The following is a 112,893-nucleotide window of genomic DNA, read 5'->3' as shown; positions in this document are numbered from 1 at the left end:
CAGGTGCGCGGTGGCGACCAGGGTATCGGCGGCCACCTGCAAGTCAGGCTGCTCACGCAGGATCGACAGGATCTGCTGATCGCTCAGGCTTGACCAGACACCATCGCTGAGCAGCACGAAGCACTCGCCTGGCTGCAGTTCACCCTCCCGGTAATCGACCAGCAGGTGTTGGTCCAGACCCAAGGCGCGCTTGAGCACATGATGCATCCCAGGCTGGTCCCAGACATGGTCATCGCTCAGGCACGACAGGCGACCGTCGTGCCAGTGGTAGGCGCGGCAGTCGCCGACATGGGCGAGGGTGAACCGCTTGCCGCGCAGCACCAGGGCGGTCAGCGTGGTCATCAGCGGTTGACCATTGCCCTGCGCGCGCAGCCAGCGGTTCTGCGCCAGCAGCAGCCGATCCAAGGCCTGGGCCACCCCCCAGGTGGCGGGAGTGGAATAGTAGTCCAGTGCCAAGGCCTGCAGGCTGGCCCTGGCGGCCAGGCCACCATCGGCGCACTGGCTGACGCCGTCGGCGAGGGCGAACAGGTAGCCCTTGCTGGCGGCCAGCTCTGCGGCCGGGGTGACCAGGCGCAGGGCATCCTGGTTTTCCGGGCGCGGGCCGGTGGCGCTGGCCTGGGCGAACGCCAGTTGCAAGCTCATGCGGTCAGACCCGCGCCGCCGTTACGGCAGCCGAACCCCAGGTGGTGCGCCAGCGACGCTTGACCCCGTACAGGCCGAACCAGGCGAGCAACCCCAGGCTGGCGAACAGCCACAGGCCAAGCTGATAGTCGCCGCTGTGCTGCTTGATTGCACCCAGGCCTGCCGCCAGCAGGAAGCCGCCGATACCACCGGCCATGCCGATCAGGCCGGTCATGACCCCGATTTCCTGGCGGAAGCGTTGCGGCACCAATTGGAACACCGCACCGTTGCCAGCGCCCAGGCCAAGCATGGCGCTGACGAACAGGGCCAGGGCTGCCGCGGCGCTGGACAGGTTGAAGCCGACCGCGGCGATGCACACCGCCGCCACACTGTACATCCCGAGCAAGGTGCGGATGCCACCGAAACGGTCGGCGAGGGCCCCGCCCAGCGGGCGCATGAGGCTGCCGGCGAATACGCAGGCCGCCGTGTAGTAGCCGGCGGTGATCGGGCTCAGGCCATACTGGTCGCTGAAGTAGCCCGGCAGGGCGCTGGCCAGGCCGATGAAGCCACCGAAGGTGACGCTGTAGAAGAACATGAACCACCAGCTGTCACGGTCGCCCAGGGCCTTGAAATAGTCGGCCATCGCCTTGGGCTTAGGGCGCTGTGGGGCATTGCGTGCCAGCAGGGCAAAGGCTACGAGAGTGATCACCAGCGGGATGACGGCGAAACCGAACACGTTGTTCCAGCCGAAACCTGCGGCCAGCACTGGGGCGAGCAGGGCTGCGAACACCGTTCCGGAATTACCCGCACCAGCGATGCCCATGGCCTTGCCCTGGTGCTGAGGTGGATACCACTGCGACGCCAACGGCAGCGACACGGCGAACGAAGCACCTGCAACGCCGAGGAACACGCCCAGCAGCAGCGCCTGTTCGTAACTGTGGATGCCCATGAACCAGGCGCAGGCCAGGGCGACGATTACCACGACCTGGCCGATCAGCCCGGCAGTCTTGGGAGACAGTCGGTCGACCAGCATGCCCATGATAAAGCGCAATATGGCACCGGCCAGGATCGGTGTTGCGACCATCAGGCCCCGTTGCTGGGCAGTCAGCTGCAGGTCGGCGGAGATCTGCACCGCCAAGGGACCGAGCAGGTACCAGACCATGAAGCTCAGGTCGAAGTAGAGGAAGGCAGCAAACAGCGTAGGCACATGCCCGGATTTCCAGAAGCTCGTATTCATTGAACACCTCGCGCGGCTTGCAACGGTTGTCATGCCCTGCCTGCGCAGGGCGCAAATGAAAAAGACGTCGCTACCCGGTCCATCAGCGTGGAGGGGAGAGCGACGTCTTTGTCGGGATGATGTGGCAACCGCCGTTGGCTACCTGAGCTATTGGCTGAGCAAGAGCCGGGCCAACATCGACTCAGCCAAGCATCTCGGACATGGCGATGATCTGTTCGGCCACCTGAATCAGCTTCTGCTGACGGCTCATGGCCTGGCGACGCATCAGGGTGTAGGCCTGCTCTTCATTGCAGTCCTTCATCTTCATCAGCAGGCCCTTGGCCTGTTCGATGCGCTTGCGTTCGGCCAACTGCTGGTCGCGAGCCAGCAGCTGCGCCTTGAGCGCCTGGTCGCTCTCGAAGCGGGCCATGGCCACGTCGAGGATCGGCTGCAGGCGCGCTGCATGGATGCCTTCGACGATGTAGGCGCTGACGCCGGCCTGGATCGCCTGGCGCATCACCCCCGGATCATGCTCGTCGGTGAACAGCACGATGGGCCGTGGCTGGTCGCGACTGACCAGCACCACCTGTTCCATCACATCGCGACCCGGTGACTCGGTATCGATCAGTACGACATCCGGGCGCACCGTTTCGACGCAGGTGGGCAGGTCGATGGTCAGCCCCGGCGCCTCGATCACATCGAAGCCAGTTTCGATCAGAGCGGCCTTGAGGCGACCGACCTTCTTCTCGGTATCATCGATCAGCAGAATACGCAGCATGGTGGCCACCTTCACGAACCAACCCGCATGTGCGGGGCGTCATCCAGGGCGTGCAGGCGGAAACTGCGGGCATAGGCATGGGGGTCGCTGCCGTCCCAGCGGATGCCGTCGATCAGCAGGCTGCTGCGCATCGGTGCATCGGCGCAGGGTACGCCCACGGCCTCGGCTGCTTCACGGTACAGCGCCAGTTGTTGCACACGGGTGGCCACCGCCAGGTAGTCCGGATCCTCGCGCAGCAGGCCCCAGCGTCGGAACTGGGTCATGAACCACATGCCGTCGGACAGATAGGGCAGGTTCGCCCGACCTTGGTCATGCACGCGCAGGGCGTGACGATCCTGCCAGCGGTTGCCCAGTCCGTCGTGGTAGTCGCCCAACAGGCGCGGTTCGATGTTGCTGGCTGGCGTATCCAGGTAGGCCCTGCCGCTGAGCAGTTGCGCCGTGCCACGGCGATTTTCCGGGCTTTGCTCGATGAAACGGCTGGCGGCGAGTATCGCCTTGACCAGCGCGCGGGCGCTGTTGGGGGAGTGCTCGACGAAAGCGCGGGTGCTGGCCAGGACCTTTTCTGGATGGTCCGGCCAGATCGATTGACTGGTTGCCAGGGTGAAACCCTGGTTCTGCCCCACGGCGTCTGCCGACCAGGGCTCGCCGGCACAGAAGCCGTCGATACGCCCGGCCTGCAGGTGTGCGACCATCTGTGCCGGTGGCACCACCACGCTGTCGACATCGTGCAGCGGGTGGATGCCCTGGCCGGCCAGCCAGTAGTACAGCCACATGGCGTGGGTGCCGGTGGGAAACGTCTGGGCGAAGGTCAGGCGTGCGCCACGCTGGTGCACCAGCCGTGCCAGTGCTTCAGGGCTGGTCACGCCCTTGCGCTGCAGTTCCGGGGAAAGGTTGATGGCCTGGGCATTCTGGTTCAGGCCCATGAGTACTGCCATATCGTTGGCCACGGCACCACCCATGCCCAGGTGCATGGCGTAGACCAGCCCGTACAGGCAGTGGGCAGCATCCAGTTCGCCGCTGGCGAGTTTGTCTCGGGTGCCGGCCCAGGAGGCCTGACGCTGCAGGTTGAGGGTCAAACCCTGGAGCTGGGCGAAGCCCTGCGTGGCCGCGACCACCACCGAAGCGCAGTCGGTCAGGGCCATGAAACCGATGTTCAGGCTGGGTTTCTCGGGTGCATCGCTGCCGTTGACCCAGGCCAAGGGTGTTGTCGGAGGGGCTGTGTTCACGAAATATCCTCACCCGTACCGATCGGGTTGCCAGCGCTTCGAAGCAACCCATGTGCCAAGGCCCTGTCGCGCGGACGGCGCGCTGGCTATAATCGCATCCCTCACTCACCCCCGAGTCCTGCCTGCCCATGTATACCCTGGCCCGCCAGCTGCTGTTCAAGCTCTCCCCGGAAACCTCCCACGACCTGTCGCTCGACCTCATCGGCGCCGGTGGCCGCCTTGGCCTCAATGGCCTGCTGTGCAAGCGCCCGGCCTCGGTGCCGGTGACCGTCATGGGCTTGAACTTCGCCAATCCCGTGGGCCTTGCCGCAGGCCTGGACAAGAACGGCGCGGCGATCGATGGCTTCGCCCAGCTCGGCTTCGGCTTCGTCGAGATCGGCACTGTCACCCCACGACCCCAGCCTGGCAATCCGAAGCCACGGTTGTTCCGCCTGCCGGAAGCGACTGCGATCATCAACCGCATGGGCTTCAACAACCTGGGTGTGGATCACCTGCTGGAACGGGTGCGCGCGGCGCGTTACGACGGCGTGCTGGGCATCAACATCGGCAAGAATTTCGACACGCCAGTCGAGCGTGCCCAGGACGATTACCTGATCTGCCTCGAAAAAGTCTACACCCAGGCCAGCTACATCACGGTCAACGTCAGCTCGCCCAACACTCCCGGCCTGCGCAGCCTGCAATTCGGTGATTCGCTCAAGCAACTGCTCGACGCGCTGGCCGAGCGTCGTGAACAGCTGGCGAGCGAGCACGGCAGACGCGTGCCACTGGCGATCAAGATCGCACCGGACATGAGCGATGAGGAAACCGCGCTGGTGGCGGCAGCTTTGGTCGAGTCGGGCATGGATGCGGTAATCGCGACCAATACCACTTTAGGGCGCGAAGGGGTCGAAGGGTTGCCGTTCGGAGGCGAGGCGGGTGGGTTGTCCGGGGCGCCGGTGCTGGAGAAGAGCACTCACATCGTCAAGGTGCTGGCTGCTGAACTGGGCGGCAAGTTGCCTATCATCGCTGCGGGCGGGATCACCGAAGGGCGCCATGCCGCCGAGAAAATCGCAGCCGGAGCGAGCCTGGTGCAGATCTATTCGGGCTTCATCTACAAGGGCCCGGCACTGATTCGCGAAGCGGTGGATGCAATTGCGGCGCTGCCCCGCTAACAAAGACGCGGCCCAATAAAAAGGGCCCCTTCAAGGGGCCCCTGGGCCGCAGCCCGCCGCCCGGATGGGGCGTGCATGGTGACTCGAATTCAGTGTCCTCGTTCAGCCAACGGCGTGATTTTCGTTGAGTCTCTGGATGCCAGCGGTGCCGGTCATGCCGTCCCAGTTGTCGCCGCGACCTTCACGCCAACCGTTGATCCATGCCTGGCGAACGGATGGCAGATTGAAGGGGCAAAGTTCGCGGGATTTGCCGGTTACCCCGTATTGGTAGCCACGTGAATATGCTCTTTCCAACGGATCACGCTTAAGTCTTCTCATAGGGTGTTGCCCTCACTTGTTGACTGTAATGTCCCGTCGGTCTCTCCGAGGCCGGGCAGAATCTTTCTGCCGGTTTTGCGCTCGCTGCCGGCGTGGCGAGCTGAAAGTGCCGCCTCGTTGCGAAGCGGCCTGAGGTCAGTTCTAACCAATGCGGGTCACAGTGTGAATGATCAATTTGTCATAAGGACGTAACCTTTCCAGGGGTGAGGGGATAAGTAAATAAATGCGACTCAACCTTGTTTAGGTTTTGTCCCGCTATGATGAGGGTTTGCCGATGATTGAAATCATTTGGCCATTGGCGCCATCGAACTGACGCAACATCTGGTAATGCGACGAAGGGTCACATCGATGCCTTCGTTAGACGAAATTTTCACACTGCCCGACGATCAAACCGCCTTGCGCCACCTGGCGCTGGATGTCGATCGGGTGGCCCGGTTTGCCGAATGATCGGCACGCCACCCGGATACCTGCTGGAAGGGTATCCGGCAAACTCAGGCAACAGCGATGCGTCGCGTTGCCAGCACACAGCCCAGAGGCTCTGGAATCTACATGTCTGACTCACTCGAACTCTATCTCACCTGTCCCAAAGGCCTGGAAGGGCTGCTTGCGGAAGAAGCCCGCGGCCTGGGCCTGGCCGACGTGCGCGAGCACACCTCGGCGATCCGCGGCGCGGCCGACATGGAAACTGCCTACCGGCTGTGCCTCTGGTCGCGCCTGGCCAACCGCGTGCTGTTGGTGGTCAAGCGCTTCGCCATGAAAAACGCCGACGACCTCTATGATGGCGTGCACGGTGTCGACTGGCAGGACCACCTGGCCGCCGACGGCACCCTGGCGGTGGAGTTCAGTGGCCATGGATCGGGCATCGACAACACCCACTTCGGTGCGCTCAAGGTCAAGGATGCGATTGTCGACAAGCTGCGCAACCGTGAAGGCCAGCGCCCATCCGTGGACAAGATCGACCCTGACCTGCGTGTACACCTGCGCCTGGACCGCGGCGAAGCCATCCTGTCCATCGACCTTTCCGGCCACAGCCTGCACCAACGCGGCTATCGCCTGCAGCAGGGTGCTGCACCGCTCAAGGAAAACTTGGCTGCCGCGGTGTTGATCCGCGCCGGTTGGCCGCGTATTGCCGCCGAGGGCGGCGCGCTGGCCGACCCCATGTGCGGTGTCGGGACCTTCCTCGTCGAAGCTGCGATGATTGCCGCCGATATTGCACCGAACCTCAAGCGCGAGCGTTGGGGCTTCAGTGCCTGGCAGGGCCATGTCCCAGCGCTGTGGCGCAAGGTGCATGACGAGGCCCAGGCCCGTGCCCAGGCGGGCCTGGCCAAGCCGCCGTTGTGGATTCGCGGCTACGAGGCCGATCCGCGGTTGATTCAGCCCGGACGCAACAACGTCGAGCGCGCGGGCCTGGGTGACTGGGTGAAGATCTACCAGGGCGAAGTCGCCAGCTTCGAGCCGCGCCCGGACCAGAACCAGAAAGGCCTGGTCATCAGCAACCCGCCCTATGGTGAGCGTCTGGGGGACGAGGCGAGCCTGCTGTACCTCTACCAGAACCTCGGCGAGCGCCTGCGCCAGGCCTGCATGGGCTGGGAAGCGGCGGTGTTCACCGGCGCACCCGAACTGGGCAAGCGCATGGGCATCCGCAGCCACAAGCAGTATGCGTTCTGGAACGGTGCGCTGCCGTGCAAGCTGTTGCTGTTCAAAGTCCAGCCCGACCAGTTCGTGACGGGTGAGCGTCGCCCGACCGATGATCAGGCCGGCGACTCGCGTGCGACACCGGCCGTGGCCCATGAACCGGCACGCCTTTCCGAAGGCGCGCAGATGTTCGCCAACCGCTTGCAGAAGAATCTGAAGCAGCTGGGCAAGTGGGCCCGCCGCGAGCAGGTCGACTGCTACCGTCTGTACGATGCCGACATGCCCGAATATGCCCTGGCGGTCGATCTGTATCATGATTGGGTGCACGTTCAGGAATACGCGGCGCCGCGTTCGGTCGACCCGGACAAGGCCCAGGCGCGCCTGCTCGATGCCTTGGCGGCGATTCCCCAGGCTCTGGGTGTCGATCCTCAGCGCGTGGTGCTCAAGCGCCGCGAGCGTCAGGGCGGCACACGCCAGTATGAGCGTCAGGCCACGGAAGGGCGCTTCCAGGAAGTCAGCGAAGGCGGCGTCAAGCTGCTGGTCAACCTGACCGACTACCTGGACACCGGCCTGTTCCTCGATCACCGTCCGATTCGTCTGCGTATCCAGCGCGAAGCATCGGGCAAGCGCTTCCTCAACCTGTTCTGCTACACCGCTACCGCCACCGTGCATGCGGCCAAGGGTGGTGCGCGCAGTACCACCAGCGTCGACCTGTCGAAAACCTACCTGGATTGGGCGCGGCGCAACCTGTCGCTCAATGGCTTCTCCGAGCGAAACCGCCTGGAACAGAGCGATGTAATGGCCTGGCTGGAGAATGCCCAGGACAGCTACGACCTGATCTTCATCGACCCACCGACCTTCTCCAACTCCAAGCGCATGGAGGGGGTGTTCGACGTGCAGCGTGACCACGTGCGTCTGCTCGACCTGGCGATGGCGCGTCTGGCGCCGGGGGGCGTGTTGTACTTCTCCAACAATTTCCGCAAGTTCCAGCTCGACGAGCACCTGCTCGAGCGCTATGCGGTGGAAGAGATCAGCGCACAGACCCTGGATCCGGATTTTGCCCGCAATAACCGCATCCACCGGGCCTGGCGCCTGCAGCTACGCTGAAGAGAAGAAGTGCATTGCAGCGCTGATGGCTAATGGCTATAAATCAGCTCAGGGCCGAACAATTCGCAGGACGCTGACGTGGTGAGAATGCTCTATGTCGAGGGTGCGTGCGAAGATGTTCGGCCTGATCAGCGAGGCGCTCTCGGCCTGGGCCGTTGCGCTGGTCGCGCTGGTGGTCGGCGGGTTGCTCACTGCTGCGCTGGCCTTCGCCGCCCACGCCTTCTACAAGCAGCAGTTGCGTCAGCGCTTCGAACTGCTGGCCAGTGAGCGCTATAGCCGTATCGCCGAACGCTTCGAGGAGCAGGAACAGCGCCTGGACGGTCTGCGGCGCTTCTTCACCTATTCCAGTGAAATTCTCCCCGAGGAGTTCGACGGTTACGCTCGCCCCTTGTTGCACCGCACCCAGGCATATTCCTGGGCGCCGCGGGTCGAGGCCGACGAGCGCGATGCCTTCGAGCGCCGCGCCAGCACCTGGCTGGGGCGCCCCTATCAGATTCGTGATTTCGATGCCCAAGGCCTTTGGCAGGCATCGCCGTCACGGGCCTTCTATTATCCGGTGCTCTACACCCAGGCCACCCACCAGCACGACCAGCCTTACGGGCTCGACCTGCGTAGCCAGCCTCAGCGCCAGGATGCGTTGGACCGCGCCACCACGCCCGGCAGCCTGGCGGTTTCCTCCCCACTGGACATGATCGATGTCGAGCCGGCCTACACCCGTGGCCTGCTGATCGTCGCACCGGTGTTCACCGCGTCGGCGCCGAGCGGGCCGCCTGCCGGTTATGTCATGGCCTTGTTGAGCATGCGTCAGCTGATTGGCGAGGGGCTGCCGACCGCGTCGGACGATAACCTGGTGGTACGTATCCTCGATCTGTCGGGCAGCCAGGGCCATGAGACGTTGTACGATTCGGGCAACCTAAGCGCGCCATTGCCTTTGACCAGCAGCCAATTGCTGCATCTGGCCGACCATCACTATCAGCTCGATATTCGCCCCAGCGAAGCCTTCCTCCAGGCCAACCGTTCCTCGGCGGTGTTCACCGTGACGCTGCTCGGTGGCTTGTTGAGCCTGTTGCTCAGCGCCTTGCTCTACAGCCTGTTCAGCCAGCGTCAGCGTGCTTTGACCCTGGTAGAGCAGCGCACGGCGGCACTGCGCGTGAGCGAGCAGTCGCTGCGTGAGACTCACAACCAGCTACGCAGCGTGCTGGATGCCGCGACCCAGGTAGCGATCATTGCCACCAGCCTGCGGGGCGTGGTCAGCACCTTCAATGCCGGAGCCCAGCGCATGCTGGGGTACTCGGCCGACGAAGCGCTCGGTCACCTGGCGCTGGAGGATCTGGTCCAGCCCGACGAACTGCGCCAGCGTGCCCATGCCTTGAGTCTGCGCTATGGGCGCGAGATCACGGCAGGCCAGGCGATGTTCGCCGAAACCGTGCAGGAGGGTGCAGGGGAGCCCGCGGAGTGGACCCTGATGCGCAAGGACGGCAGTCATTTGCTGGCCAACATGCTGGTGACGGCGGTGCTCGACGAGCAAGGCTTGTGGGTGGGTTACCTGGCCATTTGCATCGATGTCACCGAGCGTCGTCGTGTTCATGAAGCGTTGGCCGCCCGTGACCGGCTGCTGGAGAAGCTCAGTGCCGAGGTCCCGGGCGGCATCTACCAATATCGTCTGGATGCCGACGGCCATTCGTGTTTTCCCTACGCCAGCGCCGGGCTGCTGGACATTTATGAAGTGGATCTGCAGCTGCTGCGCCAAGACGCATCGACGGTGTTCGAGCGCATTCATCCGGACGATCTTGATCGGGTGCGCCGTTCGGTGCGCGAGTCGGCGGTGCGCATGACGCCCTGGCGCGAGGAGTACCGCGTCTGCCTGCCCCGCGCCGGTCTGCGTTGGGTGCGGGGGGAGGCAACGCCGGAGATCGGGGAGGAGGGCTGTACCCTTTGGCATGGCTATCTGACGGACATCTCCGATCTCAAGCGGGTGGAGGAGGAGTTGCGTGCATTGTCGGTGACTGATGTCCTTACCGGCATCCACAATCGGCGTTACTTCCAGGAGCGACTCAAGGTCGAGTTGGAGCGGGCCCAGCGTGATGATCTGGACCTGGCAGTGATCATGCTCGATATCGACCACTTCAAATGCATAAACGACCAGTTTGGCCATGCTGTCGGTGATCGCGTGTTGCGCAGCCTTTGCCAGCGGATTGGCCATCGTCTGCGGCGGACCGATGTGTTCTGCCGACTGGGAGGCGAGGAGTTCATGGTGCTGTGCCCGGGCAGCAATGCCGAGCAAGCCCGCAAGCTTGCGTTGGAGCTGTGGCAGGGAGTACGCGGTGTGCCGGTCGAGGGGGTCGGCCGGGTGACGGCCAGTTTCGGCGTGGCGGGATGGCGTGTCGGTGAAGGGGCCGATGCCTTGTTGCTGCGAGCGGATGCGGGGGTCTATGCGGCCAAGCAGGCCGGGCGCGATCGCGTGGAGGCGGAGTTGCCTTGAGGTGGCCGGGGCTGCGTGACAGCCCCGGTTTGTCCGTTTCTGTCAGGGCACTACGCCGACAGTCCCTGTGCCGACCTTGGGCTGGCGGTAGAGCTCCAGCAACACCTGATCCAGGACCTGGGAGGCGCCCCACGGCTTTGGATCATTGAGAATCGCCGACACGGCCCAGGTATGACCGTTGCTGTCGCGACTGAAGCCTGCGATCGCGCGTACGGTATTGAGGGTGCCGGTCTTGATGTGCGCCTCGCCGGTCATGGCGGTGCGCTTCAGGCGCTTGCGCATGGTGCCATCCATGCCCACCAATGGCATCGAGCTGATGAATTCGGCCGCATAGGGGCTCTTCCACGCGGCTTGCAGCAAAGCCGCCATTTCACGTGTGCTGACACGCTCGGCGCGTGAAAGGCCAGAGCCGTTCTCCATCACGAGGTGCGGTGCGGTGATGCCTTTCTTGGCCAGCCACTGGCGCACGACACGCTGTGCCGCGCGGGCATCGTCGCCGTCGGCATCGGTGCGAAATTGCGCGCCCAGGCTGAGGAACAGTTGCTGGGCCATGGTGTTGTTGCTGTATTTGTTGATATCGCGGATCACCTCGACCAGGTCTGGCGAGAAGGCCCGGGCCAGCAGGCGTGCGCTCTTGGGCACGTTTTCGATGCGGTCACGGCCCTGGATGCTGCCGCCGAGCTCGTTCCAGATCGCTCTGACCGCACCGGCCGCATAGGCGGGGTGGTCGAGCAGGGCCAGATAAGTTTGCGAGTTGCAGCCGTCGCCGAGCTGGCCACTGACCGTGACGCTCACGCCATCGGGCTGCACCACGGGGTTGTAGCGTACATCGCCGGTGCATTGCTTCGAGGCCACGGCCTTGACCTGATTGTCGATGCGGATGCTGGCGATGGGCGGCTCGACCGAAACCACGACCTTGCCGCCATCGTTGCGGGCCACGAAGCGCAGCGCCTTGAGGTTGACCAGCAGCGAGTCCGGCTTGACCAGGAAGGGCTTGTTGACGTCGCCACCATCATCGTCGAAATGCGGCAGGGTGGGTTGCACGAAATGGCTGCGGTCCAGTACCAGGTCCCCGGTGACGGTGCGCACACCGTTGGCACGCAGGTCACGCATCAGCAACCAGAGCTTTTCCATGTTCAGTTTCGGATCGCCGCCACCCTTGAGGTAGAGGTTACCGTTGAGCACGCCGTTGTTCAGGGTGCCATCGGTGTAGAACTCGGTCTTCCACTGAAAGGTCGGGCCGAGCAATTCGAGGGCGGCGTAGGTGGTCACCAGTTTCATGGTCGAGGCCGGGTTGACCGAGACATCGGCATTGAAGATGGTCGGCGTGCCCGGTCCATCGAGTGGCAGCATCACCAGCGACAGGGCATTGTCCTGCAGCTTGTTGGTCTTGAGTGCCTGCTGCACCTTCGGTGGCAAGCTGGTGTTGACGGCGGCAGCCTGGCTGGGCAAGGCGATGGGAAGGAGTAGGCCGGCGAAAAGCAGTGGGCGAAGCGTCTTGATCATGAGTGCTGTAACCCTGCGGGCGAGGGAAAGGGATGACGGGGCTGTAAGAGATGATGGCCCCTTGGCGAAATATAGTGCGCATTATGCCCCAAGCGTGCTGTTTGTGGGCAGGTTCGACACAAAAGCGCCGCTCTGGCGCGGAAACTGGTAAAGTGCCGCGCGTAATTACTCAAGAGGATTGTTTCAATGGCTACCAACCGTTCCCGTCGTCTGCGCAAGAAGCTGTGCGTGGATGAATTCCAGGAATTGGGTTTCGAACTGAACCTGGACTTCAAGGAAGACCTGTCCGACGAAGCCATCGATGCCTTCCTCGACGCGTTCCTGGCAGAAGCCATGGACGCCAACGGCCTGGACTATGTCGGTGGTGATGACTTCGGCCTGGTCTGCCTGGCCAAGCGTGGCTCGGTCAGCGAAGAGCAGCGCGCCACTGTCGAGGCGTGGCTCAAGGGCCGCAGCGAGCTCACCAAGATCGAAGTCAGCCCGCTGCTGGATGCCTGGTATCCGGACAAGCCGATCAACTCGGCTTCCTGATCCCGCGTCACTGTGCCTTGGCTGGTCGGCAACGCTGACCGGCCAAGGCCTTCTCTATGCGGCGCATCTGCCGCGCCAGTGCCTGGCGACGCAGTTTCAGTTGCGTCGACGACAGACCCTCTGTTTCCAGCGCCTGACAAGCCTCCATCAATCCCTTTGCATCCAACATGCGTGCCACGCCAAGAATCTTGTGCGCCTGGTCGACGATGGCCTGTGCGTCGTGCTCGGGGTCCAGGGCCATCAGTAGAGTGAAGTCCTGCTCGAGACTCAGTTGCAGAGTAGCCAGCATTCTTGCCCGGTCTTCGCAGCGGTCACCGACGATCTTCGCCAGTGCGTCGAGGTCGAAAGGTTCTTGTGCTTGCCGCCGTTGCGAGGGGCTCACGCTGGCCAGATGCAAGCCGAGGGTTTGCAGGCTGATGGGTTTGAGCAGGCAGTCGTTCATGCCAGCGTTCAGGCAACGCTGGCGCACTTCCGGTTGGGCGTTGGCGGTGTAGCCGAGAATGGTGCAAGGCGTCTTGCCCCGTTGGCGTTCTTCACTGCGCAGGACTTCTGCCAGCTGGTAGCCATTCATGCGCGGCATATTGCAGTCCAGGATCAGCACGTCGAAGTCTGTGTGCCGCCATTTTTCCAGCCCTTCCTGACCGTCGCGGGCGCTGTCATGCCAGAGCCCCAGGTAGGTCAGTTGCTGGGCCATCAACAGCAGGTTGGCGGGATGGTCGTCGATGACAAGAACCCTGAGCCGCGTGTCGGGTGCCTCTATGTGCGGGGGCTGCACGACGCTGTCCGGGGGCGGTGCCACGCGCTGCAGCGGCATCAGTAGTCGCACCTGGGTACCCACGCCCTGCAGGCTCTTGATCGCCAGTTGGCCGCCCATCATTTCGCACAGGGTGCGACAGATCGCCAGGCCCAGCCCGGTGCCGGCACGGGCGCTTTCGCTCTGAGGGTCGACCTGTACGAAGGGGGTGAACAACCGTCGCAGGTCGTCATCGTGAATGCCGATCCCGCTGTCGCGCACTTCCAGCTCGAGCATGTCGCGCTCGCTCTTCTGTACCGAGGCTTTGATGCGTACATGGCCGTCGTTGGTGAATTTGATCGAGTTGCTCACCAGGTTGGAGAGCACCTGCTTGAAACGCAGTGGATCGAGCAGGGCGTGGCAACGTGCCGAGGGATCTATGACTACTTCCAGCAGCAGGCCTTTTTCTCGTGCCTGACCTTCGAATACCCGTCGTACCGATTCGATCAGGGATGCCAGATCGATCGGTTCGGGGCTCAGGGACATATGCCCGGACTCTATTCTGACGATGTCGAGAATATCGCCAATCAGCCCGAGCAGGTCCCTGGCCGAATGATAGGCGACCTCGATCGACGCTTTGTCCAACTGCCCCTGATCGGCGCGTCTGGCCGCGAGCTCGAGCATGCCGATGACGGCGTTCATCGGCGTGCGGATTTCATGGCTGATGGTCGCCAGGAAGGTGCTCTTGGCCCGGTTGGCATCGTCGGCCTGCTGTTTCGCGAGGCGTAGGTCCTGGATCAGCTTGCGGCGTTCGCTGATGTCGATCCAGCCGCCGATGATGCCTTGCACTTCGCCCAGCGAGTCGCGGTAGGGAAGGATCCAGTGGTAGATGGTCAGTTCGCGGTCTTTAAGGCGCAGGGGGCGGTCGATGATCAGCGGCGTGCCTGCTTCCATTACCTGCAGATAGTCGGTTTGGATCTGCCGGGTATAGTCGCAGTTGCTGAACAGGCTTTCATGGAGCAGTTTGCCCATGACCGCGTCGGCACTCGCGTCGACGGCCTCCAGATAGCTGTCGTTACAGCTTTGCAACCGTCCTTCGCGATCGCGTACGTACATCGGGTGAGGGGTTCCATTGAGCAGGGCGCGCATGAACTCGAGCTGATCGTTCAAGGCGCGTTCTGCCCGGCGACGCTGCCGTATCTGGCGTCGCAAGTAGGCGTTCCAGGCCAGCGCCAGTAACAGCAGGATGCCGATCCCCAGAACGACCTGCAGCACCAGGCGCTGGTACTCGCGCCATTGGCCACCATCGTGCAATGCATAACCGCGCCAGCGACTGTTGATGACACCCAGCTCTTCAGGCGTGATGCTCAGCAAGGCTTTGTCGAGGATGGAGGCCAGGGGGCTGGCGTCCTTGACGCTGGCCATGGAGAAGGTGGCCGGGTCGTTGCCGACGGTGCTGCGGATCACCAGATCGTTGTTGGCGGCGATGGCGTGATTGGCATCCAGCAGCGTGGTGATGGCTGCGTCCACGGCGCCGCTGCCCAGCAGGGCCATGGAGTAGAAAGTGCTTTCGGTCTCGATCAGTCGGATCTTCGGGTGTGCCGTCGCCAGCAGGACGGAGGGGGAGGTATGTCGTGTAACGGCGACCCGGCGGCCATTCAGATGTTCCAGCGACGTGTACGGTCGGCCGCTGCGGGTAACCAGTACATAGGGGCTCTCGAGATACGGGCGACTGAGTTGCAGGTCTGTTCGGGCAGGCGATGCGATGGCAAGTGCGGCAATCAGGTCAGCACTGCCCTGCGCGAGTGACTGGATCATTTCCTTTATCCCGGTAGCGCGTTGGATCTCGAAATGCAAGCCGGTGCGCAGTCGAACCAGCTCCAGCAGGTCGGCAGTGATGCCGCGGAAATGGCCGTTGCCGTCGAAGAATGACAGGGGAGCCGAGGTATCGTTTACCACCACGCGCATGCTCGGGTGATCATGTAGCCATTGCTGCTCGCGCGGCGTCAGTTGCAGCCGACGATCGGTAAGCAGCAGGTCGCTGCCCGCGCTCCAGCGCTTGAAGATCGAATTCCTGACGCTGGCCGGCTGGCTGTCCAGGATGGTGTTGATCAGGCTCATCAACAGCTGATCCTGGGCACGCACGGCAAAGCTGAAGCCCACGGCTTCGTGCTTGCCGAAATTGCTCATGCGCAGTTGTGGCAGATGACCGCGGGTAAGCTGGAAGTGAGTCGAAATGGTATCGCCGAGAAAGACGTCGGCCTGGCCAAATGCGACAGCGTTCAGCGCTTCGGAGGTGGAACCGAAGGTTTTCAGCTGGGCTTGTGGGTAAAGCGCATGTATATCCTCGAGCGGCAGGTAATGATAGAGCGTGCTCAGGCGCAAGTCGGCGAGCCCCAGGTCGAGGGGGCGTGTCTCGTCTTCGCGGGTGACCAGAACCGGGCGATCTACAGCGTAGGGTTTGGACAGTGCCACCCCCTCGACCGCGGCCTCATAGCCGTTTGCACTGCCAAGCAGATCGATGCGCCCGGCCTTGAGTGCTTCCACTGCGTCCTGGCGGTGATTAAAGCGCAGCACCTTTATTTCCAGCCCCAGTGCCCTGCCGATCAGGCCGGCATACTCCGCTGTCAAGCCTTGATATTCGTTGCCATTGATGACGTCGAAGGGCGGATTGTTGGGCGTTGAGGTTCCCAGTGTCAGGCTGGTGCGGCATTGCAGCCATTGCTGCTGCGCGGTCGAAAAAGCTGGCACGGTTGCTTCGGAGGTGGAGCGGACCAGCAGGTTGAGTTTCCTGGGGGCGGGCTCCTGCTTCGTTTGAGCCTGGCAACCCAGGCTGAGCAGGGTCAGCAGCACGCAGACGATGTACCTCGGCATGATCCACCTCAGACCAGCGCGTTGCGCTTGGCCACTTCGATCAGGTCGACCAAGGTATCGACCCTTAACTTCTGCATCAGGCGTTTTTTGTAGGTGCTGACCGTCTTGTTGCTGAGGAACATGCCTTTGGCTATTTCCTTGTTGCTGCGCCCCTGTGCGAAAAGTTGAAGAACCATCAACTCTCTGTCGTTAACTTGTCGGAAAAGATCCATGTCACGAGCGGATATTTCCTGGTGGGGGTTCATTGCCTGGCTGGGGAAGTAGTTGTAACCAGAAAGTACGGCCTTGACTGCGCTGAGCAATTCACTCAGATCTTCCTGCTTGCATACGAATCCGGCAGCGCCTGAGTGCATGCAACGGATCGCGAATAACGCGGGCGACTGCGCCGTCAGTACCAGCACTTTCGGTGGCAGCCCCATGCTCTGAAAACGTGCCAGGACTTCCAAACCGTCGAGCTTGGGGATGCTGATGTCGAGGATGACCAGGTCAGGCTGGGTCTCACGGATCATCTGCATGGCCTCGACGCCGTTGTCAGACTCGCCAATGACCTTGTAGCTCTGATTTTCCAGCAACATGCGAATGGCCAGGCGAATCACGGGGTGGTCATCAACAATAAATATGGAGCTCATATCAACTTCCCAGTCGGCGATTGTCAGATGCAAACAAAACCTTATCGCAGTTGACCGCCTTCGCGCATGAGAGGCTAGGCGTAACGCCATATATGGGAAAAGACCTACGTCCAAGTACTACACGCAGCTTGGATTTTTATGAGTTTTGTAAGGAGTCAAGACGAGAAAGTCACTAAATCTCAAATTATTCTTCTGAGTATTTAATGGCGCAGTGGTTGCGTAGGAAGTTTCTCTCAAGAGGAACGGCAAGCCGCGGCTGACCGTCCCTCGTTGTCGGTCAATGAGGGCTGGAGCGTCCTGTCATTTCTCCAGCCATTTCACTGGCGTAGCTGTCGGTCATGCCAGCGATGAAGTCGATCATGCGCAGGAAGGCGTTGTGCAGGGTGCCGTGTGGATCGGGGGCGTGGTTGCCGATCAGGTCCAGCACACGCCGACTCTTGAATGACGGCGCGCGCCCGCCGTGTTGCTCCAGCGCTGCGCCGCAGAAGGCATTGAGGAGGATCTCCAGCGTGGTATAGGCGCCGATCTCGTGCAGGGTCTTGCGCTTGTCCTGGAAGATCTTCTTGCGCGCGATATCCTTGGCCTGCAGCACACAGTGCTTGGCCGGTCCGTGCATGTGCTCGACCAGGTCCCCTGCCAGATGCCCGGCCAGCAGTGCCTGTTGCTGTTCGACGAAGGCCTCGGCGGCGGCGTTGGTCAAGTGCTCGATGGCCTTGCCGCGCAGAATGGCCAGCTTGCGCCGACGAGAATCCGCCGGGCCCAGTTGCCGATAGGTGTCGGGCAGGTCGTCACCGACCAGGTCCAGCAGCAGCGCCTCGACCTCGGCATACTGCAGCAGCTCCATCTCCAGGCCGTCCTCCAGGTCGATCAGCGCATAGCAGATGTCGTCTGCGGCCTCCATCAGGTACACCAGCGGGTGACGAGCCCAGCGTTGTTCCTCGAGCTGTGGCAGGCCCAGCTTGTGAGCGATCTGCTGCAGCAGCGGCAGTTCGCTCTGGTAGCAGCCGAACTTGTGTTTCTTGTACCCCAGTGCGTCGGCATGGCGGGCGCTCCATGGGTACTTGAGATAGGTGCCGAGGGTGGCGTAGGTCAGGCGGGTGCCGCCGTCGAACTGGTGGTATTCCAGCTGGGTGAGCACGCGAAAACCCTGGGCGTTACCTTCGAAGTTGAGGAAGTCGGCACGTTGGTCGTCGCTCATGTCGTCGAGCCACCCACGGCCCGCTGCCTGCTGAAACCAGTGGCGGATGGCATCTTCACCGGAGTGGCCGAACGGTGGATTGCCGATGTCGTGAGCCAGGCAGGCCGATTGCACGATCATGCCCAGGTCGCTTGGTGCACACCAGTCGGGCAGGTTGGCGCGCAGGGTCTCGCCGACCCTCATGCCCAGCGAGCGGCCTACGCAACTGACTTCGAGGGAGTGGGTGAGGCGGGTGTGGATGTGGTCGTTGCTGGACACCGGGTGGACCTGGGTCTTGCGTCCCAGGCGGCGGAAGGCGCCGGAGAAGATGATGCGGTCATGGTCCTTGTGGAATGGGCTGCGCCCCAGTTCTTCGGGGCTGTACAAGGCTTTGCCGAGGCGTTCGCGGTTGAGCAGGGTATGCCAGTCCAAGGCTCGATCTCCCGTCAGATGGTGGCCATAGCTTCCCGTGTCATGGGCGCCCGCGCAAGCGGCGGGCGCCTCGTTTCAGCGATGACGGCCGTTCTGCAGGAACAGGCGCACCAGAGGGGCCAGGCTGCCACCCAGGCGCACCAGGCGCGCCAGGTTGCCGCTGCGCACGCCCTTTCCGGTCAGAAACCCCATGGCGACCACGACACCCAGGCCCCACAACGGAGCGTGCTTGATGCCGAGGCCGTCCTGGACCGATGCGCCCATGCCGCGCAGGCGCTGGACCGGCTCGAGCAGTTGACGGGACTCGTGGCGGATCTCCTGGCGGTGCATTTCCAGACGCAGGCGTAGCAGCGCCTTGCGCAGTTCGCGAGGATTACGGGTATTGGGCAGTTCAGGCAGGCTCATGGCAACAGGCGCTCCCGGTCCTTGGCGAGTTCTTCGAGGGTGCTGTTAAACGGTGAAGATTCATCGAACACAGCGGCCTTCAGGCGCAAGCCGCAGAAGAGTGCCGCGGCGCTGTAGAACACGCAAAGGCCGACGATGCCGGCCAATCGGTAGCTGTCCCACAGCAGTACCAGAATCAGCCCGGACAGCGCGGTCAGCAGGAGCAGGGCGAATACCAGTGCCAGGCCTGCGAACAGCAGCAGGCGAAGGGTACGGCCTTTCTGCTCCTGCAATTCGATGCCGAACAGTTCGATGTGGCTGTGCAGCAGCCCCAGGATGGCCGCGCCGAGGCGTCTGCCGGAAGCGCCGGCGCCGATGGCATCGTTGTCCATGCGTCCTCCTCAGCGGCGGCTGGCGAGCAGGCCGACCAGCAGCCCGACACCGGCCGCGATGCCGATGGCCTGCCATGGGTTTTCCTGTACGTACTCCTCGGCACTGCCCAGCGCTGCCTGGCCGCGCTCGCGGACCGAGTCCTGGGTCAGTTGCAGGCTTTCGCGGGCCTGCTGCAGACGGTCGTGGATCTGGCCACGCAGCTCGTCGGCCTGGTCGCCCGCCAGATTGGCGGTGTCGGCGAGCAATTTCTCGGTGTCGCGCACCAGTGCCTGGAAGTCAGCCATCAAGATCTCTTGTGCAGTCTTTGCCGATTTGCTGGCCATTGGGTCTCTCCCTGTCGATGTGTGTGGCTATTTCGAGTGATGAGTGTGGCGGAAGGTTCACCACTTGTCGCTGGTACGGCGTTTGCTTTGTTCTGCCGTGTCGCGGGGCGTCGATGCCGGGCGCTGCCCCATATGCGCGCAAGGCCCTGGCAGACACCGATAAACCTTAACCCAATCCACGACAAACCCAAGAAAAAACCACTCCCTGTGTAGCCGCTCCCCCAAAACGGGGCGCACGGCAGGCACCGATCAGGTGCGCGAGCAAGGTTTCTGAACTGTCCTGGTGCACTTTTCAGCAGGTCTGCCATTCCATGGAAAACATGCATAGCGCGATGGACTCACTGGTCCATGGCTCCAACACCCTGTTCATCCTCATGGGGGCCATTCTGGTCCTGGCCATGCACGCGGGTTTCGCCTTTCTCGAGGTCGGTACGGTGCGGCACAAGAACCAGGTCAATGCCCTGTGCAAGATTCTCAGCGACTTCGCCGTCTCGGCGCTGGTGTACTTCTTCATCGGCTACTGGATCGCCTATGGCGTCAGCTTCTTCCAGCCGGCTGCGGAGTTGGCCAGCGATCATGGCTATGCCTTGGTCAAGTGCTTCTTCCTGCTGACCTTCGCTGCGGCGATTCCGGCAATCATCTCTGGAGGCATCGCCGAGCGTGCGCGTTTTGCCCCGCAGTTATGTGCCACTGCGCTGATCGTGGCCTTCGTCTACCCCTTCTTCGAAGGGGCGGTGTGGAACGGCAACCTGGGCGTCCAGGCCTGGTTGCAAGCCCGGTTCGGCGCACCGTTCCATGACTTTGCCGGTTCGGTGGTGGTGCATGCCATGGGCGGCTGGCTGGCGCTGGCTGCCGTCATCCTGCTCGGTGCCCGTCGCGGACGGTACCGTGATGGACGGCTGGTGGCTTTCGCTCCTTCCAGTATTCCGTTCCTCGCGCTGGGGTCGTGGATCTTGATCATCGGCTGGTTCGGCTTCAACGTCATGAGTGCACAGACCCTGGAGGGTGTCAGTGGCCTGGTGGCGATCAATTCGCTGATGGCGATGGTGGGCGGCACGCTCTCGGCCTTGCTGGTCGGACGCAATGACCCGGGCTTCCTGCACAATGGCCCGCTGGCCGGATTGGTGGCGGTGTGTGCCGGTTCCGATCTCATGCACCCGGTTGGCGCGCTGGTGACCGGGCTGGTGGCGGGAGCACTGTTCGTGTGGTGCTTCACTGCCTCGCAGAATCGTTGGAAAGTCGACGATGTCCTGGGCGTATGGCCGCTACATGGTGTATGCGGTGTTTGGGGCGGCTTGGCGTGCGGTATCTTCGGCCAGTCGGCGCTCGGAGGGCTGGGCGGTGTCAGCCTGGCGAGCCAGTTGTTTGGCAGCCTGGCAGGCGTACTGGTGGCCTTGGCTGGTGGCTTTGCCGTGTACGGGCTGGTCAGGGCGGTACATGGGTTGCGCTTGAGTCATGAGCAGGAGTTCCAGGGGGCGGACCTCTCCCTGCACCGTATCGGCGCCACCAGCCAGGATTGAGCAGCAGATGCAGGCGGCTCCCGGCGAGCCTAGAATGAGCGTCTCTTCAGTGGATCCCGGGAACTGATGATGCTGCCTGAATGCCAACTGTTCGGCACCTTGGGGTGCCATTTGTGTGAAGTCGCCGAGGCTGTGTTGATGCCGTTCGTCGAGCACGGGCTGTGGGTCGAATTGGTTGATATCGCCGATGATGAAGCCATGTTCGAGCGTTACGGCTTGATCATCCCTGTATTGCGTCGCTGCGACAGTGGCACTGAACTGCCCTGGCCGTTCGACGCGCAGCAGGTGGCGGCGTTCCTCAAGTGAGAGGGAGAGGGGAGCGTTTCCTTCATCCCGTCCGGTGTGATCCTGGTCGATGATGCTGGCCCGATACAGCCGATCACCCGGGGACACATCATGTTTATTACGCCGAACTTCACGCTCGAAGAGATGACGTTTTCGCTGGCCGCCGCGCACAACGCCATACCCAACGATCCCAGTCCCGAGGCCATGGCCAATCTGCGCTTGCTGTGCGGGGTGCTCGAAGAGGTGCGAGCCTTGATCGACTCCCCGATCCAGATCACCAGCGGTTTTCGCAATGAAACCGTCAACCAGCTTGTGGGCGGCGTGCCCAACAGTGCGCATTGCCTCGGCCTGGCCGCCGACATGTGCGTGAAAACGATGACGCCCCGGCAACTGGCCGAATGCATTCGCGACAGTTCCATTGTGTTCGATCAACTGATCCTGGAGTTCGACACCTGGGTTCACCTGGCCATTTCACGCGACAACCCCAGGCGCCAGGTTATGACTGTTCGCACGGGGACCGGCCACCTGCCAGGCTTGCAATGAGCTGTTGCGAATTGACGGAATGGCCACGGTATTCGTATGCTGTATAAAGATACAGTATTAGGGGTTAGGCGATGCACAATGTCGAGCAACTGAAGTACAGCGTCAACCGCATGCCCCCGGAAGCGGTGTGCGATGCGGTGCTCGAGCTGCGCATGGAGGGCTTGGTGACCGACGACCGTACTCCGTTCGGCAAGGTCCATTTCAATACCTGCTTTGCCGAGATCGAGGCACTGTTCCAGCGCGCAGGCTTTCATCGCCCGCTGGATGTCGTTGGCTACGAGGGGGTGGTCTACGCCCTTTATGATGCCGGACGCTGGGAGGCGGTGCAGGTGTTGCGCTGGCTCAAGTCGCGTTGTGAGCAAGTTGGCGAGGCTGGTTGAGTGAGCGGGCATTGGCGATAATGCCCGCTCATTGATTACAGAGCCTGCCATGTCCACGCCGTTCGACCCCGCTCACCAGCAAGCCAGTACCGTTTGTTTGCCGCCTGGCGATTGGATCACGGTCCTCGATTGCCTCTCCGATCACTTTAAGGCCATTGGTCGTGACCAATGGCTTGATCGCTTCAGTCGAGGGCGAGTGCTGGATGCCGAGGGCAGGGCAGTGGCGGCCGATCTGCCTTACCGCCGTGGCATGCGTCTGCATTACTTTCGTGAAGTCCCCAATGAAAAGCCCATTGCGGCGCAGGAAACGATCCTGCATTGCGATGAGCACCTGGTGGTGGCGGACAAGCCGCATTTCCTGCCAGTCACACCCACGGGCGAATATGTCGAGCACACCCTGCTGCGACGCCTGATCCGTCGTCTGGACAATCCGCACCTGGTGCCGCTGCACCGCATCGACCGGCATACGGCGGGGTTGGTGCTGTTCTCGTCCAATCCGCAGTCGCGCAGCGCCTATCAGCGGCTGTTTCCCGAGCGGCGCATCGACAAGCGCTACCAGGCCATCGCTGCTGCGCTGCCGACGCGGGAGTTTCCGTTGGTGCACCGTAGTCGGCTGGAGCATGGTGAGCCGTTCTTTCGCATGCGTGAGGTCGAAGGGGTGGCGAACAGCGAGACCCTGGCCGAAGTCCTGGAGAAGAACGGTAACCTGTGGCGTTACGGGCTCTCGCCCGTGACCGGCAAGACCCATCAGTTGAGAGTGCACATGGCGGCACTGGGCGCCGCGATCAGCAACGACCCGTTCTACCCGACATTGCTCGAGGGCGAGGACGATTACGAGCGGCCATTGAAACTGCTGGCGCAAAGTCTCGGGTTCGACGATCCGCTGACGGGTGAAAAGCGGTATTTCCAGAGCCGTTTGAGTCTGGACTGGTAAAAAAAGGGGCTGCCTCAGGCAGCCCCTTTTTTGTCACTCAGCGGTTGAACCGCTCCACTAGCGAGTACTGCGTTCCGGCCGTACTGGTCAGTTCTTCACTGAGCAGTGCCGAATGCTGCGCCTGCTCTGCCGTCTGGTCGGCCAGATCGGCTATGGTGCTGATGTTACGGCTGATCTCGTCCGCCACTGCAGTCTGCTCTTCCGTGGCGGCAGCGATCTGGGTAGCCATGTCGGTGATGTTGGCCACCGCTTCGCTGATCCCTACCAGCGCCTGGTCGGCTTGCATCACTCGCTCGACGCCTTCCTCGGCCTGACGGTGGCCGGTCTCCATGGTTTGCACGGCATTGCTGGCAGTCTGCTGCAGCTTGGCGATCAGGCCGTGGATCTGTCCGGTGGATTCGGCGGTACGTTGCGCCAACTGGCGCACTTCGTCGGCAACCACAGCGAAGCCCCGGCCCATTTCGCCGGCGCGGGCCGCTTCGATGGCAGCATTGAGCGCCAGCAGGTTGGTCTGGTCGGCGATGCCCTTGATCACATCGACCACACCACCGATCTCGTCGCTGTCCTTGGCCAATTGGGTGACGGTCTGGCCGGTTTCACCCACCGCTGCGGAGAGGCGTTCGATGGCTTCGCGGGTTTCCCCGGCGATCTGACGGCCCTGGCTGGTCAGGCGATTGGCTTCCTGGGTGGCGTCGGCGGTGCGCTGCACGTGGTTGGCCACTTCTTGCGTGGTAGCAGCCATCTGGTTGACGGCAGCGGCGACTTGCTCGGTCTCCACGCGCTGGCGTTCCAGCCCCGAAGAACTCTTGTGCGCCAGCACATCGGACTGGCGCGCCTGCTCGCTCAGGTGCTCGGCACTGTCCTGCAGCCGGGTGAGGCAGGTTTTCAGGCGGGATTCCTGGCTGAGCATGGCCATTTCCAGGCGTGCCTGCACGCCACGGCTGTCGGTGAACATCTGCGCGATCAGCGGATCGGAAGTGGTCTGTTCGGCCAGGCGCAACAGGCGCTTGAGGCCGCGCTGCTGCCAGGTGAGGCCAAGCAGGCCGAGGGGGACGGAAACGGCAGCAGCCAGGGCAAAGCCCCAGGAGTGGCCGAGCCAGTTGCCGATGAGGAAGCCGATCTGGCTGATGAGAATGAACGGCAGCCAGTCCTGCAGCACCGGCAACCACTTGTCACGACGCGGCACCGCCGGCTTGCCCTGGTTCAGACGCTGGTAAAGCGCTTCGGCGCGACGGATCTGTTCGGCCGTGGGCTTGACCCGCACCGACTCGAAACCGACTACCTGGTTGTTGTCGAAGATCGGCGTGACGTAGGCATTGACCCAGTAATGGTCGCCTGACTTGCAGCGGTTCTTGACGATCCCCATCCACGGCAGGCCCTGCTTGAGGGTCTGCCACATGTGGGCGAACACTGCTGGGGGCACGTCAGGGTGGCGTACCAGATTGTGTGGCGCTCCCGTGAGCTCTTCGCGTGAGAAACCGCTGATTTCGATGAAAGCATCGTTGCAGTAGGTGATCACGCCTTTGGCGTTGGTGGTGGAAATCAACCGCTGCTGGGCAGGGAAAGTCCGTTCTCTCTGGGTAATCGGCTGGTTGTTACGCATTGGCTGTTCAATCCGCAAGGCTTTCGACAGGTATCGGCAAGCCCATGGTTTTATTGAATGAATATTTAACTTGCTTGACCTGGAGCAATAAGTGGCTATGAGCCATCAGCTAGGGAGGCGGCTCGTTTGTTGCATTTGCGCTCAAGATGTCAGCATTTTTAACGATTTATGACGTTATGGTCCAATCATGACTCGTTGTTCAGCGTGGGGCCAGCATCGGATAGGTAAACAGTGCGAAATGGGTCAGATTGACAGCGAAATGGCACACGACCGCAGCGCTCAAGCCGCCGAGGCGATACGCCAGGCCGTAGCCGATACCCGCCAGGCTTGCCAGGTAGAACCACTGCCATCCGCTCCCCAGATGCGCCAGGCCGAACAACAGAGCGGCCACGATCAATGCAAGCCCCTGGTGCCTGAACAGGCGTTGCAGCCCACCTTGGATATAGCCGCGGAACAGCAGCTCTTCGGTCAGGCTGACCAGCAGCAGGTTGTTCAGGGCCCAGATCCAGGTCTGTTCCGGCCATTTCGGCGCCCAACCCACCATCCCAAGCGACCAGGCGCCACCCAGGCAAGCCAGCAGTGTCAGCGGCAAGACCAGCCCGAGGCTTGGCAGTAGACCGCGCCCGCGCAGGCTCAGGATCCAGGGGCAAGCCAGCAGAATCCAGAAGCCGATCAGCGGCTTGTCCAGGTTCAGGTACATGGAGAACGGCAGCGCGCCGTCGCTGAACACCACCTTGTCGATGACCTTTGCCCCCTGGAAACCGGGCAACCAGTGCAGCGCCAGGGCAAGGGCCAGGACGATGAACAAGCCATGCCCGAGCACTCTTTGCCAACCTGCGGGTCGTCGCACCAGCAGTGCCGTACAACACAGGGCGAGCAAGGCGGGCAGGGCGGCGAGCCCCAGGTGGCCGTGGAACAGGGCCAGGGCATAGCCCAGACCAAGCAGGGCGAGGACGATCCAGTGGGCAGGCGACATCGGAAATCCGGTAGGTGGCAAATCGATATGGTGCTTTGACTCACCCCGAGGCCGCCAGGACACGTCGCAGAGGCATCGCGGGCGAACCCGCGATGCCTTCCCTTCAACCGGCGATCAGTTGCCGCAGCACGTAGTGCAGAATTCCGCCCGACTTGAAGTACTCGACTTCATTGAGCGTGTCGATCCGGCACAGCACCTCGATCTCCTGTTGCTGGCCATCCTCGCGCAGGATGCGCAACTGCAGGTTCATGCCCGGGCGGATCTGTGCGGCACTGAGCCCCAGCACATCGATGCGCTCCTTGCCGGTCAGGCCCAGGCGCTTGCGATCGTCGCCAGCCTTGAACTGCAGGGGCAGAACGCCCATGCCTACCAGGTTGGAGCGGTGGATACGCTCGAAGCTCTCGGCCAACACTGCCTTGACCCCCAGCAGGTTGGTGCCCTTGGCGGCCCAGTCGCGGCTGGAGCCGGTGCCGTATTCCTGCCCGGCGATCACCACCAGCGGCGTGCCTTCCGCCTGATAGCGCATGGCGGCATCGTAGATCGACAGTTTTTCGCCGCTGGGCACATGCAGCGTATTGCCGCCTTCCTCGCCGCCGAGCATTTCGTTGCGTATGCGGATGTTGGCAAAGGTGCCGCGCATCATCACTTCGTGGTTGCCGCGACGTGAACCATAGGAGTTGAAGTCGCGCGGCTCCACGCCCTTGTCGCGCAGGTAGCGACCGGCAGGGCTGTCGGCCTTGATGTTGCCGGCTGGAGAGATGTGGTCGGTGGTCACCGAGTCGCCGAGCAACGCGAGAATGCGCGCCCCTTGCACGTCGGCAATTTCCGGCAGCGGGCCGCCGATATCGTCGAAGAACGGCGGGTGCTGGATGTAGGTGGAGTCGTCCTGCCAGACATAGGTAGCGGCCTGGGGTACTTCGATGGCCTGCCATTGGGCGTCACCGGCAAACACCTCGGCATACTCCTTGTGGAACATGGCGGTATCGACCTTGGCCACTGCGTCGGCGATTTCCTGTTGGCTGGGCCAGATATCGCGCAGGTATACCGGCTGGCCGTCCTTGCCAGTGCCCAGGGCATCCTGGGTGAGATCCACGCGCACGCTGCCGGCCAGGGCATAGGCCACCACCAGCGGTGGCGAGGCCAGCCAGTTGGTCTTGACCAGCGGGTGCACCCGGCCTTCGAAGTTGCGATTACCCGACAGCACCGACGCCACGGTCAGGTCGGCACTGCCGATCGCTTTCTCGATGGCCTCGTCCAGCGGCCCCGAGTTGCCGATGCAGGTGGTGCAGCCATAGCCGACCAGGTCGAAGCCCAACTGATCGAGGTAGGGGGTAAGGCCGGCCGCCTTGAAGTAGTCAGTGACCACTTTCGAACCTGGCGCCAGTGAACTCTTGACCCAGGGTTTGCGAGCCAGGCCTTTCTCGATGGCTTTCTTGGCGACCAGCCCGGCGGCCATCATCACGCTGGGGTTGGAGGTGTTGGTACAGGAGGTGATGGCCGCGATCACCACGGCGCCGTCGCGCAGCTTGTGGGTCTGGCCGTTGTGCGTGTAGTCGATCTCGCCGGCCTGGTCGGCGTTACCCACGGCAACACCGCCACCCCCTTCGCTTTCCAGGCGTCCGACCTCCTTGGCCAAGGGCTTGGGCTGCAGTTCGATGAAGCCGTCGAAGGCCTGGCTGACCTGGGACAGCGCCACTCGGTCCTGCGGGCGCTTGGGCCCGGCGAGGCTGGCTTCGACCTCGTGCATGTCCAGCGCCAGGCTGTCGCTGAACAGCGGTTCCTGGCCAGGCAGGCGCCACAGGCCCTGGGCCTTGCAGTAGGCTTCGACCAGTTGCACGGTCTCGTCGGGGCGGCCGGACAAGCGCAGGTAGTCGAGGGTGACGTCATCGACCGGGAAGAAGCCGCAGGTGGCGCCGTATTCCGGCGCCATGTTGGCAATGGTGGCGCGGTCGGCCAGCGGCAGGTCGGCCAGGCCGTCGCCATAGAATTCGACGAACTTGCCGACCACGCCCTTCTTGCGCAGCATCTGCGTGACCGTCAGCACCAGGTCGGTGGCGGTGATGCCTTCGCGCAGCTTGCCGGTGAGCTTGAAACCGATCACCTCTGGGATCAGCATCGACACCGGCTGGCCGAGCATCGCCGCCTCCGCCTCGATGCCACCGACACCCCAGCCGAGCACGCCCAGGCCGTTGATCATGGTGGTGTGCGAGTCGGTGCCGACCAGGGTGTCGGGGAAGGCGTAGGTGCGCCCGTCTTCCTCGCGGGTCCACACGGTGCGGCCAAGGTATTCCAGGTTGACCTGGTGGCAGATCCCCGTACCCGGTGGCACCACGCGGAAGTTGTCGAAGGCACTCTGGCCCCAGCGCAGGAAGGCGTAGCGTTCGCCGTTGCGCTGCATCTCGATGTCGACGTTCTGTTCGAAGGCTTCGGCGGTGGCGTAGCGGTCGACCATTACCGAGTGGTCGATCACCAGGTCAACCGGCGACAGCGGGTTGATCCGCTGGGGATCGCCGCCCGCCTTGGCCATGGCCGCGCGCATGGCGGCGAGGTCGACCACGGCGGGCACGCCGGTGAAGTCCTGCATCAGCACCCGCGCGGGTCGATACTGGATCTCGCGGTCGGAGCGTCGCTCTTGCAGCCAGCCGGCCAGGGCTCGCAAGTCGTCGCCGGTGACAGTTTTGCCATCTTCCCAGCGCAGCAGGTTTTCCAGCAGGACCTTGAGCGACATGGGCAGGCGTTGCAGGTCGCCCAACTGGCTGGCGGCCTCGGTGAGGCTGAAATAGTGGTAGGCGCGGTCGGCCACCTGGAGGGTCTTGAGGGTTCTCAGGCTATCGAGCGAGGGCATTGCCAACTCCTTGTGCTCCGGTGCCCGGCAGTCGTGGTTACCGGTATCACCGCTCTGTATCGGCCCGCACGGCACGGGCCAGGCTGAACAATCAGGTTAGACCGCTTTGGCGGGCCTGACGTTGTTCTGGACCTGCGGGGCATGTCGCAGGTTCCGAACTTCCTTTATCATTCGCCGCCCTGGCGCTGTCTGCGCCAGTGATGTGGAGTAAGAGATGAATACCCTGTTCATGCATTGCCGGCCCGGCTTCGAGGGCGAGGTCTGCGCCGAAATCAGCGAACACGCCGCGCACCTGGGCGTGGCCGGCTATGCCAAGGGCAAGCCGCAGAGCGCCAGCGCCGAATTCGTTTGCCTCGACGAAGGCGGTGCCGAACGCCTGATGCGTGAGCTGCGCTTCGACCGGCTGATCTTCCCGCGCCAATGGGCGCGCGGCGACTTCGTCGAGCTGCCGGAGACTGACCGGATCAGTGTGCTGCTCGAGCACCTGGCGGGCCTGCCGGTGTGTGGCAGCCTGTGGCTGGAGGTGCTCGACAGCAACGACGGCAAGGAGCTGTCGACCTTCTGCCGCAAATTCGAGGTGCCGCTGCGCAAGGCGCTGGAGAAGGCGGGGCGTCTGGTCGAGGATGCCAGCAAGCCACGCCTGCTGCTGACGTTCATCAGTGGCCGACGGGTGTTTCTCGGCCTGGCCGAAGCGGGCAATTCGGCGCTGTGGCCGATGGGCATCCCGCGCCTGAAGTTCCCGCGCGAGGCGCCGAGCCGCTCGACCCTCAAGCTTGAGGAAGCCTGGCACCAGTTCATCCCCCGCGATCAATGGGACCAACGCCTGAACGACGACATGACCGGCGTCGACCTGGGCGCTTCACCGGGTGGCTGGACCTACCAGCTGGTCAAGCGTGGCATGCTGGTCACCGCCATCGACAACGGCCCGATGGCTGAAAGCCTGATGGATACGGGGCTGGTGCAGCATTTGATGGCCGACGGCTTTACCTGGAAGCCCAAGCAGACCGTTGACTGGATGGTCTGCGACATCGTCGAGAAGCCCGCACGCACGGCCTCGCTGATCGAAACCTGGCTGGGCGAGGGGTTGTGCCGCGAGGCCGTGGTCAACCTCAAGCTGCCGATGAAGCAGCGTCACGCCGAGGTGCGCAAGCTGCTCGATCGCATCGAGGCCTCGTTCAAGGCGCGCAAGGTCAAGGTGTCGATAGCCTGCAAACAGCTGTACCACGACCGCGAAGAGGTCACTTGCCACCTTCGCCGGCTCGACCTCAAGCCGCGTTGAGACGATCGGGGCCGTGCTGCGGCCCCTGTTTGACCTGCACGCGGTTTGCGCGACAATACCCCACAATTTGCGGAGCCCACCATGACCGACTTCACTCCAGACGCGACCCTCGACGCCACCGGCCTGAACTGTCCGGAGCCGGTGATGATGCTGCATCAACACGTGCGCAACCTCGCTGCTGGCGGCCTGCTGAAGGTCATCGCCACCGACCCCTCGACCCGCCGCGACATCCCCAAGTTCTGCACCTTCCTCGGCCATGAGCTGGTGCAACAGCAGGAAGACGCCGGCACCTACCTGTACTGGATTCGCAAGAAGGCCGACTGAGCTGGATCGCACAGGCCACAGCGCCTACACTGCGCTCCCCTGAAAGGAGAGCGCCCATGCTGATCGTTGCCGACGAAAATATCCCGCTGCTCGATGCCTTCTTCGCCGGATTCGGCGAAATCCGCCGTTACCCTGGCCGGGCCATCGATGCAGCCTGTGTCAGGGATGCCGATCTGCTGCTGGTGCGCTCGGTCACCCGCGTCGACCGGCAACTGCTCGAAGGCAGCAAGGTGCGCTTCGTCGGCACCTGCACCATCGGCACCGACCACCTTGATCTCGAATACTTCGCTCAGGCCGACATCCACTGGAGCAGCGCGCCTGGCTGCAACGCCCGCGGCGTGGTGGACTACGTGCTGGGCAGCCTGCTGACCCTGGCCGAGCTCGATGGCGTGGAGCTGCCCAAGCGGGTGTATGGCGTGGTCGGAGCCGGTGAGGTGGGCGGGCGTCTGGTCCGTGTACTGCGAGGCCTGGGCTGGCGGGTGCTGGTGTGCGATCCGCTGCGCGCAGCCAGCGAAGAGGGCGATTTCGTCAGCCTGGACACGTTGCTTGAGCAGTGTGACACCATCAGCCTGCATACCCCGCTGCAACGCGGCGGCGAACATCCGACCTGGCATCTGCTCGGTGCGCGGCAACTGGCCCGCCTGCGCCCAGGGGCCTGGCTGATCAATGCCAGCCGTGGGCCGGTAGTGGACAATGACGCCCTACGCGAGCTGCTGCTGGACCGCGAGGATGTCCACGCGGTGCTGGATGTCTGGGAGGGCGAGCCGCAGGTCGACCTGGCGCTGGCCGACCTGTGCACCCTGGCCACGCCGCATATCGCCGGCTACAGCCTCGATGGCAAGCAGCGCGGGACCGCGCAGATCTACCAGGCCTTCTGCCGTTCGCAAGGTTTGCCGGAGCAGGTGCACCTGGCCGACCTGCTGCCGTCGCCAGCGCTGGCACGCCTGGACTTCGATGCCAGCGCCGACCCGGCCTGGGCGCTGGCAACCCTGTGCCGTGCGGTCTACGACCCGCGTCGCGACGATGCGGATTTTCGTCGCAGCCTGAGCGAGGATCCCACCGAGCAACGTGCGGCATTCGACCTGCTGCGCAAGCAGTATCCGGTCCGTCGCGAGATCGAAGGGCTGGCGGTACGGGTACAGGGTGACGCACCACAGCTGGTGCAGGCCATCAATGCTCTGGGCGCGGTGCTGGTCTAGCCCGCCTCGGGTGCGGGTGTCTGCCAGGCGGGTTTACAGGCAATCTGTAAATTTCGTAAATAAGATTTAAACCTATTTGAGAATCGTTATATTCGCCATCCCTGACGGACCCGCCTTTTTGCCGGGCCGGTGGGCGAGGGGCCTGCCGACCGGGGCGCGGCTTGCTTCTCGCACACGATTTCAGGAGATGTACCGATGCACACCCGACCTTCCCCGCACCGCCTGGCGCTGGCCATCGTTGCCCTGGCCGCGCCCGTGGCAACGACTTCAGCATTCGCCGAGCAGGCGCTGGTCATCGAAGACACGCTGGTGACGGCCGAGCGTGAGGCACGCCAGGCGCTGGGATCGTCGGTCATCACCGAAGAGGACATCAAGCGCCGCCCGCCGGCCAATGACCTGTCCGACATCATCCGCCGCGAACCGGGGGTCAACCTCACCGGCAACAGTGCCAGCGGCGCCCGTGGCAACAACCGGCAGATCGACCTGCGCGGCATGGGCCCCGAAAACACCCTGATCCTGATCGATGGCAAGCCATCGAGTGCACGCAACTCGGTGCGCTATGGCTGGAACGGCGACCGCGATACCCGCGGCGAGACCAACTGGGTGCCGGCCGAAGCGGTCGAGCGCATCGAGATCCTGCGTGGCCCCGCAGCCGCGCGCTATGGCTCGGGCGCCATGGGCGGGGTGGTCAACATCATCACCAAGCGCCCCAGCGAAGCACTCAAGGGCAGCGTCAGCCTGTACACCCTGATGCCGGAGGACAGCGCCGAGGGCGCCAGCCACCGGACCAACTTCAACCTCGGTGGTGGCCTGACCGACACCCTGGGGTTCCGTCTCTACGGCGGCCTGGCCAAGACCGACGCCGACGACCTGGACATCAACGCCGCACACGCCGGCAGCTCGACCGTGGCCGGGCGCGAGGGTGTGCGCAACAAGGATATCAACGGCCTGCTGAGCTGGAAGCTCAACGACGAGCATCGCCTGGAGATGAGCGCAGGCTACAGCCGCCAGGGCAATATCTACGCTGGCGACACCATGAACAGCAACGGCGGTGGCAACGCGCAGCTGATCTCCAGCCTGTATGGCCACGAGACCAACGTGATGCAGCGCAACACCTACGACCTGACGCACCTGGGCGACTTCACCTGGGGCACCAGCAAGACCGTGTTGGCCTATGAGTACGTGCGCAACTGGCGCTTGAACGAGGGCATGGCCGGGCGCACCGAAGGGGCGATCGACGGCAACGATGCGGCATTCTCGCGCTTGCGCAACACGCGCCTGTCGAGCGAGGTCAACTTGCCGTTCGCCGTGGGCGCCACGGAGCACGTGCTGACCGTTGGCGGCGAGTACCTCTATGAAACCCTCAACGACCAGGGCTCGTTCCGTCCGCAGAGCTCCGACCCGACAGGCGTTGGCAACGACGTGATCGCAGGCTTCGACCGTAGCGATTCGACGATGCAGGCGCGCAGCCATGCCTTGTTCGTCGAGGACAACATCATCATTGGCGCGACCACCGTCACGCCGGGTTTGCGTTTCGATCACCACGAGACCTTCGGCGACAACTTCAGCCCCAGCTTGAACCTGTCGCACAAGATCACCGACGAACTGACCTTCAAGGGCGGCATCGCCCGTGCCTACAAGACGCCGAACCTGTACCAGTCCAACCCCAGCTACCTGCTCTACAGCCGCGGCAATGGCTGCAGCGTGCAGCAGACCAACTCCGGCGGCTGCTACCTGCAGGGCAACGCCGACCTCAAGCCTGAGATCAGCGTCAACAAGGAGATCGGCCTGCTGTATGACCGCGGCACCTGGCGCACCAGTGCGACCTATTTCCGCAACGACTACCAGAACAAGATCATTGGCGGCACCGACGTGGTCTACGCGATCAATGGCGGCAGTCGTGTGACCCAGTGGGAAAACGCCGGCAAGGCACGGGTAGAAGGCCTTGAGGGCAACCTGTTCGTCGAGCTCACCCCGAGCCTGGACTGGAACACCAACCTGACCTGGATGCTCGACAATGACAACCGTGAGACCGGCGAGCCGCTGTCGGTGATCCCCGAGTACACGGTCAACACCACCCTGGACTGGCGCGCGACCGACAAGTTGTCGCTGCAGCTGGCCGGTACCTGGTTCGGCAAGCAGAAGTCGCCGACCTGGAACTACCGCACCCAGGAGCGCTATGACGAGTCGGCGCAGAAGGATGTCGAAGCCTATGGGCTGGTGGATGTGAGTGCCGGGTACAAGTTCAATGCCAACTACGATGTGCGGGTGGGGGTGAACAACGTGTTCGACAAGCAGATCCTGCGCGGCGGCAACGCCAGCAGCGCCGGTGCCAACACCTACAACCAGCCGGGCAGGGCGCTGTTTGCGGCGTTGAATATTTCGTTCTGATATCAAACACAGGCGCCCCTTTACAAGCGGGCTCGTCCCGCGATCGGGCGCGTAGCGGCCGTAGATCAGGCAACCGGGGTATTCCTGAAACACCTCGAAGCTCGGTTTTACGGCCGCTTCGCGCCCGATCGCGGGACGAGCCCGCTCCTACAGGGTATGTGACGTTTTTCAGGTCGATCAACGGTGGCGCTTAGCACTCAATTGGGTGCAACAACACCGCGCGCTGCTCCAGCCAGCGCTCGAAGCAGGTGAAGGTCGCGACCGCCGCAGCCACGGCGCGGGCCTGGTTTTCGGGTGACAGGGGGCGCCGATCCAGGCGTTCGATAAAGCCGCGCCAGTGGCTGGCGGTGGCGCTGCCATACACATCGAGAAAACCACCGCCGCTGTCGGCGTCGATACCCAGGCGCTGCGCCATGGCACGCCTGAGCACCTGACCACCGAGGGTGGAGCCCTCCACTACGTACATCACACCCAGCGCGCTGGCCTCATCGGTGATGGCTGGCAAGTCCCGGCACAGCGGCAGCGCGTCTATCTGCTCGGCGCTCAGCTTGAGCGCCTGCAGGTCGCGGCACAGCGCCTCAGCCTTGTTGCGCTCATTGCCCTGGTGCGTTGCCAGCAATGCTTCGAGCGGTGCGTGAAAGCCGTAGTACGCCTCGATGAGGCGGCGATAGGCGTCATGGTCGAAGCCTTCGCTGAAAAACGGCAGGCGCGCCTCCAGGGCCTTGTGACAGGCCTGCGTACCTTCACGCAGGGCGAGCAGGACAGGACCGGGAGGAGGGCGGGAAGTGATGGTCATCGAATCGACTCTGATGGCTAATTGCCTGGGTTAGACTGGCGATCCTAGCGCAGCGTTCCTCGATGCCCTAATCCTCATTTGCCAGAGAAACTCCAAGGTGAAAGCCGTCCGTCTGACCCTGATCTGTCATGCCCTGACCCACGCCCAGAAAGCCGGGCGATTTGCGCTGGCCGACGATCCCGTACTGGGCGATGCCCCGCTGTTGAAGGCTGTGCCCGACGGAGTGCAAGTACTCAGCGCACCCGAACTGCGCGCCCGTGAAACCGCCGCCTGGCTCGCCCCCGAGGTGCGTCTCGAGACGGCGCTGGCCGACTGCGACATGGGGCATTGGCAGGGCGTTGCGCTCAAGCAGTTGCAGCGCGAGCAGAGCGAAGCCCTGGCGTGGTGGCAGGTCGACGTGGACGCGGCGCCCCATGGTGGAGAGTCCTTCGCCGCGCTGCACAAGCGCGTGGCGCAGTGGCTGGAGGCATTCGACACGCCGGGCGACTGGTGGGCGGTCACGCACCCGATGGTGATGCGCGCCGCGATGGTCGAAGTGCTCGGCAGTTCGCTCGGGGCCTACCAGCGTATCGATATCCCGCCGTGCTCACGGCTCGAAATCAGCCGAACCGAGGTCTGGCGCATGCGCCTGGGCCCGGCCTGAGGGGCGGGATCAGAAGGCCAGCTTGTAGCCGATCAGCAGCAGCATGCCCGCCAGGCAGGGACGCAGCACACGATCGGAGATGCGGCCTGTGAGGTGGCTGCCCAGGTAGATGCCCGGCAGCGAGCCGAGCAGCAGGTAGCCGAGCAGCGACCAGTCCATGTTGCCCATGCCGGCATGGCCCAGGCCCGCGACCAGGGTCAGTGGCACGGCGTGGGCGATTTCGGTACCGACCAGGCGCCGGGTCACCAGGAACGGGTAGAGCAGGAACAGCGCCACGGTGCCCAGGGCGCCGGCACCGATCGAGGTCAGCGTGACCATGACCCCGAGCACTACACCGGTGATCACGGTGAGGAGGTTCAGGCTGCGGTCGCTGAGATGGTAGTGATCGCCTGCATGCTTGCTGGCGAAGGCCTGCAGGCGCGACTTGAACAGGATCGCCAGGGCGGTAAGGATCAGTACCACCGCCAGGCCCTGCTTGATGATGGCGTTGAGTGCCGAGGTGTCGGCATGCAGGGTGCTGAGGAACCACAGGGTCAGCGCTGCCGCGGGCACGCTGCCCAGGCTCAGCCAGCCGGTGATCTTCCAGTCGATGTTCTTGTTGCGTGCATGCACCCAGACGCCACTGGCCTTGGTGATTGCCGCGTAGAGCAGGTCGGTGCCCACGGCGGTGGCGGGATTGATGCCGAACCACAGCAGGATCGGCGTCATCAGCGAACCGCCGCCGACGCCGGTCATGCCAACGATGAAGCCCACGACCAGCCCGGCAATGGTGAAACCGAAAGAACCTACATCCATACGCTACTCAATCTGCCCGCTAGCCCGTTGTCGGATGGCAGCAGGATATAGATTGTTCTTTATAGCCAAATAGAATTGTTCGTTATTAGGTTATAACGCGGCAGCGCGACAGGTCTCCTGTAGGAGCGGGCTTGCCCGCGAAAAGAACACCGCGGAGCATGGCACCGGCTGCGCCGGTGATCGCGGGGCAAGCCCGCTCCCACAGGGGATTGGGCTGACCTGTAGATTTTGAATAAGACAGTTACTCCCACAGGGGATTGGGCTGACCTTTAGATTTTGAGTAAGACAGTGACTCCCACAGGGATTGAGCTGGCTGTCAGATTGTGAATAAGACAGCTGCTCCTCCAAGTGCAGTGAAGCAGTTTCAGATCCTGAAACTGCCCACCAACTGCTTCAAACGTCCCGCCTGTTGGGTCAGCGCATCGCAGTGGCGCAGGGTTTCGTTGAGGTTCTGCACCCCTTGCTGGTTGAGTGCGTTGATCTGGGTGATATCCAGGTTCAAGCTCTCGACCACCGCGCTCTGCTCCTCGGTCGCCGTGGCCACCGACTGGTTCATGCCATCGATCTCGCCGATGCGCAGGGTCACGCTGGCCAGGCGCTCGCCCGCCTGGTTGGCCACCTGCACGGTCTGCTCGCTGGAGACCTGGCTGGCGTTCATGGTGTGCACCGCCTCGCGCGAGCCAACCTGCAGGCTGGTGATCATGCGGTGGATCTCTTCGGCCGACTCCTGGGTGCGGTGTGCCAGGTTGCGCACCTCGTCGGCGACCACGGCGAAGCCTCGGCCCGCTTCCCCGGCGCGCGCGGCTTCGATGGCGGCGTTGAGCGCCAGCAGGTTGGTCTGCTGGGAGATGCCCTTGATCACGTCGAGGATCTTGCCGATCTCGTCGGTGCTGGCGTTGAGGGTTTCGATCTGCTCGCACGACTCGCTGATCTTGTGCGACAGCGCGGTCATGGCGTTGATCGCATCCTCCACCACCTGGCGCCCGTCGTTGGCCTGATCGCTGGCGCCGCTGGCGTGCTGCGAGGCATCGGCGGCATTGCGTGCGATTTCCTGGGTGGCGGCGCCGAGCTGATTGATCGCTGCCGCCACGCTGTTGGTACGCAGGCTTTGTTCCTCGGAGCCGTTGATCGAGGCGTTGGAAGCACTCATCACCTGTTCGGACAGGTCGTGCACCTGCCGCGTGGCCGAGGCCACTTCGCTGATCGAGGCATGGATACGCTCGACGAAGCGGTTGAAGGCAGTGGCCAGTTCGCCGAACTCGTCCTTGTGCTGCACCTGCAAGCGACGGGTGAGGTCGCCTTCGCCTTCGGCGATATCGTGCATGGCGCGGCCCATGGTGGTCAGCGGGCGCATCAGCAGTGGGATCAGCAGGCCGAGCACGGCAGCGATGGCGGCCACGGCAATGATCATGGCGATGATGGCCGAACTGCGGAACTGGCCGAGGGCGGCGTAGGCCTTGTCTTTGTCGATGGACAGGCCGATGTACCACTGCGCCGAGGGTAGCCCCTTGACCTGGGTGAAGGAGACGATCCGCTCTTCGCCGCCGAGGGTCACGTCCTGCATGCCCGGCTCGACCCGCAGGCCGCTGCCGGGGTAGATGTCCTTGAGGTTCTTCATCAGCTGGTCCTTGTCGGGGCTGACGATTACCTGGCCTTCACGGTCGACCAGGAAGGCATGGCCGATACCGCCGAAGTCCACCGCGTTGATGATGTCGACCAGGCTGTCCAGGCTCAGGTCGCCACCGACAACTCCGAGGAGCTCGCCATTGTTGCGGGCCTTGACCGGTATGGCGATGGTCACCACCAGGCCGCCTACCGATGCCTGGTAGGGCGGTGTCAGCAGGGTCTGGTTGGCGCTCACCGCAGCGGTGTACCAAGGGCGTTTGCGCGGGTCGTAGCCTTCGGGCATCTGTGCGTCGGGGCGCTGGGTGAACAGCCCGGTGTTCTGGCCGAAGTAGGTGAACTGGAAGTTGCTGGTGTATGAGGGTTGGTCGACCAGCCCCGCGACCTGACTGCCGGTGCCTTGCTGGGCGATGTCCTGGGCGAGGTTCTCCAGGATCAGGATGCGTCCGCCCATCCAGTTCTGCACGCTGCTGGCGGTGAGCGCGCCGGCCTGCTGGACCGAGGATTCGATGTTCTGGCGGATGGTGTTGCGCTGCAGGTAGTCGTTGTAGAGGGTGAACAATGCGAATGCCAATACCACGACACCGCAGGCGCTGAGGAGGATCTTGTGGCGGAACTTCAGGTTCATGTTTCGAGACCTTGAGCCGATGCTGGGGAGGCCGCCGTGCACTTTTGGCGCGTAGCGACGCCTGTCGGGATCGCTATCGGCCTGTCGGTCAAAAGGTTGAGTTAGACGTTGTTCTGGCCGACGAGCGGCCATGTGCGGATCAATCGGTCGCCAGCAGCTCCACCAGCGCCCGCGCGGCTTGCCCGAGGGGCTGTTGCTTGAGCCACAGCGCATGCACCGGCAACTGGAGTTCGTTGCGGGTGTTGCGAAACGCCAGGCGCACCAGCCGCCCGGCTTCCACCAAGGGTGCGACCCGCGTTGCCGGCAGGTCGCCCCAGCCGAGGCCTGCTTCGACCATCTGCAGGGCCAGGTCGACGCTGTCGGTACGCCAGTGCGTGGTGCCGATCAGCGAGCGGGTGTCGCGCAGCGGCAGGTCGCGGCTGTGTACTAGGATCTGACGGAGGCTGACCAGGTCTTCGAGGTCGCGGATGCGCCCCTGGCGCAGGGCAGGATGGTTGGGCGACAAGGCTGCCACCAGCGACTCGCTGCCCAGGTGCTGGAAGCTGCGCTGCGGATCGACCTGCAACCCGGCAAAGGCCAGGCACAGCCCGACGCGGCCGCTGTCCAGCAGGTGCAGGGCGTCCTCCTGCGGTGCGCTGAGCAGTTCGATGTCGAGCAGCGGATAGCGTTCGCCCAGCCGCGCAATGGCGGCCAGCAGCGGACGCGGGTCGATGTCCGGCACCACGGCGATCGCCAGGCTGCTTTCCAGCCCTCGCGACAGTTCAAGCGCATGCACTTGCAGTAACCCCAGTTGCTCGGCGATCAGCCGTGCGTGCGGCTCCAGAGCGCGGGCGCGGTCTGTGGCGCGGACCTCGCGCGCTCCGCGCTCGAACAGTGCGTAGCCGAGTTCGGCCTCGAGATTGCCGATGGCCATGCTCACCGCCGATGGCACTCGCCCCAGCACCCGTGCGGCAGCGGAGAACGAGCCGCGGTCGAGCACGGCGAGGAACAGTTGGATGTTGTCGCTGGAAAAGTTCATGCGGTTCTCCTTTCAGTCAATCTGAAAGGTGCTGACTTTTTCTGTCAAGAATATTGATTCACTCTCGTCGCCTTCATTCACTGCATTCCGAGGTAACCACGGTGCAAGGCGTCAAGCGCAAACTGGTTTACGTGACCTTCTATGAACTGATCGGCCTGGGCATGTCGACCCTGGGGCTGGCCTATCTCTCCGATACCCCGGCCTCGCACACCGGCCCCCTGGCGGTAATGATCACCACCATCGCCATGTTCTGGAACCTGGTCTACAACAGCCTGTTCGAACACTGGGAAAGCCGTCAGGCCAAGCGTGGGCGCAGCCTGGCACGTCGTGTGGCGCACGCGGTGGGCTTCCAGCTGACGCTGGTGCTGTACCTGATTCCGCTGATTGCCTGGTGGCTGGACATGAGCCTGGTCGAAGCGTTCGTGGTGGACCTGGCGTTCATCGTGCTGGTGCCGTGCTACACCTTCGCCTACAACTGGGCGTTCGACCGCATCTTCGGCCTGCCGACCTCGGCCATGGCAGTGGCCTGAGGCGTCAGGGCCGGCCAGCACCCGACAGCAAGCCATCCTCGACCTGCCCCGACAGGTAGTACACCCCCGAGAGCGCACCGCTCTGGCGGTTTTCCATCAGCTCGCGCCATTCCTCGTTCAGCGCCACGTTGAGGATCACCCGCAGTTGCTCGACCATCTGCGGTTGTTCGCGGTCATGGGTCATCATGCCGAAACCGGCCACCGCCACCGAGATCATCGCCCCGGCGGCCTTGCCTACTGCGGCTGCCACTGCGCTGGCGATGCCGCGCGGGGCCAGGGTGGCGCCGAGTTTTTCGCTGGCGCGGGTGGCTACCGACGACAGCCCCACCTCGGTTTGCCCGGGAGCCTTGGCAGCCTGGTCGTGCAGGTGCTGGCGCAGCGCTTGCCAGGCGGGCTGCTGGTCCAGTGACTGGGCGCGCAGCAGTTGGTAGAGCGTCGCATCCCTGGTCGCGGGCGGGCCCAGGGCGATGGCCGCAAGGTGATTCAGACGCTGGCTGACCTGATCGGGCGGGGCGTTGTAGCGTTGGATGATTGTCGGCAACTGCTTGGCGAACAGTTCCAGGTACAGCGCGCTGGCGCGGTCGCGGATGCCTTCGGGGTTGATCTGCTCGGCGACCGGTTCGATCACCCGTTCGTGGTACTGCGTCTGGAGGTAGAGCGCCAGGCGTTTTTCTGGCGGGTCACTGCCGTTGCCGCTGTTCATCTTGTACCAGGCAACCTTGAGGGTCAGCCACTGCTGGGTCCAATAGCCGGTGAACCAGGGGATGAAGTCGCTTTCGGTGCGTTGCTGCACCTGTTCGCGCCAGACCCGCATCGAGCGACGGGCATAGTCGCTGGCCGAGCCGGTGGCGGCAACCGAGGCGCTAATCAGGTCCTGGTCGATCTGTTGCCAGAGGGCGGGGGTGAGCGTGGCCGGGGGCGGGGCGGGTGAGGTGCGTTTGCCGGCACAGCCAGCCAGGGCCAGCAGCAGGCACAGCAGCAAGAGGGGAATGCGCGGATTCACGCTGGTAGCCTCCCTGGGTAGAGGCTGGATGAAGTCTTCTGATTATAGGAGCGGGAAGGGCCGCAGAGCGGCCCCTTTTTGCAGTGCGAAAGCCATGTTCAGCCCTCGCGTTTCAGATGCAGCAGCGGGTACGGATCGCCCTGGCCATCGACTTCGCTGCGTCCGGTCTGGACGAAGCCCTGGCTGAGGTAGAAACCCACGGCCTGCGGGTTCTGTTCGTTGACATCGACCTCGCGCACGCCCAGTTCGGCGACGACGTCAGCCAACAGCGCCTTACCGATGCCCTGGCCGCGGTAGATCGGATCGACGAAGAGCATCTCCAGCTTGCCCTCGTGTACCCCGGCGAAGCCGAGGATCTGCCCCTGTTCATCGTACGCGGCGCGCAGCTGGACGAAGCCCAGGTACTGGTCGCGTACCAGCGGGCGCAGGCGTTCGATGTAGCCTTCGGGAAGAAAATCGTGCGTAGCCCGCACCGAGGCTTCCCACAGTTCGGTCAGTCGCTCGAACTGCTCTGCGCCGACTGGCGCGATGGTGTGTTGCATAAGACCTCCTGGCGTGTAATTGCCGGGCGCATGGTAAGGCGCCCGGCAAGCCTTGGCCAGCGAGGCCTCAGCTCGGCCAGCAGGACTGGCGGATCACGCTGCAGAAGTTGCCGGGATGGAAACCCGGTTCCTTGTCGGCGATGACATCGCCCTTGACGTTGCCGAAGGTGGTCTGCGGCTTGTGGCGGATGCCATCGTAGAAGGCCTGGATGATCGCTTCCTTGAACTGCTCGCCGCGAGGGTGGGCCTGGACCACGGCGTCGCGCTCGGTGGCGCTCAGCCCCTCGTGGTGCAGGCCGAGGACGTCGGTCTCGACACCGGCGGTCACCAGTGCGATCAGCGGGTGCATGAACTCGGGAATACCCGGTGTGGTGTGCAGGGCGATGGCGGTCCAGACCCGCTCGATGTCGCGTTCGGCGATGCCATGGCCCTTGAGGAAGTCGCGGGCGGCGTTGGCGCCGTCGACCTCGAAGCGGCAGCAGTCGCTGCTGTGCTGATGGGTCAGGCCCATATCGTGGAACATGCAGCCGCAGTACAGCAGTTCGCTGTCGAACTTCAGACCCAGGCGCTTGCCGGCCAGGGCGGCGAAGTAGAACACCCGGCTGGAGTGGTGGAACAGCAGCGGCGAGGCGGTGTCGCGGACCAGTTCGGTGATTTCACGGGCCATGGCGCTGTCAGGCACCTGGATACCGGCGATGGAGGTGGACATGGGTGACTCCTGGTGTGGTGGTGGAGTCAGTGTGGCGGGGCGAGTGATTGTCCTCAATTGACGTTATGCGTCATATCCTGCCATTGTCGGTCTGCGACAGACATGGCCTGCGCACGGGTTCGGCCGGGGTTTTATGCTGTCGCTACTCACCCTTTTGCGCGCCTACAGGATCTCCAGATGCCCTCGCTGACCCTCGCCATCCTTGCCATGCCCGGCGTCCAGTTGCTCGATGCCAGCGGCCCGCTCGATGTCTTCGCCGAGGCCAACCGCCAGGCCGGTCGCGAGGTCTATCGCCTGCGCCTGCTGGCCTGCGAACCCGGCCCACTGGTCAGTTCGTCCGGCGCACGCCTGCTGCCCGATGGCTGGATCGGCGACACCCACGAGCCCATCGACACCCTGCTGATCGCCGGTACGCCACAGGCGGCCAGCCAGCACCTGCGCAGCGGCATCCTCGACTGGCTGCGTGGGCGCGCCGCCAGTTGCCGACGCTACGGATCGGTCTGCACCGGCGCCTTCGCCCTGGCCGCTGCCGGCCTGCTCGATGGCCGACGCATCACCACGCACTGGGCGGTCGCCGAGGCCTTGGCCGAGCGCTATCCCGAGGTGCAGGTGGACGCCGATGCGATCCAGGTCCATGACGGCAAGGTGCGCACTGCGGCGGGGGTGACGTCCGGGCTGGACCTGGCGTTGAGCCTGGTGGAGGAGGACCTGGGGCGAGAGCTCGCCAAGCAGGTGGCAGGGCAGTTGGTGATGTACTTCAAGCGCCCGGGCGGGCAGTTGCAGTTCAGTCGCCAGGGCGCCTCGTCGCCGGTCGGGCGCTCGGTGCTTCAGGGGTTGCAGCGCTATGTGGCCGCCAATCCGGCCGAGGATCACAGCATCGCCAGCCTGGCGCAGCGGGCGGGTCTCAGCCCGCGGCACTTCGCCCGGCTGTTCCAGGCCGATGTGGGCATGACCCCGGCGGCCTGGGTGGAACTGGCACGGGTCAATGCCGCCCGCGAACGACTCGAGGGCGGACGCGAGCCGCCCAAGCAGGTGGCCGCCCTGTGTGGCTTCGCCAATGTCGACACCCTGCGCCGCGCCTTCGTGCGGCATGTCGGGGTCACCCCGGCGGACTACCGCAAACGTTACGCGCGCACGCTCTGATCGAGGTCGAGCTTGGCTTCGAGGCGGTCCAGGTGCTGGTGCATCAACGCCAGCGCCGCGGTGCTGTCGCCATCTTCCACCGCGTCGATGATTGCCGCGTGCTCTTCCCAGGCGCAGTGCTCGCAGCAGGGCGACTCGTAGCGGGCGATGATCAGCGAGGTCATCGGCACCAGGCCGTTGAGAAAGCGCGCCAAGGGTGCGTTGTTGGCCATCTGCGCCAGCTTGAGGTGGAATTCGCCGCCCAGACGGATGGCCGTGCAGCGCTCGCCGCGTTCGTGGTGCAGGCGCTCGCGCTCGACCAGTTGGCGCAGTTGGCGGATCTGCCCCGGACGCGCGCGCTGGGTGGCCAGGCCGATCAGTGTGGTTTCAGCCAGGCGCCGTGCACTGAGCACCTGGCGCGCCTGCTGTGGATCGGGCGCGGCCAGGTGTGCGGTGTGGCTGGGGCGTTGCACCACTACCTGCTGGTCGGCCAGGCGCCCGAGCACCCGGCGGATCACTGTGCGGCTGACGCCGAAGGCATTGCCCAGCGCTTGCTCGGGCAGGGCGCTGCCAGGTGGCAGGCGCTGTTCGAGGATGGCGTCGAACAGGCGCGGGTAGATCTGTTCGGCTCCCAGGCGGCCTTCGCCAGTCTTGATCAACTGGGGCAGGCACGGGTCGGCGTGGGCGAAGGCGGTCATGATCGCTCTCCTGACGTCAAAGATGCGGGTCCGGATGGTCGTCCGGGATGTTCAGTTCGATGCCCATGCGCTGGCCCTCGGCGAGGATGTGCCGGCGCATCTGGGCGCTGGCCTGGGCGCTGTTGCGTGCGCGGATGGCGCGCACCACTGCCTCGTTCTCGTCGAGCCGTGCGGCCAGGTGTTCAGGGGAGTCGCGCAGCATGGCCGCGCTCTGCTTGAGCGCGTTGCTGGTCTGCTGCACCACGCTCTGGAAGATCGGGTTGGTGGTCAGCGCGAACAGCGCCTCGTGGAAGGCGATGTAGGCGGCTACGCCTGCCTCGCTGTCGCAGGCGTCAACGGCTTCGCGCAGGTCCATCAGGGTCAGGCGCAGCTGGCCGATGTCCTGGTTGCCCGCCGATTGCGCGACCAGCCCGGCGATGAAGGGCTCGAGGGTGTAGCGCAGCTCCAGCACATCGGCCAGGCTGGCAGCGCCGACGCTATCGGTGCTTTGTACCAGCGTGGCGTCGGCCTCCAGCACCAGCACACCTTTGCCAGGCATCGAACGCACCAGTCCGAGGGTTTCCAGTACGGTCACCGCTTCACGCAGGCTGGGGCGGCTGATGCCCAATTGTTCGGCCAGCTCGCGCTGGCCTGGCAGCATTTCGCCGCTGCGCCACTGGCCGCGGGCCAGGGCCTTGCGCAGCTTTTCCACCACGGAGTTGACGACGGTCGATGAGCTGATCACGGTTCGCTCCCTGATTGAAACCTGAGTCTTGGCGCCTGTGGGCCGGCGCTGAACGCCGGCCCTGGCACGGTCAGAATTCCTGCTGATGGGCCTGGCCCGGTTTGCGCGCTACCGGTGCGAAGCCGGGCTTGCCGGCCAGCACGTTGTTGGCGCGCTCCATGTCGATGTCCTTCTCCCAACGGGCGATGGCCACGGTGGCGACACAGTTGCCGATCAGGTTGGTCAGTGCCCGGCCGATGCCCATGAACCAGTCCACGGCCAGCACCAGCACCAGGCCGACCACCGGGATCGCCGGCACGGCGGTCAGGGTGGCGGCCAGGATCACCAGCGCCGAGCCCGGGATGCCGTGGGCGCCCTTGGAGGTGACCAGCGACACCAGCAGGATGGTCAGCAGGTCGGTCATGGCCAGTGGCGTGCCGGTGGCGTTGGCGATGAACACGATGGCCAGGGTGAGGTAGATCGAGAAACCGTCCAGGTTGAACGAGTAGCCGGTCGGAATCACCAGTCCCACGGTGGAACTGCCGATCCCCAGGTGTTCGAGCTTGCGCATCACCTGTGGCAGTACGGCGTCGGAGGAGGCGGTGCCGAGGACGATGGTCAGTTCCTCGCGCAGGTACTTGATGAACGGGATCAGCTTCAGGCCCGACACGCGCATTACCGTGCCCAGGATCAGCAGCACGAAGCCTGCACAGGTGATGTAGAACAGCGCCACCAGCCCGCCCAGGTGCTGCAGCGATTCCAGGCCGTACTTGCTGGTGGTGAAGGCGATGGCGCCGAACACGCCGATCGGCGCCAGGCGCACGATCATGCCCATGATGCGGAAGATCACATGGCTGAGTTCGTTGATCAGGCGCGAGATGCCCGAGGCCGACTCGCCGACCAGATTCAGTGCACTGCCGAACAGCACGGCGAACAGCAGGACCTGGAGGATGTTGTTGTCGGCGAAGGCACCGATCACCGAGGTCGGGATCAGCTCCATGAAGAACGCCGTGGCGCCGTGGATGTGCGCACCGCGATCGGCCAGGGCGCCGGCATCGGCGCTGGAGAGCTGGTCGAGGTGGATGTTGGCACCTTGACCAATGCCGGTGGAGAAGGCCAGCACCAGGCCGATGACCAGGGCGATGGTGGTGAGGATTTCGAAGTAGATCACCGACTTCAGGCCGATGCGTCCGACCTTCTTCAGGTCGCCCGCGCCGGAGATGCCACTGACCACCACGCAGAACACGATGATGCCGATGAGCATCTTGATCAGCTTGATGAAGCCGTCACCGAGGGGTTTGAGCTGCAGGGAAACTTCGGGAAAGCTGAGACCGCAGATAACGCCCAGGGCTAGGCCCAGGACAACTTGGAGGAAGATCGAACGCGAGCACCATTTGAGCATGGGAGGGATCTCTGATTCGGTGTCCCTGCTTCGATGCACGCCAGGGGATGGCGGGCGAAAGAGCGCAGGACTTAATTATTGTGGTCTTACCGGTTTGTCCAGTGCGGGGTAAATGTAAGCGCGAATTTCCGAGCTTGGCAAGGGCTTTTGGACTTACCGGTCTGACCAGTTGCAGGCTGGTGCACTCCAGGCGCTCTGCGTGGGGTGTTGGAGGGGAAAATAAATTTTTACGGGTGCGGCGTCGCTGGATACCGGGCCGACAGGCGGCCCGATATCAGCGAATGGGGGATCTTGAAGGGGTCAGGCTTGTGGTGCGAGGCTCTTGACCGACGCCAGTTCCGGGTGGGCGACCAGCTTGTCGATATGCAGTTCGTCGTCGTTCATCCAGGCTTCGGTCAGCACCCGGTAGTGCTCCATGTCGCGGCAGCGCATGCGCAGGCTGTAGTCGAAATGGCCGCTGATCAGTTGGCATTCATAGACCTGCGGGCAGGCCCGCACGGTGGCCTCGAAGGCGCGCTGGGCGGAACGCCCGCTCTGATTGGACAAGGCCACCAGGACCAGCAGCGACAGGCCAGGCGACACCTGCTGCAAGTCGATGATCGCACCGTAGCCGCGGATCACACCTCGTCGCTCCAGCTTGCGCACCCGCTCAAGGCAAGGCCTGGGCGTCAGGTGCACGAGGGTCGAGAGCTTCTCGTAGGTGATCCTGCCGTGGTGGCGCAGCACATCGATGATCGCTTCATCGATGCGATCCAGCGGCGGGTTGGCGGGGGAGCGGGTGGCCTTGCTATCCATACGGCGTGACTTCACTTCAAACGGTTTGAGAGAAACTGTTGCAGGCGTGGGCTCTGCGGGTGGTCGAGGATGTCGGCACTGCCGTGCTCCTCCACCAGTCCCTGGTGCAGGAACAGCACCTGGCTGGACACCTGGCGGGCAAAGCCCATCTCGTGGGTGACCATCAGCATGGTACGTCCTTCCTCGGCGAGCGTCTGTATCACCTTGAGCACCTCGCCGACCAGCTCGGGGTCGAGCGCCGAGGTCGGTTCGTCGAACAGGATGATCTCCGGCTCCATGGCCAGTGCGCGGGCGATCGCCACCCGCTGCTGTTGGCCGCCGGAGAGGAATGCAGGGTATTGCTCGGCGGCGCGCGCAGGCAGGCCGACCTTGTCCAGATAGGTGCGCGCTCGCGCCTGGGCCTCGGCGGCACTGATGCCCAGTACCTTGCGCGGCGCCAGGCAGATGTTTTCCAGCACGGTCAGGTGGCTCCACAGGTTGAAATGCTGGAACACCATCGCCAGGCGTGTGCGCAGGTTCTGCAGTTGTGCAGGTGGCGGCGTGCGGGTGCCGGGGCGGATCTGCAGGGTCTGGCCGTCGAGGGTGATGCTGCCGGCATCGGGCTGTTCGAGGAAGTTGATGCAGCGCAGGAAGGTGCTCTTGCCCGAGCCACTCGCGCCGATCAGGCTGATCACGTCGCCCTTGCGGGCTTGCAGCGATACGCCCTTGAGCACCTGGTGCTCGCCGTAGTGCTTGTGCAGGCCGTCGACGCTGAGCTTGATCGCGCTCGCATGGGCCTGGGTGGAGGGCGCGTGTTCGAAGTTCAAAGGCAGTGCGGTGGCGGTCATGGAATCAGCCTCGTACGGGATCAAGGAAGCGCATCCAGCGGCGCTCGGCGAGTCGGAACAAGCCGACCAGGGCGAAGGACAGCAACATGTACAGCAGCGCAGCCACGCCGAAAGCCTGGAAGGTCAGGAAGGTCGCGGCGTTGGCGTCGCGCGCCACCTTGAGGATGTCGGCGACGGTGGCGGTGAAGGCCAGCGAGGTGGCATGCAGCATGAGGATCAGCTCGTTGCTGTAGGCCGGCAGCGAGCGGCGCAGGGCCGCCGGCAGTACCAGAAACAGGTTCAGCTTCCAGCCGCGCAGGCCATAGGCCTGGGCCGCCTCCAGTTCGCCGGCGGGCAGGTTGCGGATCGCCCCGGCGAAGATCTCCACGGTGTAGGCGCAGGTGTTGAGCACGAACGCCAGCAGGGTGCAGTTGAGTGCGTTGCGCAAGAACTGGTCGAGCAGCGCGTGTTCGCGCACCACCTCCAGGCTGTAGAGGCCTGTGTAGCAGATCAGCAACTGGATATAGAGCGGTGTGCCGCGGAACACGAAGGTGTACACCTGCACCGGCACGCGCAGCCAGCTGTGGCGCGACACCCGCGCCAGCGCCAGGGGTAGCGAAAGGACGAAACCCAGGACCATGCTCGCCAGGAACAACCACAGCGTCATGGCCAGGCCCGACAGGCCACTGCCATCGTTGTACAGATAGGCGATGCCGTATTGCTGAAGGAGTTCGATCATCGTGCCAGTCCCCGCACGCCGGTGTTGTAGCGCCGCTCAAGGTGCTTGAACAGACGATTGGAAAGGGTGGTGATCAGCAGGTAGACCAACCCGGCCAGGCACAGGAAGAACAGCATGTCGTTGGTGGTCTTGCCGGCGTTCTGCGCGGCCTTGACCAGGTCGGCCAGGCCGATGATCGACACCAGTGCAGTGGACTTGAGCAACACCAGCCAGTTGTTGCCAAGGCCTGGCAGGGCGAAACGCATCAGTTGCGGGAACAGCACCAGGCGAAAGCGCTGGGCACGGCTCAGGCCGTAGGCGGTGGCTGCCTCCAGTTGACCGGCGGGCACACTGAGGATCGCGCCGCGGAAGTTCTCGGTGAAGTAGGCGCCGTAGATGAAGCCCAGGGTCAGCACGCCGGCGCCGAAGGGGTCGATCTCCACGTAGTCCCAACCCAGTGCTTCGGTGAGGTCGTTGAGCCAGATCTGCATGCTGTAGAACAGCAACAGGATCAGCACCAGGTCCGGGACGCTGCGGATCAGTGTGGTGTAGAGGGTGGCCGGGATACGCAGCAGCTTGGAGTGCGATAGCTTGGCGCTGGCGCCGACCAGGCCGAGCAGCAGGCTGAGCAGCAACGACAGGAATGCCAGCTTCAGGGTCATCCAGGTGCCTTGGGCCAGCAACGGGCCGAAGCCTTGCAGAGAAAGCAAGTCGTTCATGAGAGGGGTCTCGTGCGACGGGATGGCTTGGGGATCGAAGCTGTCGGCGCTGGCCGCTTCGCGGGCAAGTCGGGGCCAGCGCTGGCAGCGACGATCACTCGTTGTAGATGTCCAGGTCGCCCACGTACTTCTTCTGGATTTCGGCGTAGGTGCCATCGGCGTGGATCGCCGCGATACCCTTGTCGAGCAGGGCCTTGAGCTCCGGGTCTGTCTTGCGCAGGCCCATGGCGATGTCCAGCGGCAGGCTTGGGTCCTTGATCGCCGGGCCGCTCTTGAAATCGGCGCCCTCAGGCTTGGAGAGGAAATTCAGCTGGGCTTCGAGGCGGTCGGTGACGGTAGCGTCGAGACGACCGTTCTGCAGGTCGGCGTAGTTCTGGTCCTGGGACTGGTAGGCCTTGACCTGCGCGCCGAGCGGAGTCAGCACGGCGCGGGCATAGGCCTCCTGCAGGGAACCTTGCAGTACGCCGACCTGCTTGCCCTTGAGCGACTCGGAGGTGTCGCCGAAGGTGGCGGACTTGCGCGCCACTACGGAGGTGGGGCTGAGGAACAGACGGTCGGTGAAATCGATCTGCTTCAGGCGCGCGGGCGTGACCGCCATCGATGACATGATGGCGTCGAACTTGCGCGCACGCAGCGCCGGGATCATGCCGTCGAACTCGTTGTGCACCCAGGTGCACTTGACCTGCAGCTTGGCGCAGATGGCATTGCCCAGCTCGATGTCGAAGCCTTGCAGGCTGCCATCGGCGGCGACGGATTCGAAGGGTGGGTATTCGGGGAAGACGCCGAAGCGGATTTCTGTCCATTCCTTGGCCTGGACGGCAGTGGCACACAGCGAGAACAGCAGAACGCCGAAGCGTTTTCGCATGGAGAGCATAGGTGTGGTCCCTGGGTGTTGTTATTGGTTGTAGGGCGGCGCAAGTGCGTAGGTCTGTCCGTGACTCTGGAGTCGGGGTCAGGATGCGCGAGGCAGAGGGGTTTTTTGTGTCGTTTGTGCGGGTGCTGGAGACCGGATTCGGTCGTTAACGGCGGAGCGACGGCGGAATCCGCTGTCATGACATCGATTTACAGATGTGCGACAGCGGTTTTGGTGGGTGGGCCCGGAAATAGGGCGGGTGCGATCCTGGTCGTCGCTATTCGGTCGCCGCTATTCCAGGGTGCGTCCGGCCCGCCAGTAGCCCATCAGCGTCAGGCTGTCGCGTGCCAGGCCACGCTCTTTGATCAGGTAGCGGCGGATCTCCATCACCGTCGCTGACTCGCCGGCGATCCAGGCGTGAAAGGCGGCGGCCTGGTCGCTGGCCAGCTCCCAGAGGCGCTGGTCGATGTCGACCTCCTCGAGCTCGGCGTTGCGGGGCGCTGTCGCGTTCGGCAGCGTGGCAAGTTCGTGTATCACGTGCAGCATGCCTTGGCCGTGATCGCAGGCCAGCACGTCGCGGGGCAGCCAGTGCACCCGGGTGGCCGGGCCATGGCGCAGATCAAGGCAGTCGAGTTCCAGGGGAACCTCGATAAAGGCTTCGACCGCCAGGTGCGGGCGGTTGTCGGCCAACTGTTCGAGCGCCCCGGCGATCGCCGGCAGCGCGGTCTCGTCGCCTACCAGCAGAATTTGCCGTGCCTCGCGTGGGGGCTTCCACTCATAACCGCCGGGGTCGCCGTCATAGGCGAGGTTCGGTGCAACCATCTGCAGCCGATTACCGGGACGCGCATGGGTCGCCCAGGCCGAGGCGGGGCCATTGATCCCATGCAGGACGAAATCCACCTCCACCTCCCGCTGCGCGCGTCGCAGGGCGCGCAGCGTGTAAGTGCGCATGGGGGGCGTTTGCTCCGGTGGCAGGTCGCGCCTCGCCTGCTGCCATTTCTCGTGCTGGGGGAGTCGTGGCGGCTGGCCGTCAGGGGAGGGGAAGAACAGCTTGATGCGCTGGTCCGGCGCCAGGGTGGTCATCTGCCCGATGTCTTCGCCGGTGAAGACGAAGCGACACAGCGAAGGGCTCAGGGGCACGATGGTCTTGAGTTCGACATCGAAGATCCGGTAGGCGCTGGCGCGATGCGGGCGTATCAGGCGCGACAGGAAGGAGGTCATCGGCAGCCTCTGCTGGCAAGGAGTCTTCCGAAGGAACGAGCGCCAGCGGCGGTGAATTAGACCCGGTAAATTTTGCCCGCCAGCGTACGTTCTAGCTTGGATAGAAGCCGCAGCATGGCTGGAACGGATAGAGGCGCAATGACCATTTCCCGACGAGGATTCATCGCAGGCCTGGCAGTGGCGGGGGCCGCGGGTACCGCTGCCTACTATGCGCACAAGGAGCTGACCCATGACCCTGAAGACGACATCGTCACCCCGGGCGAGGCCAGCGTCGAGCTTGCCGACCTTGCCGGGCAACTGCTGGCCGACCATTTGCGCGGTGTCTGGGATATCCGTTTCGAAGGCGCCGATGGCGGCCTTGAAGGCCTGCCGCGTGAGGGGGTCGAAGTGTTCTTCGACGTCGCCACCAAAGGCCGTGGCCTGCGCGGTTTCGTCGATACCGGCGAGCGCCTGCGGGCTGATGGGCCCGCCGCCTACCGGGTGCTGGGCGATCTGGTCGGCGCGTCGTCTGCCCAGGTGCGCTGGCGTCTGCTCAGTGAGAAAGGCGGACCGGGCTATGAGTGCGTGGCCAGCCTCGACGAGGTGTGGGGCGAGTTCGCCAACGCCGGCAGCGGCACCCTCAGCGGCCGCTTGCAGCGCCTGGATCGTCCCTTGACCTTGCCGGTGGCGGACAGCCGTTTCGTTGCCGTCAAGCGCCTGTTCCCAGAGGCGCGTGAGCGCCTGCCCTATACCCCGGCCATGCAGGCCTGGGTCATCAGCCCCGAGCACCGTCTTTTCCACCAGCTCTGGCATGCGACCCGCGACCAGTGGCACAAGATTCCCGAAGACAAGCGCAATGCGTTGCGCGGCCTGGGCTGGCAGCCAGGGCCGCGGGACCGCGAACGCGATGCCCGCGGGCCGCGCAAGCACCGCAATGGTTCGGGCGTGGACTTTCTGTTCATGCACCGGCACATGCTCGATGCTGCACGCGCCCTGCAGGACCTGCCCTCCTGGCAGCGCTTTCCGCTGCCGCAGCCCAATGTCGAGTTCGACCGGCAGGGTTTTGCCCGCTATTACGACAACCACGACGGCTGCTGCGTGCCGCCGCCCTGGCAAGCGCCGGGCGACGACGAGTATGGTCAGTGGGTGTCGGCGATCAAGGCCGGGGAGACCTTCTGCAGCAATTTCCAGGTCTGGGAATCGCAATACCAGGACCCGCAGTACCTGTCGAAGCTGAGCCTGGGCACCTTCGGCTCGGAAGTGGAAATGAACCTGCACGACTGGCTGCACATGTGCTGGGCCTCGGTCCCCCGGGACCCGTCCAACAGTGCACCGGTGCCCTTTGCGCGCGACCCGTCGGATTTTGCCGGGCGCTGGTTCGGCCGCGAGAACGACTTCCTGGGCGATCCGTTTTCCTCTCACGTACACCCGGTGTTCTGGGGTTTCCACGGCTGGATCGACGACCGGATCGAAGACTGGTATCGCGCCCATGAGCGCTATCACCCGGGCCAGGTGCGGCGCCTGGAGGTCAATGGCGTGAAGTGGTTCGCGCCGGGCCCTTGGGTGGAAGTCGCAGATCCTTGGCTGGGGCCGGACACGCATGGGTGCAGCACCACGCCGGGGATTCGTCCGGGCAAGACGGTGGAGATGGATGTCGAGGTGATGAAGCTTGCGCTGCGTATCACCTTCGGCGAAGAGGACGGCATCGCCGACCTGCTGCGGCGGGTGCCGCGTCGGCCTTGGTATGCGCGTAACCTGTCGATGAAAAATATTCTTTCCTGAGTAACATCGAGTCGTGCTTTTCGCGGGCAAGTCGCAGCGGCGGTTCGCCGCTGCGACTTGCCCGCGAAGAAGACAACCCGCGCCTTCTCAAAGCCTCCACCCTCCGCCCAACGCCTTGTACAGCGCCACGCTCCCCTGCAACCTGGCCAGGCGCAGTTGCGCCTGCTGGTCTTCAGCCAGGTACAGGGTGCGCTGGGTTTCCAGTACCGTCAGCAAGGTCTCGGCCCCCGAGGCATAGCGCTGTTCGGCGAGGCTGAAGGCGATGCGCGCCTGTTCCACTTCCTGATCCTGCCACTGGCGTTGCCGGTCGACGCCGTCGATCGCGTTGAGCGCCTTCTCCACGTCGGCAAATCCCGCCACGATCTGGGCGCGATAATTCTCCAGCAACTCTTCCTGGCGCGCCTTGGCCTGGTCGCGTTCGGCGCCGCGTCGGCCTCGGTCGAAGATGGGCGCGGTGAGGGCGGTGGTGAGGGTATAGAAGGGGCTGTCGAGCACGTTGGCGAAGGTCCGGGCACCACTGCCCAGGTCGGCGCCCAGTACCACGCGCGGCAGCATGGCGGCCCTGGCGACCTGCACGTCGGCGCTGGCCGCCGCCAGGCGTGCCTCCGCGGCGGCGATGTCCGGGCGGCGACTGAGCAGTGCGCTGGGTACGCCGCTGCCGATGCCTGGCCAGTTCAGTGCACTGATCGACTCCTGGCTGGTGCCCAGGCTCTGCACCGGATCACCGAGCAGGGTGGCGAGTGTGACGCGGTTGTCCTGCCACTGTTGCTCCAGCAACGGCACCTGGCGCTCCTGGGCGGCGACCAGGCCGCGTTGCTGGGCCAGTTCCAGGCGGGTCGCCGAACCCGAGCGTTCACGGGCTTCGACCAGGCGCAGGACATTGCGCGCGTTGTCCAGGTTGAGTCGGGCGATACGCCGTTGCTCTTGCAGTGCCAGCCCTTGCAGGTAGCTGTCGGCGACAGCGCTGAACAAGGTGAGCTCGACCGTCTGGCGGTCGAATCGGCTGGCGTCGAGGTTGCGCAATGCACTGTCGCGGGCGGCGCGCAGGCCGCCCCAGAAATCGATTTCGTAACTGGCGCTCAGGCGCGTGGCGAAGGCGGTACTGGTGCGTTCGCTGCTGGTGGCGTCGAGCTGGTCGTTACCGTCGCCGCGCAGCAGGCGTTGGCGGCTGCCGTCCATCCCGAACTGCAGTTCGGGCAACAACGGCGCTCCGGCGATCACGGCGCGCGCCTGGGCCTGGCGCACCCGTGCGGCAGCGGCCGCCAGGTCGTGGCTGTTGCTGCGGGCGCGCTCGATCAGGCGATCCAGTTCGCGGCTGGCGAACGCCTGCCACCAGGCGCTGTCCGGCGGCACCTGATGGGTGTCGGTGGCGCCTTGCCAAGTGGGCGGTGGCGTGATGTCGGCCTGCGGCGGCGGTGTGCTGTTGCAGGCGGCGAGGCAGAGGCTCAGGGTCAGCAGGCTGATGCGGCTTGGCAATGTCATGGGCTACACGCTGGTAAGGGCTTTGACCGGGTCGAGTCGGGCGGCTTTGCGCGCCGGCATGAAGCCGAACACGACACCGGTGATCACGGCGCAGGCAAAGGCGCCGAGGATGGCGGGCAGGGCGAAGGCCACGGCGATATCGGCCAGCAGCAGCGCACCGCCGATGGTCAGGGCCAGGGCGATGCCGGTCACGCCGCCGACCATCGACAGCATCACCGCCTCGGTGAGGAACTGGCGCAGGATGTCGCGCTGGCGAGCGCCGGTGGCCATGCGGATACCGATCTCGCGGGTACGTTCACGCACGGTCATGAGCATGATGTTCATCACCCCGATGCCGCCGACCAACAGCGAGATGGCGGCAATCGCGCCGAGCATCAGCGACAGGCTGTTCTGGGTGCGCGCCTCGGCCTGGATCAGCGCCGCGTCGTTGGTCAGGTCGAAATCCTGCTTGCCCTGGTGACGTTTGCGCATCAGGTGGGCGATGGCCGCTTCGGTCTCCGAGACCCGGCTGGAGTCGGCAGCGGTGATGATCACGTATTCGGGATCGTGCTTGCCGAACAGGCGCATGGAGGCGGCCGAGTAGGGCACCACGATGCGCTCGTCGCTGTCCTGGTTGCCAGAGCTTGCGCCTTTGGCCGCGAGCACGCCGACGATCTGGAAGGGTACGTTCTCGATCAGCAGGTACTGGCCCAGCGGATTGCTGCCGGGGGGCAGGAGCTTTTCCTTAACCTTCTGGCCGATCACCGCCACGGCGGCGCCGCTGCGCTCGTCGGCGTCGGTGAACAGGCTGCCTTCGACCACCGGCCAGTTGAGAATGTGCGGGAACTCGGTGTTGTTGCCCCCCACGTAGAACGACTGGTTGTTGTTGCCGTGGCGAACCATCAGCTCGCCGCCGATCACCGGCATGATGCGCTGCACCTGGGGCAGGCCGGCGATGGCGGCTACGTCGTCGAGGGAGACCAGGCCCGCCGCTTCGCGGGCGGTGGCGTGCTTGCCGCTAAGGTAGAGGATGTTGGAGCCGAAGGCGGCCATCTGCGCCATCACCTGGCGCTTGCTGCCTTCGCCGACGGCGAGCATCACCACCACCGAGGCCACGCCGATAACGATGCCGAGCAGGGTCAGGGCAGTGCGGAAGCGGTTGATCCACATGACCCGCCAGGCGGCCTGCAGCGATTCGACCAACTCGCCTTTCCAGGCGCCGCGCTGGCTGGCGCCGCGGTCCAGACGCTGGCGCAGATCATCGGCCTGCAAGCCAGGTGTGGGCGCAGCGGGGGAGCGATCGGCGGCCGAGTCGCTGATGATCGCGCCGTCGCGGATCTCGATGATCCGCCGCGCCCGCGCCGCCACCTCACGGTCGTGGGTGATGAGGATGATCACGTGACCTTGGCTGGCCAGTTCGTCCAGCAGTGTCATGACCTCGGCGCCGCTGTGGCTGTCGAGGGCGCCGGTGGGTTCGTCGGCGAGAATGATGTGGCCGCCATTCATCAGTGCCCGGGCGATCGATACCCGTTGCTGCTGGCCCCCGGACAGCTGGTGAGGGCGGTTGCCGGTGCGGCTGGCCAGGCCCAGGCGTTCGAGCAGCGCGGCGGCGCGCGCATGGCGTTCGGCTGCAGGGGTACCGGCGTAGATCGCCGGCATCTCGACGTTCTCCTGGGCCGAGCCTGAGGGAATCAGGTGATAGCCCTGGAACACGAAACCGAAGGCCTCGCGGCGCAGCCAGGCCAGTTCGTCGCTGTCGAGCTCGGCGACGTCACGGCCAGCGAAGCGATAGCTGCCTCGGGAGGGGCGGTCGAGGCAGCCCAGGATGTTCATCAGGGTGGATTTGCCGGACCCGGAGGCGCCGACGATGGCGACGAACTCGCCAGGCTGGATGCTCAGGCTGATACCACGCAGCACCTGGACCTCGGGCGAGTCGATGCCGCCGTAGACCTTGTGGATGTCATCGAGCTCGATCAGCGGTGCGTTCATTCAGCCTCCGCTGGCGCGTGGTGCGCCGATGACCAGTTGCTCGCCTTCGCTCAGGCCGTCGAGGATCTGTACCCGCAGGCGATCGCTCAAGCCGGTGCGTACCTGGCGCTGTTCGACCTTGCCGTTACGGTTCAGGACCTGCGCCAGGCGCATGCCCTCGGTGGGCGCGTCGTCCAGCGCCGCCAGCGGCGCGGTGAGCACATGGCTGGCCTGGCCTGCGACGAAGAACACCTGGGTGGTCATCTCGGCCATCAGGGCGCCGTCAGGGTTTTCCACGTCGAGCAGTACCGTGTACTGCACCACCTTGCTGCCGGTGGTGCCGCTGCTGGCGCTGGCCGGGCTGCCGCCGCCCTGGCTGGTCTGGTCGAGCGGCTTGGGTGGGATCGGCAGGATCTGGCGCACGGTGCTGGTCCAGCGGCGTTTGCCACCGGCCAGTGTCGTGAAGTAGGCGGTCATGCCAGGCTTGACTTGGCCGATGTCGGCCTCCGAAACCTGGGCCCAGACGGTCATCGGCGACAGGCGGGCAATGCGCAGGATCAGCGGGGTCTGCTGCTGGGCGTTGAGGGTCTGGCCTTCGCGCGCATCCACCGCCACCACGGTGCCGTCCATCGGTGCGTAGATCCGCGTATAGCCGAGTTCTGCCTCGTCGCTGCGCAGGCTGGCCTGGGCCTGGCGGATCTGCGCCTGGTACATGTCGATGCGTGCCTGGGTCACCTTGAGCTGCGCCTGGGCCTGCTGGACATCCTCCTGGCGGGTCGCGCCGGCCCTGGCCAGGTCTTGCTGGCGCTGAAACTGCTGTTGGGCCAGCAGATACTGGGCACGCTGTTCGGCAAGCTGGGCCTTGAGGTTCTCGATCGAGTAGCGGCCGGCGTCCAGGCGCGCCTGTTGAGTGGAGGGGTCGATCTCCACCAGCAGTTGGCCCTTGCGCACTTCATCGCCGACTTCCACGTGCAGTTTGCGGATCTGCCCGGAGGCCTGGGCGCCGACATCCACGTAGCGACGGGGCTGCAGGGTGCCAAGGGCGGTGACGCTGCTTTCGATGTCGCCGCGGGTGACCTGCACGGTGCTGACCGGCAGAGTGCCGAACGGCAGGGCTTTCCAGGCCAGCAGGCTGCCCAGCGCGATCAGGCCCAGGCCGCCGAGAACGACGCGGCGACGGAGTGTGGATGTACGTCTCATGCAGACTTCCAGCCAGGGATGAAGGGCGTGTCGCGCCTTTCAGGGCACGCACGGAGGTCACAGTTAGACGAACGCTGGGGAAATGGATTTAGCCGCAGGTGAGAGGGTGTGTTGCTGAGAATGGTTGTAATTTGTAAGATGACACGCTGATATCACTGATGCGTATTTTCAATCGCATTGACGTTGCCCAACGGGAGAGGCAAGGGCCGTGGTGGAACATTACTATCGCGAACTGGTGAGTTTCCTCTCCTCGCGGCTGGGCAGCCGGCACGCGGCAGAAGATGTTGCCCATGACGCCTGCCTGCGCCTGCTCGAGCGCGGCGGTCACCCGCCGATCGAGCGACCCCGTTCCTTCCTCTACCGCACGGCACTGAACCTGGTGATCGACCGGCACCGACGTCAGTCGGTGCGTCAGTCCGAGCCGCTTGAAGTGCTGGACAGCGACGAGCGCTGGCACAGTCCGGCACCGTCCCAGCTGCTGCACCTCGATGAGCGCCTGGAGATGGTTCGGCGCGCACTGGACGAGTTGAGTGCGCCGTGCCGCGAGAGCTTCCTGCTGCGCAAGCTCGAGGGTCTGTCGCATCCACAGATCGCCGAGCGCCTCGGGGTTTCGCAGAGCGTGGTGGAAAAGCACATCGTCAATGCCATGAAGCACTGTCGCTTGCGCATGCGTCAGTGGGAGCAGTGAAAAGCGCGTGAAACAGGGGTGAAAAATCCCTGTGCAGCGCCTTGATTTATCGTCGGTTCCCGACAACTATCAAGAAAGAGACCCGTCATTGCCCGCACAGGCGCAGCAAGGCCAGGCAGTGTCTCTGACCACCTTGCCGCCAGGGTCCGGACCATGCCGAACAAGTCCATGCGTATCCTCATCGCCGACGAGCATCCCGGTCAGCGCCTGCAGCTGGAACGCATGCTCAATGGCTTGGGCTACTACCGGATCGCCCCGGTGGAAAGCTTCGACGACCTGCAGCGCCTGGTGCAGAGCGCGTTGCACCCGTTCCAGCTGTTGGTGGGCAATATCGAACTGGGCAGCCATGCCGGCGTCGATCTGGCCCGCTTCTGCCGCGTCAGTCCGCAGATCCAGCATGTGCTGCTGTACCACTCCCAGCATCTGAAAGTGCCGAGCGTCGCGCCGAGCGAACGCCAGGCGGTCAGTGTCAGCCTGCCCAAGGTGCCCGATAGCGAGGCACTGGAATCGTTCATGGCGATCATCGACACCCCGCAGTTGCTGGGGCAGGTTGCGCTGCCGTCGGCGCTCGCTGGCGGTGCAGGCAACTCCTGGCGGCGGATGACCTTCTCGCACAACGCCTTCAGCCGTTCCAGCTGAGACGCATCGGCTTTTGCTATCCTCTTGCCCTTTGCCGATCTGCGGAACCCAGAAATGACTGCCATCGATACCGCTCGCGCGCCTCGTTTCAGCCGCGGCGATCACCGTACCCTGGGCCTTGCGGCCCTTGGCGGCGCGCTGGAGATCTACGATTTCATCATCTTCGTGTTCTTCGCCCTGACCCTGAGCCAGCTGTTCTTCCCGCCACAGATGCCGGAGTGGCTGCGCCTGCTGCAGAGCTTCGGGATCTTCGTCACCGGCTACCTGGCACGCCCTCTGGGCGGCATTCTCATGGCGCACTTCGCCGACCACCTTGGGCGCAAGCGCGTGTTCAGCCTGAGCATCCTGATGATGGCCCTGCCATGCCTGCTGATCGGAGTCATGCCGACCTACGCCGACATCGGCTACGCCGCTCCTCTGCTGCTGCTGGCCCTGCGCATCCTGCAGGGCGCTGCGGTAGGTGGTGAGGTGCCCAGCGCCTGGACCTTCGTGGCCGAGCACGCACCGCCTGGGCGTCGCGGCTACGCCCTGGGCTTCCTGCAGGCGGGGCTGACCTTCGGTTACCTGCTTGGCGCGCTGATCGCCACCTTGCTGGCGCGGCTCTACACCCCACAGGAAATCCTCGACTTCGCCTGGCGTTATCCCTTCCTGCTCGGTGGGGTGTTCGGCGTGTTCGGTGTCTGGCTGCGCCGTTGGCTGAGCGAGACGCCAGTGTTTCTTGCCCTGCGTGAGCGGCAGGCGCCGCCCGTGGCATTTCCGCTGCGCATGGTGCTCACCGACCACCGCGCTTCGTTGATCCCGGCCGCGTTGCTGACGTGCGTGTTGACCTCTGCGGTGGTGGTGCTGGTGGTGATCACCCCGACGGTCATGCAGCAGCGCTTCGGGATCGATGCCGGGCATACCTTCGCGCTCAGCAGTGTGGGTATCGTCTTTCTCAATATCGGTTGCGTACTGGCGGGGCTGCTGGTTGACCGCATCGGCGCCTGGCGTGCGGTGACGATCTACAGCCTGTTGCTGCCGCTGGGGATCGGCGTGCTGTATGCCAGCCTGGTAGGGCAGTGGGGCTGGACCTGGGCGGCTTATGCGTTAGCCGGGTTGTCGTGTGGCGTGGTGGGGGTGGTGCCATCGGTGATGGTCGGGCTGTTCCCGGCGCAGATCCGGGTGTCGGGGATTTCCTTCACTTACAACCTGGCCTATGCCCTTTGGGCGAGCACCACGCCCTTGGCACTGATTGCGCTGATGCCGTGGAGCCCCTGGGTGTGCGTCGGGTTCTGCCTGATCATGGGCGTGGTCGGGGCCCTGACCAGCGTCTTCTACGCCCAGGCCACGCCCCTGTGTGCCGAGGAGCGTGCGGTCGGTTGTTGAGTGTGCAGGCGCGCGGCACGTCGGGGCGCCGAACCGGCGCCCCACAAGGAGGGTCAGGACTTGAAGCGCCCGACCAGGCCGTTCAACTCTTCCGATAGCTGCGACAGCCTGCCCGAGTCCGATTGCGCCGAGCTGGCCAGGCCTTCCACCAGCCTTGCCTCGTCGTAGATCTGCTGGATGTGCCGGTTGATCTCTTCGGCCACGCTGTGCTGCTCTTCGGCAGCCGCCGAGATCTGCAGGTTCTGATCGCGGATCTCGTTCACCGACAGCTGGATACCCTCGAAGCTGTCCCGCGCACGTGCGATCGACGACACGCTGGCCCGCGACAGGTCCAGGCAGCTTTCCATCTTCTGCGACACCTCCTGGGTCTTGTTGCCCAGGGTGTTGAGCAATTGGTCGATCTCGCCGGTGGAGTCGGCGGTACGCTTGGCCAGCGCCCGCACTTCATCGGCGACCACGGCGAAACCGCGGCCCTGGTCACCGGCACGGGCAGCCTCGATCGCTGCGTTCAGTGCCAGCAGGTTGGTTTGTTCGGCGATGGCGCGGATGGTGCCGAGGATCTGGTTGATGTTGCGGCTGCCTTCCTCGAGCTCGACCATCGCCTGCGACGACTCGCTCAGGCGGCTACCCAGGCGATTGACGTTGTCGGTGGTCAACTCGATCTGCTGCTTGCCCTCGGCGACGCGGTGATGGCCGTTCTCTGCGGCGTCGGCTGCGCTGCTGCAGGACCGCGCGACCTCGTTGGCGGTGGCGACCATCTCGTTGAAGGCGGTGGACACCAGTTCCACGGCCTCACGCTGGCGCCCTGCGGCTTCGTTCATGTTGCCGGCCAGTTCGCTGTTGGCCCGCGATGCCTCGTGCAGGTTGCCCGAGGCGGCGCCGATGTGCTGGATGAGTTGGCGGATCGCCGCGAGGAACTTGTTGAACCAGCCGGCCAGCTCGGCGGTTTCGTCCTTGCCCTGGATCACCAGGTCCTGGCGCAGGTCGCCTTCGCCCTGGGCGATCTGCTGCAAGCCCGTGCTGACCTGGCCGATAGGCTTGACGATGACCCGCGAGAACGCGGCTGCAACCAGGGCGAAGACCAGTGCCAGTACCAGCACGATGACGGCGGTGAGGTAGGTCATGTGGGTGGCCGCGCCCATCACTTCGCTGTACTCGATCAGGCCGACGAAGCGCCAGCCCAGGTCAGGCGAGGTCCAGACATTGGCCATGTAGCGCACACCCTCGATCACCACCTCGGTGGATCCTTGCTCGGTGGCTGCCAGTTGTGCGTAGGGCTCGCCAAGGTCCTTCAGTTGCTTGAAACCATGGCTGGCATCACGTGGATCAACCAGTACGGTGCCGTTCTCGATCAGCATCACGTAGCCGCTCTTGCCCAGCTTGATGCTCTTGACCAGCTCGGTGAGGTTCTTCAGCGACACGCTGACCACGAACACCCCCTTGGGCTTGCCGCTGGCATCGTTGAGCGTACGCGCGGTGCCGACCAGGGCGACGTCGTCCTTGTCGTAGTAGTAGGCGGCGGTGCGCACGGTCTTGCCTGGGGTGGCCATGGCGGCCTTGTACCAGGGGCGTGCGCGTGGATCGTAGCTGGCCAGTTTCGGGTCATCCGGCCATTTGGCGTAAGTGCCGTCTTCGAGGCCGATGGAGATGATGGCGGCCGCAGGATGAGTGGCGCCGTAGCGGGCAAAGGCGTCGATGACCTGTTGGGTGGCTGCAGGCATGGGGTGGCTGGCAGCGTCGGCAGAGGTGTAATCCTTGAGTGTACCCACTGATTTGTATACAGGATCCGTCGCCATTTGTTCTACGTTCTGCAGCGTGCCGTCGAAGAACTGCCGCATGTTGCCGTCGATCTGACGAATTTCGCGGGTGCTGCCGTCGAGGAACTGATCCACCGCCTCAGCGCGGATGTTCACCACGGAAATCACACCGACCAGGGCCACCGGGATGAAAGCCACCAATACGAACGCGAGCACCAGCTTATTTTTTATCTTCATCGGGACGAACCATTCGTGGGAGTGAAAAGCAGGGAGCCATTTCGCACGCGTGATGGCTAACTGCTATTTATCCTGTTTCGGCGCGTCGCGGTGAAATCTTTAGCGCATATTTCGTGTACAAAAAAATAAATGATTGTTCCGGGTTGTCGGGCCTGCCCGGGGCGCAGAAACGAAAAACCCGGCGCAAGCGCCGGGTTGTAAGGGATTCATGGGCTTTTCAAGCCTTGCGGGCTTTCTCCACCCGGCTCTGCTCGAGCTCCTTGCAGGCCTCCTGGATCATCTGTTCGGTGATCGGAACCTCACGGCCCTGGGCATCGATGATCGAGCCACACACCTGCGGCTTCGGGGGCTGGGCGTTTTTCACGGTGTCGCTGCTATGTTGCAAGCTCATTTCCTGTCTCCTCATCAGGTTGCAAGCTCAGGGTAACCACTCGCCGTGACTGACCTGTGACAGCTCCTTCGGTATCACGACAGGCACAGTGCAACAGAAAGTGCAGTAAAGCTCCAGTGACGGGTTAGATCGATAAGCTATAGCCACTGGCCCTACCGAACTGCGACCCCGTGGCGGTTGCAGGCGTTCCACTCGGGCAGATGAATGGTAGTCTGCAGGTTTCCCGCTCACCGGTCCGCACCATGTCCGATCCGCTTTCCTCCCGCCAGCGCCGCGCCTTGGGGCTGGCCTGGCAATTCGTGCGTCCCTATCGCCGACAGGCCATGCTGGCCTTGCTGGCGCTGATCGTCACGGCAGCCATCACCCTGTCCATGGGCCAGGGTATTCGCCTGCTGGTGGATCAGGGTTTCATGACCGGTTCTGCGCACCAGCTCAACCAGACGATTGCGCTGTTCATGGTGCTGGTGCTGGCCTTGGCGGTCGGAACCTTCAGCCGCTTCTACCTGGTGTCGTGGATTGGCGAGCGTTGCGTCGCTGATATCCGCCGTGCGGTGTTCGATCACTTGATCAGCCTGCATCCGGGGTTCTTCGAGGATAACCGCAGCTCGGAGATCCAGTCGCGGCTGACCGCTGATACCACGCTGCTGCAATCGGTGATCGGCTCGTCGCTGTCGATGTTCCTGCGTAATGCGCTGATGGTGCTGGGCGGGGTGGTGCTGCTGTTCGTCACCAATCCCAAGTTGACCAGTATCGTAGTGCTGGCGCTGCCGCTGGTGCTGTCGCCGATCCTGCTGTTCGGCCGGCGGGTGCGCAGCCTGTCACGCCAGAGCCAGGACAGGGTCGCTGACGTCGGCAGCTACGTCGCCGAGACGTTGGGGCAGATCAAGACCGTGCAGGCCTACAACCACCAGGCCCATGATCGCCAGTTGTTCACCGATACCGTCGAGGCGGCTTTCGATGTGGCGCGCCGGCGCATTGCCCAGCGGGCGTGGTTGATCACCGTGGTGATCGTTCTGGTCCTGGGCGCCGTGGCCATCATGCTCTGGGTCGGCGGCATGGATGTGATTGCCGGGCGCATCTCCGGGGGCGAGCTGGCCGCGTTCGTGTTCTACAGCCTGATCGTGGGCAGCGCCGTGGGCACCTTGAGCGAAGTGATCGGTGAGTTGCAGCGGGCTGCCGGGGCCGCCGAGCGTATTGCCGAGTTGCTGGCGGCAAGCAGCGCGATCGTACCGCCGTCGCAGCCCTCGACACTGCCCGGCGCTCGGGCCAGCGGGCAGATCGAGTTGCGCGATGTGCACTTCGCTTATCCGTCACGCCCGTCGGTGGCTGCCATCGATGGCCTGAGCCTGGTCATAGCACCTGGGCAGACCGTGGCGTTGGTGGGGCCATCGGGGGCGGGCAAGTCGACGCTGTTCGACCTGCTGCTGCGTTTTCACGATCCACAGTCCGGTAGCATTCTGCTCGATGGACAGCCGATTGCAGCGCTAGACCCCGACGACCTGCGTCGCCAGTTCGCTCTGGTGGCGCAGAACCCTGCGCTGTTTCGCGGCACGGTCGAGGCCAATATCCGCTACGGAAGGCCGCAGGCGAGTGCCGCCCAGGTCGAGGCGGCGGCGCGCAGTGCCCATGCTCACGAATTCATCCAGCAATTGCCCCAGGGCTACCAGACGCCGCTGGGCGAGGATGGCGTCGGCCTGTCGGGTGGTCAGCGCCAGCGCCTGGCGATTGCCCGGGCGCTGCTGGTGGATGCGCCGGTGCTGCTGCTCGATGAGGCTACCAGCGCACTCGACGCGCAGAGCGAGCACCTGATCCAGCAGGCCTTGCCGCAGTTGATGGCCGGGCGTACCACCTTGGTGATCGCCCACAGGCTGGCGACCGTGCAGCATGCCGATCGCATTGCGGTGATCGACCAGGGTAGGGTGGTTGCTGTCGGCAGTCATCGCCAACTGGTCGAGGAAAACCCACTCTATGCCAGGTTGGCGGCGCTGCAATTCGCGGCAGGCAGCGCCTGAATGGCGATCACCCAGGCACGAAAAAGCCCGCACTAGGCGGGCTTTTTCGAAGGATCTGGTCGGAGAGACAGGATTCGAACCTGCGGCCTTCTCGTCCCGAACGAGACGCGCTACCTGGCTGCGCTACACTCCGATTTCGAAAATCCTACTGCATCGTATTTTTGAACGCAAGCCCTTGTTGTTAAAAGGCCGTTTGCTCAAAACGAGGTGCAGATCAGAGCTCTTTCACGGTGCGAATCTGATCTTTGTTGATGCGTGTACGCTTGCCATCGAGTTGTTCGAATTCGTAGAAGCCGGAGTCTTCGTCATAGGAAGGTTTGTCCACGGCCTGAATCTCGCGGCCGTCGTTCAACGTGATGACGGTTGGCGAAGCGCAACCGGCGAGGGTGGCCAGGCCCAGGGCGAGCATGAAGGCGGGAATTGTCCGTTGAATCATCGTGTTTCTCCAGTGCGATGGTGCTTGATGACGTTATGACGCGAGGCGTCCTTGCAAAGTTCCTCGCATAGTCGAGCATAGCGGCAATCAGCGGGCATTGACCAAGAACAAGGCTGCGCTGTGATATAACTGGCGCATTCTTTCCCCCTGCGACGGACCCTCATGAAAGCCAAGGCAGATACCCCCTTCGTGCCGTTGAACATTGCCGTGCTGACGGTCAGCGACACCCGTACCTTCGACAACGACACCTCCGGACAGATGTTCGTCGATCGCCTCAGCGCCGCAGGCCACCGCCTTGCAGAACGGGTGCTGCTCAAGGATGACCTCTACAAGATCCGCGCCCAGGTCGCCACCTGGATCGCCGACGACCAGGTACAGGTGGTGCTGATCACCGGCGGCACCGGCTTCACCGGCCGCGACAGCACCCCCGAAGCCGTCGCTTGCCTGCTGGACAAGCAGGTCGATGGCTTCGGCGAGTTGTTCCGACAGATCTCGGTGCCGGACATTGGCACCTCCACCGTACAGTCCCGCGCCCTTGCGGGCCTGGCCAACGGCACCCTGGTGTGCTGCCTGCCCGGCTCGACCAATGCGGTGCGCACGGGCTGGGACGGCATCCTCGCCGAGCAGCTCGACGCCCGCCATCGTCCCTGCAATTTCGTCGCGCACCTGAAGCAGGCGCAGGCCTGTGACAGCCGTGGCTGAGGCTGCGCCGAGCCGGCCGTTGATGCCGGTGGAAGAAGCGCTGGAGCGCCTGCTGGCGCTGGCCGAGGCGGCGCCGATCAGTGAAACCGAAGAGGTCGAGCTGGCCGATGCCGAAGGCCGTGTACTGGCGCAGGACCTGTTCGCCAGCGTCGACCTGCCGCCCTGGCCGAACAGCGCCATGGACGGCTACGCCCTGCGCCTTGCCGACTGGCAGGGCGAACCGCTGCCGGTGAGCCAGCGCATCTTTGCCGGTCACGCTCCGGCACCGCTGCAACCTGGCACCTGCGCGCGGATCTTCACCGGTGCGCCGCTGCCTGCAGGTGCCGACTGCGTCGAGATGCAGGAAAACGCCGAGGTGCTCGACGATGGCCGCGTGCGCTTTGTCGAAGCTTTGGCGCCGCACCAGAATGTGCGCCCCCAAGGCCAGGAAACCCGCGCTGGCGAGCAGGTGATGAACGCCGGCACGCTGTTGGGCCCGATCGAACTGGGTCTTGCCGCCACCCTGGGCCACGGCCACCTGCGTGTGCGGCGCCGGGTGCGGGTCGCGGTGTTGTCGACCGGTGACGAGCTGGTCGAGCCGGGGCTGCCGCTGGGCCCGGGGCAGATCTACAACAGCAACCGCCGACTGCTGGTCAGCTGGTTGCAGCGCATGGGCTGCGAGGTCATCGATGCCGGCATCCTCGCCGATGACCTGGCGCTGACCCGCCAATGCCTGGCCAATCTGGGCGACGTCGACCTGATTCTTTCTACCGGCGGTGTGTCGGTAGGGGAGGCCGACTACCTGGGCATGGCCCTGCGCGAGGCTGGCGAGCTGGCGCTGTGGAAGCTGGCGATCAAGCCGGGCAAGCCACTGACCTTCGGGCATTTCCGTGGCGTGCCGGTGATCGGCCTGCCGGGGAATCCGGCGTCCACCTTGGTTACCTTCGCCTTGCTGACACGTCCCTACTTGCTGCGGCGCCTGGGCGTCGAGCAGGTCACGCCGCTGCGTTTCGACGTGCCGGCAGGTTTCGACTGGCCCAAGCCGGGCAATCGTCGCGAATACCTGCGGGCGCGGATCGAGGGTGGGCAGGTACGCATCTACTCGAACCAGAGCTCGGGTGTACTGCGCAGCGCAGCCTGGGCCGAGGGGCTGGTCGAGGTGCGTGAGGGCAGTACGGTGAGCCCTGGTGACAGCGTGACGTTCATCCCCTTCAGCGAGCTACTTGGCTAGCATCGTGCCGAGCGGCGCGGCCTGCGCCGGTGCCAATTGGGTCAGGCGCATGTGCACGTTCTCCAGTTGCTGGGCGGCAACGCTCCAGTCATGGCGCTGCCGGGCGAACTGTCGCCCGGCTTCCCCCAGTTGGCTCATGCGCCAGGGCTGGTTGAGCAACTGGGTCAGGAGCAGCGCCAGTTGGCTGCCGTCGTCACCGCCCAGGTAGTGCTCGCCATTGTTCACTGCCAGGCCCGAAGCGCCCTTGCCGGTGGTGATCACCGGCATCCCGGCGGCCATCGCCTCAAGAATCTTCACCTTCGACCCGCCGGCATAACGCAGCGGCGCGAAGAATAGCGCCGAGCGCCGTTGCACTTCGCGAAGATCGGGGCGGTAGCCAAGCCATTCGATGCGCGGGTCGTTCCAGTGCAGCTTCCAGTGCGCGGGCAGGGCGTGCCCGGCGATGGCCAGGCGCACTGCCGGATTGCTCTGCCAGACCTGGGGCAGGATGTCTTCCAGTGCCCACTCGATGGCTTCCAGGTTCGCGCCGTATTCGAAATTGCCGACGAACAACAGGCGCTGACTGTGCAGGGCCGGTTGCACATGCTGGTAGTGATCGCAGTCGACGCCATTGACCACCACGTTCACCGTCCGCCCGCTGATCTGCCCGATCAGTTCGGCGTCGTGCGGGCTGACCGCCACGACTTCGTTGGGCTGGCGCAGCACGCGCTGCTCCCAGCGCCGGTAGCGCCAGCGATCGAAGGCGTTGAGCGGACGCAACCACAAGGGCAGGCGATCATGGCAGGCTGCGCCCATCACCGACTCGAGGGTGTGTTCGCTGAGCAGGTAGGGCAGGCCGCGCCGTTGCAGGGCCTTCTCGAAGGGCTGGAAGGCGTAGCTGTGTTCGATCTGGATGACATCCCAGTGCTCGTCAAGCAACTGCTCGAAGCGGTGCCGAAGGCAGGGCGCCAAGCCATTGATGATGGCGCGCATGGGGTAGTCGATGATGGGCGAGGCGAGCAGGTTAAGCGGGCTCTGCACGGGGCGCCGTGGCAACACGATCAGGCGTTCGAGCAGCGGTTCGAGGGCTTGGCGCGCAGGATCGGACAGAGGCACCTTCGATTGCACCAGCAACGTGATGCGGTGGCCGTGATGTGCCAGTTCGCGCAGCAAGTGGTACTGGCGGGTCTTGCTGCCGCTGGTGGTGGGCCAGGGCAGGTAGGGCAATGTCCAGAGAATACGCATGACCGCTCCTGTCAGGTGAGGCTGCACAAGGGTCAATAATATGACTGTGTGGCGGGGCTCTTTTAAGCGTAGCCAATAATTTGTCGAGTGATGGCCTGGGTTGAATTTTGCGTTGCCGTGCAGCAATTGCCGGTTGCCTGTGGTCGAGATTGAGGTTGGCGTCTTCATAAGGAGAATCTCGTATGCACGGGCACAAGGCGATGTTGATCCTGCATGGCAAGCAGGCCATGAACGAAGAGGTGCGCAGCGCCGTGGGCGTGCGACGCGAGCGCGGGCAGGTACTGGATGTGCGCCTGACCTGGGAGGCGGGCGATGCCCGGCGTTTGGTCGAAGAAGCCCTGGCGGGCGGTTACACGCAAGTGGTAGCCGGCGGTGGCGACGGTACCCTTCGCGATATCGCCGAGGCCATGGCCCAAATGCAGGCCGACGCCAGCCTGGCCTTGCTGCCGCTGGGCACTGCCAACGACTTTGCCCGCGCCGCCGGTGTGCCTTTGGAGCCGGCGGCCGCCCTGGCCTTGCTGGATGTACCGGCCCGTCCCATCGACCTGGGGCGGGTGGGTGAGCAGATGTTCCTCAACATGGCCACCGGCGGCTTTGGCAGCCAGGTGACAGCCAACACGTCCGAAGACTTGAAGAAGGTACTGGGCGGGGCGGCGTACCTGTTCACCGGGCTGTCGCGCTTCAGTGAGTTGCAGGCCGCTTCGGCGACCCTGCACGGGTCTGATTTCCACTGGCAGGGGCAGTTGCTGGCCTTGGCCATCGGCAACGGTCGCCAGGCCGGCGGCGGCCATGTGCTGTGCCCCGAGGCGCTGGTCGATGATGGCTTGCTGGAGGTCGCGATTCTGCCTGCACCCGAGGCGATGGTGGGCGCACTGCGTGACTTGCTGACGGGCGAGGAGCTGTTCGTGCGTGCGCGCCTGCCCTGGGTCGAGATCGGCAAGGCCGAAGGGCTGGATATCAACCTGGACGGTGAGCCGTTGCAGGCCGGCAGCCTGCGTTTCGAGGCGGCGCCGGGCGCCCTGCGCGTGCACCTGCCCGCCGATTCGCCGCTGTTCAGTCGTCCAGGCTGATGATTTTCTCGCGCACCGCGAACAGCACCAGGCCCGCCACATCGTAGATCTGCAGACGCTTCATGATTTGCGAGCGGTGGGTTTCAACGGTCTTGATCGACAGCCCCAAGCCTGCGGCGATCTCGCGGGTGGACTTGCCACGCACGATCAGGCGCAGGATTTCCAGTTGCCGGGCGGTGAGGTTGTGGCGATCGCTGCTCGGCTGCTTGCTGGCCTGTGCGCGCAGCAGGGCCTGATTGATCACCGTGTGGGCGATGGCCGGGCTGAGGTAGCGCTCGCCGTTGCGCAACGCGGCGAGGGCGTGCTCCAGCTCGTTGGCGGTGGTGTCCTTGAGCAGGTAGCCGTGGGCGCCGCTTTCGAGGGCACGCATGATCAGGTCGGGGTCGGTGTGCATCGACAGGATCAGCACCTTGCAGGTGCAACCGTTTGCGCGCAATTGCGTCAGAGCGTCGAGGCCGTTGGTCGAGCGCATCGAGATGTCCAGCAGGACGATGTCGGGGCTCAGGCGCTGGACCATCTCCAGCAGGTGCTGGCCGTCGTCGGCTTCACCGACCACGGTGTAGTCGGGAATATCGGACACCAGTGCGCGCACGCCCGCACGAATCAGCGAATGGTCGTCGATCAACAGCAGTCTAATCATCGGTGGCGGGTGTCCTGGCACGTTCCTGGCTGCGTGCAGGCCAGGGGAACAGCGCTTCGATTCGGGTGCCCGCTCCGGGCTGGCTGGTCACGCTCAGGCTGCCCTGCAGGGCGGTGGCCCGCTCCTGCATGCCGGCCATGCCACGTTGCCCGACTTCGCCCGGTTTGCTGGCCGGGACGAAGCCCACACCGTCATCGAGGATCGTCAGCAGCAACCCGGCGGGGGTGCGTTGCAGGCTGATCAGCAAGTTGCGCGCCTGGGCATGGCGCAGCACGTTGGTGACCGCTTCCTGGGTGATGCGAAAGGCGGCCATGGTCACTTCCTCGGAGATGCCGCCCAAGCGCTGTTTGCATTCCAGGCTCCAGTGCACCTCGCTGTTCTCGAGGGCACGCAGCAGGTGCGCGCGCAGGCTGGCCTCCAGGCCCAGGCTGGCCAGTTGCCGTGGGTTGAGCAACGCCGAGACGTCACGCACGTTGCCCAAGGTGTCGTCGAGGGTCTTGCGCAGCGTGTCGCACTGCGCCTGCAGCGGTGCAGGCACGCGACGTTGCAACCAGTCGAGTTGAAGCTTGGCGGCGGTGAGCAATTGGCCGATGTCATCGTGCAACTCGCGGCTCAGGTGCTGGCGTTCGCTTTCCTGGACCTTGAGCATGCGGTCGGCCAGCTCCGCCGGCAGCAGGTTGATCGATCGAGCGCCACGACGCAGGTGCCAGCCGGCCCCGAGCAGGGCGGCCAACTGCAGCGCCAGGGCACCGGCCGATACAGGTTGCTCGTTGCTGTAGAGCACCAGGTTGGTGACCAGCGATGCCACGCACAGCACGGCGGTTGCCCCACGCAGCAAGGCGGTGCGAGAGCGACAACGCAGGGAAATCTTCAAGCGTGGGAGCATAGATAGGAAAGCCACTGAATTATTGCTGGCGCAGGTCGCCAATCTTTCTGGAGAATCGTGAATGTCCTGCCTTTCAACCAGGAACGAGCCCTGTTGTAAACGCTGAAGAGCCGTTGGGCGTTCGTTCATTTGCGCGCATGGTATCACTTCGAGTTGGTTTGGTCCCGGCTGGTTAGTTGCCTGAAACCAAGGTGTTTCCGAGGCATGGCAGTGGGGTGCAATGCCTGTAGAAGTGGCAATAAGCCATTATCCTTTGAGAAGGCAGTAACTTCCAAACTCAACTAACGCGGCGAGGCTGCGGAACTAGACAGAACTTGTACAAACTTGCCAAGTTGCCATGTGTTTGGGGCCGTCCAGTCAGACGAGTTACGTGGGGCCACATCACTAGGTTCTGTCTGAAATGTGTCTGCACATTTCAGACAGAACCTAGTCTTTGCGAGTTGATGTGCCGTAGGCGTGCTTGGGCTCAATGGGCATATTGAGCAGTTGGGGGTGCACGCAGTGGCGCTCGTTTTCGTCGCACAGGGCACAGGCCTGCGGGAGTGGTTGATCCAGCACACCCGCCAGGGTGACCAGCAGCAGGTGCTGCTCGCTGCTGTCCAGGTTCAGGTGTCCGGTGCGCTCATCGACCAGTTCCAGTTGCCAGGCCAGCAGTGTCAGGCAGTCGGCCAGTGCCGGTAGCGCGCCCTGCGGCAGGTTGCGGCTGGTGCAGCCAGGCGCCAGCAGGCGATGCAGGGCCGAGGCGTAGTGGGCGATCTCGAGTACGCCCGAGGCGTCTGCTCGACGGGCGAGTGTCTCGAGGGCTTTGCTCAGGCAATGGCAGGCGTCAGCGTCATTGCTGATCAGCTCCAGGTGTTGCAGGCATTCCTGGGACTCGTTCAGCAGGACCTGCGCATCCAGCAGGAAGTCCTGCAGGAGCGCTGTGTTCGAGAGCACCCGCTCCATCATGAAACTCCAACGTGCGGGGTTGGAGCAGGGGTTGGCCACACCGAGATGTTCGCTGACAAGAGCCTGACTCCGTTCATGCAGTGAGAATGGCGTCACATTAATGGCTAATGGATATTGCGAATATCAGGTTGCTCCCGATTGCTCCTAGGGGTTTCCCTGATGAGGTCTCAGAGGCAGTGGTACGTCCGCAGCGCGGCGGATGAGGAGGGATGTGGCAGCAGTAAAGCATGATGGTAAAGTGATATCAATCGCCGTTCAGGCATTTTTCTGCAGGGGTCAAGCTCCGGCAGATTGTGCCGATACAGGGCGGATGTATCCACTTTTTCCGGCACAGAGCCAGGGGGTTGCGCAATGGCTGGCATTCTCGACACGGTAGATCAACGCACGCAATTGGTAGGCGAGAACCGCCTGGAAATCCTCATGTTCCGCCTGGCGGGGCGACAGCTGTTCGCGATCAACGTGTTCAAGGTGCAGGAGGTGCTGCAACTGCCCAAGCTGACCCTGATGCCGCAGCGCCACACCTTCGTCTGTGGCGTGGTCAACCTGCGCGGCCAGACGCTGCCGGTGATCGACCTGTCCCAGGCGATCGGCATGCGCCCGCTGCAGCCAGGGCCGGACAGCACCATCATCGTCACCGAGTACAATCGCTCGGTACAGGCCTTCCTGGTGGGCGGCGTCGACCGCATCGTCAACATGAACTGGGAAGCCATCATGCCACCGCCTACCAGTGCCGGCCGCCAGCATTACCTGACCGCGATCACCAAGGTCGACGAGAAACTGGTGGAGATCATCGACGTGGAGAAGGTGCTGGCCGAGATCGTGCCCTACAGCGCCAAGGTGTCGCGCGACAAGCTCGAAGACCCGGTGCTCGCCCGTGCCCGCGGTCGTGAAGTGCTGCTCGTGGATGACTCCAGCGTGGCCCTGGCCCAACTGCGTGACACCTTGTCGCAACTGGGTGTGAAGCTGCACATCGCCAGTGATGGCCTAAAGGCGCTGCGCATGCTCAAGGGCTGGGCCGATGCCGGAGAGGACGTCTGCGAAAAACTGCTGATGATCTTCACCGATGCCGAAATGCCGGAGATGGACGGTTACCGCCTGACCACCGAGATCCGCAATGACCCGCGTCTGCGCGGGCTTTACGTGGTGCTGCACACGTCGCTGTCGGGCAGCTTCAACGAGTCGATGGTGAAGAAGGTCGGCTGCGACAACTTCCTCTCCAAGTTCCAGCCGGACCGCCTGGTGGATGTGGTGCGTGAGCGTCTGTCGCTCGATCATGCGCCAGCCTGATACCTGCACACGCCCCGAGGTGGGTATAAGCTTGGCTTTTTGACTGGCACAAGGCGGGCGGGGATGTTTCTGAGTGCGTTGTATCGGTATCCAGTGAAGTCTTGCCAGGCGCAGAGCCTGGGCGAGTCGACGGTGGATGCCATGGGACTGTCGGGCGACCGGCGCTGGATGGTGGTCGAGCAGGACACCGGGCGCTTCCTTACCCAGCGTGCCTGGCCACAATTGGGACGGCTCACGGCCACCGGTGGCGATGAAGAAAGCCTGCTGCTGCAAACCCCTGGGCAGGCGCCGCTGACGGTCAAGGTGCCGGGTGCCGACGACGACCTGCGCGGGGTGACCATCTGGCGCGACACCTTGCGCGTGCCCGATGCCGGCGACGAGGCCGCCGCGTGGCTCAGCCAGATGCTCGGCAAGGCGGTACGTCTGGTGCACTGTCCGCAGCAGCGAGCACGCTACCTGCCCAGCGGCTATGGCCTCAACAGTGACCGTGCGGCCTTCCCCGACGGCTTTCCTTTATTACTGATCGGCCAGGGCTCGCTCGATGAGCTCAACCGGCGCATCGGCCGGCCGATGCAGATGCTGCGTTTTCGTCCCAACCTGGTGGTCGAGGGCGCCGAGGCGTTTGCCGAAGATGGCTGGAAGCGTATCCGTATCGGCGACCTGAACCTGCGGGTGCTCAAGCCCAGTGTGCGCTGCATCCTCACCACCCTCGACCCACAGACGGGTGAGCGCAGTAGCGACCGGGAGCCGTTGACCACCCTCAAGACCTTTCGTGAGCGGGAAGGGGACGTACTGTTCGGGCAGAACGTGGCGGTCGATGGCTGCGGGCGACTTGAAGTCGGCATGCCGGTCGAGGTACTCGAGTAATCGACGGCTGGCGCAGGCGACGAAACGCGGGGTGAGGTTCATAATCGGCGCTTAATCCCGTTTTGTTGCACTGCGCATCCACCTACCCGGAGATTTCCCATGCACGTACTGCTCTGCGAGGACGACGACCTGATCGCCAGCGGCATCTGCGCCGGTCTCACGGCCCAGGGCCTGACCGTCGATCGGGTCGCCAGCGCCTCGGCGGCACGTGCACTGCTCCAGGCAGCCCAGTTCGACGTGATGATCCTCGACCTGGGGTTGCCCGACGAAGACGGCCTCAAGCTGTTGCGGCGCCTGCGCCAGCAGGGCGAGGTGCTGCCAGTGCTGGTGCTCACGGCCCGTGATGCGGTCACCGACCGGGTCGATGGCCTGCAGGCCGGCGCCGACGACTACCTGCTCAAACCTTTCGACCTGCGCGAGCTGGCGGCGCGCCTGCACACGCTCCTGCGCCGCGTGGCCGGGCGCGCCGTGAATGTCATCGAGCACGGCCCCTTGGTCTATAACCCCAGCAGTTGCGAGGCGACCCTGGCCGGTCGTGCGGTCGATCTGTCCCGACGCGAGCAGGCCTTGCTTCAGGCCTTGCTGCAGAATCCCGGGCGCGTGCTGTCCAGCGAACAGCTCAAGGATTGCGTCTATGGCTTCAGCGATGAAGTCGAGAGCAATGCCCTGAACGTTCACATCCACCACCTGCGGCGCAAGCTGGGCAACAGTATCGTCGAGACCGTACGCGGGCTGGGCTATCGCCTGGGTGCAGCGCAGGCCCCGCAGGAGACCGCGCCATGAGCCTGCGGGTTCGTCTGTCGCTGATCCTGGGCAGTGCCTTCATCCTGATCTGGATCCTGGCCGCGGCCTGGATGTTGCGCGACCTGCGTCAGCAGATGATGTTCTCCCTCGACCAGCGCCTGGTGGCTTCGGCACGGATGGTGGCGGGCCTGGTTGACCAGTTGCCGCAGCCGCTGGGGGCCAAGGGCCGGGACGCGCACTTTGCGGCCGACCAGTTCAGTGTGCCGGACGGCATGGCCTGCCAGGTCAGTTCCCTGCGCGGCGAGATCCTGGCCAGCAACCACAAGCACGATGGCAGCATGGACGATCAGCGCAGCGGCTTCCGTGACCAGACGATCGATGGCAGTTCATGGCGCACCTTCACCTACAACCACGGCGATGTGCGGATCACCACGGCCGATCGCCATCAGGAACGCGAGGCGCTCAACCAGTCGATCCTGCTGGCCGCTTCGGCACCGGTGCTGATGGCCTTGCTCGGCAGCCTGGGGCTGCTGTGGATTGGTCTGGGCAAGGGGCTGGAGCCGCTCAACCGCATGCGCGATGCCCTGCGCAAGCGCCGAGCAGACAGCGTCGAACCCTTGCAGGTGGCGGGCATGCCCAGCGAGCTGCAGCCATTGCTGGAAACCCAGAACCAGCTATTCCTGCGGATCGCCCAGACCATCGAGCGCGAGCGACGCCTGACCGATGATGCCGCGCACGAACTGCGCAGCCCTCTGACCGCCATCAAGACCCACCTGCAAGTGGCGCGCATGACCGATGGAAGCGTGCGCGAGCAGGCCCTGGAGCACGCCGAGCAGGGCGCCGACCGCATGCACCGGACCTTGGAGCAACTGCTGATGCTGGCCCGGGTCGAGGGTAGCCTGTCGTTCGAAGATGGCGTGCTGTGCAGTGCCGAGCAAGTCGCGCGCCAGGCGGTGCAGGACGCCGGTGGCGGCGACAACCGGCGGATCGTCCTGCGCCTGCCCGAAGAGGCCACCCGCATCTACCTGGGCATGCCCGCGCCCTTGGCGGTGGCGGCGCTGCGCAACCTGCTGGACAACGCCCTGCGCCATGGTGGCAATGAGGCGGTGGAGCTGGAGGTGCAGATGGCTGATGGGCAGGTGGGCTTCCTGGTTCGCGATCATGGCCCGGGCATTGCCGACGAGGACCTCAAGCACCTGACCGAGCGTTTCTGGCGCAACAGCAAGAGTGTCGGCAGTGGGCTGGGGTTGGCGATTGTCCAGGCGATCGTCCAGCGCTGCGCGGGCAGCTTGCGTTTCGACAGTCGCAGTGACGGGCTGCGGGTCTGGCTGCAGGTGCCTGCGCGGGAGGCTCGGGCCTGATCATCGGTGCATGTGGCTTTTCGCGGGTGCGTCTGTGAAAAGCCACCTTGGCCCCAAAATGTGCTAAATCCACACCCTACTCAAGCGTCTCCCAAGCGATGACTTCCCGACACACATCCGGTTACAGGGACGTGGCGGGCATTCCTACTTGCTTGCGAGGGTTCGCCGATGTCTACCGCTTCCAGCCTTGCCCAGGCACTGCCGGCTGTTGCGCCGGAATCTCTGTACCAGTTCGAGGATTCAGCCTTGCTGCTGCGCCAGCAGCAACAGGAATCCAATGCCCGCAGCTACCCACGTCGCATTCCGCTGGCGCTCAAGCGCGCCCGGGGCATCCATGTCGAGGACGTCGAAGGCCGTCAGTTCATCGACTGCCTGGCCGGTGCCGGTACCCTGGCGCTGGGGCACAATCACCCGGTTGTGGTCGAAGCGATCCAGCGCGTGCTGGCCGATGAGCTGCCGCTGCACACCCTCGACCTGACCACGCCGGTCAAGGATCGATTCGTTCAGGACCTGTTTGCGGTACTGCCCGAGGCATTGCGTCGCGAGGCGAAGATCCAGTTCTGCGGGCCGACTGGCACCGATGCGGTGGAAGCTGCGTTGAAGCTGGTGCGTACCGCCACCGGGCGCAGCACGGTGCTGGCTTTCCAGGGGGCGTACCACGGGATGACCCAGGGCGCCCTGAGCCTGATGGGTAGCCTGGGGCCGAAAAAGCCCCTGGGTGCACTGCTCAACAGCGGCGTGCAGTTCATGCCCTATCCCTATGACTACCGCTGCCCGTTCGGTTTGGGCGGCGACGCGGGGGTGCGTGCCAACCTGCATTACCTGGAAAACCTGCTGCTCGACCCGGAGGCCGGGGTACAGCTGCCGGCGGCGGTGATTCTTGAGGTGGTGCAGGGCGAGGGCGGCGTGATTCCGGCCGATATCGAGTGGCTGCGCGGTGTGCGCCGTATCACCGAGCAGGCTGGGGTGGCGCTGATCGTCGACGAGATCCAGAGCGGCTTCGCCCGCACCGGGCGTATGTTCGCCTTCGAGCACGCGGGCATCGTGCCGGACGTGGTGACCCTGTCCAAAGCCATTGGCGGCAGCCTGCCGCTGGCGGTAGTGGTCTACCGTGACTGGCTCGACACCTGGGCGCCTGGGGCTCACGCCGGGACCTTCCGTGGCAACCAGATGGCCATGGCCGCAGGGTCGGCGGTGATCAATTACCTGGTGGAGCATCGCCTGGACGAACACGCCGCCGCCATGGGCCAGCGCCTGCGCGGCCATCTGCAGCACCTGCAGCGTGACTACCCGCACCTGGGCGATATTCGCGGTCGAGGCTTGATGCTGGGGGTCGAGTTGATCGATCCGGACGGTGCGCTGGATGCCCTCGGCCACCCGGCGTCCTCACGCAGCCTGGCACCGAAGGTTCAGCGCGAGTGCCTCAAGCGCGGCCTGATTCTCGAACTGGGCGGCCGGCATGGCGCGGTAGTGCGTTTCCTGCCGCCGCTGATCATCAGCGCCGAGCAGATCGACGAAGTGGCCGACCGCTTCGCCCGTGCCGTCCAGGCTGCAGTGGCCGGCGACTGATCCAGGCCTGCGGGGGCTGCGCACTACAGCCCCCGCTTTTTTATGCTGCGCTGGCGTTACGCGCCGCGGCTTTTGGTTGCAGCAGGGCGAACAGGTCCTTCGGGTTCTCGAGCTCGGGCACCAGGGCAATGTCGTGGCCGATATCCAGCGCCTTGGCCACATCCAGCACATAGCGCAGCGCCGAGTAGTCCTCCAGGGCAAAGCCCACCGAATCGAACAGGGTCACCTGCGCGGCGTTCTCGCGACCGGCAGCGATCCCTTCGACCACCTGCCAGAATTCTGTGGTCGGCGAATCCGCCGGCATCTGCTGGATTTCACCCTCGATGCGGCTCTGCGGTTCGTACTCGACGATCACCCGTGCGCGTTCGACGATCTCCCGGTGCAGTTCGGTCTTGCCCGGGCAGTCGCCGCCCACGGCGTTGAGGTGCATGCCCGGTTCGATCATCTCGGGGGTGAGAATGGTGGCATAGGCCTTGTCGGCAGTGACCGTGGTGACGATGTCGGCACCGCGTACCGCATCGGCCACGGATGCTGCGATGATCAGCTTGAGCTTGGGGTAGCCGGCCAGGTTGGCCGCGAGTTTCTGCGAGGCGGCGCGGTCGATGTCGAACAGGCGGATCTCTTCGATGCCCAGCAGGGTGTGGAAGGCGATGGCCTGGAACTCGCTTTGCGAACCGTTGCCGATCAGCGCCATGCTTCGGCTGTCCTTGCGTGCCAGGTAGCCTGCGGCCAGGGCCGAGGTGGCGGCGGTGCGAATAGCGGTGGTCAGGGTCATTTCGCTGAGCAGCACAGGGGCGCCGGTGTCGACATCGCCCAGCGCACCGAACGCCATCACGGTCAGCAGCCCGTTGTGGGTGTTCTTCGGGTGGCCGTTGACGTACTTGAAGGCGTACAGGCTGGCGTCGGACACCGGCATCAGTTCGATCACGCCATCGGGCGAGTGGTTGGCCAGGCGCGGGCACTTTTCGAAGTCGTGCCAGCGCAGGTAGTCGTCACGAATGTATTCGGCCATCTCGGCCAGGCAGGTGGGCATGCCCTTGCGGTTGACCAGGCGGGCGAGGTCTTGCACGTCGATATAGCGGGTCATGGAGTGCTCCTTTGGGGCTCAGTGGCGCGAGGGAAGGTGGATTTCGGCGAGCATGCAGCGTGCGCTGCCCCCGCCAATGCGTTCGATGTGGTCGATATCGACCACCAGCGGATGACTGTGGCGCTCGACCTGGCGGCGTTGACTGGCGTCCAGCGAGCGCCAGGCGTTGCGCGACATCACCAGCAGCGAGCGGCCGCTGCGGTCGTGCACTTCGAGCATGTTGCCGGCGAAGCCCTCCAACTGGTCGAAACCCAGTGCCAGGACCTCCTTGCCGGTGTCGCGCAGAGAATGTTCGAGGGTGCGGCGTTCGTCGGCGTGGGGCAGGGCGTCAAGGCAGGCCACAGCCAGGGTGCGGCCGACGTTCATCATCACGTTGCTGTGGTAGATCGGTGCCTGCTGGCGATCGAGGGCGTGGAACAGGCACAGGCGGTAGCCGAGGCATTCGGCGAACTGGCGCAGCGCCTGTTCGTGGGTGCGGCCGGAATGGCAGGCGTAGCTGATACGGTGCTCGCGATCCAGAACCATGCTGCCAGTGCCTTCAAGGAACAGATTCTGCTGTTCCAGTGGGCTGAGATCGATGGTGCGTTCGATGGCGAAGCGTTCCTCGATCACCTGCAGCACACCCTTTTCGCGCTCCAGGCGACGGTTGTGACCTTCCATCGGGTAGAGCACCAGGCTGCCATCGGCATGGCTGCTCCACCAGTTGTTGGGGAAGATCGAATCGGGGGTGTGCGGTTCGGGCGTGTCCTGCACCACCAGAACCTCGACGCCGTGCTGGCGCAGGGTCTGCACATAGCCGTCGAACTCCTCGAGGGCTTTGCTGCTGGCGGCGTCAGGGTCCAGCGGTGCGCTCTGGAAGCGGTTGGTCAGGGCGGTGTCGGGGTTGAAGGCGAACCGCGCCGGGCGAATCATGAGGACGGTATTTGTTGTTTGCATTGGGCACGCATCCACAGGTGGCTGTGTGTCCATTTTCCGGTGCGGAAGTAGGAAAAGCCTGCTGAACGGCAGGTGACGAGCAGCGGCTCCAGCTGAAATGGTGGGCGTTGCAGCGGAATCGGCTGCGCTGCACTGGCGCAGGCTGGCTCAGCCTGCGGCCGTCGAGCGCAGCCGCTTGTACAGTGTCGTACGGCTGATCCCCAGCGCCCGCGCCACCGAGGAAAGATTACCGTTGGCTTCGCGCAGCAGCGTGTTGAGGTCTTGCCCGGTGTCGGCCCGTTCGGGTGCAGGCAGGGGAGCCGAAGCTTCCACCAGGAACGCCGCTGGCAGGTGCTCTTCGCCGATGGCTTCAGGCCCTGCCAATGCCAGGGCCACCTGCATCACGGTCACCAGCTCGCGCAGGTTTCCCGGCCAGGGATGCTGCTCGAACAGCGCCAGCATCCGTGGCGACAAGCGTTGTACCTGTCCGGGTTCGCGGTAACGTGCATGCACCTGCTCGATCAGCGCCCGCCGATCGCTGCGCTCGCGCAACGGGGGCAGTACCAGTGCCAGCCCGGCGATGCGGTAGTAGAGGTCCTGGCGAAAACGTCCGGCGCGGACTTCGGCAGCCAGGTCGAGGTTGCTCGCCGAGACCACGCGAATGTCCACCGCCACCGGCTCACCACTGCCCAGCGGCTGGATGCAGCGCGACTGCAGCACACGCAGCAGTCGGGCCTGGGTTGGAAGGGGCATGTCGCCAATTTCGTCGAGAAACAGGATGCCGCCGTCAGCCTTGCGGATCAGCCCGGTGTTGCCTTTGTGGTGGGCACCGGTGAAGGCGCCTTTCTCGTAGCCGAACAGCTCCGACTCCACCAGTTCTGCCGGGATCGCCGCGCAGTTCACCGCGATCAGCGGCTGGCCGACACGGCTGCTGGCCTGATGCAGGGCATTGACGAAGACCTCCTTGCCGACGCCCGTCTCGCCCTGAATCAGCACCGGAATATCCTTCTCCAGCAGCAGGCCGGCCTGGGCCAGCGCCTTGCTCACGCGCGGGTCGCTGCTTGGCGGTGTGCTGCGCATGGGTTGATGCGGTGCGCGCCACTGGCAGTGGAAACGGTGGCGACCGGCGACTTGCAGGGCGAAGGCGCTCTCCTGAGGGTGGGCGAGGATCTGTTTGAGCGAGGTCTGGAACAGCTGTTCGAGCGTGCATTGCCGCGGATCCTGGCCCAGCAGGCTGTCAGCGCGATGATTGGCTGCCAGCACCAGACCACGTTCGTCGAACAGCAGCATGCCGGCCCAGGGGCTGTCGAGGTTGTCGGGTGCGGTATTGAACACCAGTTGCCCGTGCCGGTCGCCGTGGGCGGCGAGGATCAGGCGGTTCTCCAGGCTCTGGCCCATCATGCGCACCAGGCCGAGGGTCTGGGCGACGGGCAGGTAGCCATCGCTTGAGACATCCAGTACACCCACCAGGCGGCGCTCGGCATCGAACAGGGGCGCGGCGGCACTGGCCATGTAGCGGTTCTGGCGCAGGAAGTGTTCGTCCTGGCCGACGTGGATGGCCTCACCGCAGGCCAATGCCGTGCCCAGCGCGTTGGTGCCCACGCCGCGCTCCTGCCAGTGTGCACCGGGTGTGAAACCGTGCTGCTGGCGCGGTTCGACGAAGCGCCGCGTGCCCCAGGCGTCGAGCAGGCAGCCTCCGGCGTCGGCGAGCATCACCAGGTAGCTGGAATTGCCCAGCAGGTGTGTGTACTGCGGCAGCACGGCGTCGCGGGTCAGTTGCAGCAGGGCCTGGCGGTGCTCGAGCAGTTCGCTCAGTTGCGCGCCGGTCAGGCAGTCGAAATCCGGCGCGCTGTGCGGTTGCAGGCCGTATTCGCGGCAGCGGGCCCAGGAGGCCTGGATCAGGTGGGCGTGGGTCGGGGTATCAGCGGCCATGGGCCTGTCCCTGTGTGATTGTTGTTGTCGACGACCGCCCTTGAGTGTCGTTCACAACTGTTCATTGTCAATGCCGTGGTTGTTCAACTGTCCAGCGAAACTGTTCATTTGTGTTCGCAGGCGAACAGGGCGCTGCTGCGTGGAGCCGGTGCCAGAGCGTTCGGCGGTTTCTGGCACGGTTCTGGCTCCGTTCGGCGGACAACAATCACAAGAAGGCTACGCCATGACCCTGGTGCTGGAGCAGGTCAGCCGCCACGTCGATAACCAGGCCTGGATCGCCGAAGCCAGTCTGCGTTTCGAGCCGGGCTCGTTCAATGTGTTGCTTGGCCGTACCTTGTCTGGCAAGACCAGCCTGATGCGCCTGATGGCCGGCCTGGATCGGCCGGACAGCGGGCGGGTGCTGATGGACGGCGAGGACGTTACCGGGCGCCCGGTGCGTGAACGCAATGTGTCGATGGTCTATCAGCAGTTCATCAATTACCCCACCCTCAGCGTGTTCGAGAACATCGCCTCACCGCTGCGCCAGGCGCGCCTGCCAGAGGCGCAGATTCGCCAGCGGGTGCGCCAGACCGCCGAGATGTTGCGTATCGAAGCCTACCTGCAGCGCTTGCCGCTGGAGCTCTCCGGTGGCCAGCAGCAGCGCACGGCAATGGCTCGCGCGCTGGTCAAGGACGCTTCGCTGATCCTCTTCGACGAGCCGCTGGTCAACCTCGACTACAAGCTGCGTGAAGGGCTGCGCCAGGAGCTGCGCGCGCTGTTCGCCGAACGCAACTGCATCGCCGTGTACGCCACCACCGAGCCGAACGAAGCCTTGGCCCTGGGTGGCACCACCACCATCCTCCACGAAGGCCGGCTGCTGCAGAGCGGCCCGACCGCCGAGGTCTACCACAAGCCTTGCAACGTGCTGGCTGCCGAGCTGTTCTCGGAGCCACCGATCAACCTGGTCAGCGGGCGGGTCGCGGGCAACGAGGTGAGCCTGGCCGGCGCCGTGCACTTCGCCCGTACCGACGATCTGCGCGCCCTGGCCGATGGCGACTACCGCTTCGGTGTGCGCCCCAGTCACATCACCCTGGTGCCCTCCCATGACGACGACCTCGAGCTGACCGTGCTGGTCGAGCTGGCTGAAATCAGCGGCTCGGAGACCTTCCTGCATGTGCGCAACGAGCACTGGCGGATGATCCTGCACCTGCCGGGGGTGCATGAGTATCAGGTGGACACCCAGGTCCCGGTGTTCATCCCCACCCACAAGCTGTTCGTCTTCGACAGCACCGGTCAACTGGTACAGGCCCCCGGCCTGCGTCAGGGGAGGCGCCGCTGATGGCCGAGATCCGCTTGCATCGCCTGGCCCACAGCTACAGCCGCCAGCCCTCCGGCGCTGGCGACTATGCCTTGCACGAACTCGAGCATGTCTGGGAGCAGGGCGGGGCCTACGCCTTGCTCGGACCGTCCGGCTGCGGCAAGTCGACCTTGCTCAACATCATTTCCGGCCTGCTCAGTCCGTCCCAGGGCGAGGTTCAGTTCGACGGTCAACCGGTCAATGCGCTGTCGCCGCAGCAGCGCAACATTGCCCAGGTGTTCCAGTTCCCGGTGGTGTACGACACCATGAGCGTATTCGACAACCTGGCCTTCCCTCTGCGTAACCAGGGCCTGGATGAGCAGCGGGTGAGGGCGCGCGTCGAAGAGATCGCCGAGGTGCTCGACCTGGGGACGGTGCTGAAGAAAAAGGCGCGCAACCTGAGCGCCGACGAAAAGCAGAAGGTTTCGATGGGCCGCGGCCTGGTGCGCGACGATGTGTCGGCGATCCTTTTCGACGAGCCGCTGACGGTGATCGACCCGCACTTGAAGTGGAAGCTGCGGCGCAAGCTCAAACAGATTCACGAGCAGTTCAACATCACCATGATCTATGTCACCCACGATCAACTGGAGGCATCGACCTTCGCTGACAAGATCGCGGTGATGCACGGTGGGCGCATTGTCCAGTTCGGCACCCCGCGCGAATTGTTCGAGCGCCCGCGCCACACCTTCGTGGGCTACTTCATTGGCAGCCCCGGGATGAATCTGATCGAGGTGCGTGCCGAAGCCGATGGCGTGAGTTTCGGCGGTCTGCACCTGCCATTGCCGGATGGCCTGCGCGAGCGCCTCGCCGAGCAACCGCGCGAGCGCTTGCAGGTGGGGATTCGCCCTGAGTTCGTGCAGGTCTGGGACCGTCCGATCGATGATGCCTTCGAGGCCCAGGTCCTGGATATAGAAGACCTGGGCACCTACCGCATCCTCACCCTGGAGCTGGCTGGCGTCACCCTCAAGGCTCGCATGGGTGAGGACCGTCCCCTGCCTGAAGGGCGCGCGTGGGTCAGCCTGCCAGCGCAATGGCTGATGCTCTATGTCGATGACCTGCTGCTGGAGGCCACGCCATGAACAAGGTGCCGAACAACAAGGCCTGGTGGCTGGTGCTGCCGGTGTTCCTGCTGGTGGCCTTCAGCGCCGTGGTGCCGATGATGACGGTGGTCAATTACTCGGTGCAGGACATCTTCGACGCCTCCAACCGCTATTTCGTTGGCGCCGACTGGTACCGCCAGGTGTTGCGCGACCCAGCGCTGCACGATGCATTGCTGCGTCAGTTCATCTATTCGGGCTGCGTGCTGCTGATCGAGATCCCGCTGGGCATCGCCATTGCCCTGACCATGCCGACCAAGGGGCGCATGGCCTCGGTGTGCCTGATCATCATGGCCATTCCGCTGCTCATCCCGTGGAACGTGGTCGGCACCATCTGGCAGATCTTCGGCCGCGCCGATATCGGGCTGCTTGGCGCCACCCTGGCCAAGCTTGGGGTCAGCTACAACTATGCGGGCGATCCGCTGGATGCCTGGGTCACCGTGCTGGTGATGGATGTCTGGCACTGGACCTCGCTGGTGGCACTGCTGTGCTACTCGGGGTTGCGTGCCATTCCCGATGTGTATTACCAGGCTGCACGCATCGATCGCGCCTCGGGTTGGGCGGTGTTTCGCCATATCCAGCTGCCGAAGCTCAAGAGCGTGCTGCTGATCGCTGTGATGCTGCGCTTCATGGACAGCTTCATGATCTATACCGAGCCTTTCGTGCTCACCGGTGGCGGGCCGGGCAACGCCACCACGTTCCTTAGCCAGACCCTCACGCGCATGGCGGTAGGGCAGTTCGACCTGGGGCCGGCGGCGGCGTTCTCGCTGGTGTACTTCCTGATCATCCTGCTGGTGTCGTGGCTGTTCTATACCGCCATGACCCACGCCGACAAGGATTAGGCCATGACCTTGCGCAAAGCGGTGCCGCTGCTGCTGTACTTCTTCTTCCTGCTGGTGCCGATCTACTGGCTGTTGAACATGTCGTTCAAGAGCAACACCGAGATCTTGGGCGGGCTGACCCTGTGGCCGCAGGCGTTCACCTTTGACAACTATCGGGTCATTTTCACCGACCCGAGCTGGTACAGCGGCTACCTCAACTCGCTGTACTACGTGTGCCTGAACACGGTGATCTCACTGGCGGTGGCCTTGCCGGCCGCGTATGCCTTCTCGCGCTATCGCTTTCTCGGTGATCGCCATCTGTTCTTCTGGCTGCTGACCAACCGCATGGCGCCACCGGCGGTGTTCCTGCTGCCGTTCTTCCAGCTGTATTCGTCCATCGGCCTGTTCGACACCCACATTGCCGTGGCCCTGGCCCACTGCTTGTTCAACGTGCCACTGGCGGTATGGATCCTGGAGGGCTTCATGTCGGGGGTGCCGAAAGAGATCGATGAAACCGCCTACATCGATGGTTACAGCTTCCCGCGCTTCTTCGTGAAGATCTTCATACCGCTGATTGGCTCCGGGATCGGCGTGACGGCCTTCTTCTGCTTCATGTTCTCGTGGGTCGAGCTGCTGCTGGCGCGAACCCTGACATCGGTGAGCGCCAAGCCGATCGCGGCGGTGATGACCCGCACCGTGTCGGCCTCGGGTATCGACTGGGGGGTATTGGCTGCGGCCGGGGTGCTGACCATCCTGCCTGGCATGCTGGTGATCTGGTTTGTCCGCAACCATGTGGCCAAGGGCTTTGCCCTGGGTCGGGTATAGGAGGGCGCAACGATGGAGTGGATGGCCTGGACCTTGCCCACGGCGCTGTTCTTTGTCGCCGTCGGTGTGCTGCTGTCGTGCATGACAGTGTTCGAGCTGCGTCGCCCCTGCGTGGAGCGGCGCGGTTTCCTGCCGCTCGTCACCAGCCGTGGCGATCGGTTGTTCATCGGCCTGCTGGCCAGTGCCTACCTGCACCTTGCGGTGATCGGCGCCAGCGACTGGCCGCTGTGGGTGGCCTCGCTGCTGTCGCTGGCCTGGCTCGTGGTGGTGCTGCGCTGGGGTTAGCCCGGGGCGGCGGATCATTTCAATCGGGAGATCACAATGTTCGATAACGACAACAAGCGGCGACATTTGACTCTGGCCGCGGCGCTGCTGCTCGGCGGCCTGCAGGGCACGGCGTGGGCCGATCAGTACGAGGACGCGGCGAAAAAATGGATCGGCAGCGAGTTCAAGCCCTCCACCTTGAGTGCCGAGCAGCAGATGGCGGAACTCAAGTGGTTCATCAAGGCCGCCGAGCCGTTTCGTGGGATGAAGATCAACGTGGTGTCGGAAACCCTCACCACCCATGAGTACGAATCCAAGGTCCTGGCCAAGGCATTCAGCGAGATCACCGGCATCCAGCTCACCCATGACCTGTTGCAGGAAGGCGATGTGGTGGAGAAGCTGCAGACGCAGATGCAGTCGGACAAGAACATCTACGACGGCTGGGTCAACGATTCCGACCTGATCGGCACGCACTTTCGCTATGGCAAGGTGCAGTCGATCACTGACCTGATGGCCAACGAAGGCAAGGACTACACCTCGCCTACGCTCGACCTGAAAGACTTTATCGGCATTTCCTTCACCACCGCGCCAGACGGCAAGGTCTACCAGTTGCCTGACCAGCAGTTTGCGAACCTTTACTGGTTCCGCGCCGACTGGTTCGAACGCCCTGACCTGAAGGCCAAGTTCAAGGAAAAGTACGGCTACGAGCTGGGCGTGCCAGTGAACTGGTCGGCTTATGAAGACATTGCCAAGTTCTTCACCGAGGACGTCAAGGAGATCGATGGCAAGCGTGTCTACGGCCATATGGACTACGGCAAGAAAGATCCCTCGCTCGGCTGGCGTTTCACCGACGCCTGGTTCTCCATGGCCGGCGGCGGCGACAAAGGCCTGCCCAATGGCTTGCCGGTGGACGAGTGGGGCATTCGCGTCGAGGACTGCCACCCCGTTGGCTCCAGCGTCACCCGCGGTGGCGACACCAACGGCCCGGCAGCGGTGTTCGCGACGCAGAAGTACGTGGACTGGATGCGCGCCTATGCGCCGAAGGAAGCGCAGGGCATGACCTTCTCCGAGTCAGGCCCGGTGCCGGCTCAGGGCAATATCGCCCAGCAGATCTTCTGGTACACCGCCTTCACCGCCGACATGGTCAAGCCCGGGCTGCCGGTGGTCAACGCCGATGGCACGCCGAAGTGGCGCATGGCGCCGTCGCCGAAGGGGCCGTATTGGGAGGAGGGCATGAAATTGGGTTACCAGGACACCGGTTCATGGACCTTCTTCAAGTCCACCCCGGAGAAGCAGCGTCTCGCGGCATGGCTGTACGCGCAGTTCGTGACCTCGAAAACCGTTTCGCTGAAGAAGACCATCGTCGGTCTGACGCCGATCCGCGAGTCGGACATCAACTCCCAGGCCATGACCGAGATGGCGCCCAAGCTGGGTGGGCTGGTGGAGTTCTACCGCAGCCCGGCACGGGTGCAGTGGACCCCGACCGGCACCAACGTGCCTGACTATCCGCGCCTGGCGCAGCTGTGGTGGAGTCATATCGCCGAGGTGGCCAGTGGCGAGAAGACCCCGCAGGAGGCCCTCGACGGCCTGGCCCGTGACCAGGACCGCATGATGGAGCGGCTGCAGCGTTCCAACGCCCAGGCCACCTGTGCGCCCAAGCTCAACCCAGAGCGCGATGCCCAGTACTGGTTCGACCAGCCGGGTGCGCCGAAACCGAAGCTGGCCAACGAAAAGCCCAAGGGCGAGACGGTCAGCTACAACGAGTTGCTCAAGTCGTGGGAGGAGGCGCGCAAGTGATCAGTTGCCGAGCGTACTGACCTCCACGCGGGCAGCCCTGCGCTCCCGCGATAGCGTTGGTAGATTCACCGTTTAATGAAAAACGGCACCCTTGGGGTGCCGTTTTTCATTGCTGTGTGTCGAGAACGATTACTTGTGCAGCTCTTCAGCCGCATACAAGGTGTTCTCCAGCAGGCACGCACGGGTCATGGGCCCGACGCCACCTGGAACCGGCGTGATCCAGCCGGCGCGGGGCAGGGCGGTCTCGTAGACCACATCGCCCACCAGCTTGCCGTCTTCCTGGCGGTTGATGCCCACGTCGATGACGATGGCGCCTTCCTTGACCCACTCACCCTTGACCAGGCCCGGTTTGCCGGCCGCTACCACCAGCAGGTCGGCGCGGCCGACGTGGCCGGCCAGGTCCTTGGTGAAGCGGTGGCAGACGGTGACGGTGCAACCGGCCAGCAGCAGTTCCATGGCCATCGGGCGACCGACGATGTTGGAGGCGCCGACGATCACCGCGTTCATGCCGTACAGGTCTTGCCCGGTGCTTTCCAGCAGGGTGATGATGCCCTTCGGGGTGCATGGGCGCAGCAGCGGGATGCGCTGGGCCAGGCGACCGATGTTGTAGGGGTGGAAACCATCGACGTCCTTGTCCGGACGGATGCGCTCGAGCAGCAGCGAAGCGTCCAGATGCGCTGGCAGCGGCAGTTGCAGCAGGATGCCATCGACGGCCGGGTCGTCGTTGAGACGGTCGATCAGCTCGGTCAGGGCTTGCTGCGTGGTGTCGCTGGGCAGGTCGAACGCCTGGGAGATGAAGCCGACTTCCTCACAGTCCTTGCGCTTGTGCGAAACGTAGACTTGGGAGGCCGGGTCGGTGCCGACCAGGATCACCGCCAGGCCTGGCGTGCGCAGGCCTTGCTGGCGGCGCTCGGCGACACGTTGGGCGATCTGCTTGCGCAGGTTGGCGGCGATCGCCTTGCCATCTATAAGGTGTGCAGTCATAGACGCGTGATTAACCATCGAGAAGGGAACAATAAAGAGGGCGCATTCTCGCACGAGCCGGGCCGAGGGCAAAGGCGCGTGGTCGGGCAAATCCCCTAACCCCTTAAATAATTTAAATTTTTTTGAAAAAAGTGTTGACGACCTTTCGGCTCGTCTATAACATTCGTCGCACTTGTCGGGCACAACCTAGCACTGGTTAGCAAAGTCAGGCAGAATGAGCGGATTTGTTAGCTCGTTCGGTAAGGCTGAAAATTGATTTGCAATCGTAATGGAAAGCAGATTGAATATGCGCCCGTAGCTCAGCTGGATAGAGCATCCGCCTTCTAAGCGGATGGTCGCAGGTTCGAGTCCTGCCGGGTGCGCCATAAGGCAGCTTAGGCAAGCAAGTAGGTAACGTAACACCGCAATATGGTGGGCGTAGCTCAGTTGGTAGAGCGCTGGATTGTGATTCCAGTTGTCGTGGGTTCGATTCCCATCGTCCACCCCATATTCTTCGAAGGCGCCTTGATTGTATAATCAGGCGCCTTTGTTTTAAGCGCATCACGCGGACGTGGTGAAATTGGTAGACACACTGGATTTAGGTTCCAGCGGCGCAAGCTGTAAGAGTTCGAGTCTCTTCGTCCGCACCATCTTCTGTTTTCAATGCACGCTCAAGCGCATTAAAACCTCCTGAAAATGCCGCCTTGTGCGGCATTTTTCATTTCTGCAGCAAATTCCCAGGGCAGCAGAATTCTGGCGCATCCGTGTCAGTTCGCTGGCGGGATTTTTTGTGTTCGTCATTCGGCATCACCTCCCAGTCCAGTGTTCATGCGGGTTGTGCCTCGGTGTTGGCGGCTGGTCGGATTCTTGCTTGGCGTTTGGCGTTGATGCGATTCCGCGAATAAAAGGAACGAACATGAAAGTCTGCAGCACGCATAGGGAAAGTCTGTATTACGTGGTCGGCGCGGTTTTCAATGCGCTGGAGAAACGCCCGGTGGTTGCCGAGCTCGGTGTGCTGCGCGGCGAGAACGCCCTCAAGCTGCGCGCAGCACTGACGCCAGAGCGCATGGTGCTGGCCGACAGCTGGAGCAAGGAGGCGAACAAGGCTTACAGTCCATTCGATCAGTTGCCGCCTTGGGTCTCTCCGGTGGACGACTACGAGTACTACTATGGTGGCTCGCTGCACGACGATGCGACCTGGGACCGCTTGTACCAGGAGTGTGTATCAAAGTTCGTCGACATGCCCGAGGTCACGGTGATTCGCTCCGAAACCATCGGTGCGATCGACAGGATCCGTGAGCAGACCGGCATCGAGCAGTTCGATTTCGTCTACGTGGATGCCAACCACCAGTACGAGTACGTCCTGCGCGACATGATGTATTACCAGGAGCTGCTGGGTCCGGACGGCATCATGATGCTCAACGACTGCTGCTTCAGTGACAATGGCACCAAGCAGAACCTGGGCGTGCTCGAAGCGCTCGGCAGCTTCATGAAGCGTTCGGACTTCATTCCGGTGGCGATGACCAATACCGATTGGTCTGATGTGATCCTGGTGCGCCGCAATTCCGTGCTGGTGCAGCTGTTCGACATGGCGCTGAGCAACTCCGACGTGCCTTACGTCGAGATCCCTCACCAACTGATCACCGCTGCTCGTGTGGTCTATGGCGCCCAGCGTCACAACCTCAGCTTCGTCTGATTTCGATGTGGGGCAGGGGTGTACTGGCTGTTGTGGGTGCTCTTGTGCTCGCAGCATGCCAGTCGCCGCGCGAAGCGCTGGAGCACAGGGCTGCCGAGTACGGTCGTGAGGTGCAGGTGCTGGCGCTGGAAAGCTTTCCACTGCTGGTCGTGGCGCCCGCGCGGATCCCCGCAGCCAACGTGCTACGGGTTTATCTGGAGGGTGATGGCCATGCCTGGCTCACGCCCTCGCAGCCGAGTCTGGACCCTACGCCGCGGCAGACTCTGGTGGTCGACCTGGCGATGCAGGATCCGACACCTTCCTTATATATAGCCAGGCCCTGTCAGTTCATCAGCGTCCCTGGATGCGCGCCGGCGCTGTGGACCAGTCGGCGCTTCTCCCCTGAGGTGCTGGACAGTCTTGGTCAAGCGCTCGACCGGCTGAAAGCGCGTTATGGCAATCAGGGCTTCGAGCTGGTGGGCTATTCCGGCGGCGGAGCGCTTGCCTTGTTGCTGGCGGGGCGGCGTGAGGATGTGTGGCAGGTCCAGACCCTGGCCGGCAATCTGAGTCCGGCCGAATGGGCGCGAATGCTTGAGCTGACGCCGCTGGAAGGTTCGCTCGAGCCTTTACAGTATCGGGACCGTCTGGCGCGTATTCCCCAGCGCCATCTGCTGGGTGCCGAAGATCGCCAGGTGCCTGCTGACGTTGCGGCGTTTTATGCTCGGCAGTTGGGCGAGGCGCGTTGCCTCGAGCTGGTTTCCCTGCCGGGTGTGACGCATGAGCGGGGTTGGCAACAGGCCTGGCCGAGCTGGCGGCAGCGGTCGCTGGCGTGTGCACCTGTCGAGCGGAAGGATTGAGGGGCTTGCCCTCTGGTGACAACGCTATAAAAGCTGATAGATTTCAGCCGGTTGAAACACCGGTCGGTGACCGGCAGGGGAAATACCGATGATTGCCAAAGAAGCGCGCCAAGCGTTGGCGCTGCAGCGCTTTCGCGAAGCCAACCCGCAATTGCTCGAGGAGATCCGCGAGCTTGACGCGCGCGAGCAGGCCCAGCAGGTCGAGTGGGCGTTCGAGGATGCGGCTCAGGAGCAGGGTATCGAGCCCTGGGAGCTGGCCCTGCAGTTGATCGCCGAAAACCCGGAGCAATTGCAGGTCATGCGCCTGGAGACTCACCGCGAGGTGGCCGAGGCGTTGGGTATGTCGTGGGAAGAATATTGCCAGTTCAATGAAGTCGACCCGCATTAACGGGCCGATTCTGCAGTTGTAACTGTTTGACAGTTTTTTCGGCATGCGCCCTCAATGATGGCGCGCAGCCCTTGAGTAACGAGGCCTGGCGCGTTTTTGCGCTGGCCTGTAAATGAAATCGACCGGCGTGGTTGTCCGTCGTCCCGAGTGGGGTGACTTCTGGTGCGTGAGTCACTAGAATATTCGCCCTTGATTCTGGAGTCGGGCTATCGCCGGCTAACGTCTGTGCAACGAGGAATATCCATGCAAGTTTCTGTTGAAAACACTTCCGCTCTCGAGCGCCGCATGACCATCGCCGTTCCGGCCGAGCGCGTCGAGAACGAAGTCAACAAGCGTCTGCAACAGACTGCCCGTCGCGCCAAGGTCCCGGGCTTCCGTCCAGGCAAGGTGCCAATGAGCGTTATCCGTCAGCGTTACGAAGACGCTGCCCGCCAGGAAGCCTTCGGTGACCTGGTCCAGGCCTCCTTCTATGAAGCCGTGGTCGAGCAGAAGCTGAATCCGGCTGGCGCCCCGGCTGTCGAGCCTAAGTCGTTCGAGAAAGGCAAGGACCTCGAGTTCGTCGCCGTCTTCGAAGTCTTCCCTGAATTCACCGTTGCCGGCTTCGAGTCGATCAACGTCGAGCGCCTGAGCGCCGACGTCGCTGATGCCGACCTGGACAACATGCTGGAAGTGCTGCGCAAGCAGAACGTCCGTTTCGAGGCCGTCGAGCGCGCTGCCGAGAAAGACGACCAGGTCAACATCGACTTCGTCGGCAAGATCGACGGTGAGGCCTTCGCCGGTGGTTCGGCCAAGGGCACCCAGCTGGTACTGGGTTCCGGCCGCATGATCCCGGGCTTCGAAGATGGCCTGGTTGGCGCCAAGGCCGGTGAAGAGCGCGTCGTCAACGTGACCTTCCCCGAGGACTACCAGAACCTGGATCTGGCCAACAAGGCCGCCGAGTTCACCATCACTGTCAACAGCGTTTCCGCACCTGTGCTGCCAGAGCTGAACGAAGCCTTCTTCGCCCAGTTCGGCATCAAGGAATCCACCCTGGAAGGCTTCCGCACCGAAGTTCGCAAGAACATGGAGCGTGAACTGCGCCAGGCCATCAAGGCCAAGGTCAAGAACCAGGTCATGGACGGTCTGCTGGCCGCCAACCCGGTAGACGTGCCGAAAGCCCTGCTGGAAAACGAAGTCAACCGTCTGCGCGTGCAGGCTGTCCAGCAGTTCGGTGGCAACATCAAGCCTGAGCAACTGCCGGCCGAGCTGTTCGAGGAGCAAGCCAAGCGCCGTGTGGTCCTGGGCCTGATCGTCGCCGAGGTGGTCAAGCAGTTCGAGCTGAAGCCGGACGATGCCAAGGTTCGCGAGATGATCGAGGAAATGGCTTCCGCTTACCAGGAGCCTGAGCAGGTTATCAACTGGTACTACAAGAACGACCAGCAACTGAACGAAGTCCGTTCGGTTGTGCTGGAAGAGCAAGTTGTAGATACTGTCCTGCAGAAAGCGACTGTGACCGACAAGTCGGTCTCGTACGAAGAGGCTGTCAAGCCAGCACAGGCTCCTGCCGAAGCTGAGTGATTTGCTACTCTCGTAGGAAACCCCACAAGCCAGCCTTCGGGCTGGCTTGTGCGTTATTAAAGCCATGACTATTTGGGAGTGAGTGCAGGACATGTCCCGCAATTCTTATATTCAGCAGAGCTCTGACATCCAGGCCGCAGGCGGTCTGGTCCCGATGGTTATCGAGCAGTCCGCCCGTGGCGAACGTGCCTACGACATCTACTCGCGCCTGTTGAAGGAGCGTGTGATCTTCCTGGTGGGTCCTGTAGAGGACTACATGGCCAACCTGGTTGTGGCGCAGCTGCTGTTCCTTGAAGCGGAAAACCCGGACAAGGATATCCATCTGTACATCAACTCGCCGGGTGGCTCGGTCACCGCAGGCATGTCGATCTACGACACCATGCAATTCATCAAGCCGGACGTCTCCACCATCTGCATCGGCCAGGCCTGCAGCATGGGCGCCTTCCTGCTGGCAGCCGGTGCGGCAGGCAAGCGTCACTGCCTGCCGAACTCGCGCGTGATGATTCACCAGCCGCTGGGCGGCTTCCAGGGCCAGGCGACCGACATCGAGATCCATGCCCAGGAAATCCTCAGCATCAAGGCGCGCCTGAACGAGCTGCTGGCCTTCCACACCGGCCAGGACCTCGAGACCATCAAGCGCGACACCGAGCGTGACAACTTCATGAGCGCCTCGCGCGCGGCCGAGTACGGCCTGGTCGACTCGGTCTACGACAAGCGGCAACTGGTATCCTGAGCCCAGGCGCCAGAGCGGGCGGGCGCCGAAAGGGCCCGCCTGCGGACTTGAAAAAGCCCGCAATTGCCTTCATCTTGTGTTGCAAGCCTACCGGATTGGATCGATCGAATGACTGACACCCGTAACGGCGAGGACAACGGCAAATTGCTCTATTGCTCCTTCTGCGGCAAAAGCCAGCACGAAGTGCGCAAATTGATTGCCGGGCCCTCGGTATTTATCTGCGACGAGTGCGTCGACCTGTGCAACGACATCATCCGAGAGGAGGTGCAGGAAGCCCAGGCCGAGAGCAACGCGCACAAACTACCTTCGCCGAAAGAAATCAGCGGTATCCTGGACCAGTACGTCATTGGTCAGGAGCGCGCCAAGAAGGTGCTTGCCGTAGCGGTGTACAACCACTACAAGCGCCTGAACCAGCGTGACAAGAAGGGCGACGAGGTCGAACTCGGCAAGAGCAACATCCTCCTGATCGGGCCTACCGGCTCGGGCAAGACCCTGCTCGCCGAAACCCTCGCGCGCCTGTTGAACGTGCCGTTCACCATTGCCGACGCCACCACCCTGACCGAAGCCGGTTATGTGGGTGAGGACGTCGAGAACATCATTCAGAAGCTGTTGCAGAAGTGCGACTACGATGTGGAAAAGGCCCAGATGGGCATCGTCTACATCGACGAGATCGACAAGATCTCGCGCAAGTCGGACAACCCGTCCATCACCCGTGACGTCTCGGGCGAGGGCGTGCAGCAGGCATTGCTGAAGCTGATCGAGGGGACCGTGGCTTCCGTGCCGCCCCAGGGTGGCCGCAAGCACCCGCAGCAGGAGTTCCTGCAGGTCGACACGCGTAACATCCTGTTCATCTGCGGTGGCGCATTCTCGGGTCTCGAGAAGGTCATCCAGAACCGCTCCACCAAAGGTGGTATCGGTTTCGGCGCGGAAGTGCGCAGCAAGCAGGAAGGCAAGAAGGTGGGTGAGTCGCTGCGCGAAGTCGAGCCGGACGATCTGGTCAAGTTTGGCCTGATTCCGGAATTCGTCGGTCGCTTGCCGGTTCTGGCCACGCTCGACGAGCTGGACGAAGCTGCGTTGATGCAGATTCTCACCGAGCCGAAGAACGCCCTGACCAAGCAATACGCCAGGCTGTTCGAGATGGAAAGCGTGGACCTCGAGTTCCGCAGCGACGCGCTCAAGGCCGTTGCTCGCAAGGCTCTGGAGCGCAAGACCGGCGCCCGTGGCCTGCGTTCGATCCTCGAAGGCGTGCTGCTCGACACCATGTACGAGATTCCTTCGCAGAAGGATGTCAGCAAGGTGGTGATCGACGAGAGCGTCATCGACGGTACTTCGCAGCCGCTGCTGATCTACGAGAACAGCGAGCCGCAAGCCAAGGCCGTGCCTGACGCCTGAGTCGCACGCCTGACACGTTGAAGCATAAAGGGGCCGCGGGCCCCTTTCTGCTTTTCTGGCGCCAGCGCTTGTATTTTTGCGGACCTGCCCCCACATTAGCTCCAAGCACTATTTCCACCGGTTTCCGGCCCCAAGGCCGCTGTAGAGGCGAAATCATGAAGACCACCCTCGACTTGCCTCTTTTGCCATTGCGCGATGTCGTCGTCTATCCGCACATGGTTATCCCGCTGTTCGTGGGACGCGAGAAGTCCATCGAAGCCCTAGAGGCCGCAATGACGGGCGAAAAGCAGATCCTCCTGCTGGCCCAGAAGAATCCAGCCGACGATGATCCGGGCGAAGATGCCCTGTATCGCGTCGGCACCATCGCTACCGTCCTGCAACTGCTCAAGCTGCCTGATGGCACCGTCAAGGTGCTGGTCGAAGGCGAGCAGCGCGGTGCGGTCGAGCGCTTCACCGAGGTCGAAGGCCACGTTCGCGCCGAAGTCAGCCTGATCGACGAGGTCGAGGCGGCCGAGCGCGAGTCCGAAGTGTTCGTGCGCAGCCTGCTGTCGCAGTTCGAGCAGTACGTTCAGCTGGGCAAGAAAGTGCCTGCCGAAGTGCTGTCCTCGCTCAACAGCATCGAAGAGCCGGGGCGCCTGGTCGATACCATGGCCGCGCACATGGCGCTGAAGATCGAGCAGAAGCAGGAAATCCTCGAGATCATCGACCTGTCTGCCCGTGTCGAGCACGTACTGGCGCTGCTGGACGCCGAAATCGACTTGCTGCAGGTCGAGAAGCGCATCCGTGGCCGGGTCAAGAAGCAGATGGAACGCAGCCAGCGCGAGTACTACCTGAATGAGCAGATGAAGGCCATTCAGAAGGAACTCGGCGACGGCGACGAAGGCCACAACGAAGTCGAGGAGCTGAAAAAGCGTATCGATGCTGCTGGCCTGCCCAAGGATGCCCTCACCAAGGCCCAGGCCGAGCTGAACAAGCTCAAGCAGATGTCGCCGATGTCCGCCGAGGCCACGGTGGTGCGCTCTTACCTCGACTGGCTGGTGCAGGTGCCCTGGAAAGCCCAGAGCAAGGTGCGTCTGGATCTGGCCAAGGCTGAAGAGATCCTCGATTCGGACCACTACGGCCTGGAAGAGGTGAAGGAGCGGATCCTCGAGTACCTCGCGGTCCAGAAGCGCGTGAAGAAGATCCGTGGCCCCGTCCTGTGCCTCGTCGGGCCGCCCGGCGTGGGCAAGACGTCGCTGGCCGAGTCGATCGCCGCTGCCACCAATCGCAAGTTCGTGCGCATGGCCTTGGGTGGTGTGCGTGACGAGGCCGAGATCCGTGGTCACCGCCGTACCTACATCGGCTCGATGCCGGGGCGCCTGATTCAGAAGATGACCAAGGTCGGGGTGCGCAACCCGCTGTTCCTGCTCGACGAGATCGACAAGATGGGCAGCGACATGCGCGGCGATCCGGCCTCGGCACTGCTCGAAGTGCTCGATCCGGAGCAGAATCACAACTTCAACGATCACTACCTGGAAGTCGATTACGACCTCTCGGACGTGATGTTCCTGTGCACCTCCAATTCGATGAACATTCCGCCAGCGTTGCTGGACCGGATGGAGATCATTCGTCTGCCGGGCTACACCGAGGACGAGAAGGTCAACATTGCGGTCAAGTACCTGGTGCCCAAGCAGGTCAAGGCCAACGGCCTCAAGAAGGAAGAGTTGGAGGTCGACGTCGCCGCGATCCGCGACATCATCCGCTACTACACTCGAGAAGCCGGTGTGCGTGGTCTGGAGCGCCAGATTGCCAAGGTCTGCCGCAAGGTGGTCAAGGAGCATGCCGGCAACAAGCAGGTGAAGGTCAAGGTCACCGGCGACCAGCTCGAGCACCTGCTGGGTGTGCGCAAGTTCCGTTATGGTCTGGCCGAAACCCAGGACCAGATCGGCCAGGTCACAGGCCTTGCCTGGACCCAGGTCGGCGGTGAGCTGCTGACCATCGAGGCGGTCGTGATTCCGGGCAAGGGGCAGTTGATCAAGACCGGCTCGCTCGGCGATGTCATGGTCGAATCGATCACTGCCGCACAGACCGTGGTACGCAGCCGCGCCCGCAGCCTGGGTATCGCTGCCGATTTCCACGAGAAGCACGACGTGCACATCCACATGCCCGAGGGCGCCACGCCCAAGGATGGCCCGAGTGCCGGTATCGGCATGTGCACTGCACTGGTCTCGGCGCTGACCCAGATTCCGGTGCGTGCCGACGTGGCGATGACCGGTGAAATCACCCTGCGCGGTCAGGTGCTTGCCATCGGCGGGCTGAAGGAAAAACTGCTTGCGGCGCACCGCGGCGGGATCAAGACAGTCATCATTCCCGAGGAAAATGTGCGTGACCTGAAGGAGATTCCTGAAAATATAAAACAGGATCTGCAAATCAAACCGGTTAAATGGATTGACGAGGTCCTGCAAATTGCGCTGCAATACGCCCCGGAGCCCTTGCCAGATGTGGCTCCGGAGATTGTCGCGAAAGAAGAGAAGCGCGACAGCGATGCTAAGGAAAGAATTAGCACGCACTAGTTCGTATTTCATTGGGGGCCTTCGGTTGACAGCTTTTTCGGGCCCTTGCTATAAAGCGGCACGCCAGTGTCAACAGGCCACCCAATGATCGTTTCATAAGCTTTTCATTACATACTTAGAAACAAACTCAATAGAGATATAAGGGGACTTAGAGTGAACAAGTCGGAACTGATTGACGCTATCGCCGCTTCTGCTGACATCCCGAAAGCTGTAGCCGGCCGCGCGCTGGACGCAGTAATTGACTCCGTAACCGGTGCCCTGAAAGCAGGCGACGACGTCGTTCTGGTTGGCTTTGGTACCTTCTCCGTCAAGGAGCGCGCTGAGCGCACCGGCCGTAACCCGCAAACCGGCAAGGCGATCAAGATCGCTGCCGCCAAGGTTCCAGGCTTCAAAGCTGGCAAAGGCCTGAAAGACGCCGTCAACTAAGTCGTCTCTTTCAGCCGGACCCGGCCTGGCCAGGTCCGAGCACGTAGCGGCGGGGGCCGCAAACGTTCCCGCCTGCCACGTTTGCTAAGAAAAGGCGCATCCTCGGATGCGCCTTTCTTTTATCAGGATTCTACCCACTCTCCGCGGTTGTCGATGCAGTGGTACGACCGTTTCTGGGGGACGCATGCTGCAGAATATCAGGGACAATTCACAGGGTTGGATTGCCAAGACCATCATTGGCCTCATCGTCGTGCTGATGGCACTGACCGGTTTCGAGGCCATCTTCCAGGCCGCCAGCCACAGCCAGGATGCCGCCAAGGTCAATGGCCAGACCATCAGCCAGAACGAGCTGAGCCAGGCCGTCGACATGCAGCGCCGCCAGCTGATGCAACAGCTGGGCAAGGATTTCGATCCGGCGATGCTGGACGAGAAGATGCTGCGTGACGCGGCACTCAAGGGGCTGATCGACCGCAAGCTGCTGTTGCAGGGTGCCGAAGACGCCAAGTTCTCTTTCTCCGAGGCGGCACTGGATCAGTTGATCCTGCAGACGCCTGAGTTCCAGGTCGATGGCAAGTTCAGCGCCGAGCGCTTTGACGCCGTCATCCGCCAGATGGGCTACGGCCGCATGCAGTTCCGCGAAATGCTCGCTCAGGAAATGCTCATCGGCCAGCTGCGTACCGGCCTGGCAGGCAGCAGCTTCGTTACCGACAAACAAGTCGACGCCTTCGCCCGTCTGGAAAACCAGACCCGCGATTTCGCTTCGCTGACCTTCAAGGCCAACCCGGCCGCAGTCAAGGTGAGCGATGAAGAGATCAAGGCGCATTACGATCAGCACGCCAAGGAATTCATGACCCCTGATCAGGTGGTCATCGATTACATCGAGCTGAAGAAAGCTGCGTTCTTCGACCAGGTTTCGGTCAACGAAGACGAGCTCAAGGCGCTGTACGAAAAGGAAATCGCCAACCTCGCGGAACAGCGCCGCGCTGCGCACATCCTGGTCGAAGTCAACGACAAGACCGATGATGCCCAGGCCAAGGCCCGCATCGAAGAGATTCAGCAGCGCCTGTCCAAGGGTGAAGACTTCGCCAAGTTGGCCAAGGAGTTCTCCCAGGATCCGGGCTCGGCGGCCAATGGCGGTGACCTCGGCTTTGCAGGTCCGGGTGTCTATGACCCGGCCTTCGAGGATGCCCTGTACAAGTTGAACAAGGACCAGGTGTCGGCACCGGTTCGCACCGAGTACGGCTATCACCTGATCAAGCTGCTGGGCGTCGAGGCGCCTGAAGTGCCTACCTTCGCCAGCCTGAAGGACAAGCTGACCCACGAGCTGAAAACCCAGCAGGTCGAGCAGAAGTTCGTCGAAGTCACCAAGCAACTGGAAGACTCGGCCTTCGAAGCCTCCGACCTGGCGCAGCCTGCGCAGGAACTGGGCTTGAAGGTACAGACCTCGGCACCGTTCGGACGTGAGGGCGGCGAGGGCATCACTGCCAATCGTTCGGTGATCCAGGCTGCGTTCAGTGAAGAGGTGATGGACGAAGGCGCCAACAGCAGTGCCCTGGAGCTTGACCCTGAGACCGTGGTGGTACTGCGGGTGAAAGAGCACCGCAAGCCGGAGCAACTGGCGCTGGAAGCCGTGTCGAAGAACATCAGCGAACACCTGGCCAAGGAGAAGGCGACCGCCGAGCTCAAGGCCAAGGCGGACAAGCTGATTGCCGGCCTGCGTGATGGTTCGATCGCCAAGGGCGCCGACCAGGAAGGGCAGAAGTGGAAGGTGCAGGAGGCGGTGACCCGCAACCAGGAAGGCATCGACCCAGCCGAACTGCAGGCCGCGTTCCGCATGGCCAAGCCTGAGTCCAAGGACAAGCCTGTCTACGGTAGTGTCGTCCTGGGTGACGGTAGCCTGGTGGTGCTGCAGCTCAAGGGTGTCAACGAAGGTGCTGCCGCGTCCGACGAGGAGAAGGTGCAGATTCGTCGCTACCTCGCTTCGCGCGCCGGCCAGCAGGACTTCGCTGCCTTCCGCAAGCAACTGGAAGCCAGCGCCGACATCACCCGTTACTGAGTGCTGTCGTCGTGACGAAACAGGCCGCTTATGCGGCCTGTTTCGTTTCCGCCATCTCCAGGCCTAGCGCCCCTCCCCCTCATGACTGTCCAGCGTATCGCGGGCAATCTCCCGTCCCAGCGCAATCAGCTCGGGCGCCTTGTAGAACTCGAAAAACCGGCACACTCGCTTCGGCACGTTGATCAGAACATCCGGCGGATACCCGGCGATCTTGTACTGTGCCAGCGAGGTCTGCATCACCTCGAAGCTCTGGTTGATCAGGTCGAGTAGCGATGCAGGTCCGACGTTATCGATGATGAACGAACCGGTCGCCGACTTAGGGGCGCCTTCGCGTTCCGGGGCCGCTGCCGGTTGCTGGCTTTCCGGGTCGGCGGGATCGCTCAGCCACGGGTTTGTCTGGCTCATGCGTTCGGCGACGATTTCCTGCTCGATGCGCATCAGCTGCTCGGCCGGCTTGCGGCGAAACGGCATGCGCGACCCCAGCGAACTGATCACCGATTCGAATCGCATCCTGAACGCCGCCGGGCGTTCGATCACCGGCAACTGGTACTGCTTCTGATTGGTGGCGTTGAGGTTGACCGCGATGATCAGGTCGCAGTGACTGGACACCACCGGCACGATCGGCAATGGATTGAGGATGCCGCCATCGACCAGCATGCGGTTGCCCTGCATGACGGGCGTGAACAGGCTGGGAATCGCCGCCGAGGCGCGCATGGCCTGGTGCAGGCAGCCTTCCTGGAACCAGATTTCCTGCTGGTTGGTCAGGTCGGTGGCGACGGCGGTATAGGGGATTCGCAGTTGTTCGATGTTGATCTCGCCGACGATCTTGCGGATTTGTCCAAATACCTTGTCACCCCGAATGGCGCCCAGGCGAAAGCTCACATCCACCAGGCGCAGCACGTCGAGGTAGTCCAGGCTTTCTATCCAGCGACGGTATTCGTCGAGCTTGCCGGCGGCATAGATGCCACCAATCACCGCGCCCATCGAGCAACCGGCGATGCAGGCGATTTCGTAGCCGCGACGCTCGATCTCCTCGATCACGCCGATGTGCGCATATCCCCGGGCACCGCCCGAACCGAGCACCAGTGCGACACGCTTGCTCATACTTTTTCCCCCAAGGCATTTCGCGCGTATTCCAACAATGCACCCATTGGTGCCGGTGCTTCAATGTCATTGCGCGCTGGGCTACGCTGAGCATGGCACTTTTCACGTTGCCGGCCGTCGAACAGCGACTGTTTTGTCCTTCTTGAGGTAATGCCCGATGAAAGCCTGGATCTGCCTTCCCCTGATTGCCCTGGCCCTTGCTGGCTGTGCGGGCAAGACGGCCTATCGCGACAGTTGCGCGACTCAGTTGGATGCGGCCTGGAAGGAACTCGACCTCGCCAAGGCCGAAGGGTTTGCCGGTACCGTGAGCTACTCCAAGGCGCTGTCATTGCTGACTGGAGCCAAGACCCAGCAGCAGTTCGAGGCGTTCGAGGGGTGCAGCAGCAAAGCCGAGCGGGCACGTTTCTATATCCGTGAGTCCCGTGCAGGCCGTTGACCGAGGAGGCTGATATGCCCGCGATGCTCGATCATGTAGTCGCTCAGGTCCTGGCCCTGCAGGTGCGTCTACTGGCCTGCCGGGAACGCCTGGCTGCCGATACCGACAGCGAAGCCCTGCACGACCTGCGCACCAGTGTCAGGCGCCTGCGCAGTCTGCTGCGACCCTTGCGCGCGCTGCCGGGTGTCGAACAATTGGAGGATGCAGCGAAATCGCTGGGCACGCTCACCACGCCTCTGCGCGACCGTGAGGTGCTGGCCGATCAGTTGATCTCTGCTGGGTACGTGCAGGCCGGGCAGCGGCGCCTGCAGGGCAGGGCGGCAGCTTTCGCCAGCGTCGCTGCCAGCCCGCAGTTGACCCGGCTGCTGGCGATACTGGATTCATTCCCCCTGTTCCTGCGTGCTTCGCAACGCGAAGGCCTGGCGAATGACTTGGGCACGCGCATCGACAAACGCCTGCGCAAGCAATGGCGCAAGCTGGAAGCGGCCATCGACGATCCGGCCCACGACCGGCATCGCTTGCGTCTGTTGATCAAGCGGGTGCGCTACGGCGATGAGGCCTACCCGCAGTTGCGCCATGCAGGGAAGAAGCTTCAGAGGCTGCTCAAGCAGGCGCAAGGGGACCTGGGCGATTGGCATGATCGTGTTCAATGGCTGCTGCAGTTGCGCGAGCATCCCGAGCTGGCGCCGTGCGAGGCGGCTTGGGAAACCGAGTTGCATGAGACCGAGCGTGCCAGCGATGCCACCTTGGCGTCGTTGCGCAAAGCCCTGTCGCGTCGATAACCCCAGTAAATGACCGATATGCGGGCTGCCCTGTGCCAGCCTGCTGGTTACCATGCGCCTTGACCCCGTTGTCGACAGAGGCCAAGGACTTCCATGAATTTCGATGAACTGCTAGAGGCCGTGCGCCGCCACCCGGCGTCGGTCAGTATCCCACCAGACTGGGCCCAGGGCCGCGCTTCGTTTGGCGGGTTGATGGCGGCGCTGGTCTATGAGGCGATGTGCCAGAAGATCAGCGATGGGCGGCCAGTGCGCTCGTTGGCCATCAGTTTCGTCGGCCCGGCGGCACCGGATGTGCCGATACGCTTCGAGGCCGAGGTGCTGCGTGAGGGCAAGGCTGTGAGCACGCTGTTAGGGCGTGCGATCCAGGATGGGCAGGTGGTGACGCTGGTGCAGGGCAACTTCGGTGCTGGACGCCCGTCGGTGGTAGAGGTGCAGGCCGAGCCAGCGCCATCGTTCAAGGCTCTGGAGGATTCGACACCGGAGTTGCCCTACATCAAGGGCGTCATGCCTGAATTCATGCGCAAGGTGGCGCTGCGCTGGGCGATCGGGGGGCTACCCTTCAGCGGCAACGCATCGCGCCAGATGGGCGGTTGGGTGCGTCTGCGCGACCTCCCGGAGGCGCCGCTCGAAGTGTCGCACCTGCTGGCGCTGGTCGATGCCTGGCCGCCGAGCCTGATGCCTTTTCTCAAGCAACCTGCCGCAGGCAGCACCCTGACCTGGACCATCGAGTTCGTCCAGCCATTGCCGGAGCTCAGCACGCACGACTGGTACCAGTACTGTGTAGAGACCGAGCACGCCCGTGATGGTTATGGGCATGCCGCAGCCCGCTTGTGGTCGGCGGATGGCCGCCTGTTGGCCTTGAGCCGGCAGACAGTGACGGTGTTTGCCTGAGCCTTGCCGCGTGTTCAGGGCCGATGCTTGTGTCTTTCGCGCCAGGCACGCCACCAGCCACCGCTCAGGACGAAACGTGGGAAGGTGATGAACTGTTCGGTCAACAGACGTTTCAGGGCGTCCTGTCGATCACTGAACGGCTCGGGTTGCTCGGCCTCCAGGCGATGGCCCTGGCGCTGCATGGCAAGCCCTGCGATCAGCGCGATCACGCCTACGGCAAGCTGGGTGATGTCGAGCGAGAACACGCCCGAAAGCACCAGCAGGGCACCTAGGATGAACAGCGGTACGGCAATCAAGTGCAGCACCAGGTTGGTCGGGTGGCGGTGATTATGGTGGTAGCCGCGCCATTGCCAGGCGGGCAGATTCGGCAGACGTTTGCTCATGGACAATTCCCCTTGGTCACGTCCAGAGCTTAGTGCGGCCCCCCGCAGGGGGCCAATCGAGGCTGTTTATCGGGACTATAGCTTGAGCTGGCCGATGGCTTTGTTCAGTTCGCCGGCGAGGGTCGCCAACGCATTGCTGGTGGTGGCCGATCCTACGGTCTGCTGTACGGTTTCTTCGGTGACGTCGCGGATGCTCACCACTGCCCGGTTCATCTCCTCGGCGACCTGGCTCTGCTGCTCGGCGGCCACGGCGATCTGTGTGTTGCTCTCGCGCATCTGCGCCACCGCGCGGGTGATTTCGGCCAGTGCGTCGCCGGCTTCGCGGGCCTGCTTGACGCAGTCGTCGGCCTTGTAGGAGCTCTCCTGCATGTACTCCACGGCATCACGGGTGCCGTCCTGAAGCGCGGACACCATGGTGGTGATCTCGTTGGTGGAGTTCTGCACGCGCTTGGCCAGGTTGCGTACTTCGTCGGCCACCACCGCGAAGCCGCGACCCAGGTCGCCGGCGCGTGCGGCTTCGATGGCGGCGTTGAGGGCCAGCAGGTTGGTCTGTTCGGCGATGCTGTGGATCACGCTGACCACGCCATTGATCTTCTGGCTGTCGTCGGCCAGTTGGCGAATCATCTCGGCAGTCTGCTGCACGCCACTGGACAGCCCGGCGATGGAATCCTGTACCCGACTGACCACTTCCTGGCCGCTGCCGGCGAGGCTGTCGGCGCTTTGCGACAGGTCACGGGTGGCGCCGGCGTGCTGGGCGATGTGATGCACGGTGGCGGACATTTCGTTGATCGCTGTCGCTGCCTGGTCGGTCTCGCTCTGCTGGCCGATCATGCCGTGGCGTACTTCGTCCATGCTCGTGGCCAGACGTGCGGCGCCTGAGTCCAGTTGCGCGGCGGTGTGGGCCACCGTGCTGACTACGCGGTGGTAGGTCGTCTGCATGGCATTGAAGGCTCCGGCCATCTGGCCCACTTCGTCGCCACAGGCCAGCGGCACGCGCGCCGAGAGGTCGCCGGTTTTTTCCACGTGCAGCATCACATCCTTGAGGGTGTTGAGCTGGCTGAGCAGGAAGCGGATCAGCAGCTGCGAAGCGCAAAGCATCGCCAGCATGAGAATCAGTACGCACACCGCGTAGTTGCTGAACCGGTCGATGAATACCTGGCGCAGGCTTGGCGATTGCGCCAGCACGGCAATGTGCTGGTTGCCCTGGCGCAGCACCTGGGCGCCGCGCAGCGGATCGTCGCCAAACAGCCAGGCGGCGGGCAACGTGACCCAGCCTTGGCCGTCACGCAGTGCCTCGACGGGCTCGCCTTTGAAGCTCGGGGTCTGGCCTTCCTGCCAAGTGATCATATGTGGCAGGTGGGGGAAGGGTTGTGCAGCGGGCCAGGTGGCCAGCAGTTCGGCCTGGGTGACGGCATGCGCCTGGGCCGATTCGGCGCGGGCCTGCTGCTCCAGGTAGACCGCGTAGAGCACCAGCAGCAAGGTGGTGACGAAGGCCACCGCATTGACTGCCCAGAATTTGTACTTCAGGGAAATATTGCTAAGCCAGGCACCCATGGTAGGTCTTCTCTGAGTTGAGCGGAAACATTATTGGCAAGGTGCCATCATTGTGTCCGCTCGCGCGCGAAGCCTTCATGACATGCGTCAAGGGAGCTTGAAGAAATCCTTGGCCGTGGCCGTCGTGTGCTGGGCGCAGTGCTCAACGCTTTCACCCCGGTGCAAGGCGACTTCACGCAGTACTTCAGGCAGGAAGGCCGGTTCGTTGCGTCCGTTCTTCGGTTTCGGTCGCAGGGTGCGCGGCAGCAGGTAGGGCGCATCGCTTTCGAGCATCAGTCGGCCTTCGGGAATATTGCCTACCAGTGGATGCAGGTGCGTCCCGCGTCGCTCGTCACAGATCCAGCCGGTGATGCCGATGTGCAGGTCCAGGTCGAGGTAGGCGAACAGCGCCTGGCGCTCGCCAGTGAAGCAATGCACCACGGCGGCTGGCAACTGGTCACGGTAGTGCCTGAGGATTGCCAATAGCCGCTCGCTGGCATCGCGTTCATGCAGGAAGACCGGCAACTGCAGTTCGGCGGCCAGGGCCAGTTGAGCTTCCAGGGCTTTTTCCTGCTGTGGACGGGGGGAGAAGTCACGGTTGAAGTCCAACCCGCATTCACCCACGGCAAGCACCCGCGGCTGAGCCAGCAGATCGCGCAGGGTACGTTCGCTGGCACCTTCCCAATGGCTGGCATCGTGTGGGTGGACGCCGGCCGTGCTGAACAGGTGTTGGCCGGCTTCATCCAGGCGCTGGCATAGCAGCATGGCCTCTTCGCTGACGGCAAGGCTGGTGCCGGTCAAAACCATCTGCGCCACGCCGGCGGCCAAGGCGCGTTCGACGATCGCCGCCTGCTGGTCGTGAAAGCTGGTGTTGGTCAGGTTGACGCCGATATCGATCAGTTGCATGGTGCTACCTCGTGCCGCGGGGCGGCCAGCATAGCAAAATCTGCAAGTTCGCAGAAAAACCAAGAACTTCAAACGTTTGCCATGGTCTCTTGCCGTCATTTGTCATGCGCACCGCTCGGCGCATGGTTTCGCCAACCGCTTCTGGACCCTTCTTCATGCTGCGAACCCTGCTGACGACCTTGCTGTTGCTCGGGCTGATCGCCGCAGCGCCTGCCATCGCCCGCGAAACCGGCCCGCTGCAGCATGTGCCGGCGAGCCAGAGTCGCGACCTTGCGCAGATTCGAGCGAGCAAGGTGTTTCGGGTGCTGGTCAACCAGAGCCGCAACAGCTCAGGCGAGGTCAAGGGCGAACCGGTGGGTATCGAATACTATCGCCTGCGCGCGCTGGAGCATTTTCTCAATGCGCGGGTCGCGGACGGTCAGGAAATCACGCTGCAGATCGTCCCGCGCGCCAAGGAGCAACTGATAGGTGCCCTGCAGCGCGGTGAAGGCGACCTTGCCGCGCCTGGCGAATTGCTCGATGCGGGGCTGGTGCAGGGCGTCGGAGTCAGTGCGCCGGTGCTTGACCAGGTGCCGCTGTTGCTGGTCGGAAGCAAGGGTGAGCGAGCCTTCAGCCGGGTCGAGCAGCTGTCCGGGCGCACCATTGCCCTGACCACCGCCAGCGCTGCCGGTGCGGTGATCGAGCAGATCAACCAGCAGTTGGCCCTGCGCAAGCGCCCGCTGGTGAAGATCGAGTGGGTCGATCCGACCCTGGCAGTCGAAGATGTACTGGAGATGGTCCAGGCCGGCATCTATCACCTGACCGTGGTGGAACGCCCCATCGCCCAGCGCTGGGCGCGGGTGATGCCCAAGCTGCGCCTGGACACCCAGTTGCGTCTGAGCCAACCTCAGGCCATGCGCTGGTATGTGCGCAAGGATGCCGAGCAGTTGCTGGCCAGCGTGGACCGCTTCCTTGCCGTTTACCGCGCGCCGGACAACCAGGATGCAGCCTTCGAGCGCATCTATCGACGCCAGTACCGCGTGCACAATCCGCTGGCCCGCCAGGACCGCCAACGCCTGGAGTCGCTGCGCGCGGTGTTGCAGAAGCACGGCGCCGAGCAGCAGATCGACTGGCTCAACCTGGCGGCCCTGGCGTTCAAGGAGTCGACATTCGATCCCAAGGCCCGTGGTACAGGGGGCGCCCATGGGCTGATGCAGATCACCCCGGCCGCCGCGCAACGGGTGGGCGTGAGCAATACGGCCACGGTCGACGGCAATGTTCAGGCCAGCGCCCGCTACCTCGCGCTGATCCGACGCAAGTTCTTCTCCAGCCCGCAGCTCAATGAGCGTGAGCGCATGGCCTTCATTCTTGCCGCCTACAACCTCGGCCCGGAACGCGTCCAGGCAATGCGCGCCGAGGCCCGTCGCCGTGGCCTCAACGGTAACCAGTGGTTTTTCCAGACCGAGCGCATCGCCATGGAGCAGGTGGGTATGGGGCCGGTGAACTTCGTCAACAGCGTCAACAAGTACTTCCTGGCATTCAACCGGGAGCGCAGCGCCTTGGAGCGGGTCGCGAAACGCTGATAAATCGACTTTTTCGATTTGTTTGTTGGGTTTTTTGCGGTTTTCTTATTCGCTGATTTGATTAAGATGGCGGCCATTCCAACCTGACATTTCAAGGAAGCTCACCCGATGAATCCCTCCCTCAACGCCCTGTTCGTCACCCGCGCCGGTTTCGGCCTCAGCATCATCCGCATCCTGGTCGGCATCATCTTCATGGCGCATGGCTCACAGAAGCTGTTCGGCCTGTTCGGCGGCTATGGCCTGGAAGGCACCGGTCAGTGGATGGAGAGCATTGGCCTGGCCCCTGGCTACCTGATGGCCCTGCTCTCGGGCAGCGCGGAGTTCTTCGGCGGCCTGGCACTGCTGCTTGGCCTGCTGGCCCGCCCGGCTGCGCTGGCGCTGAGCGTGACGCTGGTGGTCGCGATCTTCTCGGTGCACATCGGCAATGGCCTGTTCATGTCCAACAACGGCTACGAGTTCGCCCTGGCGCTTTTGGGCGGCACGCTGGCGGTGCTGGTCGAAGGGGCAGGGCGCCTGTCGCTGGATCGCCTGATCGCCCGCTGACATCTCGCTGCAACCCGCCTGCGGCAAGCTGCAAGTGAACGCCCACTTGCAGCTTGCCGTTCGACGCTCTACGATACCGCTTGCGCCGATTTAAACAGCTACTTGCGGGGCGCAGGATAAGCCCCAGGGCAATCCGAAATACCGCTAAAGCGCTGGTTCGGTGACGCCTCCCACCGCTGCCCAGCGGGATTTGCGAGGCGAAGAGATACCACCATGAGTTGCCCACGTACCAGTGTCTGCCTGACCCCACTGCCTGCTGACCAGGCATCCCGCACACCGCGCATCCTGCTCGGTGGCCAGCATCAACCCACACTTCTGCGTAACCTCGACGGCTTTTCGCGCCGCAAGGGCCAGGCCCGTGCCTTCCTCATCCAGTTCGCCGAAGCGGCTTGCAACCTTGCCCATTACGCCAACGACCGCTTTGACCTCGCTGTGATCCAAGCCCCGATCGGCGAGGATGCCGGCGAGATCATCGGCCAGTTGACCCGCATTGCACGCCAGGGCCTGATCACCCGCCGCTGAGCAAGGTGTGGCGGCGCCTGTTTTTGGTTAAGCTCGGTAACCCGGCAGGCCCAAGGCGCCTGCTGTGGCTGTGCCGAGGAGAGCAAGCGGTTTGAGTACCAACATCATCACCACCGAAGGTCATGAAGCCCTCAAGAAGGAGCTGGATCACCTGTGGCGCGTCTACCGCCCCGAGATCACCCAGAAGGTGACCTGGGCTGCGTCGCTGGGGGATCGCAGCGAAAACGCCGATTACCAGTACAACAAGAAATTGCTGCGCGAGATCGATCGGCGGGTCCGCTACCTGCGCAAGCGCCTCGAGGATGTGAAAGTCGTCGCCTATTCCCCGGAGCAGGAAGGCAAGGTGTTCTTCGGTGCCTGGGTCGAGATCGAGAACGACGACGGCGAAACCCTGACGTTTCGCATCGTCGGTTACGACGAGATCTATGGCCGTAACGACTACATTTCCATCGACTCGCCCATGGCCCGTGCGCTGCTGAAAAAAGAAGAGGGCGATGAGGTGCTGGTGCTAACGCCCACGGGCGAAGCGACCTGGTACATCAATCGCATCCACTACGGCGCCCAGTGAGCGCATTCAGGTACAGCCGCCCCAATGTGTCCCCCGCCACCGCAATCTGCGCCTCGCTCAACGAGGCGTAGCCCACCAGTACGCCCGCCGGCCAGGCATGTTCACGGGTGAACAGTCCGAGCGGCTGAAGCATCAGGCCCTGCTCGTGGGCCTGTTGGCAAAATTGCTGTTCGTTGCAGCCTTCAGGCAACCAGAGGATGAAATGCAGCCCTGACTGCTCGCCTGCAATCCGCACCTCAGTGTGCCGGCGCAGCCTGTCGATGAGCAGGTCGCGGCGCTGCTGGTAGGTCTGCCGGGCAATGCGCAGGTGGCGTGCATACTGGCCGTTGCCGAGCATCTGCTCCAGCGCCCGCTGGCCGAGGGCGCCAGGCGCCTGCCCGGAGATCGTCAGCGTGTCCAGCATTTCGGCGTGCAGGCGCCGGGGAACCACGGCAAAGCCCAGGCGTAGGTTGCTGAACAAGGTCTTGTTGAAACTGCCGCAGAACAGCACTCGGTCGTGGTGGTCGATCGCCTTGATCGCCGGCAGCGGTGCACTCGCATAGTTGTACTCGCTGTCGTAATCGTCCTCGATGATTATCGCGTCCCGTGCCTGCGCCCAGTCGAGCAGGATCTGGCGGCGTTCGACGCTCATGCAGATGCCCAGTGGCGCTTGATGGGCGGGGGTAACGTGTACCGCTCCGAGCGTTTCATGATCGGCAAGTGCATCGACGCGCAGGCCCTGTTCGTCGAGCGGCGTGCTGAACAGCCTGTGCCCCGAACGCTCGAAAATCCGCCTGGCCCAGGCATAGCCTGGGTCCTCAACGGCGAGCGCTCGGTGCTTGGGCAGTACGCGGCTGAACAGGTCGAGGGTGTGGCGAATGCCGTGGGTGACCAGGATGTCATCCGCCTCGCAGTCGATACCCCGATAGAGCTTCAAGTGCGCCGCGATGGCTTGGCGCAGGCGTGGGTCACCCTGCGCAGGGAGGCTTTCAAGCAGGCCGGCGCCGTCCAGGCGTGCCGGGAAAAGATGCTGCTCCAGCAAGTTCGGGTCGGGCAGGCGGGCGACGAAGGGGACCCGCGCTTGCACCTGCGCCTGCACCGACTGCGGGTCGGCCATCGGCCGTGATAGCGACGCCTGGCCGGCCGGATTGCCGGATGCGATCAGGGTATCGGGCAGTTGCAGGGTGACCTGCGACCCTGCGCCCTGGCGCCGCTCGATGAAGCCTTCCAGCTTGAGCTGCTCGAACACCGCCTCCAGCGTGCCACGCGCCACGCCCCAGCGCTGTGCCAACGTGCGTGTGGAGGGCAGCAGGGTGCCGGGTGGCAGATGGCCGCTGACCACCAGCTCCTGGAGAAATCCATGCAGCAGCCGGTGCTTGCCGGTAGCGCTACCGGCAGACAGCTCGAACGGCAGGGCGAGATCGAGGGCAATGGCTTGTTTGCCTCTGGCCATAGTGGTCCATATTCGGGAAGGCCTAATGGGCCTTCATCTTATGCAGCGCCGCCCCTAACCTCAATCGCGTGACGCAGAGCCTTTGCGTCGTGCCTGCAGGCGTCCCCGACCTTCATTCAAGGAACATCGAATCATGCGTATTGCGGTGGGGCTGCGTTCGCCCGTCCGATTGTCTTTTGCTTCGCGGGTGCAGCCATGAACCGGCCCGGATTGTCAGTGGCCTTGCTGGCCGCAGTGGTAGTGCCGCAGGTCGGGCTGGGCATCATGGTGCCGGCCTCGGCGCAACTGGCCGAGCAGTTGCAGGTTGGCCTTGGCCAGGTGCAGAGCACACTGGTGATGTACATGGTCGGCTATGCGCTGTCGATGGTGCTGGCCGGGCTGCTGTGTGATCGCTACGGCCCGCGGGCAGTACAACTGGGCGGGCTGCTGCTGGCAGCGTGCGGTACCGGGCTTGCGGCCAGCGCCACGTCCTTCCTGCCCTTCATGATCGGCCGCCTGCTGCAAGCATTGGGCGGCTGCGTCGGCACGGTGACCACCCGTATGGTGGTGCGCGAGGTGTTCACCGAGCGCGAGCGCATGGGCACTCTCACCACGCTGGCTTCGGCCATCGCCATCACCCCGTGCCTGGCGCCGTTGCTGGGTGGCGCTTTGCTACCGCAGTTTGGCTGGCGCGGGATTCTGGGGCTGGTGGGGGTATTCAACCTGCTGGTACTGCTGGTGTTCTGGCGCCTGGTGCCGAGCCTGCCGGGGACAGGCCAGGGCGTTACTCCGGGCCTGGTGCTGCGGGTGTACGGACGCAACCTGGGCAACGCTGCGTTCGTTTTTCATGCAGCCTGCATTAGCCTGGTTTGGATGAGCTACTTCGGCTTCCTGTCTTCATCGTCCTACGCCTTCCAGGTTGTCCTGGGGTTCAGCGCATTCGAATACGGCGCGCTGATCGCCATCTGTGCACTGGGTTATGTCACCGGCAGCTTTCTGGCCCGGCGCCTGAGTCGCCAGCATGATCTGGCGCTGATCCTGGCGGTCGGGGCCGCTGTTGGTACTCTCGGCTGGGTTGGCCTGTGGTTGGCCGTTCACCTGGCAGGGCCGGTGGCGGGAGCGTTCGTGGTTCCGATGATGGCAATCCTGTTGAGCACTGGCATGGTGATTCCGGCGACCCAGGCAGGGCTGCTGCGTTGTGTGCAGCGGGATATCGGGCTGTCCACCGGTCAGTTCTTCTTCCTGCAGATGGTCAGCGGTGCGGCGTATGGCTTTCTTGCCAGCCACTGGCCGCATTTGGATGTGAGCCAGTTGGCATGGCTGGTGGGCGCGCCGATGGTGCTGCTCACCGTGCTTACAGGCACGGCGAGCATGCGCCGTCGGCTCAGGTCTCGCGCAGAACGCTCAGTGGCGTTGCATTGAGTGCCCGCCGGGTGCCGAACACACCGGCCCCGCCGACCAGGACCGCGCCCAGCACGGGCAGTACCAGCAGCCAGGGATGCGGCGCCCAGTGCAGGTCGAAGGCATAGCGGTACAGGGCCCAGGTGATCAGTTCGCAGCCCAGGGCAGCGAGCAGGCCGCTGGCGGCGCCAAGCAGGCCGAACTCGATGCGCCGGGCCTTGACCAGTAGCGCACGGCCGGCGCCCAGGGCGCGCAGTAGCGCGCCTTGGCGGATACGCTCGTCCAGGGTGGCCTGCAGGCCGGCGAACAACACCGCAAGGCCCGCCGCGAGCACGAACAGCAGTACGTACTCCACCGCCAAGGTGACCTGGGCGAGGATGCTGCGCAGTTGCCCCAGCAGCGCATCGACCTGGAGGATGGTCACCGCCGGAAACGCCCGCGACAGGGCGACCACGTCGGTATCGTGCCCCGGCGCGAGGTAGAAGCTGGTCAGGTAGGTGGCGGGCAGGCCTTGCAAGGTGCCGGGCTGGAAGATCATGTAGAAGTTCGGCTGGAAGCTGTCCCAGTGCACCGTACGCAGGCTGCTGACCCGTGCCTGGCGGTGCTCGCCGCCGATGTCGAAGGTCAGCAGGTCAC

103 protein-coding genes, 4 tRNA genes and 1 pseudogene (1 of these 108 only partly in view) are annotated in these 112,893 nt (G+C 63.7%); 55 read left to right on the top strand and 53 right to left on the bottom strand.

The window, feature by feature from the left end; translation table 11 throughout:
- The 4 genes from APH44_RS09635 to APH44_RS09620 form a co-directional block, all read right to left on the bottom strand.
- Positions 1-642, bottom strand: the beginning of a protein-coding gene (locus APH44_RS09635) for a bifunctional protein-serine/threonine kinase/phosphatase (protein WP_054892466.1). The gene continues 1,029 nt to the left of window position 1, outside the view; 642 of the gene's 1,671 nt are visible here — the first part of the coding sequence; the start codon lies at positions 640-642; its stop codon lies beyond the left edge, outside the window.
- A gap of 4 nt (positions 643-646) precedes the next feature.
- Complete coding sequence (locus APH44_RS09630) at positions 647-1,858, bottom strand: NarK/NasA family nitrate transporter (protein WP_054892465.1); 1,212 nt, start codon at positions 1,856-1,858, stop codon at positions 647-649.
- Positions 1,859-2,039: 181 nt separating this feature from the next.
- Entirely contained in the window at positions 2,040-2,615 is a 576-nt protein-coding gene (locus APH44_RS09625) for an ANTAR domain-containing response regulator (RefSeq protein ID WP_054892484.1), read from the bottom strand.
- An 11-nt stretch (positions 2,616-2,626) separates the two neighbouring features.
- Positions 2,627-3,841, bottom strand: a complete 1,215-nt coding sequence (locus tag APH44_RS09620) for a CmpA/NrtA family ABC transporter substrate-binding protein (protein ID WP_054892464.1) — start codon at positions 3,839-3,841, stop codon at positions 2,627-2,629.
- Between the two features lie 128 nt (positions 3,842-3,969).
- Here APH44_RS09620 and APH44_RS09615 point away from each other — a divergent pair, with 128 nt between their 5' ends.
- The gene (locus APH44_RS09615) at positions 3,970-4,992 is read left to right on the top strand and encodes a quinone-dependent dihydroorotate dehydrogenase (RefSeq protein ID WP_054892463.1); all 1,023 of its coding nucleotides are present in this window, start codon (positions 3,970-3,972) and stop codon (positions 4,990-4,992) included.
- A 102-nt stretch (positions 4,993-5,094) separates the two neighbouring features.
- Here the strand turns inward: APH44_RS09615 and rmf are convergent, their stop codons facing one another.
- Positions 5,095-5,310: a ribosome modulation factor gene (gene rmf / locus APH44_RS29050; protein WP_080642046.1), complete on the bottom strand. Its 216-nt coding sequence runs from the start codon at positions 5,308-5,310 to the stop codon at positions 5,095-5,097.
- 549 nt (positions 5,311-5,859) lie between these two features.
- Between rmf and rlmKL the strand changes: the two genes are divergently transcribed.
- Both rlmKL and APH44_RS09605 read left to right on the top strand, forming a co-directional pair.
- On the top strand, positions 5,860-8,052 hold the full coding sequence (rlmKL, locus tag APH44_RS09610) for a bifunctional 23S rRNA (guanine(2069)-N(7))-methyltransferase RlmK/23S rRNA (guanine(2445)-N(2))-methyltransferase RlmL (protein WP_054892462.1): 2,193 nt from the start codon (positions 5,860-5,862) through the stop codon (positions 8,050-8,052).
- 94 nt (positions 8,053-8,146) lie between these two features.
- Positions 8,147-10,534, top strand: a complete 2,388-nt coding sequence (locus tag APH44_RS09605) for a diguanylate cyclase (RefSeq protein WP_054892461.1) — start codon at positions 8,147-8,149, stop codon at positions 10,532-10,534.
- Between the two features lie 42 nt (positions 10,535-10,576).
- Here APH44_RS09605 and dacB read toward each other — a convergent pair whose 3' ends face one another.
- Entirely contained in the window at positions 10,577-12,040 is a 1,464-nt protein-coding gene (gene dacB / locus APH44_RS09600) for a D-alanyl-D-alanine carboxypeptidase/D-alanyl-D-alanine-endopeptidase (protein ID WP_054892460.1), read from the bottom strand.
- A gap of 186 nt (positions 12,041-12,226) precedes the next feature.
- Between dacB and APH44_RS09595 the strand changes: the two genes are divergently transcribed.
- Positions 12,227-12,571, top strand: coding sequence for a YggL family protein (locus APH44_RS09595; RefSeq protein ID WP_054892459.1), 345 nt, complete (start codon positions 12,227-12,229; stop codon positions 12,569-12,571).
- A 7-nt stretch (positions 12,572-12,578) separates the two neighbouring features.
- Here APH44_RS09595 and APH44_RS09590 read toward each other — a convergent pair whose 3' ends face one another.
- The 6 genes from APH44_RS09590 to APH44_RS09565 all read right to left on the bottom strand — a co-directional run bounded on the left by APH44_RS09590 (position 12,579) and on the right by APH44_RS09565 (position 19,516).
- Positions 12,579-16,178: a transporter substrate-binding domain-containing protein gene (locus APH44_RS09590; protein WP_054892458.1), complete on the bottom strand. Its 3,600-nt coding sequence runs from the start codon at positions 16,176-16,178 to the stop codon at positions 12,579-12,581.
- An 8-nt stretch (positions 16,179-16,186) separates the two neighbouring features.
- Positions 16,187-16,807, bottom strand: coding sequence for a response regulator transcription factor (locus APH44_RS09585; RefSeq protein ID WP_054892457.1), 621 nt, complete (start codon positions 16,805-16,807; stop codon positions 16,187-16,189).
- Between the two features lie 277 nt (positions 16,808-17,084).
- Entirely contained in the window at positions 17,085-18,416 is a 1,332-nt protein-coding gene (locus tag APH44_RS09580) for a deoxyguanosinetriphosphate triphosphohydrolase (RefSeq protein WP_054892456.1), read from the bottom strand.
- Positions 18,417-18,491: 75 nt separating this feature from the next.
- A complete protein-coding gene (locus tag APH44_RS09575) occupies positions 18,492-18,821 on the bottom strand; it encodes a hypothetical protein (protein WP_054892455.1) in 330 nt (109 codons plus the stop codon).
- The gene (locus APH44_RS09570) at positions 18,818-19,192 is read right to left on the bottom strand and encodes a phage holin family protein (RefSeq protein ID WP_054892454.1); all 375 of its coding nucleotides are present in this window, start codon (positions 19,190-19,192) and stop codon (positions 18,818-18,820) included. The genes APH44_RS09575 and APH44_RS09570 overlap by 4 nt, the downstream gene beginning before the upstream one ends.
- 9 nt (positions 19,193-19,201) lie before the next feature.
- Entirely contained in the window at positions 19,202-19,516 is a 315-nt protein-coding gene (locus APH44_RS09565; RefSeq protein WP_054892453.1) for a YqjD family protein, read from the bottom strand.
- 311 nt (positions 19,517-19,827) lie between these two features.
- Here APH44_RS09565 and APH44_RS09560 point away from each other — a divergent pair, with 311 nt between their 5' ends.
- The 5 genes from APH44_RS09560 to APH44_RS09540 all read left to right on the top strand — a co-directional run bounded on the left by APH44_RS09560 (position 19,828) and on the right by APH44_RS09540 (position 23,178).
- Positions 19,828-21,036, top strand: coding sequence for an ammonium transporter (locus tag APH44_RS09560; RefSeq protein WP_054892452.1), 1,209 nt, complete (start codon positions 19,828-19,830; stop codon positions 21,034-21,036).
- Between the two features lie 69 nt (positions 21,037-21,105).
- A complete protein-coding gene (locus tag APH44_RS09555) occupies positions 21,106-21,342 on the top strand; it encodes a glutaredoxin family protein (protein WP_054892483.1) in 237 nt (78 codons plus the stop codon).
- Between the two features lie 90 nt (positions 21,343-21,432).
- Positions 21,433-21,864: a D-Ala-D-Ala carboxypeptidase family metallohydrolase gene (locus APH44_RS09550; RefSeq protein WP_054892482.1), complete on the top strand. Its 432-nt coding sequence runs from the start codon at positions 21,433-21,435 to the stop codon at positions 21,862-21,864.
- Positions 21,865-21,935: 71 nt separating this feature from the next.
- Positions 21,936-22,244 carry a hypothetical protein gene (locus APH44_RS09545; RefSeq protein WP_054892451.1) on the top strand — a complete coding sequence of 103 codons (309 nt, stop codon included), beginning with the start codon at positions 21,936-21,938 and terminating at the stop codon, positions 22,242-22,244.
- 49 nt (positions 22,245-22,293) lie between these two features.
- Positions 22,294-23,178, top strand: a complete 885-nt coding sequence (locus APH44_RS09540) for a pseudouridine synthase (RefSeq protein ID WP_054892450.1) — start codon at positions 22,294-22,296, stop codon at positions 23,176-23,178.
- 37 nt (positions 23,179-23,215) lie between these two features.
- Here APH44_RS09540 and APH44_RS09535 read toward each other — a convergent pair whose 3' ends face one another.
- The 3 genes from APH44_RS09535 to acnA form a co-directional block, all read right to left on the bottom strand.
- A complete protein-coding gene (locus APH44_RS09535; protein WP_054892449.1) occupies positions 23,216-24,781 on the bottom strand; it encodes a PAS domain-containing methyl-accepting chemotaxis protein in 1,566 nt (521 codons plus the stop codon).
- 199 nt (positions 24,782-24,980) lie between these two features.
- Entirely contained in the window at positions 24,981-25,757 is a 777-nt protein-coding gene (locus APH44_RS09530; RefSeq protein WP_054892448.1) for a CPBP family intramembrane glutamic endopeptidase, read from the bottom strand.
- Between the two features lie 103 nt (positions 25,758-25,860).
- The gene (gene acnA, locus APH44_RS09525) at positions 25,861-28,602 is read right to left on the bottom strand and encodes an aconitate hydratase AcnA (RefSeq protein ID WP_054892447.1); all 2,742 of its coding nucleotides are present in this window, start codon (positions 28,600-28,602) and stop codon (positions 25,861-25,863) included.
- A 214-nt stretch (positions 28,603-28,816) separates the two neighbouring features.
- Between acnA and rlmM the strand changes: the two genes are divergently transcribed.
- From rlmM to APH44_RS09505, 4 genes are all read left to right on the top strand, one after another.
- Positions 28,817-29,881, top strand: a complete 1,065-nt coding sequence (rlmM, locus tag APH44_RS09520; protein WP_054892446.1) for a 23S rRNA (cytidine(2498)-2'-O)-methyltransferase RlmM — start codon at positions 28,817-28,819, stop codon at positions 29,879-29,881.
- 81 nt (positions 29,882-29,962) lie between these two features.
- Positions 29,963-30,205 carry a sulfurtransferase TusA gene (tusA, locus tag APH44_RS09515; protein ID WP_054892445.1) on the top strand — a complete coding sequence of 81 codons (243 nt, stop codon included), beginning with the start codon at positions 29,963-29,965 and terminating at the stop codon, positions 30,203-30,205.
- A 56-nt stretch (positions 30,206-30,261) separates the two neighbouring features.
- Positions 30,262-31,404: a 4-phosphoerythronate dehydrogenase PdxB gene (gene pdxB / locus APH44_RS09510; RefSeq protein WP_054892444.1), complete on the top strand. Its 1,143-nt coding sequence runs from the start codon at positions 30,262-30,264 to the stop codon at positions 31,402-31,404.
- Between the two features lie 195 nt (positions 31,405-31,599).
- Complete coding sequence (locus tag APH44_RS09505) at positions 31,600-33,795, top strand: TonB-dependent siderophore receptor (RefSeq protein WP_054892443.1); 2,196 nt, start codon at positions 31,600-31,602, stop codon at positions 33,793-33,795.
- 190 nt (positions 33,796-33,985) lie between these two features.
- Here APH44_RS09505 and APH44_RS09500 read toward each other — a convergent pair whose 3' ends face one another.
- Entirely contained in the window at positions 33,986-34,591 is a 606-nt protein-coding gene (locus APH44_RS09500; RefSeq protein WP_054892442.1) for a biliverdin-producing heme oxygenase, read from the bottom strand.
- 97 nt (positions 34,592-34,688) lie between these two features.
- On the opposite strand from APH44_RS09500, the gene APH44_RS09495 reads away from it, so the two are divergent.
- Entirely contained in the window at positions 34,689-35,234 is a 546-nt protein-coding gene (locus APH44_RS09495; protein ID WP_054892441.1) for a histidine phosphatase family protein, read from the top strand.
- A gap of 9 nt (positions 35,235-35,243) precedes the next feature.
- Here APH44_RS09495 and APH44_RS09490 read toward each other — a convergent pair whose 3' ends face one another.
- The 4 genes and pseudogenes from APH44_RS09490 to APH44_RS09480 form a co-directional block, all read right to left on the bottom strand.
- Complete coding sequence (locus APH44_RS09490; RefSeq protein WP_054892440.1) at positions 35,244-36,029, bottom strand: sulfite exporter TauE/SafE family protein; 786 nt, start codon at positions 36,027-36,029, stop codon at positions 35,244-35,246.
- 364 nt (positions 36,030-36,393) lie between these two features.
- Positions 36,394-37,179, bottom strand: a complete 786-nt coding sequence (locus tag APH44_RS30665) for a methyl-accepting chemotaxis protein (RefSeq protein WP_371105616.1) — start codon at positions 37,177-37,179, stop codon at positions 36,394-36,396.
- Positions 37,180-37,248: 69 nt separating this feature from the next.
- A pseudogene (locus APH44_RS30660) lies at positions 37,249-38,280 on the bottom strand (cache domain-containing protein); the annotation flags it as partial.
- Positions 38,281-38,419: 139 nt separating this feature from the next.
- Positions 38,420-39,298, bottom strand: a complete 879-nt coding sequence (locus APH44_RS09480) for a LysR family transcriptional regulator (protein WP_054892438.1) — start codon at positions 39,296-39,298, stop codon at positions 38,420-38,422.
- A gap of 101 nt (positions 39,299-39,399) precedes the next feature.
- Here APH44_RS09480 and APH44_RS09475 point away from each other — a divergent pair, with 101 nt between their 5' ends.
- Positions 39,400-39,828 (top strand): PACE efflux transporter, encoded by a 429-nt coding sequence (locus APH44_RS09475; RefSeq protein ID WP_054892437.1) that lies wholly within the window; start codon positions 39,400-39,402, stop codon positions 39,826-39,828.
- A gap of 4 nt (positions 39,829-39,832) precedes the next feature.
- Here APH44_RS09475 and APH44_RS09470 read toward each other — a convergent pair whose 3' ends face one another.
- The 3 genes from APH44_RS09470 to APH44_RS09460 form a co-directional block, all read right to left on the bottom strand.
- The gene (locus APH44_RS09470; protein ID WP_054892436.1) at positions 39,833-40,831 is read right to left on the bottom strand and encodes a hypothetical protein; all 999 of its coding nucleotides are present in this window, start codon (positions 40,829-40,831) and stop codon (positions 39,833-39,835) included.
- 98 nt (positions 40,832-40,929) lie between these two features.
- The gene (locus tag APH44_RS09465) at positions 40,930-41,373 is read right to left on the bottom strand and encodes a GNAT family N-acetyltransferase (protein WP_054892435.1); all 444 of its coding nucleotides are present in this window, start codon (positions 41,371-41,373) and stop codon (positions 40,930-40,932) included.
- Between the two features lie 67 nt (positions 41,374-41,440).
- Positions 41,441-42,082: an HD domain-containing protein gene (locus APH44_RS09460; RefSeq protein ID WP_054892434.1), complete on the bottom strand. Its 642-nt coding sequence runs from the start codon at positions 42,080-42,082 to the stop codon at positions 41,441-41,443.
- Positions 42,083-42,259: 177 nt separating this feature from the next.
- Between APH44_RS09460 and APH44_RS09455 the strand changes: the two genes are divergently transcribed.
- Complete coding sequence (locus APH44_RS09455; protein WP_054892433.1) at positions 42,260-43,225, top strand: GlxA family transcriptional regulator; 966 nt, start codon at positions 42,260-42,262, stop codon at positions 43,223-43,225.
- Here APH44_RS09455 and APH44_RS09450 read toward each other — a convergent pair.
- The 9 genes from APH44_RS09450 to APH44_RS09410 all read right to left on the bottom strand — a co-directional run bounded on the left by APH44_RS09450 (position 43,207) and on the right by APH44_RS09410 (position 51,119).
- Positions 43,207-43,902, bottom strand: a complete 696-nt coding sequence (locus APH44_RS09450) for a GntR family transcriptional regulator (RefSeq protein ID WP_054892432.1) — start codon at positions 43,900-43,902, stop codon at positions 43,207-43,209. The genes APH44_RS09455 and APH44_RS09450 overlap by 19 nt on opposite strands.
- 16 nt (positions 43,903-43,918) lie before the next feature.
- On the bottom strand, positions 43,919-44,626 hold the full coding sequence (locus APH44_RS09445) for a FadR/GntR family transcriptional regulator (RefSeq protein ID WP_054892431.1): 708 nt from the start codon (positions 44,624-44,626) through the stop codon (positions 43,919-43,921).
- Between the two features lie 70 nt (positions 44,627-44,696).
- On the bottom strand, positions 44,697-46,007 hold the full coding sequence (locus APH44_RS09440) for a C4-dicarboxylate transporter DctA (protein ID WP_054892430.1): 1,311 nt from the start codon (positions 46,005-46,007) through the stop codon (positions 44,697-44,699).
- A gap of 300 nt (positions 46,008-46,307) precedes the next feature.
- On the bottom strand, positions 46,308-46,802 hold the full coding sequence (locus APH44_RS09435; RefSeq protein WP_054892429.1) for an Lrp/AsnC family transcriptional regulator: 495 nt from the start codon (positions 46,800-46,802) through the stop codon (positions 46,308-46,310).
- 11 nt (positions 46,803-46,813) lie between these two features.
- On the bottom strand, positions 46,814-47,629 hold the full coding sequence (locus tag APH44_RS09430; RefSeq protein ID WP_226938276.1) for an ABC transporter ATP-binding protein: 816 nt from the start codon (positions 47,627-47,629) through the stop codon (positions 46,814-46,816).
- Between the two features lie 4 nt (positions 47,630-47,633).
- Positions 47,634-48,347 (bottom strand): ABC transporter permease, encoded by a 714-nt coding sequence (locus APH44_RS09425; protein WP_054892428.1) that lies wholly within the window; start codon positions 48,345-48,347, stop codon positions 47,634-47,636.
- A complete protein-coding gene (locus APH44_RS09420) occupies positions 48,344-49,045 on the bottom strand; it encodes an ABC transporter permease (protein WP_054892427.1) in 702 nt (233 codons plus the stop codon). Before APH44_RS09420 ends, APH44_RS09425 begins: the two co-directional genes overlap by 4 nt.
- A gap of 94 nt (positions 49,046-49,139) precedes the next feature.
- Positions 49,140-49,919 carry an ABC transporter substrate-binding protein gene (locus tag APH44_RS09415; protein ID WP_054892426.1) on the bottom strand — a complete coding sequence of 260 codons (780 nt, stop codon included), beginning with the start codon at positions 49,917-49,919 and terminating at the stop codon, positions 49,140-49,142.
- Positions 49,920-50,189: 270 nt separating this feature from the next.
- Positions 50,190-51,119 carry a siderophore-interacting protein gene (locus tag APH44_RS09410; RefSeq protein ID WP_054892425.1) on the bottom strand — a complete coding sequence of 310 codons (930 nt, stop codon included), beginning with the start codon at positions 51,117-51,119 and terminating at the stop codon, positions 50,190-50,192.
- Between the two features lie 138 nt (positions 51,120-51,257).
- Here APH44_RS09410 and APH44_RS09405 point away from each other — a divergent pair, with 138 nt between their 5' ends.
- A complete protein-coding gene (locus APH44_RS09405; RefSeq protein ID WP_054892424.1) occupies positions 51,258-52,880 on the top strand; it encodes a twin-arginine translocation signal domain-containing protein in 1,623 nt (540 codons plus the stop codon).
- A gap of 87 nt (positions 52,881-52,967) precedes the next feature.
- Here APH44_RS09405 and APH44_RS09400 read toward each other — a convergent pair whose 3' ends face one another.
- The 3 genes from APH44_RS09400 to APH44_RS09390 are packed head-to-tail and all read right to left on the bottom strand — an operon-like array spanning position 52,968 to position 57,509.
- Positions 52,968-54,362, bottom strand: a complete 1,395-nt coding sequence (locus APH44_RS09400; RefSeq protein ID WP_054892423.1) for an efflux transporter outer membrane subunit — start codon at positions 54,360-54,362, stop codon at positions 52,968-52,970.
- A 3-nt stretch (positions 54,363-54,365) separates the two neighbouring features.
- Entirely contained in the window at positions 54,366-56,330 is a 1,965-nt protein-coding gene (locus APH44_RS09395; RefSeq protein ID WP_054892422.1) for a MacB family efflux pump subunit, read from the bottom strand.
- Complete coding sequence (locus tag APH44_RS09390) at positions 56,331-57,509, bottom strand: efflux RND transporter periplasmic adaptor subunit (RefSeq protein ID WP_054892421.1); 1,179 nt, start codon at positions 57,507-57,509, stop codon at positions 56,331-56,333.
- Positions 57,510-57,720: 211 nt separating this feature from the next.
- On the opposite strand from APH44_RS09390, the gene APH44_RS09385 reads away from it, so the two are divergent.
- The 3 genes from APH44_RS09385 to APH44_RS09375 all read left to right on the top strand — a co-directional run bounded on the left by APH44_RS09385 (position 57,721) and on the right by APH44_RS09375 (position 60,201).
- Positions 57,721-58,197, top strand: a complete 477-nt coding sequence (locus APH44_RS09385; protein ID WP_054892480.1) for a sigma-70 family RNA polymerase sigma factor — start codon at positions 57,721-57,723, stop codon at positions 58,195-58,197.
- 153 nt (positions 58,198-58,350) lie between these two features.
- Complete coding sequence (locus tag APH44_RS09380; RefSeq protein ID WP_054892420.1) at positions 58,351-58,836, top strand: response regulator; 486 nt, start codon at positions 58,351-58,353, stop codon at positions 58,834-58,836.
- A 54-nt stretch (positions 58,837-58,890) separates the two neighbouring features.
- The gene (locus APH44_RS09375; protein ID WP_054892419.1) at positions 58,891-60,201 is read left to right on the top strand and encodes an MFS transporter; all 1,311 of its coding nucleotides are present in this window, start codon (positions 58,891-58,893) and stop codon (positions 60,199-60,201) included.
- A 53-nt stretch (positions 60,202-60,254) separates the two neighbouring features.
- On the opposite strand, the gene APH44_RS09370 is transcribed toward APH44_RS09375, so the two are convergent.
- Together APH44_RS09370 and APH44_RS30070 are read right to left on the bottom strand one after the other, a co-directional pair.
- A complete protein-coding gene (locus APH44_RS09370) occupies positions 60,255-62,195 on the bottom strand; it encodes a methyl-accepting chemotaxis protein (RefSeq protein ID WP_054892418.1) in 1,941 nt (646 codons plus the stop codon).
- Between the two features lie 217 nt (positions 62,196-62,412).
- Positions 62,413-62,586, bottom strand: a complete 174-nt coding sequence (locus APH44_RS30070) for a PA1571 family protein (RefSeq protein ID WP_177339369.1) — start codon at positions 62,584-62,586, stop codon at positions 62,413-62,415.
- Positions 62,587-62,828: 242 nt separating this feature from the next.
- Here APH44_RS30070 and APH44_RS09365 point away from each other — a divergent pair, with 242 nt between their 5' ends.
- Complete coding sequence (locus tag APH44_RS09365; protein WP_054892417.1) at positions 62,829-64,598, top strand: ABC transporter transmembrane domain-containing protein; 1,770 nt, start codon at positions 62,829-62,831, stop codon at positions 64,596-64,598.
- Between the two features lie 56 nt (positions 64,599-64,654).
- Here the strand turns inward: APH44_RS09365 and APH44_RS09360 are convergent.
- Both APH44_RS09360 and APH44_RS09355 read right to left on the bottom strand, forming a co-directional pair.
- Positions 64,655-64,731, bottom strand: a tRNA-Pro gene (locus tag APH44_RS09360).
- An 81-nt stretch (positions 64,732-64,812) separates the two neighbouring features.
- Positions 64,813-65,034 carry a YgdI/YgdR family lipoprotein gene (locus APH44_RS09355; protein ID WP_054892416.1) on the bottom strand — a complete coding sequence of 74 codons (222 nt, stop codon included), beginning with the start codon at positions 65,032-65,034 and terminating at the stop codon, positions 64,813-64,815.
- A gap of 162 nt (positions 65,035-65,196) precedes the next feature.
- Here APH44_RS09355 and moaB point away from each other — a divergent pair, with 162 nt between their 5' ends.
- Together moaB and glp are read left to right on the top strand one after the other, a co-directional pair.
- Positions 65,197-65,736, top strand: coding sequence for a molybdenum cofactor biosynthesis protein B (gene moaB, locus APH44_RS09350; protein WP_054892415.1), 540 nt, complete (start codon positions 65,197-65,199; stop codon positions 65,734-65,736).
- Positions 65,720-66,946 carry a gephyrin-like molybdotransferase Glp gene (glp, locus tag APH44_RS09345; protein ID WP_054892414.1) on the top strand — a complete coding sequence of 409 codons (1,227 nt, stop codon included), beginning with the start codon at positions 65,720-65,722 and terminating at the stop codon, positions 66,944-66,946. The genes moaB and glp overlap by 17 nt, the downstream gene beginning before the upstream one ends.
- On the opposite strand, the gene APH44_RS09340 is transcribed toward glp, so the two are convergent.
- Complete coding sequence (locus tag APH44_RS09340; RefSeq protein ID WP_054892413.1) at positions 66,935-68,170, bottom strand: glycosyltransferase family 4 protein; 1,236 nt, start codon at positions 68,168-68,170, stop codon at positions 66,935-66,937. The two genes, glp and APH44_RS09340, sit on opposite strands and share 12 nt — an antisense overlap.
- Before the next feature lie 182 nt (positions 68,171-68,352).
- Here APH44_RS09340 and yegS point away from each other — a divergent pair, with 182 nt between their 5' ends.
- Complete coding sequence (yegS, locus tag APH44_RS09335; RefSeq protein WP_054892412.1) at positions 68,353-69,240, top strand: lipid kinase YegS; 888 nt, start codon at positions 68,353-68,355, stop codon at positions 69,238-69,240.
- Here yegS and APH44_RS09330 read toward each other — a convergent pair.
- The 3 genes from APH44_RS09330 to APH44_RS09320 all read right to left on the bottom strand — a co-directional run bounded on the left by APH44_RS09330 (position 69,224) and on the right by APH44_RS09320 (position 71,711).
- Entirely contained in the window at positions 69,224-69,880 is a 657-nt protein-coding gene (locus APH44_RS09330; RefSeq protein ID WP_054892411.1) for a response regulator transcription factor, read from the bottom strand. The two genes, yegS and APH44_RS09330, sit on opposite strands and share 17 nt — an antisense overlap.
- Complete coding sequence (locus tag APH44_RS09325; RefSeq protein ID WP_054892410.1) at positions 69,873-70,766, bottom strand: sensor histidine kinase; 894 nt, start codon at positions 70,764-70,766, stop codon at positions 69,873-69,875. Before APH44_RS09325 ends, APH44_RS09330 begins: the two co-directional genes overlap by 8 nt.
- 426 nt (positions 70,767-71,192) lie before the next feature.
- On the bottom strand, positions 71,193-71,711 hold the full coding sequence (locus tag APH44_RS09320; protein ID WP_054892409.1) for a hypothetical protein: 519 nt from the start codon (positions 71,709-71,711) through the stop codon (positions 71,193-71,195).
- 354 nt (positions 71,712-72,065) lie between these two features.
- Between APH44_RS09320 and APH44_RS09315 the strand changes: the two genes are divergently transcribed.
- The 5 genes from APH44_RS09315 to APH44_RS09295 all read left to right on the top strand — a co-directional run bounded on the left by APH44_RS09315 (position 72,066) and on the right by APH44_RS09295 (position 77,542).
- Positions 72,066-73,001 carry a chemotaxis protein CheV gene (locus tag APH44_RS09315; RefSeq protein WP_054892408.1) on the top strand — a complete coding sequence of 312 codons (936 nt, stop codon included), beginning with the start codon at positions 72,066-72,068 and terminating at the stop codon, positions 72,999-73,001.
- A gap of 63 nt (positions 73,002-73,064) precedes the next feature.
- Positions 73,065-73,868 (top strand): MOSC domain-containing protein, encoded by an 804-nt coding sequence (locus tag APH44_RS09310; RefSeq protein WP_054892407.1) that lies wholly within the window; start codon positions 73,065-73,067, stop codon positions 73,866-73,868.
- Positions 73,869-73,967: 99 nt separating this feature from the next.
- Positions 73,968-74,651, top strand: a complete 684-nt coding sequence (locus APH44_RS09305) for a response regulator transcription factor (RefSeq protein ID WP_054892406.1) — start codon at positions 73,968-73,970, stop codon at positions 74,649-74,651.
- Positions 74,648-75,973 carry an ATP-binding protein gene (locus tag APH44_RS09300; protein WP_054892405.1) on the top strand — a complete coding sequence of 442 codons (1,326 nt, stop codon included), beginning with the start codon at positions 74,648-74,650 and terminating at the stop codon, positions 75,971-75,973. Before APH44_RS09305 ends, APH44_RS09300 begins: the two co-directional genes overlap by 4 nt.
- Before the next feature lie 168 nt (positions 75,974-76,141).
- Positions 76,142-77,542, top strand: a complete 1,401-nt coding sequence (locus tag APH44_RS09295) for an aspartate aminotransferase family protein (protein ID WP_054892404.1) — start codon at positions 76,142-76,144, stop codon at positions 77,540-77,542.
- A 40-nt stretch (positions 77,543-77,582) separates the two neighbouring features.
- Here the strand turns inward: APH44_RS09295 and APH44_RS09290 are convergent, their stop codons facing one another.
- From APH44_RS09290 to APH44_RS09280, 3 genes are all read right to left on the bottom strand, one after another.
- Positions 77,583-78,629, bottom strand: a complete 1,047-nt coding sequence (locus APH44_RS09290; RefSeq protein WP_054892403.1) for an ornithine cyclodeaminase — start codon at positions 78,627-78,629, stop codon at positions 77,583-77,585.
- Between the two features lie 18 nt (positions 78,630-78,647).
- On the bottom strand, positions 78,648-79,565 hold the full coding sequence (gene ctlX, locus APH44_RS09285) for a citrulline utilization hydrolase CtlX (protein ID WP_054892402.1): 918 nt from the start codon (positions 79,563-79,565) through the stop codon (positions 78,648-78,650).
- A gap of 147 nt (positions 79,566-79,712) precedes the next feature.
- Positions 79,713-81,476, bottom strand: coding sequence for a sigma-54-dependent Fis family transcriptional regulator (locus APH44_RS09280; protein ID WP_054892401.1), 1,764 nt, complete (start codon positions 81,474-81,476; stop codon positions 79,713-79,715).
- Between the two features lie 223 nt (positions 81,477-81,699).
- On the opposite strand from APH44_RS09280, the gene APH44_RS09275 reads away from it, so the two are divergent.
- Genes APH44_RS09275 through APH44_RS09250 form a run of 6 tightly spaced genes read left to right on the top strand, consistent with a single transcriptional unit; the run spans position 81,700 to position 87,616 of the window.
- Positions 81,700-82,794: an ABC transporter ATP-binding protein gene (locus APH44_RS09275; protein WP_054892400.1), complete on the top strand. Its 1,095-nt coding sequence runs from the start codon at positions 81,700-81,702 to the stop codon at positions 82,792-82,794.
- Positions 82,794-83,891, top strand: coding sequence for an ABC transporter ATP-binding protein (locus APH44_RS09270; RefSeq protein WP_054892399.1), 1,098 nt, complete (start codon positions 82,794-82,796; stop codon positions 83,889-83,891). Before APH44_RS09275 ends, APH44_RS09270 begins: the two co-directional genes overlap by 1 nt.
- A complete protein-coding gene (locus APH44_RS09265) occupies positions 83,888-84,751 on the top strand; it encodes a carbohydrate ABC transporter permease (RefSeq protein WP_054892398.1) in 864 nt (287 codons plus the stop codon). The genes APH44_RS09270 and APH44_RS09265 overlap by 4 nt, the downstream gene beginning before the upstream one ends.
- Positions 84,752-84,754: 3 nt before the next feature.
- On the top strand, positions 84,755-85,555 hold the full coding sequence (locus tag APH44_RS09260; RefSeq protein WP_054892397.1) for a carbohydrate ABC transporter permease: 801 nt from the start codon (positions 84,755-84,757) through the stop codon (positions 85,553-85,555).
- 12 nt (positions 85,556-85,567) lie between these two features.
- Positions 85,568-85,840 carry a DUF2160 domain-containing protein gene (locus APH44_RS09255; RefSeq protein ID WP_054892396.1) on the top strand — a complete coding sequence of 91 codons (273 nt, stop codon included), beginning with the start codon at positions 85,568-85,570 and terminating at the stop codon, positions 85,838-85,840.
- 36 nt (positions 85,841-85,876) lie between these two features.
- Positions 85,877-87,616 (top strand): ABC transporter substrate-binding protein, encoded by a 1,740-nt coding sequence (locus APH44_RS09250; protein ID WP_054892395.1) that lies wholly within the window; start codon positions 85,877-85,879, stop codon positions 87,614-87,616.
- A 129-nt stretch (positions 87,617-87,745) separates the two neighbouring features.
- Here APH44_RS09250 and folD read toward each other — a convergent pair whose 3' ends face one another.
- On the bottom strand, positions 87,746-88,600 hold the full coding sequence (gene folD / locus APH44_RS09245) for a bifunctional methylenetetrahydrofolate dehydrogenase/methenyltetrahydrofolate cyclohydrolase FolD (protein WP_054892394.1): 855 nt from the start codon (positions 88,598-88,600) through the stop codon (positions 87,746-87,748).
- Positions 88,601-88,888: 288 nt separating this feature from the next.
- Here folD and APH44_RS09240 point away from each other — a divergent pair.
- The 12 genes from APH44_RS09240 (at position 88,889) to APH44_RS09185 (ending at position 100,215) form a co-directional block, all read left to right on the top strand.
- A tRNA-Arg gene (locus APH44_RS09240) sits at positions 88,889-88,965 on the top strand.
- 46 nt (positions 88,966-89,011) lie between these two features.
- Positions 89,012-89,087: transfer RNA gene (locus APH44_RS09235), tRNA-His, on the top strand.
- Positions 89,088-89,144: 57 nt separating this feature from the next.
- A tRNA-Leu gene (locus APH44_RS09230) sits at positions 89,145-89,229 on the top strand.
- A gap of 266 nt (positions 89,230-89,495) precedes the next feature.
- A complete protein-coding gene (locus tag APH44_RS09225) occupies positions 89,496-90,275 on the top strand; it encodes a class I SAM-dependent methyltransferase (protein WP_054892393.1) in 780 nt (259 codons plus the stop codon).
- Positions 90,276-90,280: 5 nt separating this feature from the next.
- Positions 90,281-91,111, top strand: a complete 831-nt coding sequence (locus tag APH44_RS09220) for a hypothetical protein (protein WP_054892392.1) — start codon at positions 90,281-90,283, stop codon at positions 91,109-91,111.
- 88 nt (positions 91,112-91,199) lie between these two features.
- Positions 91,200-91,499 carry a DUF6388 family protein gene (locus APH44_RS09215; RefSeq protein WP_054892391.1) on the top strand — a complete coding sequence of 100 codons (300 nt, stop codon included), beginning with the start codon at positions 91,200-91,202 and terminating at the stop codon, positions 91,497-91,499.
- Positions 91,500-91,742: 243 nt separating this feature from the next.
- Entirely contained in the window at positions 91,743-93,056 is a 1,314-nt protein-coding gene (gene tig, locus APH44_RS09210; protein WP_054892390.1) for a trigger factor, read from the top strand.
- A gap of 91 nt (positions 93,057-93,147) precedes the next feature.
- Entirely contained in the window at positions 93,148-93,789 is a 642-nt protein-coding gene (gene clpP / locus APH44_RS09205) for an ATP-dependent Clp endopeptidase proteolytic subunit ClpP (protein ID WP_029613529.1), read from the top strand.
- 108 nt (positions 93,790-93,897) lie between these two features.
- Positions 93,898-95,181, top strand: coding sequence for an ATP-dependent Clp protease ATP-binding subunit ClpX (gene clpX / locus APH44_RS09200; RefSeq protein WP_054892389.1), 1,284 nt, complete (start codon positions 93,898-93,900; stop codon positions 95,179-95,181).
- A 155-nt stretch (positions 95,182-95,336) separates the two neighbouring features.
- Positions 95,337-97,733 (top strand): endopeptidase La, encoded by a 2,397-nt coding sequence (gene lon, locus APH44_RS09195; RefSeq protein ID WP_054892388.1) that lies wholly within the window; start codon positions 95,337-95,339, stop codon positions 97,731-97,733.
- Positions 97,734-97,886: 153 nt separating this feature from the next.
- Positions 97,887-98,159, top strand: a complete 273-nt coding sequence (hupB, locus tag APH44_RS09190; RefSeq protein ID WP_054892387.1) for a nucleoid-associated protein HU-beta — start codon at positions 97,887-97,889, stop codon at positions 98,157-98,159.
- 184 nt (positions 98,160-98,343) lie between these two features.
- Positions 98,344-100,215 (top strand): SurA N-terminal domain-containing protein, encoded by a 1,872-nt coding sequence (locus APH44_RS09185; protein ID WP_054892386.1) that lies wholly within the window; start codon positions 98,344-98,346, stop codon positions 100,213-100,215.
- A 63-nt stretch (positions 100,216-100,278) separates the two neighbouring features.
- Here APH44_RS09185 and APH44_RS09180 read toward each other — a convergent pair whose 3' ends face one another.
- Positions 100,279-101,319: a patatin-like phospholipase family protein gene (locus APH44_RS09180; protein ID WP_054892385.1), complete on the bottom strand. Its 1,041-nt coding sequence runs from the start codon at positions 101,317-101,319 to the stop codon at positions 100,279-100,281.
- Between the two features lie 157 nt (positions 101,320-101,476).
- Here APH44_RS09180 and APH44_RS09175 point away from each other — a divergent pair, with 157 nt between their 5' ends.
- The 3 genes from APH44_RS09175 to APH44_RS09165 all read left to right on the top strand — a co-directional run bounded on the left by APH44_RS09175 (position 101,477) and on the right by APH44_RS09165 (position 103,428).
- Positions 101,477-101,755, top strand: coding sequence for a hypothetical protein (locus APH44_RS09175; protein WP_054892384.1), 279 nt, complete (start codon positions 101,477-101,479; stop codon positions 101,753-101,755).
- 14 nt (positions 101,756-101,769) lie between these two features.
- On the top strand, positions 101,770-102,537 hold the full coding sequence (locus APH44_RS09170) for a CHAD domain-containing protein (protein ID WP_054892383.1): 768 nt from the start codon (positions 101,770-101,772) through the stop codon (positions 102,535-102,537).
- A gap of 93 nt (positions 102,538-102,630) precedes the next feature.
- The gene (locus APH44_RS09165) at positions 102,631-103,428 is read left to right on the top strand and encodes an acyl-CoA thioesterase II (RefSeq protein WP_054892382.1); all 798 of its coding nucleotides are present in this window, start codon (positions 102,631-102,633) and stop codon (positions 103,426-103,428) included.
- A gap of 14 nt (positions 103,429-103,442) precedes the next feature.
- Here APH44_RS09165 and APH44_RS09160 read toward each other — a convergent pair whose 3' ends face one another.
- The 3 genes from APH44_RS09160 to APH44_RS09150 all read right to left on the bottom strand — a co-directional run bounded on the left by APH44_RS09160 (position 103,443) and on the right by APH44_RS09150 (position 106,250).
- Positions 103,443-103,811 (bottom strand): Mpo1-like protein, encoded by a 369-nt coding sequence (locus tag APH44_RS09160; RefSeq protein WP_054892381.1) that lies wholly within the window; start codon positions 103,809-103,811, stop codon positions 103,443-103,445.
- A 75-nt stretch (positions 103,812-103,886) separates the two neighbouring features.
- A complete protein-coding gene (locus tag APH44_RS09155) occupies positions 103,887-105,365 on the bottom strand; it encodes a methyl-accepting chemotaxis protein (RefSeq protein ID WP_054892380.1) in 1,479 nt (492 codons plus the stop codon).
- A gap of 87 nt (positions 105,366-105,452) precedes the next feature.
- On the bottom strand, positions 105,453-106,250 hold the full coding sequence (locus APH44_RS09150; protein ID WP_054892379.1) for a TatD family hydrolase: 798 nt from the start codon (positions 106,248-106,250) through the stop codon (positions 105,453-105,455).
- A gap of 155 nt (positions 106,251-106,405) precedes the next feature.
- Here APH44_RS09150 and APH44_RS09145 point away from each other — a divergent pair, with 155 nt between their 5' ends.
- From APH44_RS09145 to greB, 4 genes are all read left to right on the top strand, one after another.
- Entirely contained in the window at positions 106,406-107,812 is a 1,407-nt protein-coding gene (locus APH44_RS09145; protein ID WP_054892378.1) for a transglycosylase SLT domain-containing protein, read from the top strand.
- A gap of 108 nt (positions 107,813-107,920) precedes the next feature.
- Entirely contained in the window at positions 107,921-108,355 is a 435-nt protein-coding gene (locus APH44_RS09140) for a DoxX family protein (RefSeq protein WP_054892377.1), read from the top strand.
- 213 nt (positions 108,356-108,568) lie between these two features.
- Positions 108,569-108,877 (top strand): hypothetical protein, encoded by a 309-nt coding sequence (locus APH44_RS09135; protein WP_054892376.1) that lies wholly within the window; start codon positions 108,569-108,571, stop codon positions 108,875-108,877.
- 91 nt (positions 108,878-108,968) lie between these two features.
- Positions 108,969-109,445, top strand: a complete 477-nt coding sequence (gene greB, locus APH44_RS09130) for a transcription elongation factor GreB (RefSeq protein ID WP_054892375.1) — start codon at positions 108,969-108,971, stop codon at positions 109,443-109,445.
- On the opposite strand, the gene APH44_RS09125 is transcribed toward greB, so the two are convergent.
- Positions 109,417-110,877, bottom strand: a complete 1,461-nt coding sequence (locus APH44_RS09125; protein ID WP_054892374.1) for a PLP-dependent aminotransferase family protein — start codon at positions 110,875-110,877, stop codon at positions 109,417-109,419. The two genes, greB and APH44_RS09125, sit on opposite strands and share 29 nt — an antisense overlap.
- A 195-nt stretch (positions 110,878-111,072) precedes the next feature.
- Between APH44_RS09125 and APH44_RS09120 the strand changes: the two genes are divergently transcribed.
- A complete protein-coding gene (locus tag APH44_RS09120; RefSeq protein ID WP_082420874.1) occupies positions 111,073-112,278 on the top strand; it encodes an MFS transporter in 1,206 nt (401 codons plus the stop codon).
- Here the strand turns inward: APH44_RS09120 and APH44_RS09115 are convergent.
- The coding region (locus APH44_RS09115; protein ID WP_156343739.1) for an FtsX-like permease family protein at positions 112,241-112,893 on the bottom strand (653 nt) is incomplete at its 5' end. The two genes, APH44_RS09120 and APH44_RS09115, sit on opposite strands and share 38 nt — an antisense overlap.

It is taken from the genome of Pseudomonas sp. NBRC 111143 (genome assembly GCF_001320965.1).
Lineage (GTDB): Bacteria > Pseudomonadota > Gammaproteobacteria > Pseudomonadales > Pseudomonadaceae > Aquipseudomonas > Aquipseudomonas machongensis.
The sequence above is the reverse complement of the archived record's forward strand: the minus strand, read 5'-3'. Positions and strand labels throughout refer to the sequence as shown.

Bases quoted from the DNA above. Each gene is read 5' to 3' on its own strand.
- APH44_RS09630 (WP_054892465.1), bottom strand. From the start codon at position 1,858: ATGAATACGAGCTTCTGGAAATCCGGGCATGTGCCTACGCTGTTTGCT.
- APH44_RS09625 (WP_054892484.1), bottom strand. From the start codon at position 2,615: ATGCTGCGTATTCTGCTGATCGATGATACCGAGAAGAAGGTCGGTCGC.
- APH44_RS09615 (WP_054892463.1), top strand. From the start codon at position 3,970: ATGTATACCCTGGCCCGCCAGCTGCTGTTCAAGCTCTCCCCGGAAACC.
- rmf (WP_080642046.1), bottom strand. From the start codon at position 5,310: ATGAGAAGACTTAAGCGTGATCCGTTGGAAAGAGCATATTCACGTGGC.
- rlmKL (WP_054892462.1), top strand. From the start codon at position 5,860: ATGTCTGACTCACTCGAACTCTATCTCACCTGTCCCAAAGGCCTGGAA.
- APH44_RS09605 (WP_054892461.1), top strand. From the start codon at position 8,147: ATGTCGAGGGTGCGTGCGAAGATGTTCGGCCTGATCAGCGAGGCGCTC.
- dacB (WP_054892460.1), bottom strand. From the start codon at position 12,040: ATGATCAAGACGCTTCGCCCACTGCTTTTCGCCGGCCTACTCCTTCCC.
- APH44_RS09595 (WP_054892459.1), top strand. From the start codon at position 12,227: ATGGCTACCAACCGTTCCCGTCGTCTGCGCAAGAAGCTGTGCGTGGAT.
- APH44_RS09590 (WP_054892458.1), bottom strand. From the start codon at position 16,178: ATGCCGAGGTACATCGTCTGCGTGCTGCTGACCCTGCTCAGCCTGGGT.
- APH44_RS09585 (WP_054892457.1), bottom strand. From the start codon at position 16,807: ATGAGCTCCATATTTATTGTTGATGACCACCCCGTGATTCGCCTGGCC.
- APH44_RS09575 (WP_054892455.1), bottom strand. From the start codon at position 18,821: ATGAGCCTGCCTGAACTGCCCAATACCCGTAATCCTCGCGAACTGCGC.
- APH44_RS09570 (WP_054892454.1), bottom strand. From the start codon at position 19,192: ATGGACAACGATGCCATCGGCGCCGGCGCTTCCGGCAGACGCCTCGGC.
- APH44_RS09565 (WP_054892453.1), bottom strand. From the start codon at position 19,516: ATGGCCAGCAAATCGGCAAAGACTGCACAAGAGATCTTGATGGCTGAC.
- APH44_RS09560 (WP_054892452.1), top strand. From the start codon at position 19,828: ATGGAAAACATGCATAGCGCGATGGACTCACTGGTCCATGGCTCCAAC.
- APH44_RS09555 (WP_054892483.1), top strand. From the start codon at position 21,106: ATGCTGCCTGAATGCCAACTGTTCGGCACCTTGGGGTGCCATTTGTGT.
- APH44_RS09550 (WP_054892482.1), top strand. From the start codon at position 21,433: ATGTTTATTACGCCGAACTTCACGCTCGAAGAGATGACGTTTTCGCTG.
- APH44_RS09545 (WP_054892451.1), top strand. From the start codon at position 21,936: ATGCACAATGTCGAGCAACTGAAGTACAGCGTCAACCGCATGCCCCCG.
- APH44_RS09540 (WP_054892450.1), top strand. From the start codon at position 22,294: ATGTCCACGCCGTTCGACCCCGCTCACCAGCAAGCCAGTACCGTTTGT.
- APH44_RS09535 (WP_054892449.1), bottom strand. From the start codon at position 24,781: ATGCGTAACAACCAGCCGATTACCCAGAGAGAACGGACTTTCCCTGCC.
- APH44_RS09530 (WP_054892448.1), bottom strand. From the start codon at position 25,757: ATGTCGCCTGCCCACTGGATCGTCCTCGCCCTGCTTGGTCTGGGCTAT.
- acnA (WP_054892447.1), bottom strand. From the start codon at position 28,602: ATGCCCTCGCTCGATAGCCTGAGAACCCTCAAGACCCTCCAGGTGGCC.
- rlmM (WP_054892446.1), top strand. From the start codon at position 28,817: ATGAATACCCTGTTCATGCATTGCCGGCCCGGCTTCGAGGGCGAGGTC.
- tusA (WP_054892445.1), top strand. From the start codon at position 29,963: ATGACCGACTTCACTCCAGACGCGACCCTCGACGCCACCGGCCTGAAC.
- pdxB (WP_054892444.1), top strand. From the start codon at position 30,262: ATGCTGATCGTTGCCGACGAAAATATCCCGCTGCTCGATGCCTTCTTC.
- APH44_RS09505 (WP_054892443.1), top strand. From the start codon at position 31,600: ATGCACACCCGACCTTCCCCGCACCGCCTGGCGCTGGCCATCGTTGCC.
- APH44_RS09500 (WP_054892442.1), bottom strand. From the start codon at position 34,591: ATGACCATCACTTCCCGCCCTCCTCCCGGTCCTGTCCTGCTCGCCCTG.
- APH44_RS09490 (WP_054892440.1), bottom strand. From the start codon at position 36,029: ATGGATGTAGGTTCTTTCGGTTTCACCATTGCCGGGCTGGTCGTGGGC.
- APH44_RS30665 (WP_371105616.1), bottom strand. From the start codon at position 37,179: ATGAGTGCTTCCAACGCCTCGATCAACGGCTCCGAGGAACAAAGCCTG.
- APH44_RS09480 (WP_054892438.1), bottom strand. From the start codon at position 39,298: ATGAACTTTTCCAGCGACAACATCCAACTGTTCCTCGCCGTGCTCGAC.
- APH44_RS09465 (WP_054892435.1), bottom strand. From the start codon at position 41,373: ATGCAACACACCATCGCGCCAGTCGGCGCAGAGCAGTTCGAGCGACTG.
- APH44_RS09460 (WP_054892434.1), bottom strand. From the start codon at position 42,082: ATGTCCACCTCCATCGCCGGTATCCAGGTGCCTGACAGCGCCATGGCC.
- APH44_RS09455 (WP_054892433.1), top strand. From the start codon at position 42,260: ATGCCCTCGCTGACCCTCGCCATCCTTGCCATGCCCGGCGTCCAGTTG.
- APH44_RS09450 (WP_054892432.1), bottom strand. From the start codon at position 43,902: ATGACCGCCTTCGCCCACGCCGACCCGTGCCTGCCCCAGTTGATCAAG.
- APH44_RS09440 (WP_054892430.1), bottom strand. From the start codon at position 46,007: ATGCTCAAATGGTGCTCGCGTTCGATCTTCCTCCAAGTTGTCCTGGGC.
- APH44_RS09435 (WP_054892429.1), bottom strand. From the start codon at position 46,802: ATGGATAGCAAGGCCACCCGCTCCCCCGCCAACCCGCCGCTGGATCGC.
- APH44_RS09430 (WP_226938276.1), bottom strand. From the start codon at position 47,629: ATGACCGCCACCGCACTGCCTTTGAACTTCGAACACGCGCCCTCCACC.
- APH44_RS09425 (WP_054892428.1), bottom strand. From the start codon at position 48,347: ATGATCGAACTCCTTCAGCAATACGGCATCGCCTATCTGTACAACGAT.
- APH44_RS09420 (WP_054892427.1), bottom strand. From the start codon at position 49,045: ATGAACGACTTGCTTTCTCTGCAAGGCTTCGGCCCGTTGCTGGCCCAA.
- APH44_RS09415 (WP_054892426.1), bottom strand. From the start codon at position 49,919: ATGCTCTCCATGCGAAAACGCTTCGGCGTTCTGCTGTTCTCGCTGTGT.
- APH44_RS09410 (WP_054892425.1), bottom strand. From the start codon at position 51,119: ATGACCTCCTTCCTGTCGCGCCTGATACGCCCGCATCGCGCCAGCGCC.
- APH44_RS09405 (WP_054892424.1), top strand. From the start codon at position 51,258: ATGACCATTTCCCGACGAGGATTCATCGCAGGCCTGGCAGTGGCGGGG.
- APH44_RS09400 (WP_054892423.1), bottom strand. From the start codon at position 54,362: ATGACATTGCCAAGCCGCATCAGCCTGCTGACCCTGAGCCTCTGCCTC.
- APH44_RS09395 (WP_054892422.1), bottom strand. From the start codon at position 56,330: ATGAACGCACCGCTGATCGAGCTCGATGACATCCACAAGGTCTACGGC.
- APH44_RS09390 (WP_054892421.1), bottom strand. From the start codon at position 57,509: ATGAGACGTACATCCACACTCCGTCGCCGCGTCGTTCTCGGCGGCCTG.
- APH44_RS09380 (WP_054892420.1), top strand. From the start codon at position 58,351: ATGCCGAACAAGTCCATGCGTATCCTCATCGCCGACGAGCATCCCGGT.
- APH44_RS09375 (WP_054892419.1), top strand. From the start codon at position 58,891: ATGACTGCCATCGATACCGCTCGCGCGCCTCGTTTCAGCCGCGGCGAT.
- APH44_RS09370 (WP_054892418.1), bottom strand. From the start codon at position 62,195: ATGAAGATAAAAAATAAGCTGGTGCTCGCGTTCGTATTGGTGGCTTTC.
- APH44_RS30070 (WP_177339369.1), bottom strand. From the start codon at position 62,586: ATGAGCTTGCAACATAGCAGCGACACCGTGAAAAACGCCCAGCCCCCG.
- APH44_RS09365 (WP_054892417.1), top strand. From the start codon at position 62,829: ATGTCCGATCCGCTTTCCTCCCGCCAGCGCCGCGCCTTGGGGCTGGCC.
- APH44_RS09355 (WP_054892416.1), bottom strand. From the start codon at position 65,034: ATGATTCAACGGACAATTCCCGCCTTCATGCTCGCCCTGGGCCTGGCC.
- moaB (WP_054892415.1), top strand. From the start codon at position 65,197: ATGAAAGCCAAGGCAGATACCCCCTTCGTGCCGTTGAACATTGCCGTG.
- APH44_RS09340 (WP_054892413.1), bottom strand. From the start codon at position 68,170: ATGCGTATTCTCTGGACATTGCCCTACCTGCCCTGGCCCACCACCAGC.
- yegS (WP_054892412.1), top strand. From the start codon at position 68,353: ATGCACGGGCACAAGGCGATGTTGATCCTGCATGGCAAGCAGGCCATG.
- APH44_RS09330 (WP_054892411.1), bottom strand. From the start codon at position 69,880: ATGATTAGACTGCTGTTGATCGACGACCATTCGCTGATTCGTGCGGGC.
- APH44_RS09325 (WP_054892410.1), bottom strand. From the start codon at position 70,766: ATGCTCCCACGCTTGAAGATTTCCCTGCGTTGTCGCTCTCGCACCGCC.
- APH44_RS09320 (WP_054892409.1), bottom strand. From the start codon at position 71,711: ATGGAGCGGGTGCTCTCGAACACAGCGCTCCTGCAGGACTTCCTGCTG.
- APH44_RS09315 (WP_054892408.1), top strand. From the start codon at position 72,066: ATGGCTGGCATTCTCGACACGGTAGATCAACGCACGCAATTGGTAGGC.
- APH44_RS09310 (WP_054892407.1), top strand. From the start codon at position 73,065: ATGTTTCTGAGTGCGTTGTATCGGTATCCAGTGAAGTCTTGCCAGGCG.
- APH44_RS09305 (WP_054892406.1), top strand. From the start codon at position 73,968: ATGCACGTACTGCTCTGCGAGGACGACGACCTGATCGCCAGCGGCATC.
- APH44_RS09300 (WP_054892405.1), top strand. From the start codon at position 74,648: ATGAGCCTGCGGGTTCGTCTGTCGCTGATCCTGGGCAGTGCCTTCATC.
- APH44_RS09295 (WP_054892404.1), top strand. From the start codon at position 76,142: ATGTCTACCGCTTCCAGCCTTGCCCAGGCACTGCCGGCTGTTGCGCCG.
- APH44_RS09290 (WP_054892403.1), bottom strand. From the start codon at position 78,629: ATGACCCGCTATATCGACGTGCAAGACCTCGCCCGCCTGGTCAACCGC.
- ctlX (WP_054892402.1), bottom strand. From the start codon at position 79,565: ATGCAAACAACAAATACCGTCCTCATGATTCGCCCGGCGCGGTTCGCC.
- APH44_RS09280 (WP_054892401.1), bottom strand. From the start codon at position 81,476: ATGGCCGCTGATACCCCGACCCACGCCCACCTGATCCAGGCCTCCTGG.
- APH44_RS09275 (WP_054892400.1), top strand. From the start codon at position 81,700: ATGACCCTGGTGCTGGAGCAGGTCAGCCGCCACGTCGATAACCAGGCC.
- APH44_RS09270 (WP_054892399.1), top strand. From the start codon at position 82,794: ATGGCCGAGATCCGCTTGCATCGCCTGGCCCACAGCTACAGCCGCCAG.
- APH44_RS09265 (WP_054892398.1), top strand. From the start codon at position 83,888: ATGAACAAGGTGCCGAACAACAAGGCCTGGTGGCTGGTGCTGCCGGTG.
- APH44_RS09260 (WP_054892397.1), top strand. From the start codon at position 84,755: ATGACCTTGCGCAAAGCGGTGCCGCTGCTGCTGTACTTCTTCTTCCTG.
- APH44_RS09255 (WP_054892396.1), top strand. From the start codon at position 85,568: ATGGAGTGGATGGCCTGGACCTTGCCCACGGCGCTGTTCTTTGTCGCC.
- APH44_RS09250 (WP_054892395.1), top strand. From the start codon at position 85,877: ATGTTCGATAACGACAACAAGCGGCGACATTTGACTCTGGCCGCGGCG.
- folD (WP_054892394.1), bottom strand. From the start codon at position 88,600: ATGACTGCACACCTTATAGATGGCAAGGCGATCGCCGCCAACCTGCGC.
- APH44_RS09225 (WP_054892393.1), top strand. From the start codon at position 89,496: ATGAAAGTCTGCAGCACGCATAGGGAAAGTCTGTATTACGTGGTCGGC.
- APH44_RS09220 (WP_054892392.1), top strand. From the start codon at position 90,281: ATGTGGGGCAGGGGTGTACTGGCTGTTGTGGGTGCTCTTGTGCTCGCA.
- APH44_RS09215 (WP_054892391.1), top strand. From the start codon at position 91,200: ATGATTGCCAAAGAAGCGCGCCAAGCGTTGGCGCTGCAGCGCTTTCGC.
- tig (WP_054892390.1), top strand. From the start codon at position 91,743: ATGCAAGTTTCTGTTGAAAACACTTCCGCTCTCGAGCGCCGCATGACC.
- clpP (WP_029613529.1), top strand. From the start codon at position 93,148: ATGTCCCGCAATTCTTATATTCAGCAGAGCTCTGACATCCAGGCCGCA.
- clpX (WP_054892389.1), top strand. From the start codon at position 93,898: ATGACTGACACCCGTAACGGCGAGGACAACGGCAAATTGCTCTATTGC.
- lon (WP_054892388.1), top strand. From the start codon at position 95,337: ATGAAGACCACCCTCGACTTGCCTCTTTTGCCATTGCGCGATGTCGTC.
- APH44_RS09185 (WP_054892386.1), top strand. From the start codon at position 98,344: ATGCTGCAGAATATCAGGGACAATTCACAGGGTTGGATTGCCAAGACC.
- APH44_RS09180 (WP_054892385.1), bottom strand. From the start codon at position 101,319: ATGAGCAAGCGTGTCGCACTGGTGCTCGGTTCGGGCGGTGCCCGGGGA.
- APH44_RS09175 (WP_054892384.1), top strand. From the start codon at position 101,477: ATGAAAGCCTGGATCTGCCTTCCCCTGATTGCCCTGGCCCTTGCTGGC.
- APH44_RS09170 (WP_054892383.1), top strand. From the start codon at position 101,770: ATGCCCGCGATGCTCGATCATGTAGTCGCTCAGGTCCTGGCCCTGCAG.
- APH44_RS09165 (WP_054892382.1), top strand. From the start codon at position 102,631: ATGAATTTCGATGAACTGCTAGAGGCCGTGCGCCGCCACCCGGCGTCG.
- APH44_RS09160 (WP_054892381.1), bottom strand. From the start codon at position 103,811: ATGAGCAAACGTCTGCCGAATCTGCCCGCCTGGCAATGGCGCGGCTAC.
- APH44_RS09155 (WP_054892380.1), bottom strand. From the start codon at position 105,365: ATGGGTGCCTGGCTTAGCAATATTTCCCTGAAGTACAAATTCTGGGCA.
- APH44_RS09150 (WP_054892379.1), bottom strand. From the start codon at position 106,250: ATGCAACTGATCGATATCGGCGTCAACCTGACCAACACCAGCTTTCAC.
- APH44_RS09145 (WP_054892378.1), top strand. From the start codon at position 106,406: ATGCTGCGAACCCTGCTGACGACCTTGCTGTTGCTCGGGCTGATCGCC.
- APH44_RS09140 (WP_054892377.1), top strand. From the start codon at position 107,921: ATGAATCCCTCCCTCAACGCCCTGTTCGTCACCCGCGCCGGTTTCGGC.
- APH44_RS09135 (WP_054892376.1), top strand. From the start codon at position 108,569: ATGAGTTGCCCACGTACCAGTGTCTGCCTGACCCCACTGCCTGCTGAC.
- APH44_RS09125 (WP_054892374.1), bottom strand. From the start codon at position 110,877: ATGGCCAGAGGCAAACAAGCCATTGCCCTCGATCTCGCCCTGCCGTTC.
- APH44_RS09120 (WP_082420874.1), top strand. From the start codon at position 111,073: ATGAACCGGCCCGGATTGTCAGTGGCCTTGCTGGCCGCAGTGGTAGTG.